Raw genomic sequence first — 115,343 nt, forward strand, 5'->3', positions numbered from 1 at the left:
CCTCCGACTGGCTGCACAAGCCGCTCGACGGCAAGGAGCTGCTCAACGCCGTCACCTTCCACGACAGCGGCAACCAGGGCACCAAAAGCCGCATCATCACCTTCATCAGCGCCAGCGGCGGCGCCGGCGCCACGACGCTGGCGTTGTCGGCAGCTGAATTCCTGGCCTCGAAATCGACTGAGCGCGCGGCCTCGACCTGCCTGGTCGACCTCGACTTCCAGAGCGCCAATTGCGGCGCCTATCTCAACCTGTTCAACCAGTTCGACCTTGCCGGCATCATCGGCCAGCCGGAACGGCTCGATGTCGAACTGATGGATGTCATCAAGCTGTCGCGGCCTTCCGGCCTGACACTCTATGCCTTCGAACGGCCGCAGCTGCCATTCGAGCGGCAGGGCGCCGATTTCGTCTTCCGGCTGCTCGACCTTGTCGCCTACCGTTTCGACGACATCGTCATCGACCTGCCGAACATCGAAACGCCCTGGCAAAATTCCGTGCTGTCGACGAGCGACGAGATCTTCATCGTCTTCGAGCTCAATGTCGCTTCGCTCCGGCAAGGCAAACGGCTCTACAAGAAGATCCGCGAGCTGCGCGGCAATAACGTCAGCATCACGCTGGTGGCCAACAAGCACAAGCGCAAATGGTTCGGCAACCACTTCTCGCGCGGCGAGCTGGAGAAGATCTTCAAGGCGCCGAACATCAAATCGGTCAGCCTCGACAACGCCCTGCTGGCCGACGCCCTGAACCGCGCGATGCTTCCGTCCGAAGTGGATGGCCGGGCGCGCTTCAATAAGGATCTGAAGAAGATGTTCCGCGAGCGGCTCGACGATGCGGCCCGCTAGCTGCCATCGCTTTCGACTGACGGCCGCCTGCCTCCTCGGCCTGGCGCTGACGCTTCCAGCCGGACAGAGCGCGTCGGCGGACAGCCGCCCGCCCCTGCCGGCCATGGGTCCCAGCCTGCGCAAGACGGTGGCTTTTCCCACGGCCGAGAAGATTGGAACCATAATCATCCGCAAGCAGGAAAAAGCGCTCTACCTGGTGACCGGCAAGGGCGAGGCCCTGCGCTACCGGATCAGTGTCGGACGCGATGGCTTCGGCTGGACGGGTACGGTCGAGGTGGGGTCAAAGACGGAGTGGCCGGCGTGGCGCCCGCCCAAGGAAATGCGCGCCCGCCGGCCGGAGTTGCCTGAGATGGTTCCCTCGGGCCATACAATCCGCTCGGCGCAAGGGCGCTCTATCTGCTTCGGGACGGTCGCGATACGCTCTATCGCATCCATGGCACCAACGACCCTTCGGGCGTGGGTTTCGACGGCACGTCGGGCTGTTTTCGCTTGACCAATACCGATGTCATCGATCTTTTCAGGCGCGTGCCTGTCGGCACCAAGGTGGTGGTCCAATGACAACGATCAGCGATCCCGACGAACTGCTGGCGGCGATCGAACCGCCATTGCTCGACAAGGAGAAGAGCCGGTTCAGAGTGGCCGTTGCTGTCTGCGTCGGCCTGGCGCTGTTTGCCCTTCTGAACGCCACTGCGGCCGTCTATCTCTACCGTGGCATCAACGACCTGCGCGCGATCGAGGCGCGGCTGGAAGACCTCGGCCAGTTCGAGCAGCGAATGAGTGCGCGGCTGGACACCGTCAACAACGGATTTCAAAGCCGGTTCGAGGCGCTGGACGACCGGTTGCGGGCGAGCTTCGGCGAGGTCAACGCCAACGTGGCCAAACAGGCACCGGAAATGTCGGGAAATCACGGTGCCGACGAGCCGCGCGTCGTGGAACTCCCCCGCCCGCCGAAGATACGGCGGCGGTTGCCAGTGCCACCGAGGCGGAACCGGCCACCGAGGATATGCCGCGCACAACGCGAAGGAGGCCGGCTCCGGCAGCGCCTCCCCCGCCAAGTTCCAACTACCAGCGGATCGTATCCCCGGAAGGCAAGGTCACCTATCACAAGATAAACTAACTTCGGCCTCGGCCGCGCTGCGCTAGAAATCTCTCTGCAACGCCATGAGCCTGACACGCATCGGTTCAACGCGCATGCCGAGTTCGCGTATATAGGCAAAATGGCAATAGGCGCATGCCGTCACTCCGATGACCGCCAGCAGGCAGTTCAGCCAGGTGAAGTCCATCGTCAGTGAGAACTGAAAGCCGCTCGGCGCCGTGAACCCGGCAATGGTGCTGGCGGTCTGCGAGCGGCCGCCGATCAAAATCATCGACGCCGCGAGGATCAAGCTGCCATGGTTGGCAAGAAAGAAAGCGGCCGACCTTCTGGCCTGACTTGCCATCCAGAAGATCCCCAGCGCCGCGCCCAGCAGGGCGAAATCCAGGACCATCGACCCTCCCAGATAGACATCGACCTGCTGCCAGACCATTCCGGACGAAGGGTGCAAGGCGAGCCAGACCTTCCATATATCGGGGCTTGCGGGATAGGTTCCGAGCAGGATCGTGGCCATTCGCTCCGCCGCCAGGATCAGCAGGACAAAGGCCGGGAACGCGAAAAGCAATAATGGTTTGCGCTTCATGGTGCCTCGCAATCTGGCGGGCAGTTTATGCCGCATAGATTGCATGAAGCTTAACGGCGCGTTTTGCTTTGTATCGGCAACAGTTGGCAAATGCGGATGGAGATCCCTCCGCAGCTGCCGTGAGGACCGATCAGGGTGGTCCGACTCGGACGACTTGGTGAAGCCAGTCGCCTGCGATTGTGCCGCGCAGCCCTAGATCCCGTACGCTATCCATGTGGTTGCGCGCCGTGAGCACGCCCCTCGATACACTCAGGCCCTGCCTTGTCAGACGATCAGCAAACAATCTGGCTTGCAGGTGAAACGGCTGTGTTTCCCGCTCGCCGACCAACATCGTGACTTTTGTCCACGAAGAGTGGGATTTGCTCATCGGCGAAAATGCCGCAACTTCCGTGTCGGTCAGGCCTATCAAAGGCTCGAGGAAGGAATGCTGAAGGGGCTTCAAATCATACAGCCCGCCGAGCAGAAGCGCGGCCGAGGGGGGATGTGGCGAATCCTCGTTGAACAGAAAGGTCGCCAGATGCGCCCCGGCGGAATGGCCACTGACGCTTAGCCGACCGGGATCGCCGCCATGGCTGGCGATATTATCCTGCACCCATTGCCTCGCGCGCCGGATCTGGTCGACGATCGCCGCCATCCTGACGGCAGGCATCAGCGCATAGTCGATCACGACCGCGATTGCCCCCGCGCTCGTGACCGTTTCGGCAACGTAGGAATAATCGCTTTTGGTGAACATGCGCCAATAACCGCCATGGATGAAGATGTGCACCGGGCGGTCCTTGCGCGATCCCTCCGGAAAGAAAAGGTCAAGGCGTTCGGCCTGGTGCGGACCGTAGGCGACATCCGCCAGCATGGGCAGCGAAGCCCGCGTCGCGGCGCTGCGGGCGACGATATCGGCCACGATGCCATCGAAATCAGCAACGTGGTCGCGGGTGCGAAAAGGATCCTTCGACATGGTGTCCGCTCAGAAGGTTACAGCGATGTATTTGGCCTCCATGAACTCGGAGATGCCGTGGTGCTGACCCCCTTCCCGCCCAAGGCCGCTCTGCTTGACCCCGCCAAAGGGCGCGGCGGGATCCGACATCAAGCCGCGGTTGAGGCCGATCATGCCGGCCTCGATCTCCGAGGCCACCCGCATGCCGCGCGCCACGTCGCGGGTGTAGAGATAAGCGGCGAGGCCGTATTCGGTGTTGTTGGCGTGGAGGATGGCTTGTGCCTCGCCCTCGAAGCGGGTGATGGGCGCCACCGGGCCGAATATCTCCTCATGCGCCATGTCAGCGTCCGGCGAGACTTCGGACAGGACCGTCGGAGGATAGAAAAACCCATCTCCTTCAAGCACCGAGCCGCCGCAGAGCACCTTGGCCCCCGGCTGACCGCGTCCTTGACCAGCCGGTCGATCTTGTCGACCGCCTTCTTGGTGATCATGGGTCCACATTCGGTGTCCGCCCTGGTGCCGGCACCGATCTTGAGCGCGGCCATGCGCCGGGACAGGCCGTCGGCGAACGCATCATGGATGCCGGACTGGACGTAGATGCGGTTGGCGGCCGTACAGGCTTCGCCGGCATTGCGCATTTTGGCGATCATGGCGCCGTCGAGGGCGGCATCGAGATCAGCGTCGTCGAAGACAATGAAGGGTGCATTGCCGCCGAGTTCCATCGAACAGGAGATCACATGTTTGGCGGCTTCGGCGAGCAAGGCTCGGCCGACCCCGGTCGAACCGGTGAAGGAGAGCTTCCTGACGCGCGGATCGGCCAGCATGGCCGACGTCAGGGGGCCGGGCGCCGACGTCGTCAGCACGTTCACGACACCGTCCGGTACGCCGGCTTCGCTGTAGAGCGCGGCGAGTGCATAGGCGGTCAGCGGCGTCTCGCTGGCCGGTTTCAGAATGACCGTGCAGCCTGCCGCGAGGGCCGGTGCGATCTTGCGTGTCGCCATCGCGGCAGGGAAATTCCACGGCGTGATGAGGACGCAGATGCCGATCGGCTGGTAGTCGACCACGATCCGGTTGGTTCCGGACGGAGCGGTGCCAAATTCACCAGTGATGCGAACCGCTTCCTCGGCGTTCCAGCGGAAGAATTCGGCCGCGTAAGCCACTTCGCCGCGCGCGTCGCGCAGGGCCTTGCCGTTCTCCAGCGAAATCAGCATGGCAAGCGTCTCCGACCGCTCGACCATCAGTTCGAAACAGCGCCTGAGAATCTCGGAACGCTTGCGCGGCGCTGTCTCACGCCACCCCTTGGCGGCTTTGGCGGCTGCCTCGACCGCGTCGGTGGCGTCCTCAAGGGTCGCATCGGGGACCGCCGCGATCACGGCGCCCGAGGACGGATCGGTGACCTCGATGACCCCGCCGTCTGAAGACGGCAGCCATTGTCCGCCAATGTAGAGCCGGTGCGGGAAACGCCGCACATCGTAGGGATCCTGATCGAGCTGGAAGGCATTGTAGGGAAGGTTCATCGTCTTGTTCCTGACGTTCACATGGCGCAGGCGCTGAGATCGCCGTCATAGGCCGCCTGGACAAGGCGGCGCATGGCGGTAAGGTCGAAGGGGCGCGGGTTGTTCTTGATCAGACGCTCGATGCCGAGCGCCTGCTCGGCGGTCCAGTCGAGCCTGTCAGCGGGAAGCCCCAGGCCGGCCAGCGTCGGAGTGATACCGATCGCCGCAAACAGGCGCCTGATCTCCTCGATGGTCGCTTCCGCCATTTCGTCGGCGCCATGACCGCTCGGCTCAAGCCCGAGAGCAATCCCTACCTCGGCGATTTCCGCCGCGGCCACACGGCTGTTATAGCTCATGACATAAGGCATCATTGTCGCCACCCCCAGCCCATGCGGCGTGTGCGTGAGCGCGCCGGCCGGGTATTGCACCGCGTGCGCCGCCGCCGTGCCGGCAGTGCCGAAGGCGCAACCCGCAGCCAGCGCCCCCATCATCACGTCGGCGCGCGCCTCGGCGTCGCCGCCGTCGGTGCACGCCTTCTCCAGACTGCGGCCGAGCAGTTTGACGGCCAGCAGCGCGAAATGATCGGTCAACGGCGTCTTGCCGATGAAAACGTGGCGCTGCGGCAGGCTGAAGTCACCGTCACGACGCATGGCCGTGAAGGCCTCGATCGCATGGGTGAGCGCGTCGGCGCCAGCGATCGCGGTCAGGCCCGGCGGACAGGTCATTGTCAGTTCGGGGTCGCAGATCGCAACCGCGGCAATGAGATGGGGGCTCGATATGCCTACTTTGAGTGTCCGGTCCGGATCCGATATCACCGCGACGGGCGTAACCTCCGATCCTGTGCCGGCTGTGGTCGGTACTGCGATGAGCGGCAGCGTCGGCCCCGGGACTTTGAACTCGCCATAGTAGTCCTGCAGCTTGCCGCCGTGGCTGATCAGCAAGGCGGCGCATTTGGCGAAATCGAGACAGCTGCCGCCGCCGATGCCGATCACCATGTCGGGCCGGAAGCCCATCGCTTCCTCGACGCAGACCGCCACCGAGTCGCGCGGCACGTCAGGGAGGACACCATCGTGAACCAGCACGTCGATCGACGATGACTGCAAGGATTCCATGATTTCGGCAAACACCGCCGTGGCGGCGAAACGCTCGTCGGTGCAGACCAGGGCGCGTCGGCCATGGCGACCGGCCACGGCCGGCAGTGCATGACGTTGCCCCCTTCCGAATAGAATTTCGCGTGGGAGCCGGAGGGCTGTGAGAAGGCTCATGACAGGCTGATCCTTGGGGGAATCTGAGAACTCGCATTGCAAAATCCGCGCCGAACGGGTCCTGAACTGAACGGCGCCGATAAAATCGTATAGGATATAGTATTGCATCGGTCAAACCCTCGTGGTAGCAGTCTCCGCTGTCGAGAGGCGGAAGATGCAACCTGTCAGTTTGAGCAATAATGAGACGGGAGCGGGTCGCATCCAGCGCGCGAGCAGTCTGGCCGAGGACGTTTACGAGGCCATCTTCGCGCAGCTGATGTCGCTGAAGATCGCGCCCGGATCGCGCATCACCGTCGACAATCTGGTCAAGGAGTTCGACGTTTCCCATACGCCGATCCGCGAGGCGCTCGGGCGTCTGGAAGGCGAAGGCCTGGTTCTGAAAACGCATCTGATCGGATACCGCGCCGCACCGCAGATCACCCGGCGCCGTTTCGACGAATTGTACGAAATGCGTCTCCTGCTCGAACCGCACGGCGCGGCGAAGGCCGCCGCCGCGATGGACGAGGCCAAACTCGGCACACTGCTTGAGGCGGCAGGCGTGATGTCGCGCCGCGAAGGCAAGGACGAGCGCTTGCGCTATTCGAACTTCGCCCGACAGGACGCGATTTTCCACGACAAGATAATGGAATACGCCGAAAACGAGCTCATTCGCGAGACGCTGGGTCATCAACACACCCACTTTCACATATTCCGCCTGATGTACCACTCCCGTGTGACCGCGGAGGCGCTGGACGAGCATGAGGCGATCCTCGCCGCGTTCGGCTCAGCCGATCCCGATGCCGCCGCGAAAGCAATGCGCGCCCACATCGAGCACTCGCGCGATCGCCTGCTGCCGGCCTTCGATTGAGGCGAAACCGATGTCCGCGCCGCTGACCACCAAACACAACACTGAGGAATACCACGTCCCCAACTCTCCATTCTGAGGACGGACAAGCCAATGCGGGGCGCAGCATGGCTCGCCCGCTCTTTTCACACGACGGAGGAACCGACTATGTCAGGCAAGAAAATATTGATGCTCACCGGCGAGTTCACCGAGGAGTACGAGATCTTCGTATACCAGCAGGCGATGGAGGCCGTTGGCCACACCGTCCACGTTGTCTGCCCGGACAAGAAGGCCGGAGACCTCATCAAGACCTCCCTGCACGACTTCGAGGGCGACCAGACCTACACCGAAAAGCTCGGCCATTTTCAGGTGATCAACAAGACGTTCGCGGAGGCGGAAAAACAGCTCGATCAATACCACGCCGTATATTGCGCCGGCGGCCGTGGCCCGGAATACATCCGCACCGACAAACGGGTGCAAGCCATGGTTCGCCACTTCCACGATACCCAGAAGCCGATTTTCACGATCTGCCATGGGGTTCAGATTCTGATTGCCGTGGACGGCGTCGTGCGGGGCAAGAAGGTTGGCGCGCTCGCCGCCTGCGAGCCGGAAGTGACATTGGCAGGCGGCACTTACATCGACCTCTCGCCGACGGAGGCCTATGTCGACGGAACCATGGTGTCGGCCAAGGGTTGGACAGCCTTGGCCGCTTTCATTCGCGAGTGCCTGAAGGTTCTGGGGACCGAGATCCGCCACCACTAGACTCGATCAGCGCATTTCAACAATACGCCGATTTCCGCTGTGGCAAGGTGTGCATCCCCGCTTCTTTGAACCAAGCCCTCGGTCGATGGATCGAGGGCCACCGTGCCAATCAGTCGAAGAAGCCGGCATCCTCGGCCAGCAGATACTTCCTGGCCCCTTCGGCGTCGATATCGAGGCCCAGCCCCGGTGTTTCCAGCAGATCGACCATGCTGTCCTTCACGATCTGTTTGGGCAGGCCGGTGACGATGTCGTTCCACCAGGGGTCCGAGGCGCTGGGATATTCGAACGCCACATAGTTGGCGGGCAAGGTGGCACAGACATTGATCAGCGCGCCAAGGCCCAGCAGGCCGTTCGCGGTGCCGTGCGGGGCCATCAGGATCGAGTGCATATAGGCGTGCTCGGCGACCCATTTGAGCTCGGCAATGCCGCCAATGTCGGCAGGATCGGGGCCGATGACGCGCACGGCCTGGGTCTCGATCAGCTCCTTGAAATTGTGCCTGAGGTAAATCTGCTCGCCGGTATGAATCGGCGTCGAGGTGGAGGTCGTCAGTTCCCGGTAGGCCTGCGGATTGACCCACGGCACATAATCGCCGGTCAGCATGTCCTCGAGCCACATCAAATTGTACTTCTCGACCGCGCGGGCGAACCTGATCGCGTCGGGCAGCATCCAGCCCGGGCCGCAGTCGAGTGCCAGGCTGACCTTGTCCCCCAGCACTTCTTTCATCGCTATCACGCAGTCGAGCATGTGGTTGAAACCGCGCTCACTGATCATGCCCTGATCCATGGCACCGTGATAGCCGGCCTTCTTTTGCGTCACGCCGTAGTGGAAGTCCTCGACGGTGTCCTTCATGTTGGAATGGAACGAGATTCCCTGCTTGACCATGAAGAAGTTCTGCGGCTGCTCCATCATCCATTTGACGTCGGCGGCGTAGTCTTCCGGCCGGTCGCCCGTGCGTTTCTGGCGGATCGAACCGTTATAGACGCGCACCTTGTCGCGCACCTTGCCGCCGAGCAGTTTGTATGCCGGCACGCCCGCGGCCTTGCCGGCAATGTCCCAAAGCGCATGCTCGATAGCACTGACCGCCGCGCCATAAGGCTTGAACGAGCCGCGCTGGCGGATCTTCAACATGACCCGCTCGACGTCGGTCGGATCCTCGCCGATCAGCGCCTCGCGGAAATGCAGCACGAAGGGTTTTAGATAGGTCTTTGTGTATTCGACCTCGCCCAGACCATAGAGGCCCTCGTCGGTGACGACGCGAACGATCGGGTGCTTGCCGATGACAGCGCAGCGAAGGTCGGTGATCTTCATGGCGCAGTCCTATTTCACAGACGAGAAAGCTGTCGGCGTGAGCATCTGGCTGCTGATATTGGCAACGATCTGCCCGTCGCGCTCAGACTCGTCCCGGGCCCTGTGCCATGCCGGATCGGTGACGAAAGCCGCCCATTTCGCCTCACGCTCGGCCAGCGATTCCCAGGCGAGAAAATAGGTGAGGCGATTGCTGTTTTCGCCGATCGCCGTGGTGAAAAACCCGGCTTGGCGGATGCCATGCCTGTCCCAGATGGCCAGCGTTTGGTCGGAAAAGCGCTTGAGCAAAGCCGGCAGCCTGCCCGGCAGGCAGTCATAGATACGCAGTTCGTAGATCATGGTTTCGTTTCTTTCTTTCTTCCCCTCTCCCTTGGGAGTGGGGGAATGAGGGCAAGGGGTCTGGGCTAACTCCAGGTCCGGTCCCAGCTATATTCATTGTCCCAATGCTCGGTCGATTGCCATATCCCCGTGACACCGGGCTGCAGATGCTGGCTGATCACCTCGTCGACCACATCGTCTATGCCCAGCCCCGGCTTGTCGGGCACGATGATGAAGCCGTCCTTGACGAGTGGCTTGGGCAGGCCGGTGACGATATCGTCCCACCAGTCGACATCGGCAGAGTGGTATTCGAGCGCCATGAAGTTCTCGGTCGCGGTGGCGACATGCGCGGCGGCCATGGCGGCGATCGGACTTTCGGCCATATGGATCGCCATGGCGACACCGTGATCCTGCGCCATATCGCCGATCTTCTTGGTCTCAAGAATGCCCCCGCTGGTGAGCAGATCCGGATGGATGACCGAGAGGCCGCCGCTCTTGAGCAGCGGCTCGAAGCCTTCCTTGAGGTAGATGTCCTCGCCGGTGCAGATCGGCACCGTGGTAGCCTGCTGCAATTGCCGATACTGCTCGGTGTATTGCCAGGGGATCACGTCCTCCAGCCAGGCCGGAACGTATTTCTCGATACGGCGCGACAGGCGTATGCCATCCTGCAGCGAAATGTGGCCGACATGGTCGATCGCAAGCGGGATCTCGTATCCGATGACCTCGCGAACCTCGTGGATATACTGCTCGAGCAGGTCTATCCCCTTTTCGGTGAAATGCAGGCCCGTGAACGGGTGCTGCACGTTCTGCGCGTCATAAGCGAGATTGCGGGCCTTGCGCTCCTCGAACGAGCCACCGCGGCCGCGCGGGTTGCCCTGAAATCCTTCGAGCGCGCCGGCAGGCGCGGCCACGGCGCCCGGGACATGGACGATCTGCATTAAGCCCAGGTCCATCTTGAGGAAGGTGAAACCCCGGTCCATGCGCTGCTTGAGGCGCTTTCCGGTTTCGGTGCCGCTCGGTTTCTCGGCGTCGGTATCGCAATAGACACGCACCTTGTCGCGGAACCGTCCCCCGAGCATCTGGTAGATGGGGACGCCATAGGCCTTGCCGGCGAGGTCCCAGAGGGCGATCTCGACTGCCGAAACGCCGCCCCCCTGCCGGCCGTGCCCACCGAACTGCTTGATCCGGCGAAACAGGCGGTCGATGTCGCAGGGGTTCTCGCCAAGCAGCCGGCTCTTCAGCATCAGCGCGTAGGTGGCGCTGGCGCCGTCGCGCACCTCGCCAAGCCCGACGATGCCCTGGTTGGTGTAGATCTTGAGCAGCGCCGAGGTGAACGGCGCGCCGACGATTTCGGCCACCCGCATGTCGGTGATGCGAAGCTCGGACGGCTTCGAGTTGCTGTTGACCCGGTTGAGGGCCTCGTCGGCTCCATCCGTCTTTGGCATGACTTATCCTCGTTCTGGTCGGCGGGGCCTGTCGCCCCGCATGCTGCCGATGACGTTGCTAGCCCAGTTGGATCTCATGGGCTTGCAGGTAATCGCGGTTCATCTCGACGCCGAGACCCGGCCTCAACGAAAGCTTGAGGCTGCCGTTCGAAACGTCGAGCGGCCTGTCGATAAGATGATCGTACTTGCCCAAATTCCACTCCGACGTTTCGAGCTTGTAGAAATTGGGAACGGTCATCATCACCTGCGCTCCCGCAACCACGTTGATCGGTCCCGCGGCGTCATGGGGTGAGACCGGGATGTAGTAGGCTTCGCACAGAGCGGAAATCTTCTTGAGTTCGGTAATGCCTCCGGTCCAGGTGACGTCGGGCATGATGTAGTCGGCGAGCTTGTTCTCCAGTACCGGCACGAAATCCCACTTCGTGTGGCCACGCTCGCCCCACGAGATAGCGGCGCTGACCTTGTCGCGCACCTGCTTGAGAGCGTTAAGGCTCTCGGGCGGGCAAGGTTCCTCGAACCAGTCGATCTGGCCGGCTTCCTCGAGGCTGCGACAGAGGCGAATGGCGGTCGGGACGTCGAAGCGGCCATGCGCATCGATAAGGATGTCGACATCGGGGCCTGCCGTTTCGCGGATCAGAGCCGTGAGTTCAGCCGCCTCTCGCTCGTCCTTACGGGTCATGCGGCCATCGAGGTAGCCGTCCCGCTGCTCGCGGGACACGCCGCCGGCACCGCTACCCTGGTGGGGAAAAGGATCGAACTTGAGAGCGGTGTGCCCGGACTCGACAATGTCCAGGATCTCGCGGACCACAGCATCCCTGCTGGTGAATTTGGCCTGGTTGGGATGGGTATAGAGCGCGATTTCATCACGGACCGGCCCGCCCAGCAGCTCGTAGATCGGCTTGCCGAGGACTTTTCCCCTGAGATCCCAGAGGGCTATGTCGATCGCGCTCACGCATTCGACCGCGGCGCCACGGCTGCCCATATAGGTGAAGCTGCGGAAGATCTTGTGCCAGAGGTATTCGATGCGCGCCGGGTCCTCTCCTGTCACTGCGGCCCCGATCTGTCGAAGGATCGTGCAGAGCGCGCGGTTGGCGAGCTTGGTGGTGGTGGTGATCTCTCCCCAGCCGCTCACCCCCTCGTCTGTCGTCACCTCGACGAACAGGAATTCCCCCCAATAAGAAGCACCAGACTTGATCAGCCACGGCCGAACGCTCGTGATTTTCATTTCAATACCTTTGTCAGCAATGGTCAGCCACGATGTTCCAGACTTGACCCCTGGTCCTATCCGGCCCGAGCGGCGTTGCGCGCACGCATCTGTTCGAGAACATGCCGGCCGGAACCCTCGACATGGCGAGAAATGAGTTCGGCTGCCTTGTCTGCCTCTCCCGCCTTGATGAGCGCGATGAGTTCGCGGTGCTCGCGAAGGATCGCCGCACGCCGCGCCAGCGTGAAATTGAAACGCCGGCTCACCGCCCGCAGCACTTCGCGGTGCTTCCACCAGAGCTCGGCGGCGTGGCGGTTATAGTGCCGCTGGTACATCACGGTGTGGAAGGCAGTGTCGAGTTCACTGTGCCTGAAGGTGTCGACGAAATTGTTCTCTTCAATCAGCGCCTGGATACGTTCGAGTTCGGCGATGTCCTCGCCCGTAGCCATATTTACAAACCATCGCGTCAGGGCCGGCTCGATCAGCACACCGATCTCGTAGATATCGCGGACGAAGTCCTGATCGATGGGCCTTACACGCGCCCCGCGATTGGGTGAGAAGATGACGAATCCCTCGCCCCGCAACAGCTGCAGGGCCTCGCGCACGGGATTGGTCGAAGTGCCGTGGCGGCGGGCGAGATCGGTGACAACAAGCCGTTCGTTTGCGGCGAGCCGTCCCTCGATGATGTCTTCCCTTATCAGCTCGTAAAGGGAAGCGCCCTCGCTGGAGGCTCCGATAGCGTCGATCCCCGGAGGTGGTTTTGCTTTAAAGTCGTTTGTTTCGGCCAAGGCCGGCTCCCCCAAATTAATACACAGTCGATCCGATATCATGCACGGTTTCCATAAACAATGTACGATCTGACGCGTTGACAGGCAATCCACGATCTGAAAACGTACTAAGTGATCGAGAGGGTACACCGTACTGAAAAAACCATCCTCGCGATCGCAGGGCGGAGAACCAGGGAGGATACCTATGACGAGGATCATGCTCGGCAGTGCGGTCCTGCGCGGCACTGTCGTCGGTGTTTTGGCGGCATCGCTTACGTCCACATCGGCGCTGGGTGCGCCGCCGGTCGACTTGAGCAAATGGTCGCCCGAATATGTGCGCTCGATCGCCGGAACACAGGACTTCGACACGGCCGGCGATTGCGCCAAGGTCACCCCGCTCGATTACAAGGGGCGACTGACTTTCTGGTATCAGGGCGTGTTCGAGGGCGATCCCGACCTCCTGCGCCAGTACTACAAGGATTTCTTCGAGACTTTCCGCAAGACCTATCCGAACATCCAGCTTGAGGAACAGGCCCTCACCTATAACGACCTTCTCGACAAATTCCGCACGGCACTCCTGGGCAATGCCGCGCCGATGGCGGTCCGTCTGCAAATCCTGGGCGGTACCGAGTTCGCCTCGAAGGGCTATCTGCAGCCGCTCAAGCCGGAGGATGTTGGCTATTCGACCGAGGATTTCTGGCCGGGCGCCATGAAAGCGGTGACCTGGGATGGGGTGACCTACGGCATTCCAACGAACAACGAGACGATGGCGTTCATCTGGAACGCCGACATCTTCAAGCGTGCGGGCCTCGATCCGGACAAGGCTCCGGCAACCTGGGACGACGTCGTCAAATATTCCAAGCAGATCCACGACAAGCTCGGCATTGCCGGCTACGGCCTCGTGGCTCGCAAGAATGCCGGCAACACGCCCTATCGCTTCATGCCGCAGCTGTGGGCCTATGGCGGCGGCGTCTTCGACGAAGCCACCGCGAACCCGACCTACAAGCAGGTGGAGCTCGACAGCCCGCAGAGCAAGGCGGCGCTGCAAGCCTCATACGACATGTACGTCCGCGACAAGTCGGTTCCGGTGTCGGCACTTACCAACCAGCAGGCCGACAACCAGCCTCTGTTCGTCGCCGGCCAGTTGGGCATGATGATCTCGCACCCGTCCGACTACAACGTCATGCTCGACCTCAAGGCAAAGGCGACCGGGACCGACAAGGACAAGGCGCAGACCGTCATCGACAACATGCGCTACGGCCTGATCCCAACGGGCCCCGACGGCAAGCGCGCCGTCGTGTTCGGCGGCTCGAACATTCACATCCTGAAGCCGGAATATGTAGAGGGCGGCAAGGTGGACGAGGCGGCCGCGAAGGCGATCATCTGCATGTGGACGAGCCCTGAATGGTCGCTGAAGATGGCCTATGCCGGCTCCAACCCGGGCAACCTCAACGGCTTCAAGACCAAATGGATGAAGGAACGCTTGGACCATATCAAGTTCCTCGATGTCACGACATCGATGCTGCCGTATGGCATCCCGTTCCCAGCGCTGCCGGAGTCCCCCGAGATCATGAACATCATCGTCCCGGACATGCTGCAGAATGCCCTGACCGGAGCTATGACCGTCGATCAGGCAGCGGACGACGCGGCCAAGAAGGTCAAAGACCTGATGGGCGGACTCTAGTCCGGACCTGACCTCCGATCTGGCCGGCTGCGCCGAGAGCGCAGCCGGTTCGTTCCGAAGAACAAGGGCACGCCACAGTGACGATCGTGACCGGCAAGGCCGAGGCTCGCCGAAAATTGCAACCCGGCAGGTCCGGCGCGCTGCGGAACATCTGGGCTCATCGCGCCGACTACGCATACGTGCTCCCGGCGATCGCGGTGATGCTCGTCGTCATCGCCTATCCGATCTACTACACGATCGAGCTGTCGTTCTATAAGACGCCGCCCGGCCTGCAGCTCCGCGACAAGACCTTCATCGGCTTCGACAACTACACCACCATCCTCACCAGTCAGGTGTTCTGGAAAGTCACCTGGAACACCCTGGTCTGGACATTCGGGTCGACTTTCATCTCCTTTGTCCTGGGGTTTGCGACAGCGCTGGCGCTGCACCGCGACTTTGTCGGCCGTGGCGTCCTGCGTGCCATCCTGATCATTCCCTGGGTGATCAGCGCGGTCGCCGCCTCCTATATCTGGAAGTGGATCTACCATTCGGACTTCGGCATCATCGGCGCGGTACTGGTCGGCCTCGGATTGACCGACCGGCCGCCCAATTTCATCGACAACGTCAGCACGGTGCTGCCCTCCCTGATCGTCGTCAATATCTGGCGCGAGTTCCCCTTTGCCATGATCATGATGATGGCCGGACTGCAGACAGTTCCCGACCAGTTGTTGCGCGCCGCCAAGGTCGATGGGGCCAATGCATGGCAGCGCTTCTGGCACGTCACCTTTCCGCACTTGCGCAACGTCTCGGTGGTGACGATCCTGCTGCTGGCGGTGGCCAACTTCAATTCCTTCATCATCCCCTGGATCATGACCGCAGGCGGACCGTCGAACGCATCGCATATCTGGATAACCCACATTTACGAGCTCGCCTTCGGCCGGCAGCGCTGGGGCGTGGCATCGGCCTATTCGGTGCTCCTGTTCCTCATCCTGATGACCCTGGGCTATTTCTACGTCCGCGCGCTGAGCGGTAACGAGCGGAAAGAGGGTGGCGCATGAGCACGATCGCCGAGACAGCCTCTCGACGTCAGCCCCGTCGCCACATGCGCATCGATGGATGGCGGTGGGCCGGGCGCATCTTTCTTCTGTTCATGCTGCTCTACACCGCGCTGCCGATGATCTGGATGCTGATCACCTCGATCAAGTCAGGCTTCGCGGCGACCCAATTCCCGCCGCAGTGGTGGCCGGACGAGCCTACGCTTGCCAGCTACCAGAAGCTGCTCGATCCGCAGAATAGTGTCGGCCAGGATTTCCTGCGCTTCTTCTGGAACAGCCTGTTCGTGTCGACCGTCACGACCATCCTCTCGGTGATCGTGGCTGTCCCCGCGGCCTACGCGTTTTCGCGCTTCACTTTCCCGGGCCGGAACTTCCTGTTCTTCGCCGTGCTGCTGCGCAACATGTTCCCGGCGGTGATCTTTCTCGTGCCGCTCTTCATCCTGATGCGCGCGATCGGGCTGGTGAACACGCATGGTTCGCTGATACTGACCTATCTCACCTTCGGCCTGCCCCTCGCGATCTGGCTGCTCAAGGGGTTTTACGACAACATCCCAGTGCAGTTGGAGCAGGCGGCGCGCATCGACGGCGCAACGCGGTTCCAGGCCTTCATCATGATCGTGATGCCGCTTTCGACGCCGGGGATCATCGCCACCGCGATCTACTCCTTCATCGGCGCGTGGAACGAGTACATCTACGCCTACACCTTCCTCTCCAAGAATGACCAGTTGACCCTGCCCGTCGGCATCCAGCGCTTCTTCTCGGAAAATACGACGGACTTTCCGGGCCTGATGGCAGCGAGCTTCATGATGAGCGTGCCGGTCGTGGTGCTGTTCCTCGTCCTGCAACGATACTTCGTACGCGCCCTGACAGAAGGCGCGGTCAAGCATTAGGGAGTTGCCGATGGCCCACGTGGTCCTCAAAGATCTCGTCAAGACCTACGGCAACTTCAAGGCCGTCAACGACGTTTCGCTGACGGTCAACGACGGCGAGTTCGTTGCGCTCGTCGGCCCTTCAGGCTGCGGCAAGACAACCACTCTCAATCTCGTCGCGGGGCTGACCCCGATCACCTCGGGCGACATCGTCATCGGCGACCGGGTGGTCAACGACCTCGACCCCAAGGACCGGGACATCGCAATGGTGTTCCAGAACTATGCGCTCTACCCGCAAAAGTCGGTTTACATGAACCTGGCGTTCCCGCTGCAGATGCGCAAACTGCCAAGGGACGAGATCGACAAGAAGGTCAAGGAAGCGGCGCGGGTGCTCGACATGACGCACCTGCTCGAGCGCAAACCACGCGAACTTTCGGGAGGCCAGCAGCAGCGTGTGGCCCTGGGCCGTGCCCTTGTGCGCGACCCTGCCGTGTTCCTCATGGACGAGCCGCTCTCCAACCTCGACGCCAAACTGCGCGTACAGATGCGGTCGGAGATCAAGCGCTTCCACCAGGACCTCAAGGCGACGATCATCTATGTGACGCACGACCAGCTCGAAGCCGTGACGATGGCCGACAAGATGGCGGTGATGAACGGTGGCTTCCTGCAGCAATACGATTCGCCGGCGCAGGTCTTTGCCCATCCGGTGAACATGTTCGTCGCCAGCTTCATCGGCAGCCCGGCGATGAGCCTCATTCCGCTGGAGATATCGACAGCAAACGGCGGCACCGTGTTGACCAGCGCGGAGGGCTGGAGCCTCGGGCTCTCGCAGCGCAACGTCCAGAAAGTCACGAAGGCAACGGCCAAAAAGTCGTGCTCGGCGCACGCCACTCGACGATCAAGCTGCACAAGAGTGCCGTGCCAGGCAGCATCCCGGCCAAGGTCTACACGGTGGAGCCAACCGGAGACGTGACCTTCGTGCAGGCGTTCCTCTCCGGTGCCATCGTCAACGTCAGCGTGCCACCGAACATTGCCGTGACGCCCGACGAGCGGATCTGGCTCGAGTTCGACCAGGAGCGGATGCATCTGTTCGACGGCGAAACCGAAATGGCCCTCGAGGCCAGCTGAGCAGGCGAATGCGTGTGGAACGTGGGCGTGGATGACTACGAAGCTTAAGGTTACCGCGATCAAGCCCTATCCGGTGTGGGTGGGAACGCGCAACCAGATGCTGGTCAAGGTCGAGACCGACCACGGCATCTTCGGCTGGGGCGAGAGCGGCCTGAGCGGCCGCGAGAAGGCCGTGGCCGGCGCGGTCGAGCACTATCGCGAGTTTCTGATCGGCCGCGACCCCATGCAGACCGGGCGGATCTGGCAAGAGCTTTATCGCAGCCAGTATTTCGAAGGCGGGCGCGTTCTGCAGGCGGCGATATCCGCCATCGACATCGCCCTTCACGACATCAAGGGCAAGGCGCTGGGGGTACCGGTCTACGAGCTGCTGGGCGGCAAGCAGCGCGACCGGATCCCCACTTTCGCCTCGACCGGAGACGAGGCCGAGGGTGACGTGGCCATCGATCGAGCCCGCGAACTGCGGGCGCAGGGCTGGCAGGCAATCCGCTTCTTTCCGGTCGGGCAAAACAGCAAGGATGTCTTCGAGCCGCGCGAGTCGATCGGCGCTACGGCGACAATGCTGAACAAGGCGCGCCGGGCGCTGGGCGACGACGTCGTCCTCGGCATCGACTATCATCATCGCCTGTCGGCGGCGGAGGCGGCGAGCTTCTGCAACAAGCTCGACCGCGGCGTGCTCGATTTCCTCGAGGAGCCGATACGCGACGAGACGCCGGAAGCCTACGAATCCCTGCGCAAGATGACCGAGATCCCCTTTGCCATCGGCGAGGAATTTGCCAGCAAGTGGCAGTTCCTGCCCTATATCGAGCGCGGCATCCACCAGTTCAACCGGGTCGATATCTGCAATGTCGGCGGCTTCACCGAAGCGATGAAAGTCGCCGGTTGGAGCGAGGCGCACTATGTGGACCTGATGCCACACAATCCGCTTGGTCCAGTGTGCACGGCGGCGACCGTGCATCTCGCCGCCGCGGTACCCAACTTCTCGTGGCTCGAGACCAGGGCGCCCGAAGCAAAGCTTGGCTTCGACAATTCCGACTTCTTTCCGGTGCAACCACGGCTCGATGGCCCCGATTATCCCGTCACCGATCTTCCGGGGCTCGGCGTCGAGGTCAACGAAGAGGCGGTCCAGGCGCAAAGCTTCCGTTTCTGGGAAGCGCCCCACCTCAAGCGCCGCGATGGTTCTGTCACGAACTGGTAGTTCTCTCTCAATCGGAGTCCACAATGACGCATACTTCCGACATCACGCGGCCGCCCAGGGATCTGATCGACGCGCTAAAGGAGATCGGCGCCGCGACGGTTGCCGGCACGCTTGGCCATATGGGTTTCCGCAATCCGCATATGGTCGGCCCGATGGCGCAGAACCACGGCAAGTCGATCGTCGGGCCGGCGCTGACGCTGCAGTTCCTGCCGCAGCGGCCCGATCTTTTCAACGAGGGAGAATATGCCGATCCGGAGACACAACTGCACCGGCATGTGCTGTACCACGCACAAGAAGGGGATGTGGTCGTGGTCGACGCGCGCGGCGACATGAGCTCGGGCGTCTTCGGCGATATGATGTCGACATACTTCAAAGGCAGAGGCGGCGCGGGTATCGTTATCGATGGATGCATGCGCGACCGGCCCAATGTCGAGAAACTCGACCTGGCCCTATGGCTGCGCGGCTGGACACCCAACTACCATGTGCAAACCAGCATCTATCCCAATGCCGTCAACGTTCCGATTGCCTGCGGCGGTGTCACGGTGATCCCCGGCGACATCATCGTCGCCGATGATGACGGGGTGGTCGTGCTGCCCGTCGCAATGGCCGCGAAGGTGATCGAGGAATCACAGAAGCATCACGATTGGGAGGAGTTCTCGCGAGAGAAACTCATGCAGGGCGGGTCGTTGCAACGCTATTATCCGCTGCACCCAAGCGCAAATGATGAGTATGAGGCTTGGCGGAAAGCCAACCCGAAATCTTGATGGACGGACGAGGTCACGGGTGACTCTCCAGGCGTTCATCGCCTTGGCCGGCACGGGCTCTTTTGCCGCGCCGTCGGCTCTCGCACCAAGCTGATGGTGTCACCGATACCGTGCTTGATTCCATTTGTGGCCAAGCAGCGAAAGGATGATGATCAGCCCGTTGAAGAACTGGACGTAGAAGCCGCTCAGGCCAGCCGCCACGACGCCGGTTTGGATAAACGACACCGTGACGGCGCCGATCGCACCGCCGGCCACCGTGCCGATGCCGCCCCAGGTCGGCGTGCCGCCGACGAACACCGAGGCAAGCACCGGCAAGAGATAACCGTCGCCGGCCGTTGGCCACCAGGTGAAGTTGATCATTACGGAGAACGTGCCGGCGATCGCGGCCCCGATGCCGACGAAGACGAACACTTTCACCCGCACGCGCTTGACGTCGATGCCCATCTGCTGGGCACTGTCGGGATTGTCACCGACTACCCTCACCTGCGCGCCGAAGCGGTGGCGGTTGTAGAGCATCGCGGAAAAGACGACGAAGGCGATCGCCCAGAAAATCTGCACCGGAATGCCCCAGAGCTGGCTGGAGAAGATCCTGTAGGCCCAGCTGTCGGCAAGGCTGGTCAGCGAAGTCGATCTGCCCTCATTGATGATCTGGATCAGGCCGCGCAGTAGGAAATTCATACCGAGCGTGGCGATCAACGACGACAGCCCGCCATAGACCACCAGCGACCCGACGAGGAATCCGAGCAGCGTGCCGGTGACCAGCGCTGCCGCAATGCCGAGGAACGGATCATAGCCGGCCTGCACCACCAGCGCGAAGACCCAGGAGGCGAAACCCATCGTCGCGGGAAACGACAGGTCGATCTCGCCGCAGGTGACGACGAAGACCAGCGGCACGACCACGAACAGCGCCACCGGAAGCGTGGTAAGCACGGCGCTGTAGAGATACCAGGTTGTGAAGACCGTCGGGTTGGCGATCATGAAGACCACCATCATGACGATGAACACGGCGAGCGTCCCAAGCGACGCCCGATTGTCGAGGACGAAGCCGCGCAGCCAGTGGTCGGACGGGTGCTTCCACTCGTTCCGGGAACTGCCTTGGCGGGAAATGCCGGCCGACGGCTCGTGCAGATCGGGCTCCATGGTCTTGCTCATTGTGCTCTCTGCTCCGCATCGCCGGTGTCGTGCAGTCCGGCCAACCCGCCCGGATGCGCGACGTCTTCCATGAAGTTGATGAGGTCTTCGGCCGACTTGACCTCGCTCCGGTCGGCGGTGAGCGCGACCTTGCCGCGGTCCAGCACCACGAAGCGGTCGGCGATGTCGAAGACATGATGGATGTTATGGCCAATGAACAGGATCGAGCGGCCGCTCGCCCGCACCTGGCGCACGAAATGGAAGACCTTGGCGGTCTCGGTCAGAGACAGCGCCGTCGTCGGTTCGTCGAGGACGATCAGTTCCGCCTGCTTGTAGATGGCGCGCGCGATCGCCACGCCCTGGCGTTCGCCGCCCGACAGCTGGCCGACGATCGAGTGCGGCGTGAATACCTTCGATGTGAAGCCGATCTCGCGCATCAGCCGACTCGCCTCCTCGATTTCCTTGCTGACCTTAAGCCAGCCGAGAAAACCGGTGAGTTCGCGGCCCATGAAGATGTTGCGCACGATCGTCTGCTGCACGGCCAGCGCCCGATCCTGGAACACCGTTTCGATGCCGGCCTCGCGCGAACGTGCCGCATTCCACCCGGTCACCGGCTTGCCGCGGATGAGTATCTCGCCGCTGGTCGGCCTGACCACGCCGGAGAGGATTTTGATCAGCGTCGACTTGCCGGCGCCGTTGTCGCCGATGAGGCCGACCACCTCGCCGCGGTCGACGCTGAGATTGACCCCGCCAAGTGCGTAGACGTGGCCGTAGGACTTGGCGATATCGCGCAGTTCTATGAGACGTTCGGCCATCGGATCCTCGCTTGATTGTCTCGCACCGGCCTTCTCGCCAGCGGTCCCGCCGGCCGGGGCCTGATCCCGGCCGACGGCTTGGGAGGTCAGCGCAGCGCCTGCTTGGCGAGTTCTGCGACGATCGCGTAATTTTCGGGCGTCACGAAACCGGCGCCGGTGTCGACATTCATCGGCGCCAGACCCAACACCACCTGCTGGCAAAGGCTGAGGATCGGCAGATAGCCCTGCAGGAATGGCTGCTGGTCGGCCGTCAGTTGCACCCAGCCGCCCTTGAAGCCCTCGACGATCTGCGGGCTGGTGTCGAAGCCGAAGTTGAAGATATCGCCGGGCTTGCGCCCCGCCGCCTGCATGTAGGTGGAAACATTGCCGAGCATCTGTCCGCCGGGATAGCCGACCGCCTTGATGTCGGGGTGATTGAGGAGCGCCGCCGTGATCACCGGGATGGCAAGGTTGGGGTCGGACGCCCATTCGCCGCTCGGCGGCGAGGACAGTTGAATGACCTCGACCCCCGCTTCCTTCAGCGCCGCCACCGTGCCGCGCTCGCGCGCGCCTCGGTTCTCGTTCTCGAACGGGCCGATCATGATTGCCTTGTCGCCGGCCTTGAGCTTGCCGAGCTTGAACGCTTCGGCGCCGAGCGCGCGGCCCTGCTGTTCCTGCTGCGCGCCGACATAGCCGCCACCGAACGCCGCCGTCACCTTCGGCACCGGGACGTTCTGGTACATCATCTTGATGCCGTCCTTATGCGCCTCTTCGGCGAGCGGCATGATCGCGGCATCGCCCGGATGGCCCATCATGGCGATGCCCTGGGGCTTGACCGCGACCGCTTCGCGCAATTGCTGCACCATCTTCTCCGCGTCCCACTGGGAGAAGATGTAGTCGACCTTCGGCCCGAGATCGGACGCCGCCTGCTTGGCGCCATTGTAGACGATTGTGCCGAAGGCGTCGCCCTCGGCCCCGCCGACGAAGAAGCGGATGTGGACGTCCTTGCACCATTGGGCGTCGAGCGCCTGCGCCGGCAAGGTGGAGATTGCCGCGGCAAGCGCCGTGGCCGCCGCCACGACGGTCGTGCGCAGAAGTGTCGTTCTGGTCGCGATGCTCATGCACGTTCCTCCCATTGTTTCCCTCGTCAGCCGAGGGGTTTTTCGAACGATTGCCTTGCCAGTACCACTTACAGCCGGCTCCTCCCGCCGACCGGTCCTCACGCCGGATTTGGCAGGTAGCTCGCACCTCCCCGGCATAGCTTGAGATACTCCAGGGCGCGTGCCTGTCCCGTGATCTCGAGGTCGCCGCGATAGACCGGGTCGTGCCAGCCTTCGATGTCGATGGCGCCCCTGTATCCGGCCAGCCGCAATTCGCTGATCACCCGCGTCCAGTCGCTGTCGCCGAAGCCCGGCGTGCGCATCTGCACGAACGGCAGGCGGCCGAACACGCCGTGCTCGCGAATGACGTCCCAGCGCACCGTCGCGTCCTTGCCATGGACGTGGAAGATGCGCGGCGCCCATTTGCGGATCTGTGGTATCGGATCGATCAGATAGACGAGTTGGTGGCAAGGCTCCCATTCGAGGCCGAGATTGTCGTCAGGCAACTCGTTGAACATCAGCTCCCAGGCGTCCGGATTGTGGGCGATGTTCCAGTCTCCGGCAGCCCAGTTGCCGTCCATCGCACAGTTCTCGAAGGCGATGCGAACGCCCTTGTCGGCGGCTCGCCTGGCCAGCGGCCCCCACACCTCGCGAAAGCGCGGCAGGCTGTCTGTCAGCGGCTTGCCGCGGAGCCGGCCGGTAAAGCCGCAGACCATCGAAGCGCCGAACAAATGGGCATTGTCGATGACCTTCTCCCAGGCCTGGAGGACGCCACGGTCGACATCGCCGCCCTCCAGCGGATTGCCGAAAACGCCGATCGAGGACACCGTGACATTGGCATCGCCGATCGCCTCGCGGATCTGGCCGGCCAGCCGGGGCAGCTCCTTGCCACCAAGCGTCTGCCAGAAGAAGGGTTGAATGCTCTCGAAGCCGAGCGGCAGGATTGCCTTGATGTAGGCGGCCGGGTCGTCGAGGTTGGCCCGCACCATGGTGCCGATCCTGATGTCGAGAAGCGGGTTTGGCATCATTGTGCTTCCTTTGCGATCATCACGCGACGTCCGGTTTCGGCGCTTTCGATGGCGCCAAAGACCATGGCCAGGCTCTTGATGTTGTCGGCGCCGCGCGTTTCCGGTTCTGTGCCGGCCTCGATGGCGCGCATGAAATCCCTGATGATGCCGAGATGGCCGTCGACGCGATCGGCGGGATCGAGCGCCGGCACATCGATTGGCTGGATCTTGTCGAACATGCCGTCGCGGCCCGGCACCACCGCTTCCGCCTTCAACCCGTCATGGCCGTCCCAGATCAGGCTGCCGCGCTCGGCGACGATGCGCCAGCTACCCTCCCAACTGGTGCGGAAGCCGGCCGCGCACCAGCTGCCCGCATAGGTGAAGACCTTGCCGCCGCCGAGATCGAAGACCGCACTGGCCGATGACCCCTGTCGGTACCAGGAATTGGCCGGTTCCCATTCCTGGCAATGGACCGCGGCCGGCTCGCCATTGACCATGTAGCGGGCGGCGTCGAATGTGTGGATCGCCATGTCAAGCAGCAGCACGTGCGCCATCTCTTCGCGAAAACCGCCGAAATGCGGTGCGACGAAAAAGTCGGCGTGGATGCTGGTCGCGGCACCGATGGCGCCGGAGTCCAGAAACCTCCGGATCCGCCTGACATTGGCGACATAGCGGCGGTTTTGGACCACGGCATGGATGCGCCCGGCCTGACCGGCGGCCTCGACAATGGCGCGGGCATTCTCCGGGCTATCGGCGAGCGGCTTTTCGGTCAGCAGATGGCAATGGTGAGCAAAAGCGGAAAGCGCAACGTCGCGCCGGGCGGCGGGAACCACCACATCGAACACCGCTTGCGGTCGAGTCTGGTCGAGCACGGCGTCGAGACTACTGCCGATGACGGCACCACCGAGATCGTATTCGCGCACCCTCGCCTTCGCCCTGTCGGCGTCGAGGTCGACAAGGCCGACAATGGCGAGCCCATCGATCTGCCGCGCGGCATCGAGCCAGGCCTTGCTCATCGCTCCGCAGCCGACAAGAACGGCGTCGATCATCCAGCGCTCCTCCTCTCGGCCCTCCAGGCCGATCGTTCCGGCGTTCACGGCATGACCGTAAACGTTTTTCCGTAAACGTTTACGAGAACACACCCGAAGGCGTAGAATGTCAATCGGCCGCCAGCGAAAATCGTCGTTGCGCCTTGGCCCGGGCGGCCACCGGTGCTAGCCAAGCAAGGGGAGAACAGTCATTTGGCGTCCAGCATTCACGACCTTGCCCGTCACCTGAACATTTCGATTGGCACGGTGTCGCGCGCGCTCAACGGCCGCGCCGACGTCAATGCCGACACGCGCCAGCGCGTTCTCGAGGCGGCCAGGGCTCTCAACTATTCGCCGAACCAGTCCGGCCGCAGTCTCAGGCAAGGCGCTACCCACTCGATCGCCTTCATGCTGCAGCCGCATCCGGGCGACCAGGAATATGGCGAGCCGTTCTTCATTCCGTTCCTGACTGGGTTGCAGGGCCGGCTCGCCGAAAGCGGACTGGATCTGATCGTGGTGATGGGCGCGCCGGGCGACTATCAGCAGGAGCGCCTGCGGCGTGTCGTCGAGACGCGCCGTGCCGACGCGGTGGTGCTGGCCTGGACGCGGCGCGAGGACGAGCGCATCGACTATCTCACCCAGGCCGGCTTCCCCTTCGCCACGCTCGGCCGTAGCCGCTCCGGCGATAAGGCCTACCCCTCGCTCGATCTCGATTTCGAAAAAGCAGGCGCCGACGCGGTCGACCGGCTGGTGGCGCGCGGCCATCGCCGCATCGCTGCCATCCGCCCATCGCTCGATCTGAATTTCGGCTATCTGTTCCTCGACGGCTACCGCAAGGCCTTGCGCCGGCATGGCATCGCGGTCGATCCCCACCTGATTGCCGACGGCTTCATCAACGAGGCCGGTGGCTACGAAGTGACCCGCGGGTGATGCGCCGCAAGGACCCGCCGACCGCCATCATCTTCAACAATGACGCAATGGCGCTTGGGGGATGCAAGGCGCTGGCCGAGATGGGGATCAAGCCGGGTCACGACATGGCGGTGACCGTCATCGTCGATACGCCGCTCTGCCGCTATTTTTCGCCGGCGCTGACTGCTTTCCGCCCGGCGCTGCAGCCGATGGGACGGCGGCTCGCCGAAATGCTGCTGGCGTCGCTTCCTGCCTTCGCCGGCCCGGACGGTCCGCGTATCATGCGCGAGGTCTGGCCGCTGGAGCTAATTGCGCGCGATAGCGATTGATCATGCCAGATCCCGGTGCAGATCGAGGCCGCGGGTCGCCTCCATGCCCGGAAACGCATGCACGGATCGTGCCGATAGCTCACCTGTTGCGCGGCGCTGGCGACTGCGATTTACGTGCCGATAGTCACCAAATGACTTGAACGACGCCGCTTCAGGCGCTCGGTTTCCGATCGGATTACGGCAAGCGTCGCCGGCGACCTGCCGGGCGTCAGTCGCGCGATCTGGACAGCCCCGTGAGAAGCGGAGCGTACGCGGCGAGCCTGCGGGATACGAACTCCGTGAAGAGCCGCACGCGCTTCGTCTTGCGTGTCTCCCCCTGTGTGAGAAGCCAGAGCGTTCCGTACATGTGCAGGTCGGTGCCCGGCACCCTCACCAGTAGGGGGTCGGCATCTCCGACGAAGCACGGCAGCGTCGTGATCCCGAGCCCTTGCCGAACGGCAACGATCTGCGCCTCGCCGTCCGTGGTCCTGAACGGAACTCCCGTTGTGCGAACCTCACCCTCGCTGGCCCAGTCTGGTATTCCATGAATGCTTATGACGATCCACCGGATGGGATCCGGCGCGCCCGCACGCCACGCGGCCAGTCGATCGCGGGAGATGTAGACGCCGCCGAACAGCTCCGGTCCCTTCAGTCCGTGAAGATTGAGCGGCAGGGTTTTGCGGTCGTAGACGACGCGGATCGCCACGTCGGCCTCTCGGTTGGTCAGATTTGCCAGCTCGCCGACCGACAAGATTTCCATCTCGATGTCGGGATGCAGACGCGCGAAATCGGCGAAGTCCGGCATGAGCAGATGAGTCGCGAGGGGCGGTGCCAGCGTCACCCGAAGAAGCCCGCGCACACTCTGGTCGCGACCGAAGACGCGGGTCTCCAGCTGGTGCGACGACGCTTCCATCTGGTTCGCGAGCTCGAGGACCTCTTCGCCCGCAGCCGTCAGGCGGTAGCCCGAAGGCAGCTTTTCGAACATCTGCGCCCCGAGGCCTTCCTCGAGCTGTGCGATGCGTCGCAGCACGGTCGAGTGATACACACCGAGGCCCTCGGCGGCTGCCCGCACCGAGCCTCCGCGCGCGACGGCAAGAAAGTAGCGAACGTCATCCCAGTCGATCATGGTGCAATTCGGCACCGCGCGGTGCGCCTTCCAAAGCCCGTATCTAATGCCATCGTACAGCAGTACGGCCGTCATCATAGTCTATGTCGACGAGCGCGCGGCCCAATTCCGAACGGAAGACACCGATCGCTGCGGCTGGCATCAGTCATTCAGCCGGATCGATTTTGCACCACCGATGTGCGCGTTTCCGCACTCAATGCCTGGCTGCAGCGGACCCATCTTCAGGTTCTCGGGGGCCTCCCCGAACGACCAAAGTTGGAGTCAGAAAGGAAAAATCATGGGAAAGCTTGAAGGTAAGGTTGCAGTCATCACGGGTGGATCGAGCGGCATGGCGCTGGCGACCGCCAAACGGTTCGTTGAAGAAGGCGCCTATGTTTTCATCACGGGTCGGAGGCAGGAGACGCTCGACGAGGCCATCAGGCTGGTTGGCCGGAACGTGACCGGCGTGCGCGGCGATGCGGCCAATCTCGACGACCTCGACCGCCTGTTCGATACAGTCAAGCGGGAAAAGGGCAAGATCGACGTCCTGTATGCGAGCGCCGGCACGGGCGAAGCCGTCCCACTGGGCGAGATTACCGAGCAGCATTTCGATACGACCTTCGGCCTGAATACGCGCGGCACACTGTTCACAGTGCAAAAGGCGTTGCCGCTGTTCAACGATGGCGGATCGATCTTCATGACCGGATCAGTTGCTTCGGTGAAAGGTTTTCCTGGTTACAGCGTGTATGCGGCGAGCAAGGCGGCGTTGCACGCATTCGCACGCGGGTGGCTCAACGAGCTGAAGGGCAGGAATATCCGGGTGAACGTGCTGCACCCCGGGCCGATCGCCACACCGATGCAGGACCAAGTTCTCGACGAAGAGGGGAAGCGGATGTTCGAATCCCTGATCCCGCGGGGAAAGATGGGGCGTCCTGAGGAAATTGCGACGGCCGCGCTGTTTCTTGCTTCAGACGATTCGAGCTTCGTGAACGGGCTGGAATTGTCCGTCGACGGAGGCTTCTCGGCCATCTGAAATCGCGTCGCCATGCAGCGAAACGGATAACCCAGCGCCGTTGAGGCCGGGGAATCAATATCAACACGGATCGGAGAAGCACCATGAGCTATGCGATTATAGGATTCGGTAAGATAGGCCAGGCCCTCGCCCACGCCTTCGCCCGTAATAACATCGATGTGACCGTCGCGAGCCGCCGGCCGCCCGAGGCGTTGGCGCCGCAAGCTCGGGCAATTGGACCCACGGTCCTCGCCAAGTCGCTACGGGATGCACTCGAGGCCGACACAATCATCCTGGCGGTCCCGTTCGGGGAGCACCGCGAGGTTGCGAAGGCCCTGCCGAGCTGGAAAGGCAAGACGGTCATCGACGCGATGAACGCGTTTCCAGTCCCTGAAGAGTTGGACGGTCTCCCGTCCTCCGCCTTCGTCGCGAAGGCGTTCAGCGGCGCCAAGTTCGTGAAAGGTTTCAATCACCTGATTGCGGCCACGCTGGCTGCCGATCCGATCGTCGAGGGCGGGCACCGGGTCGTCTTTCTGTCAAGCGACGATGAGGACGCGATCGCTCCCGTGGCGGCCTTGGCCAAACAACTCGGGTTCGCACCCGTCAAGCTGGGAAAACTCAACGAGGGTGGCGCGCTGGTGCACGCACGCGGCCACATTTGGGGCCAACTCATCTTCCAGGATTTGTTCAAGAAGGAGCAGTAATCGATCTACGATCCGTATGATCGATGCTGAGAACCGGTCGCGTGCCAATTTCTTCGAGCAGCGCGCGACCGACATCCTTCCCACCGGCGTTCTCGGCCGGCAAGTTCGCCAACAACTGTTGCGCCAAGCCGGTTACGCGAAGTCTATCCAGGACCGCTCTTTCGCCCGCTTTGAGGTCGCGTTGCCCGCGAGGTAGACTGCTCGCATGACCTTCAGGCTCATCTTCCTCGGGACCTCTGCCAGCGTGCCCTCGGCCGAGCGCAATCACCCCGCGCTGCTCGTTGAAGCCGGCAGTCAACGGGTGCTGGTCGATTGTGGGGAAGGCACCCAGCGTCAGCTTCTGCGCAGCGGTGCCGGATTCAGGCGACTTGATCGCCTGCTCCTCACACACGCGCATTTCGACCACGTGCTCGGAATTCCGGGCTTGTTCTCGACGCTTCGGCTCCGGCAGAGCGAGGACCTTGTGACCATTCATGGCAGCGCCGACACTCTCGACGTCGTCGCCCGCATGCTCGCTGGCCTTTGGGGTGAGGGACGCGCGCCGATCCCGCTGCAACTCGTGCCGCTTGTCCCGGACGCGTGTTCGAGGTGGATGAATTCACGGTCGACTGCTTTCAAGTTCGCCATCGCGACACCGACAGCTACGGCTTCGTCTTCGAGGCCCCGGCGCGTCGTCACCTCCGTTCGGACCGCTTGGCAGCTCTCGGTGTGCCAGACGGTCCGATCCGGAAGGGCTTGGCCAAAGGCCGCTCAATTTCTCTCCCCGACGGCAGGACGATTGCTCCCGAAGCAGTTCTCGGACCACCCGAAGCTGGCAAGAAGCTAGCCATTGTAGGCGACACCGAAACCACTGATGGATTGGCCGACAAGGTGAGCGGCGCCGACCTGCTTGTCATCGAAGCGACATTCCTGGAACGAGATGCAACGATGGCGCGCGACTACGGACATCTGACAGCCGCGGAGGCAGCATCGCTGGCTGCTACCAGCGATGTAAAGCAACTCGTTCTTACGCACATCTCCGGCCGCTATCCCGACGAAGAAATTCTCGCGGAAGCCGTCCGGACGTTTACGAACAGCCTTATCGCAACGGATTTGACCACCCTCACCGTCTGATGGCAGAGCTATGACATTCAGAATTGGCATCATCTCGGACACGCACGGCTTGCTGAGGCCGCAGGCGCTGCGCTGCCTGGCCGGGGTCGAACACATCATTCACGGAGGAGACATCGGTCGCCCTGAGATCATCGCAGCGCTTCGCGGTATCGCACCGGTCACTGCGATCAGAGGAAACGTGGACACCGGTGGGTGGGCAGCGGAATACGCGGAAACCGAGCTCGTCCGCCTCGCCGGGCGAGCACTCTACGTGCTTCATGATCTCAAGACGCTGCGGATCGACCCGGTTGTCCAGGGCATCGATTTGATCGTGTCCGGTCACTCGCATGTGCCAAGGATGGAGACAGTGGATGGCGTGCTCTATTTGAATCCGGGCAGCGCTGGCCCACGGCGGTTTAAACTGCCTGTCACCCTTGCGACCGTCGACATCACTCGGGACAGCATGCAGCCCTCGACGTGGAGCTTGGTAAGTGGCTGAACCGCGCACGCTTACACACGTCCACGCCCATATCCGACAGTGTCCTGATTTTTCACCTGACGGCCAGGCGCGCCGCAACGCGGAAAGAAGCCTTTTCCACGACAGGTCAGCGGGGGTCTCGCCGCGTCGGGAGTTCTCGCCGCGTGCGGCGTTGGACTGAACCGTCATTTCTGGCGAAACGCTGAGTGGAACGACACAACCAGCGGGCCTAAAATGTAGTCGAGTGCCGTGCGTTGCTCGGTAACGATCATGACTGACGCCGGCATGCCTGGATAAAGCGCGATCTGTGGGGCCGCGGCCAATTCCACCGGATCGACCGCCACGTCCGCGAGATAATAGGGAAAGCCGGTTTTGGTGTCGGTGATGCGATCCGCCGAAATGCGGGTGACGCGTCCATGAATTATGGGTATCGAACGCTGCTTGTATGATGTGAAACGAACTTCGGCGGCCATGTCGGGATGCAGGTTCGATATATCCTCGACGCGGACCTGTGCCTGGACGATCAGCGAATTCTCGGTCGGCACGATGTCGAGGATGGTCTGGCCCGGCGCCACGATCGCACCGATCGAGAAAACGCTGAGATCCATGACTTGGCCATCATAGGGCGCGCGCACTTCGGCCCGGTCCATGGCAGCCTGGGCGGCGAACATCTTGGGTATGAGGTCGGACAGGTTCGATTGCGTATCGATCAGCATGGCCGACAACTTGGTCCGGCGCTCATTGGTCAATTGTGCGATCTGGCTCTCGAGTTCGGCTTTGCTCTGTTGGCTGCCGCCGATGGCGCCGAGATTATCGTCGATCAAGCCCTGCAAATCCGAGGCCGACCTTTCCAGTTCCAGGATGCGTGGGCGGGTCGTCAAACCGGCCTTGAGCAGCTTCGACAGGCTGGCCTTCTCGTCGATCGTCGATTTGAGCTGGGCCTGGTAGGATTCGACCCGAGACTGCTTGCCCCGTATCTGCTCCTCGAGCTCGGCAATGCGCCGCTGAAGGATCTGTTTGGCGCCGGCCATCGAGGCGCGTTGGCTTTCCAGGTCGGCGATCTGGTTTGCCATTGCGTCCTTGAGGTAGTCCTCGTGCTCTTTGAGGATGTCCTTGGGAAAGGCAACAGCCTCGCTGCCGTCCAGTTCGGCACGGATCCTGGCATCGGTTGCGCGCAACAGCGCATATTGCTGGGCATAGAGATTGAACTCGGACCGAATCCTGGTGTCGTCCAGCTTCAGCATTATGTCGCCCTTCCTGACGACGTCGCCATCCTTGACGCGGATCTCCTTAACCGTGCCGCCGTCGAAGTGCTGGACGCTCTTGCGATTGCCTTCCACCTTGACCATGGCATCGGCGAGCACGGCACCGTTCAGAGGGGCAAAGGCTGCCCAGCCGCCGAAAATGCCGAAAAAGGCGATTATGATCAGCAGGCCGATATAGGCCGGCACCCGGATGGAATCCGGAGCCAGGATGCCGGCCTCGCCGGGCAGACTGTGGTAAGTGAGTGCGCTGTCGCTCATCGATCTCTCCGACCACGGCTCATTGGGTCGCCACCGCCATTGGAGCCGCGCGCTGGTTGAGCAACGCCACGATCTCGTTTCTCATGCCGAACGCCTCGACGGCGCCATCGCGCAACAGAAGGATCTTGTCGACATTCGCCAAGGTCGAGGGACGGTGCGAGACGATGATAACCGTGCTGCCGCGGCGCTTGAGCTCGATCGCGCAGTCGCTCAGCGCGCGGTCGCCATCGGCGTCGAGATTGGAACTCGGCTCGTCGAGAATGATCAGTTTCGGCGTTCCAAACACCGCCCGGGCAAGAGCAATCCGTTGCCGGTATCCTCCTGACAGCACGGCGCCGCCCTCGCCGATCTGCGTCTCGTAGCCCTGCGGCAGGCGGATGATCATCTCGTGTACGCCGGCGAGCCGCGCGGCCTCGATCACCTCCTGGTCGACATTGGTCTTGAAGCGCCCAATGTTGGCGGCGACGGTATCGGAGAAGAGTTCGATATCCTGCGGCAGGTAGCCGATGTGATCGCCTAATGCGTCGTGCCCCCATTGCGACAGGTCGGCGCCATCCAGCCTGACCATGCCCCGGCTGGGTTGCATGACGCCGGCAAGGTGGCGCGCCAAGGTCGACTTGCCGGCGCCTGAAGGGCCGACGATTCCCAAAGCCTCGCCTGCCTCCAGCCGAAACGACACGTCGCGCAGAAGCACCTTCTGCTGGCTGAGAATTGCAAAGCTGACCTGTTCGACGGAGATGGTGCCGCTGGGCTTGGGCAGGTTGAACGCCCTTTCGTTGCGCGCGCCGCCGTCAACCAGTTTCTCGACCCTTGCCAAAGCCGCCCGCGCCAGGATCAGGCTGCGCCAGAGGCCGACGATCTGCTCGACAGGCTGCAACCCCCTGCCCAGCAGGAGACTCGCCGCGAACATGGTGCCGCCGGTAATCTGCCGTTCGATCACCAAATAGGCGCCGAGACCGAGTATCAGCGATTGCATGGTCAGCCGCAGGAACCGGATAAGGCCCGACATCAGGGCGGCGCGGTCGCTTGCCTCCGCCTGGCGCCGCAGCGCCAGGTTGCGGTCGCGCCCCCAGCGGCGGATGAGACCGTCGATCATCCCCATGGCGCGAACGACTTCCGAGTTCCTGAGGCTCATCTCGGTGAAGTTATAGTTGTTCGTCGCCAACTCGTTGGCCTGCTTCAGCGGCGAGCGCACGAGATATTCGTTGAGCACGGCCATACCGATCAAGAGCAGCGAGCAGCCCAATGCGAAGAAGCCGAGCCAAGGATGCAGCAGGAAGATGATGCCGATGTAGATGGGCGACCATGGCAGGTCAAACAGGGCGTGGATGCCGCTGCCGGTGATGACCTGCCTGAACGTATCGAAGTCGCGGATCGGCTGGCTCGGCGAGGAGCCGGGCGATGGGGCCTCGACGGACGCGGCGAGGATCCTTGCCGAGAGCAACCGGTCGAGCCGGGCGCTGGCACGCGTCAGGATCCAGGCGCGGACAAGGTCGAGACCGGCCAGCGAAAGGAACGCCGCCAGCAACACCAGGGTCAACATCACCAGCGTGGTTTCGCTGCCGCTGGTGACAACCCGGTCGTAGATCTGCAGCATGTAGAGTGGGGAGGCGAGGTAAAGCAGGTTGATCGCCAGGCTGAATGCCGCCGCAACCAGGAAATAGCGGCGGCATGCCCGAAGCGCATCTTTCACAATTCGAGACTTGCTATCCACTTCCAGAACCCCACTCGATACTCGTCAGGTCAAGGGAGCCGCCACAGCCGGCGGCCCTTTTCGCTCACACCACCAAGTCGCTCGAAATCGCCCCACTGCCGATGCCCGTCAGCGTGAATTCCGCCGGATTGTACGAAACGACGGTATGACCCTGGCCATCATCGGCAAGCTTGAAGGCGTTCGCATCATAGCTGCCGACCAGATGCAGTGCGGCGCCATAGGTGCCGTCAGAAACGGTCAGCGTTCCTCCGCTGCCATCCTGGTTTGCCTGATAGACGGCCGTCGTTCCCGCACCGAACAGGATATCGCCGAGGTCCAGTCTGTCATCGTTGGTGATGCCGCCGATCCGTCCGCTGTAGTCGAAGGAATCGTCGAGTTGCAGCGTGCCGGCAGCGTCGTGTCCGAAGGTGACGTCCGTCGACGAGGCGCCGCCGAACTCCAACTTCGACAAATTGCCGATCGTGGCATCGCCGTCGCCGGTGACCTGGCCATGGATTACGATGTCGCCGCCATTGGCCCAGAGCATGCCTGAATTCGCCAGGCCGCCGGCCACCGTCAAGCCGCCCGAACCCGTTGCCTCGAGCGTTCCGGAGTTGGTGACGACACTGCCTCCGGTATCGATGACCAGAGCATTCGAGCCGGAGGCGATGATGGTCCCCCTATTGTCGAGGCTGAGCATGCCGCCGCCCAGCTGGCCGGCGCCCGAGATCGTGTTGTCGACGTTGACCAGAGTGACGTCCGGCCCTGTGCCGGAAATCATGTTGGCGGCGCTGTCGGACAGCAGGATCTGCCCGCCTCCCTGCAAGGTCACGCCGTGCTGGATGACCTGAAGCAACGTATCGCTGCCGGTCGAGTCGAGCGAGATCAGGCCGCTGTTGTTGATAATGCCGCTGAGCGGCAGCAACGCGCCGTCGCCGATCGTCATGGTGCCTGAATTGTTGACCACCGGTGTCTGATCGAAGACGAAATTGCTTGCTGTCAGTGCGCCCGAATGCACGCCGTCCAGCGTGATCGACTGTCCGTCGCCGAGCGCGATCACCGCATTGCCGTTGGCATCGTCGGCGATATGCGTCTGGAGGTCGGCGAAGTCTGCCAATCCACTGTAGCCGATGAGGTCGATCTGGTCGGCCGCAGCATCGAAATTGTGCACCGTGTCGGCGCCGATCGGCTGCGAGAAGACGAAGAGGTCGTTGCCGTGCGAGCCGGTCAGCACGTCGTCGCCGGACCAGGCAAAGATCGGCGATCCCGGAGCGTAGGCCTCGACATTGTCGGCGATCGACGCGCTGCCCAAGGTGCCGTCGGCGTTGATCCAGGTCATCTGGACGTCGAGCACCGCGGCACCGGTGCAGTCTGCCGGGGTGGTCACGGTCAGCCCGTGCAGGTCGTTGGTCTGCACCGTCCAGGATCCATCGGCGTTGTGCGTCGCGCCGTCGATGGTCCAGCCTGAGGGAACGTCCTTCACCGTGACGGTGATGAGTGCGCCTTCATGTGAGGGGTCGGTGAGGGCGAGGTTGATGGGCTCGCCGGAGGTGCCAGCGGGCTTGAGGCTGCCCTGGCTGACGGCTGCATTCGTATGACCGGTGGTATCCGAGAATGCTCCGGCATCGATATTAAGGGTGTAGGACGATCCGTTGCTGCTTCCTGCGCCTTTGTCCACTTGGAATGTATACTGAGTGTGGGCTGCGTTGAAGCTTCCTGACCCAGCGATCACACTGACATTGGGCAGACCGGATACATGCATCACGTTTGATAGATTTGCGAAATTCGCATTGACGGCCGTCGTAAACGTTATGGTGACGGTACTTGGTTCGGCGTTACTCCCCTGTTTGCCATCCGCTACCAAGGTAATTAGCCCGGGAGTAACTTCGTCCGTGCCGAAGACCGTCACATCAAGGTTGGCCGATGCCGTTCCGCCATGCCCGTCAGAAACGGTATAGGTGAAGCTGTCCGTGACGGTCTGGCCCGCTGCCAGAGCCTGCACATTGGCTTGGCCATTCGCCAGCGTATAAGTGTAGGCCCCAGTCGCCTTGGTGACGACCAGCGAACCATAGGTTCCGGTCCTCGTGAATGTAGTGCCGTTGTCGGTGCCGCCCGTGAGCGCCGAGACGGCAAGTGTATCGGCATCCGGGTCGGTGTCAGCATGGTCTGAGAACCCTCCTGACGGTGCACCGGCATGCACGAGTGTCTGCAGCACGTTGCCGGTTGCGCTTGTGTTGGTGTCTTCCTTCACCCAATTGGTATCGGCGACGGCGACTGGTGCGCCGTTGTCGCTAGTACCGAGGATGTCGATATGTACCGTGGTCGGAGTGCCGTCGGCGCTGACCACGTTGAAGGTCTCGGTGTAGTGCTGGCCGGCGACGAACTCGTCGTGCGCCGAGCTTGCCGTATAGGTCCAGGCACCGGCTGCATTGATGGCGAAAGTGCCATAGCTGCCGGCGGTTCCAACCTGGGCGACGAAGGTCGCCGAGCTGTCGACGTCGGAGATGGTCAAAGTACCCGAGGTGCTGATTGCTGCTGCCGTGTTGGCTTCGGTCAGATTGACCGAGGCAGAGGAGAGCACCGCCGCGTCGTTGGCGCCGTTGATGGTGACGGTAAGCACGGCGGTGTCGGTCAGGCTGCCATCGCTGACGGTGTAGTTGAAGGTGTCGGTGGTCGAGCCGCCCGTGTTGAGCGCCTGCACCGTCGCGTCGTTCTCGTTGACGACATAGGTGTAGCTGCCGTTGCTGTTGAATGTCAGCGTGCCATGCGCGCCGACCAGCCCGGCGCCGACGGAACCCGCGGTGCCGGCGCCTTCGACGCCGCCAGTGCGAATGCCGCTGACCGTGAGGCCGGCGCTGTCGACCTCGGTGTCGTTGGTGAGCACGTTGCCGGTGCCGTTGTTGCCGCCGGACGCGTTAAGGGTGCCGCCCTTCTCGGTGGCCGCGACAGCACCGAGGCTGGCGCTGGTGTCGTTCACACCCACCGGCGCGTCGTTGGCGCCGTTGATGGTGACGGTAAGCACGGCGGTGTCGGTCAGGCTGCCATCGCTGACGGTGTAGTTGAAGGTGTCGGTGGTCGAGCCGCCCGTGTTGAGCGCCTGCACCGTCGCGTCGTTCTCGTTGACAACATAGGTGTAGCTGCCGTTGCTGTTGAGTGTCAGCGTGCCATGCGCGCCGACCAGGCCGGCGCCGACGGAACTCGCGGTGCCGGCGCCTTCGACGCCGCCAGTGCGAATGCCGCTGACCGTGAGGCCGGCACTGTCGACATCGGTGTCGTTGGTGAGCACATTGCCGGTGCCGTTGTTGCCGCCGGACGCGTTGAGGCTGCCGCCCTTCTCGGTGGCCGCGACAGCACCGAGGCTGGCGCTGGTGTCGTTCACACCCACCGGCACGTCGTTGGTGCCGTGGATGGTGACGGTGACCAGTTGGCTGGCGGTGCCGTCGGAGGAGACGGCGGTGAAGCTGTCAGTGATCGACTGCCCGGCGCCCAGCTGCTGGATCGCCGTCTGGGCGTCGTCGGCGCTGTAGGTCCAGTTGCCGGCGGCGTCCAGCGTGAAGGTGCCATAGGTGCCGGCGAAGCTTGCCTGCGCCGTGAAGTTGGACTGACCCTGGTCGACATCGTTGATGGTCAGCGCGCCGGATGTGTTCAGGTGGTTGCTGGCGTCGGTCGCCACGTCCTCGGTCACCGAGCCGGTCGAGACACCGCCGATCACCGGCACGTCGTTGGTGCCGTGGATGGTGACGGTGACCAGTTGGCTGGCGGTGCCGTCGGAGGAGACGGCGGTGAAGCTGTCAGTGATCGACTGCCCGGCGCCCAGCTGCTGGATCGCCGTCTGGGCGTCGTCGGCGCTGTAGGTCCAGTTGCCCGATGCATCCAGCGTGAAGGTGCCATAGGTGCCGGCGAAGCTGGCCTGCGCCGTGAAGTTGGACTGACCCTGGTCGACATCGTTGATGGTCAGCGCGCCGGATGTGTTCAGGTGGTTGCTGGCGTCGGTCGCCACGTCCTCGGTCACCGAGCCGGTCGAGACACCGCCGATCACGGGCACGTCGTTGGTGCCGTGGATGGTGACGGTGACCAGTTGGCTGGCGGTGCCGTCGGAGGAGACGGCGGTGAAGCTGTCAGTGATCGACTGCCCGGCGCCCAGCTGCTGGATCGCCGTCTGGGCGTTGTCGGCGCTGTAGGTCCAGTTGCCGGCGGCGTCCAGCGTGAAGGTGCCATAGGTGCCGGCGAAGCTTGCCTGCGCCGTGAAGTTGGACTGACCCTGGTCGACATCGTTGATGGTCAGCGCGCCGGATGTGTTCAGGTGATTGCTGGCGTCGGTCGCCACGTCCTCGGTCACCGAGCCGGTCGAGACACCGCCGATCACCGGCACGTCGTTGGTGCCGTGGATGGTGACGGTGACCAGTTGGCTGGCGGTGCCGTCGGAGGAGACGGCGGTGAAGCTGTCAGTGATCGACTGCCCGGCGCCCAGCTGCTGGATCGCCGTCTGGGCGTCGTCGGCGCTGTAGGTCCAGTTGCCGGCGGCGTCCAGCGTGAAGGTGCCATAGGTGCCGGCGAAGCTTGCCTGCGCCGTGAAGTTGGACTGACCCTGGTCGACATCGTTGATGGTCAGCGCGCCGGATGTGTTCAGGTGATTGCTGGCGTCGGTCGCCACGTCCTCGGTCACCGAGCCGGTCGAGACACCGCCGATCACCGGCACGTCGTTGGTGCCGTGGATGGTGACGGTGACCAGTTGGCTGGCAGTGCCGTCGGAGGAGACGGCGGTGAAGCTGTCAGTGATCGACTGCCCGGCGCCCAGCTGCTGGATCGCCGTCTGGGCGTCGTCGGCGCTGTAGGTCCAGTTGCCCGATGCATCCAGCGTGAAGGTGCCATAGGTGCCGGCGAAGCTTGCCTGCGCCGTGAAGTTGGACTGACCCTGGTCGACATCGTTGATGGTCAGCGCGCCGGATGTGTTCAGGTGATTGCTGGCGTCGGTCGCCACGTCCTCGGTCACCGAGCCGGTCGAGACACCGCCGATCACCGGCACGTCGTTGGTGCCGTGGATGGTGACGGTGACCAGTTGGCTGGCGGTGCCGTCGGAGGAGACGGCGGTGAAGCTGTCAGTGATCGACTGCCCGGCGCCCAGCTGCTGGATCGCCGTCTGGGCGTCGTCGGCGCTGTAGGTCCAGTTGCCCGATGCATCCAGCGTGAAGGTGCCATAGGTGCCGGCGAAGCTGGCCTGCGCCGTGAAGTTGGACTGACCCTGGTCGACATCGTTGATGGTCAGCGCGCCGGATGTGTTCAGGTGATTGCTGGCGTCGGTCGCCACGTCCTCGGTCACCGAGCCGGTCGAGACACCGCCGATCACCGGCACGTCGTTGGTGCCGTGGATGGTGACGGTGACCAGTTGGCTGGCGGTGCCGTCGGAGGAGACGGCGGTGAAGCTGTCAGTGATCGACTGCCCGGCGCCCAGCTGCTGGATCGCCGTCTGGGCGTCGTCGGCGCTGTAGGTCCAGTTGCCCGATGCATCCAGCGTGAAGGTGCCATAGGTGCCGGCGAAGCTGGCCTGCGCCGTGAAGTTGGACTGACCCTGGTCGACATCGTTGATGGTCAGCGCGCCGGATGTGTTCAGGTGATTGCTGGCGTCGGTCGCCACGTCCTCGGTCACCGAGCCGGTCGAGACACCGCCGATCACCGGCACGTCGTTGGTGCCGTGGATGGTGACGGTGACCAGTTGGCTGGCGGTGCCGTCGGAGGAGACGGCGGTGAAGCTGTCAGTGATCGACTGCCCGGCGCCCAGCTGCTGGATCGCCGTCTGGGCGTCGTCGGCGCTGTAGGTCCAGTTGCCCGATGCATCCAGCGTGAAGGTGCCATAGGTGCCGGCGAAGCTTGCCTGCGCCGTGAAGTTGGACTGACCCTGGTCGACATCGTTGATGGTCAGCGCGCCGGATGTGTTCAGGTGATTGCTGGCGTCGGTCGCCACGTCCTCGGTCACCGAGCCGGTCGAGACACCGCCGATCACCGGCACGTCGTTGGTGCCGTGGATGGTGACGGTGACCAGTTGGCTGGCGGTGCCGTCGGAGGAGACGGCGGTGAAGCTGTCAGTGATCGACTGCCCGGCGCCCAGCTGCTGGATCGCCGTCTGGGCGTCGTCGGCGCTGTAGGTCCAGTTGCCCGATGCATCCAGCGTGAAGGTGCCATAGGTGCCGGCGAAGCTGGCCTGCGCCGTGAAGTTGGACTGACCCTGGTCGACATCGTTGATGGTCAGCGCGCCGGATGTGTTCAGGTGATTGCTGGCGTCGGTCGCCACGTCCTCGGTCACCGAGCCGGTCGAGACACCGCCGATCACCGGCACGTCGTTGGTGCCGTGGATGGTGACGGTGACCAGTTGGCTGGCGGTGCCGTCGGAGGAGACGGCGGTGAAGCTGTCAGTGATCGACTGCCCGGCGCCCAGCTGCTGGATCGCCGTCTGGGCGTCGTCGGCGCTGTAGGTCCAGTTGCCCGATGCATCCAGCGTGAAGGTGCCATAGGTGCCGGCGAAGCTGGCCTGCGCCGTGAAGTTGGACTGACCCTGGTCGACATCGTTGATGGTCAGCGCGCCGGATGTGTTAGGTGTTGCTGGCGTCGGTCGCCACGTCCTCGGTCACCGAGCCGGTCGAGACACCGCCGATCACCGGCACGTCGTTGGTGCCGTGGATGGTGACGGTGACCAGTTGGCTGGCGGTGCCGTCGGAGGAGACGGCGGTGAAGCTGTCAGTGATCGACTGCCCGGCGCCCAGCTGCTGGATCGCCGTCTGGGCGTCGTCGGCGCTGTAGGTCCAGTTGCCCGAGCTCCAGCGTGAAGGTGCCATAGGTGCCGGCGAAGCTGGCCTGCGCCGTGAAGTTGGACTGACCCTGGTCGACATCGTTGATGGTCAGCGCGCCGGATGTGTTCAGGTGATTGCTGGCGTCGGTCGCCACGTCCTCGGTCACCGAGCCGGTCGAGACACCGCCGATCACCGGCACGTCGTTGGTGCCGTGGATGGTGACGGTGACCAGTTGGCTGGCGGTGCCGTCGGAGGAGACGGCGGTGAAGCTGTCAGTGATCGACTGCCCGGCGCCCAGCTGCTGGATCGCCGTCTGGGCGTCGTCGGCGCTGTAGGTCCAGTTGCCCGATGCATCCAGCGTGAAGGTGCCATAGGTGCCGGCGAAGCTGGCCTGCGCCGTGAAGTTGGACTGACCCTGGTCGACATCGTTGATGGTCAGCGCGCCGGATGTGTTCAGGTGGTTGCTGGCGTCGGTCGCCACGTCCTCGGTCACCGAGCCGGTCGAGACACCGCCGATCACCGGCACGTCGTTGGTGCCGTGGATGGTGACGGTGACCAGTTGGCTGGCGGTGCCGTCGGAGGAGACGGCGGTGAAGCTGTCAGTGATCGACTGCCCGGCGCCCAGCTGCTGGATCGCCGTCTGGGCGTCGTCGGCGCTGTAGGTCCAGTTGCCCGATGCGTCCAGCGTGAAGGTGCCATAGGTGCCGGCGAAGCTGGCCTGCGCCGTGAAGTTGGACTGACCCTGGTCGACATCGTTGATGGTCAGCGCGCCGGATGTGTTCAGGTGATTGCTGGCGTCGGTCGCCACGTCCTCGGTCACCGAGCCGGTCGAGACACCGCCGATCACCGGCACGTCGTTGGTGCCGTGGATGGTGACGGTGACCAGTTGGCTGGCGGTGCCGTCGGAGGAGACGGCGGTGAAGCTGTCAGTGATCGACTGCCCGGCGCCCAGCTGCTGGATCGCCGTCTGGGCGTCGTCGGCGCTGTAGGTCCAGTTGCCCGATGCATCCAGCGTGAAGGTGCCATAGGTGCCGGCGAAGCTGGCCTGCGCCGTGAAGTTGGACTGACCCTGGTCGACATCGTTGATGGTCAGCGCGCCGGATGTGTTCAGGTGATTGCTGGCGTCGGTCGCCACGTCCTCGGTCACCGAGCCGGTCGAGACACCGCCGATCACCGGCACGTCGTTGGTGCCGTGGATGGTGACGGTGACCAGTTGGCTGGCGGTGCCGTCGGAGGAGACGGCGGTGAAGCTGTCAGTGATCGACTGCCCGGCGCCCAGCTGCTGGATCGCCGTCTGGGCGTCGTCGGCGCTGTAGGTCCAGTTGCCCGATGCATCCAGCGTGAAGGTGCCATAGGTGCCGGCGAAGCTGGCCTGCGCCGTGAAGTTGGACTGACCCTGGTCGACATCGTTGATGGTCAGCGCGCCGGATGTGTTCAGGTGATTGCTGGCGTCGGTCGCCACGTCCTCGGTCACCGAGCCGGTCGAGACACCGCCGATCACCGGCACGTCGTTGGTGCCGTGGATGGTGACGGTGACCAGTTGGCTGGCGGTGCCGTCGGAGGAGACGGCGGTGAAGCTGTCAGTGATCGACTGCCCGGCGCCCAGCTGCTGGATCGCCGTCTGGGCGTCGTCGGCGCTGTAGGTCCAGTTGCCCGATGCATCCAGCGTGAAGGTGCCATAGGTGCCGGCGAAGCTGGCCTGCGCCGTGAAGTTGGACTGACCCTGGTCGACATCGTTGATGGTCAGCGCGCCGGATGTGTTCAGGTGATTGCTGGCGTCGGTCGCCACGTCCTCGGTCACCGAGCCGGTCGAGACACCGCCGATCACCGGCACGTCGTTGGTGCCGTGGATGGTGACGGTGACCAGTTGGCTGGCGGTGCCGTCGGAGGAGACGGCGGTGAAGCTGTCAGTGATCGACTGCCCGGCGCCCAGCTGCTGGATCGCCGTCTGGGCGTCGTCGGCGCTGTAGGTCCAGTTGCCCGGCATCCAGCGTGAAGGTGCCATAGGTGCCGGCGAAGCTGCCTGCGCCGTGAAGTTGGACTGACCCTGGTCGACATCGTTGATGGTCAGCGCGCCGGATGTGTTCAGGTGGTTGCTGGCGTCGGTCGCCACGTCCTCGGTCACCGAGCCGGTCGAGACACCGCCGATCACGGGCACGTCGTTGGTGCCGTGGATGGTGACGGTGACCAGTTGGCTGGCGGTGCCGTCGGAGGAGACGGCGGTGAAGCTGTCAGTGATCGACTGCCCGGCGCCCAGCTGCTGGATCGCCGTCTGGGCGTCGTCGGCGCTGTAGGTCCAGTTGCCCGATGCATCCAGCGTGAAGGTGCCATAGGTGCCGGCGAAGCTTGCCTGCGCCGTGAAGTTGGACTGACCCTGGTCGACATCGTTGATGGTCAGCGCGCCGGATGTGTTCAGGTGGTTGCTGGCGTCGGTCGCCACGTCCTCGGTCACCGAGCCGGCGTGTGTACCAGCAATCACAGGTACATCATTGGTGCCGGTGATATTAACGAGGATATTGTAGCTGGCGCTTCCGTCGGCCGACTTCACCGTCAGAGTGTCGGTGACATGCTGGCCCTGGGTCAGCGGGTCGGCGAGAGTCTGGTTGAGCGTATAGGCCCATACACCGGTTGTCGTATCGAAAGTGAAGGTGCCATAGGTGCCCTGCAGGCTGGGGGGAGCCTGGAAATGGTTCTGGCCGGCATCGGGGTCGGTGATGGACAGCTGTCCATGCGCGTTGGGATCATTCAGCGTGCCATTGGCGACGCCGCCCGCTTCCACCACGGTCGTATCCGCGCCCGGGATGGCGGTGATAATCGCGCCGTCATTGGTGCCCTGAATGTTGACCGAGACGCTGGCCCAGCTGAGCGTTCCGTTGCCGAGTTTGATCGCATAGGTGAAAGTCTCGTTGATCTGGTCGCCCGCACCCATGGCTTGCAGGCTGGCGAAGCCATGCGCCGCCAGATATCCACCAAGGTCCATCTCGACCTTGCCGTTGTTGATGCGGATGGAGACCCCGCCCCGATGCTTTCCCAGGCTGAAATGCCGGTCGCCTGAACGTCCTGAGTCGTCAGGTCGATGGGGGCGTATTGCTTCGTGGCCGTCGATGCGGAAATCCCATCGTCCACCGAAAAGAGGGACTTCGCGTTTCCACCCTGATCGTTCGCCATCACATCGAGAACTATGATGGTTTGCGAACCTGACGCGAGGACGACCGTATCCTCGGTGAGATTGAAAACGTCATCCTTTGCCTGCGGTGTATTGGAGAACGACGCCGTGGTGCCGCCGGCACCGGTGACCTGAGTAGCCATTTTTCAACCCCTTTTTCCCTGACAGGCGCCCCTACGCCTGTTTGTCGACAGCCCTGCGCGACCACGCCCTGTCCGAGCGTCGATCCCAAAAATCGGCACACAACTGGGTTGGAAGTGCAGTGCGCCATCAGCGCGCCTGCCGGGCAAGAAGAGCCGGCTGGCGCTAGCGGATAATGATCGCATGATGGCGGCGGCGACGACGTTGGTCGCTGCGCTACGTCTCCCTACCCCGATTATATCCCCTAAATCCTCGGTTTCCGATCAACAGATTTAGAAGATGCTTATATTAGGAGATTATTAACTCTACTGGAGAGGAAGCGTCAACGCCCAACTTTGGGGAACAGTTAATATTCGAAGCCAGAGCGGTACGAGTTCACAGCCTGGTGCACAGGTGACGGCTCGCGGAAGCCCCGCCCGCCGCCTCAGGCGGAGATAACCCACTCTCGGTCCGATCGTGGGCACTGCGAAAGAAAAAGCGCCTAACATAGCCGTCAGCGCCACAGCTATGGTGGGCGATCCGTCATGCTTTCCCGCCAAGGCTAACGAAGGCGGCCCGATCGCGAGGAATGAGCACTAGACAGCGTCATGAGACGTCAGATCGATTTGAGTGCAGTCGATTTCTGGCTGGAGGACGACTCATGCCTGGTCAGAGAACGCTCGATGGATCGGATGATCGCGATCAGCAGCAGATTGATCACGAGGTAGAGCACGCCGGCAATGGCGAAAATCTCGAAGATCGCGAAGGTCTGGCTCATCAGCCGCTTGGCGTAGCCGGTGATTTCGAGCACCGTGATCGTCGAGGCGAGGCTGGTGCCCTTCACCACAAGGATAAGCTCATTGCCATATGCTGGCAGCGCCTGGCGGATGGCGAGCGGGAACTCGATGCGGCGGAACCGCAGCATGCGCGACATGCCGCATGCCTGAGCCGCCTCGACGAGACCGGCCGGAACCGACATCAATCCGCCGCGCAGGATCTCGGATGTGTAGGCAGCCGTATTCAGCGCGAGTGCCAGGACGGCGCAACGCGATCCATCGCTGATCACCCACCACAAAACCGCGTTGTCCTTGATCAGCGAAAGCTGGCCGAGCCCGTAGTAAAACAGGAAGATCTGCACCAGCAGCGGCGTCCCGCGAAAGACGTTGCTGTAATATTTGGCGAAGCCCGACAGGAGCCAGTTCGACGATAGCCGCATAAGCGCCAGTCCGAGGCCCAGATTGAAGCCGATCAGCACCGAAACGAAGGTCAGCGCGGCTGTGACCCACAGGCCCTTGAGCAGAACGGGAACCGCAAGCTGGATGAGGTCTATCATACTGCTTTTCTCGTCCGTAGCCTGAGCAGGCGTTCGATCCCGTCGAAGCCGGCCTGGCTTACAAGCGTGATGGCGAGATAAACCAGCGCCGCAATCAGGTAGAAGATGAACGGGTGGCGGGTGGAGTTGGCGCCGATGAAGGAAATGCGCATCAATTCCTGAAGGCCGACCACCGAAACCAAAGCGGTGTCCTTGATCGTCGTCTGCCACACATTGTTGATGCCGGGAACCGCGATGCGCAGCATCTGCGGGGCGATGATGCGGCGAAAGATGCGAGCGCCCGGCAGCCCGAGCGCTCGAGCTGCCTCGATATGCCCATTGGGGATGGCGCCGAGCGCGCCGCGCACGACCTCCGTCGAATAGGCCCCGGAGATCGCGCCGATGGCGATGACCGCGATGACGAACGCATAACCGCTTTCCGCGACACCGGCATAGCCGAAGGCAGTCACGACCTTGGTCACGAACTCAACCGAACTGAAAAACAGCAGGTAGATGATAAGCAGTTCGGGCACGCCACGCACGAGCGACGTATAAGCATCGACCACCAGCGAAAGTGGAAATATCCGGGCCCATTTGATCAGCCCGCAGGCAATGCCGATCACCAGACCGGCCGCCATGCTGACGAAACCCACAAGGATTGTGATCGCCGCGCCACGCAGGATGACGGTCACCCAACCCGCTTCCCAAACCTGCCAGAGACCAAATTCCATCTGAGTTGCCCTAGTCTGCCGTGCCAATGAGACGCATGCGCCCGGCTGTCCGGGCGCATGCCAGAATTCCAAGGCGTTATTTGCAGGGCCGGGAAATGTCCGTCTTGAACCATTTTTGGCTGGCCTTGCCGACGGAGCCATCCGCGATCAACTCGCAAAGCGCCTTGTCGATCTTGGCCTTGAGCTCGGTATTGTCCTGCGCGATGCCGACGCCGATGCCTTCGCCAAGCGTCGGGTCGAACGTGCTCTTGATCTCAACACCTATCAGCTGGAAGTTCTTGCCATCCGGCTTGTCCAGGAAATCCTGCAAGGCGGATTGATCGGCGAAAGCCGTGTCGATACGGCCGCTCGCCAGGTCGATCTGCATCTGGTCGAGCGTGTCGTAAGTTTTCAGGTCGGCATTCGGCGCACGCTTCTCCAGGAAATGCGCGTGGGTTGTGCCGGCCTGTACGCCGACCTTCTTGCCATCGAGCGATTTCAGCAGCGTGTCGACGTCGGTGATGGCGGCGAGATCAGAACCCTTGGCGGCGACGAACATGTTGGCCAGTTCGGCATAGCCGACGCTGAAGTTGATCTCCTTCTTACGATCGGCGGTGATCGACATCCCCGAGATGATGACGTCGAAGCGCTTGGCCTTCAGCGCCGGGATCAACCCATCGAAGGCCTGCACGACGAAATGGCAGGTCACGCCAAGTTTGGTGCACAGCAATGCGCCGACATCGGCGTCGAAACCGGTGACGTTGCCATTGGCGTCGGACATGCTCCATGGCGGGTAGGCGCCTTCTTACCAATGGACAGCTCGCCTTCGGCCGCCCATGCGCTGCCCATGCTTCCTGCCAGACATGCGAGCAGCGTCAAGACTTTCAGTTTCATATCAGTTCCCCTTGTTGTTGATCTTCATTGCCGTTGTCCGGTGCGAGCCGAACGCTTCGAGGGCTTGCCTCACAGTGTCCGTGCCAGGAATTGGCGCAGACGCTCCGAGCGCGGGCTGCCGAACAGCTCCGCCGGCGCACCCTCTTCCTCCACCTTTCCCTGGTGGAGAAACAGAACCTTGTGGGAGACCTCGCGCGCGAACTGCATTTCATGCGTCACGAGGATCATGGTGTTGCCTTCCTCCGCCAGTTGGCGGATCACCCGCAGCACCTCGCCGACCAGCTCGGGGTCGAGCGCCGATGTCGGCTCGTCGAAGAGGATGACCTTGGGCCGCATCGCCAGCGTGCGGGCAATCGCCGCCCGTTGCTGCTGGCCACCGGACAACTGGCCGGGATAGTGGGCGTGCTTGTCGGCGAGCCCGACCTTCTTCAGCAGGGCATGCGCGTGTTCGACGGCCTTCTCGCGAGGCTCCTTCAGCACATGCCGGGGCGCTTCGATGATGTTCTCCATCACCGTCATGTGCGGCCACAGATTGAAGTTCTGGAACACCATGCCGACGCGGGCGCGGATGCGTTCGACCTGCGCCATGTCTGCCGGCCCGAGACGGCCGTTCGACAGCGGCTTCATCTTGATGAGCTCGCCGTCGATGGCGACCTTACCGCCATCCGGCTGTTCCAGAAGGTTGATGCAACGCAGGAACGTGCTCTTGCCCGAACCCGACGAGCCAATCATGGAAATGACTTCACCGGCATGGGCGGTGAGATTGACGCCCTTCAACACCAGAAGCGAGCCGAAGCTCTTGTGAAGCTCGTCGATCTGGACGGCTGGCGTCGTGATCTTTGCTTCGTCAGCAGGCGTCGGATCGGCCACAGCGGCGGGAGCGGTTGGCTGCGCATGTTCGCGCCTGGCCTCGTCCCGGGCTACCTCAACAGTCTGCAGCTCGGCCAGTGCACGGTCGAAATAGCGCAGACTGCTGGACAGGCAGGTGCGCTGCCAGTCCGGATCATCGGGAATGAAGGCCGAGCGCAGCGTCTCCCGGATTCGCTTGCCCAGCGGCGAATCGAGCTTCCCGAACAGATGCAGCCAGTTGTCGGCTTGCACTGCTTCCATGACCGAGGGGCCGTCCAGCGTGCCGCATTCGACGACAAGCGGCAGCACGCGCGCATTCGGCATCGCCTTGCGGACGGCGTCGGAGACATAGCCGGTCGCAGTCGCCGCGATGCCGGTGCCCGTCTTGGCGCCCGGGCCGGTCAGCACGGTCGACAGCGCAGGCCCGAAGATGGATTTGCCCCAGGCAAGGCCGGCATGCTCGGAACTCGCCACCGAAAGCAGAGCCGGATAGCCGTAAGGCCCTGCCCCGTATGCAGGTCGAAAACGATGACCTGGTGCGCCGCGCCGGCAAAGGTCTTCAGGATTTCGTTCAGCGTCCTGTTCGACCAGACCGGGCCGCCACCGCCGTAGAACATCCCGTCGGCGAATTCATACTGGCCGGCCTCGACGATCGCCGCCAGCCCGGCATGCCCAAGCCTCTTGCGCGCTGCGGCGAGTTTCTCGTCGGCCGCTATACGGTCCGGCCCTGCCCATTCGCGGTATGCCACGGCGTCGTGGAGGCCGGCATAGCCATTGTTGACCGGAGCGCCCGCCGACCAGTCGATGAAGTTGCGGTTGAGGTCGACATTGTCTTCATTGACACGCCGCGACCACGCCGTGCCCCAGGGATTGATGAGGTGGATGGCAAGGATCGCCGTGTCGTCAGGCAGGCGCCGCAGGTTCTTCTGGCCGAGCCAGGCGGTCTGGCAGGTCGAGCCGAACGGCCCCTCGATACCATGGGTGCCGGAGATGAGCACGATCAGCTTGCGCGCATCGCGACGGCCAAGCAATGCCACATCCGTCGCCAGCGGCCCACCATCGGGCCCGTTCAGCGGATGAACATATTCAGACAGCTCCGCGCCCGCCCGCTCGGCCGCTTGGCGAAATTCTTGGCGCAGGGCGCCGAAATCAGAGGCATAGGCCGGGGCCGAGTCATGACGCACCGGCGACCCCACTGGATAGCTGGTAGTCAATCCGTTCATTCCCTGTGGTTCCAGCATGGGGTTACTCATCGATGAGGCCGCTCACGTTCTTAAAGCTGCCGGATTGAGATGGCCTGGAAGACCGAACGAACCAGGCATCGCAGGGAAGCACCTTGTCGGGATTCATGATCGACTGAACGTCCAACGCTCGTTTCACCCGCTCCATCACGGCGAGCTTCGTCGGGTCGGCTGTCGCCAGCAGGGAATGGATGCGCTTCGAGCCAACACCGTGTTCAGCGGAAAAGGAACCGCCGATCTCCCGGAGCTGTTGATACAGGACGCCCTCGATATCCTCGGCAACGTCGGGAGCCAGCGGACCCCGGCGGTTGAGGATGATATGCAGGTTCCCGTCGGCCAGATGTCCGAAGATATAGGGCGCCAGACCGGGTTCGATCGCGGCGAGCTTAGGCAGGATTCTGTCGAGATATGCTGGAATTTCCGACAATGGCACCGACACGTCGAAGGAAGGCGCATGGGGATGGGCACGATAAAGCACGCTGGTGTCCTCGCGCAGCCGCCACAGGTCGTCCTCTTGCCGCCGCGAGCCGGCGATGATGCCGGTCGCTTCGGGATAGCGCTCCAATACTTCCGAATAAATCCGCTCGAAATCCTCGCGCAGCGCCTCTTCACGCGCGCCGCCAAGCGACAGCAGCAAGAACAGCGGCTGGTCAAGCGGCACGCCTGGTGCGGACCATCCATGGGCGGCGGCGGCCAGGCTGAAATACGAGGTCCACATCGCCTCCGCCGCGCGCAGATGCCCGGCCTCCGATTCAAGTGCCAGGCGAATGGTCCGCAGAGCAGCCTCGACCGATGGCAGCCCGAAAAGCGCGGTGGCGCTGGCTAGCGGCGAAGGGTCGAGCTTGACGACCACGCGGGTGACGATGCCGAGCGTGCCCTCGGCACCGATGAAGAGATGTTTCAGATCATAGCCGGCGGAATTCTTCACCACCCGGGTAAGATCGGAATAGACCGATCCGTCGGCCAGAACGGCCTCCAGGCCAAGCACGCGGTGGCGCATGACGCCGTTGCGAAAGGCCATCACGCCGCCCGCATTGGTAGACACCATGCCGCCGATCGTCGCCGAGCCGCGCGCGGCAAGATCGATGCCCGGTTCCAGCCGGTGTTCGCGCGCGGCCTCTTGCAGCGCTTCAAGAGTAACCCCGGCGTCGACGACAGCCACGCGCTCGACAGGATCAAGCCGCTCGATGCGGATCATGCGCGTCATCGAAAGGACGATCTCGCCTGGCCGCGAAACACTGCCGCCGACCAAGCCGGTCTTTCCACCTTGCGGCACGATCGCGATCCCGTTCTGGTGACAGATGCGCACCACCGCCGCGACTTCGCCGGTCGATAAAGGCGCAACGACGATGCCGGCACCGCAATTCGCGCCATTCGAGCCAAGGTCGACCGCGCCGGCATCCTCTCCGGTGCGCACGTTCGAAGCGCCGACGACATCGCGGAGCGCGTCGACAACCGACAACGGCACCGCCTGGTCGATCCAGTTCGTTTGCCTTTGGGGCGCGAGGCCGCTCATCGTCCCACCAATTCCTGAAGCGCCGCAATCAGCCGGTCATTGTCCGCCGGCAAACCGATGGTGGCACGCAGATAGCGTTCGTAGCCGGCTTCTCGCCACGCCTTGACGATAATCCCCTGCTTCAGAAGATCGGCGGCGAGGCTCGAACTATCGCCCCTGCAGCCGAAGAACAGGAAGTTTGTCTGCGACGGCGCAACCCGGAAACCAAGGCCGGCAAGTGCGGCGGCTATACGCACGCGCTCGACCCTGACCCGGGTCGCCGACGCCTTCATCCAGCTTTCGTCGGCGAGTGCCGCGATCGCGGCGGTCTGTGCCGCCGCATTGACGTTGAACGGCGTCTTGGCAGCGGCGATCACTCGCGCCAGGTCGAGGCTCGAACAGACGGCATATCCAACGCGCAGCCCCGCCAGCCCATACGCCTTCGAAAACGTCCGCAGCACCACATGGTCGATGCCGCGACCGCGCAGAACCTCGATGCCGTCCGGCGCGCCGGGATCGGCAAATTCGAAATAAGCTTCGTCGAGGACAAGAAGCGTGCTTGGCCGCACAGCACCGATCAGCCGTTGCAGGCCGGAATGATCGAGACCCGGCCCGACCGGGTTCCACGGCGAGGATATGAAAACGATCCGCGGCCCGGCGGCGATCGCCGTTTCCAGCGCTGCAAGGTCGAATCCCATGTCGGGTGTCATCGCTACCTTGACGACATCAGCCCCCACTGCCAGCGGCTCTATCTCATGCAGGCCGAAGCTCGGCACCGTGGTGACGACTGAGGCGCCCGGCACCAGGACGGCGCGCGAGATGGCGGCGATCATCTCCTCGGAGCCGTTGCCGGCAACGATCAGGCCGGGATCGACCGCCAGTCTTTCGCCGAGCACCGCCCGCAGCGCCGTGCAGGCCGGATCGGCATAGCGCCATGGTTCGAACGTTGACGACGCCAATGCGGCCATGACGGCGGGAGAACAGCCGTCCGGGTTTTCATTGCTGGCCAGCCGGGCGATGTCATGGCGGCCACTCAGCGCCCGCGCCATCGCGATGTTCATGCCGGCATTGTAGGGCGGCAACGCGGCGATATGCGGATTGAGCGGCAGGCTCGACGCTGGTTTGACCGACTGTTCCAAATCCCGACTTCCGTTCTCCGCCCACACGCGGCACAAGATTTTGTCAAATGTCCAGGACGACTGATCCGCTGGGCCTGGAGCAGCAGAGCAGCACTTCGCCTGCCCCAAGCTCATCCAGCGGTTCTTCGAAATAGGCGACGTCGCCCGAGACCAGCCGCGACTTGCATGTGCCACAGATGCCGGACCGGCAGCTGAATTCCGGTTCCAGACCGTGATCCTCGGCAAAGTCGAGCAGCGATGCGGCGGAGCCGTCCCAGATGGCCTTGAGTCCCGATTTTCGGAACTCCACGGTCGTCGCCTCGCCTGTCGGCGCGATCCTTGCCGGCGGCGCAACAACCGTAGAGGTCCGAAAAGCATCCGGCTCAAGCACCGTCGCCGGGCCGAAAAATTCGTAGGCAATGCGGTGCTTCGGCACGCCAAGCGCTCGCAACATGGCGTAGATCGCCTGCATGAACGGCGGCGGACCACAGAGATAGAACTCATAGTCGTCGATCGGCAGCAGGCGCTGCAGCACGTCCCGCGAAATCATGCCTTCGCTGTGGAACCGCTGTTTGGCTTTGTCGCGTTCGGACGGAGACCGATAGCAGTAGTGGGCGGTCAGGCCGGGCCGTGTCGCGACAAGGCCGCTCACCTCGTCGCGCAAGGCATGCACGTCGCCATTCTCGCAAGCGTGGACGAAGACGGCGCGGCGGTCCGGCATCGAAGCCAGCGCATGCAGCATTGACACCATCGGCGTCAGCCCAACGCCGCCGCTGAGCAGCACGACCGGACGGCTGCTCGCCTTGTCGAGCACGAAATCGCCGCGCGGCCCATCAGCCTGAAGCACGTCACCGACGTCGATCCGGTCATGAAGTAAGCATGAGCTTATCCCATCAGGCAGGCCAGGCGCGGATGCGGCTTCCCGTTTCACGCTGATCCGGTAGCGGCCCTTGCTGGCCGGAGAACAGGAGACGCTGTAGTTGCGCAGCACATATCCCTTTTCGCCTGCCGCCTGCGGCACGGGTATCTTGAACACCAGGAACTGGCCTGGCTCGAAATCGCGCCAATCCAGTGGATTGACCGGCTCCATGTGGAACGACGTGATGATGGCGCTTTCGCGCACCTTCGCAACCACCCTCAGGTCGCGAAACCCGCTTCTTGCGATAGTGTCGCGAGCGGTGAATGCGTTCATTCGGCGGCCGCCAATTGCTGGCTCTCGCTGGCGATCAGCTTGGCCAGGTTGCGGCGAAAACGCAGCGGCCCGACATCGATCTTGAGATCAAGATTGGGCGTGCGCTTGTTGGCCATGCCCTTGTGCACCGCGTTGAGCACGGTGCGGTCCTCGTCGAAAGCGCCGCGCACGGAGGTGGCGAACCGGCGCGACACCTCCAGATCGTCTGGCGCGAAATTGCGCATCTGGAACCAGTAATATTTCGTCTGGTTCTCATCGACAGGCGTCATGAAATTGTAACTGTCCATGAGGAACACGTCCTCGTGCAACGGCTTGCCTTCGCCGCCGGTGCGTGCCGGCACGAAGATCGCCTTGATGATCGCGTTGGACGGGTAACGCACCTCGTAGTGCTGCTTGCGGTCGCAATTGCCGGAGAATTTGAGGAAGGGGCATAGAAGGGCGCCGGTGCGGCGTCGACGACCCAGCGCCACACCGTTACGCCGTCGACGCCGACGGTGGTTTCGAGCGGTGCATCCTCCATGGCCTGGACACCGCCGAAGGAGGATTGATGGACCCAAGACACATGCGAGGGATCGAGCAGGTTGTCGGTCATGTAGAGGTAGTTGCAATCCAGCGCCATCGACTCGCCGCGGTTGACGCCCCATGCCGGGTCGCCCCAGTGATCGACAGCGAAAATCAGGTCGGGATCGGCCTTTGCCGCCTCGCCCATCCAGATCCAGAGCAAGCCGTAGCGCTCGGCAATCGGATAGGAACGGACGCAGGCGACATGGGGTATCTTTTCCGCGCCCGGCACCCGCGTGCAGGTCCCCGTGCTGTCGAAGGTCAGGCCGTGATAGCCGCATTCGACCGTGTCGCCCTTGATGCGGCCCATGGACAGCGGCAGCTTGCGATGCGGACAGGCGTCTTCGAGCGCCGCCACCACGCCATCGGTCCGGCGGAAGAGGACGATATCCTCGCCAAGAATCCGGGTCGGCATCAGTCGGTCAGCGACCTCATGGTCCCACGCGGCAACGTACCAGCAGTTTCGAAGAAACATGGGGTCCTCCCGAACTCGTGAACCCCTAAACGAATATCTTGCGGATCCAGGACGACATAGGGCTTGCATCTGCGTTCTATTTTAGAAAAACTAAATCAAGCTGACCCCAGGATCCTTGCCCAGGTGAACAAGACGCGCCGCTGCGTGCGATACAGGCCTTCGAGGCCTTTGGCAGACGCGGCAGTATGACGGCGGCCGCGACCGAGCTTGGCGTCTCCGTTGGTGCGGTCAGCCAGCAGATACGCAAAGCGGAAGAGGCACTCGAGGCCAGGCTGCTGGAACGGCGCGGCAGGAGCGTCGCCCTCACAGCGCTGGGACGTGTGTATCACGCGGCGGTTTCCCTCGGATTCGACCAGATTCGCGCGGCTCACGACATCATCGATCGTGCCCAGTCCGCGAACACGCTGACAATCTCCTGCCTGCCATCGCTCGCCAGCAAATGGATCGGCCCGCAATTGCTGGATTGGCAGATCGCGCACCCGGGCGCGACCGTGCGTCTGGTCGGCGCGGAGACGGAACCCCGATTGGACAATGAAGAAGGGGTCGACTTCCGCATTTCGTACGGCGACAAGTATCGCGATTTCCAACCACTATATCGAGCTGTTCACGGATTGGGTGGTGCCGGCATGCTCACCGGCGCTGCTCGCAAGGCACCCGGTGCGCAAACCCGCCGACATTCTCGACCTGCCGCTCCTCAGCATCGAATGGGCTCGCGACCACCGCTCACCGCCCAGCTGGACGGAATGGGCCGCAAGCATCGGAGCGATGTACCGAAAGGCTTCAGGCGAAGTCGCCTTCTCCTTGTCGAGCGCCGCTATCGATGCCGCGACGAATGGAAGAGGCGTTGTGCTGGCGCAGCTATCAATGGCCGCCGAGGATATCGCGTCCGGCCGGCTCATCGTACCTTTCAATCAACGGCTCAAATTGTCCCAGGCCTATTTCCTCGCCTGGGACCGTGCGGCCCTGCAAAAGCCCTTCGGCCCGGAACTGCGCACGTGGATCGTGTCGATTTCCAAGCGGATGGGCGCAGCTTTAGCGGCTAGCTGATGTCCTCAATCGTTCTCTCCCCACTCAATCGGTTTTTTCCCAGCTAGTCCATTGATCTAGCTGGGTTTTTTCTTGCTTGCTACGCGCAACGCCCACCCATGGGCCGTCATGCGGCGCCGGCCTCGTAAAGTTCGATCGGGAGTCCGTCCGGATCGGCGATGAAGGTAAACAAGCGCCCCGTGTAGGGGTCTGTTCGGATTGGCTCCACGTCAACGTCTCGCGACCGAAGCAGCTCGGCAGTTGCCTCGACCGACGCGACCACGAATGCAATATGTCTTAATCCGCAGGCCTCGGGCCTGCTGGGCCGGCTCGGCGGATCCGGGAAACTGAATAACTCGATCTGGACGAGGCCATGACGCAAGTCGCACTTCCAAGACCGCCTTTCGGGGCGCCAGTTTTCGGCGAGAATGACGAAACCAAGCTTGCTCGTGTAGAACTGCTTGGATGTCTCATAGTCGCTGCAGATGATTGCGACATGGTGGACAGCAAGGAACATCACATTGGCCTCGCGTAAGCGTCGATAAGGCGTCGCAGGCAGAATCGCATCGGTATGCCTTGGGCGCAACTAAGTGCCGACACCGGCCTTGCCGGCTTGGGCGAGCATCTCCACAAATCGCGTCACCTTGGGCGGACGGAAGCGGGCGGCCGGATACACAGCATGGATGCCGCCGGAGGGCAGGGTCCAGCCGGGTAAAACAGGCACCAGCCGGCCGGCCGCCACGTGGTCGCCCAGAGCAAAGTCTGGAAGGATGGACATACCGGCGCCGGCCAGGGTCGCCTCCAGAACGGCCGGCGTGGCGTTGATTGTCAGCCCAAGCTTCATCCGAACTGTGCGCCGATCGTGTTCACCTTGCGTGAAACGCCAAACGAGCGGCTCTTTCAGCGCGACATTCGCGATGAAGGGCAGGCCCGATAGATCCTCGGGTTCGGCGGGCGATAGGCTCCGTGCCAGGTCAGGTACCGCCACGAGAAACTGTTTGAAGGAACCGATCCTGCGTGCCTGAAGACTTGAGTCCGTTAGCCAACCCGCGCGGATCGACAGATCAATCTGGTTCGCGATCAGATCGATCCTGGTGTCCGAAAGCATCAGGTCGACGCGACATGCCGGATAGGTACGACAGAACCGGGCTGCAAGCGGCGCGATGGTGGTGGTGCCATAGTCATTCGGCGCAGTGACCCGCAGAACTCCCATTGGCTGAGCGTTTGTTTGGGCAAGCTCGTCGAAGGCCGCCTCGGCCTCCCGCAGAATCATCGCGCATCGCGCATGAAGCTGCCGGCCTGCCTCGGTCGGCTCAACCCGCCGGGTCGTGCGAAGCAGAAGGCTTGTCTTCAGTTCCTGTTCAAGTCGCGCCACCTGCTGGCTCACGACAGTCTTGGTGATGCCGAGACGCTCCGCCGCACGCGTGAAGGAAGCTGCCTCCACCACTGCGGCGAAATAGGCCAGCCTATTGAGATTGATCGCTTCCATGGTCGTCGCTCCGGAGGGATTGTGTGTCTATAGCTTACATTGAATCCAATTCATCGGGGTTTATCGACCAATAAAGACAATGCACCTTTTGCGCATTGAGTTCAGCCACCGGCTGATCTGCCCGGCATTCGAAGGGTCCCCGCATGACGACCGCAAAATGTTTCCGGCTATCGGCCACGTCTATGAGACCCGCTTGGGCGAACGAGGCGGTGACCCATCGGGCAATCTCCATTCGGCAGGGCGTGTTCATGGTGACCCGGATTGAGGCCGACGGGACGACCGTGACCCACGTCGAGGAGAGTGGGGTCGTCCACACCGACATCGCCAGGGCCGACCGCGGCTTCCTCAATTTGTCCGGCACTTGGACCTGGTTGACTTAGTCCTGGCCTCGAGCGTGCAGACCGATTTCTTTGCCCATCACAAAAAGGAGTTTCAAAATGCTCACCAGGAGACAGATCATGAAAACCTCCGTTGCCATCGCCGCCACCGCTTTTGCTCCCGCCGATATCGGCCGCGCCGCCGGGACCGGACTCGCCTGGAAGCACTTCCCCGCCGGTCCGAACGGCTTCTTCCGCGCTCCGGTCCTGCTGTCGGGAGCAACCGAGGCATTGCTGATCGACGGCGGCTTCAGCTATCCGGACGGACGGTTTCTGGCAGACGCGATCAAGGCCAACGGCAAGAAGCTGACGGCGATCTATGTCAGCCAGTCGGATCCTGACTATTACTTCAGCCTGAAGCCGATCCATCAGGCTTTCCCGGATGCAAAGGTCATTGCTGCCCCGGAAACGGTGGCGGCAATCAAGGGCTCGGTCGACAAGAAGCTCTCGGTGTGGGGTCCCCAGCTCAAGGAGAATGGCCCTCAGACATTGTCTGACATCGTTCTGCCTGAAGTCTTCGACGGTCAATCGCTGACTATCGATAGCGAAAAAGTGGAAATCGTCGCCGCCGAAGGCCTCGCCAATCGGCGGGATCTTTGGGCGCCTTCGCTAAATGCGGTGTTCGGCGGCGTACTCATCTTCTCTGGTGTGCATGTCTGGACCGCCGACACCCCGACCAGCGAATCGCGTGCGGCATGGATCGCCAATCTCGACAAGATTGCGGCGCGCCACCCGGCCATCGTCGTCCCAGGGCATATGGCGCCGGAGTCGCCTACTGACATCTCGGCGGTTGCGCATACCAAGGCCTATCTGCTCGCTTTCGAGGAGGAACTCGCCAAGGCCGCCGATGCCGCCGCGCTCAAGGCAGCAATGGAGGCGCGGTTCCCGAACCTCGGCATGGGCGTTGCTCTCGAAATCGGGGCGAAAGTTGCCAAGGGCGAGATGAAGTGGGGCTGAGTTCCATCTCGCGCTGAAGGATCTCATGGAGATCCTTCCAGGGAATCGGCCGCAGCCTGCGTGCCGTTTCCCGAGGTAAATGTATGGGGCGGGAAATCTCTGCCTGGCCCGCCATCGCTACAGGAGCCAGGCAAACGAGGCCAAATTTTCATAGTTTGACTGGCGAATTTGCGCCGGCGTTGTTTTGATTAGCATGTTAACTTCTTTTATGATTGCTTAGGCGCTGCTGTGCGCCTCAATCCCACGACAAGATGGGAGCGAAGCGAAAATGGAGGAGACTATGACCGCCCACCATATGAGCGTCGCCGACGGCGAAGCCTTCCTGTCCGCCTCGCGGATGCTGTTCGGCCCCATCACCCAGCGCTTCTCGCGTGGCGAGGCGCCATCGCTGCCGAAGCTGGTGTCGGTCAATCTCGGTGCCTGCCGCCTGTCCGAGATCAAGGCCAAGTCGCATCTGGTGGTTAGCGACCGCGCCTTCTGGCGCAGTTTCGATCCCGATTCGATCAAGATCCTGATGCAGCTCAGCGGCCGCAGCCGCTTCGAACAGCAGCAGGTCGCGGTCGATCTCGGCCCGCGCGCGGCGATCATCTACGACCCGCTGCGCAGCTATTCCCTGCAGAACCTCAGCGATGTCGACCAGCTCATCCTGCAGGTGCCGCGCTCGACCTTCGGCGACGAGACGCTGGCGCGGCTCTCGGCGCCGGTGCCGTTGCCCGGGGAGGACGACAGCCTCACCCATATCGTGTCGGGCCTGATGCAGATGGCGATCGGCACCGCGCACAAGCTCGACGAAGCCGGCTGCCGTCGCGTCGGCGAAAGCCTGATCCAGCTTGTCAACGGGCTGATCCAGGCCAAGCCGATGGCGCCGGACTTCCGCCGCCCGCCGCTGGAAGCGCTGCGCGAGCGTATCGTCGCCTATATCGACGCCAACCTCGCCCGCAGCAATCTCTCGGCCGAGGACATAGCCCGCCACATGGGCTGCTCCCGCCGCTACCTGCACCGCGCCTTCGAAGGCGAAGGCATGACACTGGAACGCTTCGTCTGGGACAGGCGGCTGGAGCGTAGCAAGGAGGAATTGTTATCCCCTGCCCGCGCCTCGGCTTCGATTTCGGAAATCGCTTTCTCCTGCGGGTTCAATTCCAGCGCGCATTTTTCGCGAGCGTTCAAGAGCAAGTATGACGTCGCGCCAAGGGAGTTGAGGGAGAGGCTAAAGACGGTGGTGCATTAGCTAGGCAGGCGGGTCTGAACGGCGGAGTTCGGGAGCTGCGTTCATCGGGAAGTTTATCGCCTACGCAAGCCTTGCCTTGCCGGCAAAACTGCGCATCAGTCCCTTCGGCAGAAACAGCATCGCCAGAATAATCGTCAGTCCTGAAATCACTGGGTGATAGTCGGGCACCACAATGCGCGCGAGGTCGAAGACGGCGTACATGACCAGCGCGCCGAGGATGGGGCCCAGCAGCGTGCCGGTGCCGCCGACCACCGTCATCATCAGCGGCAGCAGCATCCAGTCGAGGTCGAACACCGAGTCCGGGCCAACATGGAAGATGTAGAAGGTGTAGAGGCTGCCGGCGACGCCTGCGATGAAGGCGCTGCCGGCGAAGGCCGCGACCTTGACCTTCAACACATCAATGCCGTTGGCCGACGCCGCCATCTCGTCGTCGCGCACCGCGATCAGAGCGAGGCCGTAGCGCGAGCGCATCAAGGCGCCGATGGCGAGCGCGGTCGCGACCATCAGGCCGAGTGCGACCCAGTAATGCGGACGCAGCGTGTCGAACATGCCGGCGGGCGCGACGATGCCGAAGGCGCTGCCGGTGAAGTCGCCGCCGTTGACGAACAGCACCTTGACGATCTCGCCGAAGCCGAGCGTGCCCAGCGCGAAATAGTCGCCACGCAATTTCGACAGAAGCGGCAGGCCGATGATGGCGGCGGCAATTGCCGCCACCACGCCGCCCAGCGCCATCGTCACAGGATCGAAATAGTAGATGCCGGGGTGCGTGTCATAGAGCGAGCCCCAGAGATAGTTGCCGGTCCACAGGATGGCGGTGGTGTAGGCGCCCAGCCCGAAGAAGGCATGGCTGCCAAGGCTGATCTGGCCGCCATAGCCGGCGACCAGGTTCCAGCTCTGCGCCATAATGGCGTAGAGGAAGACGAAGAACAGGAAGGAGAAATAATAGGCGTCGACAGCACCTGGCAGGAACGGCAGCAGCGCGAGCGCCGCGACGACCACAATGGCGATCCATTTGAAGGCGTTGCTCATTTCTCAAGCCTTCTTGTAGGGCCGGCTGAACAGGCCTTCCGGCTTGAACATCAGCACCGCCAGGAACACGCCGTAGGCGATGGCGTTTGTCCAGCCGCCCGAGATGAAGAACTGGACATAGGCTTCGATCAGGCCAAGCAGGATGCCGCCGGCGAGCGCGCCGGTGACGTTGCCGATGCCGCCCAGCGCCAGCGCCACCAGCGCCTTGAGGCTGAAGATGAAGCCGGCGAACGGGTTGAACGGAAAGGTGGTTGCCACCGCGACGCCGGCCGCTCCCGCAAGTGCGATGCCGATGGCAAAGGCGATGGCGTTGACGCGGTGCGGGCTGATGCCCATCAGGGTCGCCGCGTCCATGTCTTCCGAGGCGGCGCGCACCGCCTTGCCGACAATGGTCTTGCGAAGGAAGAGCATCACCAACCCGGTGCCGCCGAGTGCGATCAGGAAGCCCATGGTGCGGGTAAACGAGGTGCGCACGCCGAGCAGCTCGATGCCGGTCGCCGTATAGCTCGTCACCACGCCGGCGGTGTTGCCACCCCAGACGACGGTCATCAGGTTCTGGACCAGGAACATCAGGCCGACGGCGATCAGCAGCGAAACGTTGCGATCTTCCTCGGCGGCCGCCTTGCGGAACAGGCCCTGATACATCAGCCAGCCGACGCCAAGCCCGACCGGCACGACGATCAGCAGCGACAGGAACGGGTCGATGCCGAGGCCATAGAACAGCGCCCGCACGAAATAGGCGGCCAGAATGATCATCGCACCCTGGGCAAGGAAGATCAGCCGCATGGTGCCGAAAATCAGGCTCAGGCCCACGGCCGCGACGCCGTACATGGCGCCGCTGAGCGCGCCATTGAGCGAGAGCTGGAGCAGGATGTCGGGAGGGGGCAGGTTGAACATCTGATCTACTCCAACACGCCCATATAGGCTTTCTGGATTTCGGGATCGGCGATCAGCTCGGCGCCGGTGCCTTGCATGGCGAGTGAGCCGGTTTGGAGCACGAAGGCATAGTCGGCGACCTTCAGCGCCTGGTGGATATTCTGCTCGACCAGCAGGATCGTGACACCCTGAGCATGCAAGGTCTGGATGAGCGAAAACATCTGCTGCACAACCAGCGGGCTCAGACCCAATGAAGGCTCGTCGAGAATGAGCAGCGACGGCTCCGACATGGTGGCGCGCGCGATCGCCAGCATCTGCTGCTCGCCGCCGGAGAGCGAACCGGCCTTTTGGTGGATGCGCTCCTTGAGGCGCGGAAACAGCGTATAGGCGTTGTCGAGCAACTCCTTCGTGCGCGGCCTCGCCTTGGGTTGGAAGGCGCCGAGCTCGAGGTTCTCCAGCACCGTCATCTGGCGGAACAGGCCGCGGCCTTCCGGCACATGGGCGATGCCCAGGGAGGCGATCTCCTGCGGCGCCTTGCCGACCAGCGATTGGCCGGCCAGCCGGATATCGCCGCTCTTCGGCTTGAGCAGGCCGGACACGGTCCTGAGCAGCGTCGTCTTGCCGGCGCCGTTGGCGCCGACGATGGCGACAATGGTGCCGGGGTCGACATGGAGCGAGACGCCCCACAGCGCGCCGACATCGCCATAGGCGACCTGGAGATCGCTTACTTCAAGCAGCCGGTTCGCCAAGATAGGCCTCTATGACTTTGCGGTTCTGGGTGACTTCGCGCGGCGAGCCGTCGGCGATCTTCTCGCCATGGTCGAGCACGATGACGCGGCTGCACACTTTCATGATGGCGTCGACCTTGTGCTCGACCCAGAGCATCGAAAGGCCACGCTCGGCGCGCACACGCCTGATAACGTCGGCCATGCGCTGGATCTCGGTCGGGTTGAGGCCGGCCATCGGCTCATCGAGGAGCAGCAGCGCCGGATCGGAAGCGACCGCTCTTGCGATCTCCAACATGCGGCGGTCGGAGAGCGTCATATGTGCGGTGCGCATGTCGCGCCGGGCAGTCAGGCCAACCAGTTCGAGCGCGACGTTCGCCGCATCCGTCGCATGCCTGACGCGGCCCCCTCCCCCGTAGACGGCGCCGACCATGACGTTCTCGAAGGCGGTCATGGTCAGGAAGGTGCGCACCAGCTGGAAGGTGCGGGCGATGCCGAGCCGGGAGATGCTGTGCGGCGCGATGCCGGTAATGTCCTTGCCGCGAAACAGCACCCGCCCTTGCGTCGGCGCATAGATGGCGGTGATGACGTTGAACAGCGTCGACTTGCCGGCGCCGTTGGGGCCGATCAGCCCGATCAGTTCGTTGCGGCCGACCGCGATGTCGACATTGTTGAGCACGACGAGCCCGCCGAACCGCTTCTGGACCGCGTCGAGGCGAAGCAGGGTTTCGTCAGGCTGCATCGTGTTTCCGTATCTCCGGTGGAGTGATTGGGTTCGGGAAGCTGTCAGGTTTGGCGTCGCCCCCGCGGCAAGCCCTTTCTCCCGTCACTATACGGGGAGAAATGCCCGGCAGGGCAATGAGGGGCAGCGCCAACGCCCGCAGGGGTGCTTCCCCCTTAAGAGGGCCCTGCCCCCGCCCGTCAGCGCTTGTCCCAGGCCGGGGCCGGCTTGTAGGTCCAGGTGCCGTCCGGATAGATCAGCTGGTGCTTGCCTTGCCACCATTGCGTGGCGACGCTCGGGATCAGCGCGAAGCCGGTCTCGTCGAACTTCAGGTCGCCGACCACGGTGTCCTTGAACTCCTGGCCGAAGATCGCGTCATGGATCGCCGATGCGTCGGTGCTGCCGGCCTTCTCGATCGCCTGCGCCAACACTTGGGCATTGGCATAGAAGGCGCCGACGGTGACGGAGTCCTTCTTGTACTCGGCCTCGTAGCGTTCGCCGAGTTCCTTGGCGCCCTTGTAGGGATAGCTCGCCGACCAGAAGCCATCGGTCATGATGTAGTCGGAGTCCGGTCCTAGCGCTTCATGGAATTCACCGGTCCAGGTGCCTTTCCAGCCGTGGAAATATGGCACGGAGAAGCCGAGTTCCTTCATCTGCCGCAGCAGCGTGATGGTGTCGGCGGGCGAGCCGAAGACCAGCATGGCGTCGACGTCGGCGGCCTTGAGCTTGGTGATCAGCGCCGAGTAGTCGGTGGCGCCGATCGCCCAGGGATCGTCGACGGCAAAGGTATAGCCGTATTTCTTCGCCGCCGCCTGGAAGGCGCCGCCAAAGCCCTTGCCGTCGGGCGAATCTTCGGTGACCAGTGCCGGGTGTTTCGGCTTCTCGCCGGCCGGCAGCTTGTCCCAGACCTCGAACGGCACCTCGGCGCCGGGACCAGGATGGAAGAAGAACAGCGCCGAGTATTTGAGCTTCAACGGCTGCCACTCGAACGGGAAGGCCGTCGTGATCATGTAGAACTTCTTGTACTTCTCGGCGACGATGGCGCCGGCGATGTTCATCGGCCCGGAATGGGTCGACAGCAGCGCGTCGACCTTCTGCACCTTGATCAGGTTTTCAAGGGCCGACGCCACCTTGCCTTCCGAGCTTTCGTCGTCGGCGACGACGAGGCGCACCGGCAGCTTCTTGCCGGCGGACTTGACCATGATGCCGCCTGATTTGTTGATGTCGGCGACGGCCTGCTCATAAGCCCATTTCTGTTCCTTGCCGTCGCCGGCCAGCGGCCCGGTCAGCGAGATCGGCGCGCCGATGACGATTTCGGTGTCGCCGGCATTGGCGGCGACGGTGCCGGCGGCACTGAGCGCGGTGGACAGCAACAGGCCGGCCAGCATTCCCTTCAGACTGATTCCCATTCCATCCTCCCAGGTTCATCGGGCCAGCGCATCAAGGCGAGGCCCGCATTCACAGCGCCAGTGCTTCAGCCCATCGCGGCCGCGACCAGCTTGGTGTCGGTGAACTGCTCGAAGCTGACGGCCTTGCCGTCCTGCATTTCCCAGACATGGACGACGCGCGCCGACATCGCCTTGCCAGTCTTCCTGAAGATGCCCGAATAGGTGCCGATACCGACGATGGTGGTGTCGCCGTCGACCAGTTTGTCGACCTTCAGCGCATAGCCCTCCCACTCCTCGCCGATGCGCTTGAAGACGCCGGATATGATGGCGTCGGCACCGACATAGGTTCCGGCATAGGGAAAGCCCGCCATTTCGGTCCACGCCGTCCTGTCGGTGACCGGCGCCATCATCGCCGCCAGATCCTTGGTGTCGGAGCCGGCATAGTGCGCCTTGATGACTTCGTAGTTTCTGCTCATGCTGTTCACCTGCTCGCTCAGACGGGCGCCTTGCCCGGGTCGTAGACGGTTGTGGATTTCTTCTCGATGAAGGCGCCGGCCGGCTTGTTCTCGACCTTGCCCTGGCTGGTGACGCCGAGGAATTTGCCGGTCGAACGCATCGTCTCCCAATTGTAGAAGAACAGCGAAGCGACCGGGATGATGAACTCGCGAAAACCGAAGACATAAAGCCCGTCGCCGAACTTCCAGGTGGTGGCGAGATCGACATCGCCATGGCCGCGCTGGATGCCGACGAGGTTCTGCCAGGCATAGCGCTCAGAGCTCAGATAGATGTGCTCGTAGACGTGGTTGGGACTGTAGGTGTAGTGCGCGGTCAGTCCGATCAGGTCGCGCGTCGGCACCGGCTCGGTGCCGGCAGGCGGAACCGAGGGATCGCCTAGCACGCCCGCCGAATAGACCTGCGCCACGCGCGGCTCGCCGGGCGCCTCGGCGGGCTCGCGAACCCGCTCGCGCACCGAAAGCACACGGCGCGTTCCGGTATCGACGATGAAGGCTTCGTCCTGCGTCGGCCGCGTGGCGAAAGCCATGTTGATGAAGAAGACCCGAGGCGCGACTTCCAGCGCCTCGTACCAGTCGGCGCCGGCATCGCTGCCTTCGCTCCAGGCCACCGTATCGGTTGATGTGAAGGCAAGATCGATGACGCGGCCGGTGTTCAGCGTGATCTTGAAGGTCTGGCCGCGCAGCGCTTCCGTCGTCGGCAGCCGGTTGGTGGCGATGCCGGCAGCGAAATCGTCGAAGTGCTTCCAGTCGGCAGGTCTGTTCTGGTCGTTCATGGTACTCCCCACATCAATCGACGAAAGCAAGCGTCGGCAGGTCGACGACGGTGGCGCCGCCATCGATGGTCAGGATCGAACCGTTCATCATCGCCGCCTCGCCCGAGGCAACGAAGCAGATGACGTTGGACACTTCTTCCGGCGTCGCCGGGCGGCCGAGTGGCACGTCCCTGGTGACGAGGCGATAGGCTTCTTCGATCGAGCCGAGGCCGTGCTTTTCGACGACGACCTGCATCTGTTCGTCGGCCATGGCGGTCGCCACCCAGCCCGGGCAGATGATGTTGGTGCGCACGCCCTGGCGGCCATAGTCGCGCGCCAGCGATTTGCCGAGGCCGACGCAGGCGTGCTTCATGGTGACGTAGCCGGCCGCCGCCGGACCGGCGAACAGGCCCGCGATCGAAGCCACGACGACGATGTTTCCTTTCTGGGCGATCAGGTCCGGCAGGCACTCGCGGGCACAGACGAAAGTGGTGTCGAGGTTGAGGCGTGTCGCCAGCGACCAGGTCTCGTCGCTCATCGATGCGGTCGGGCCGACACCGTGGCCGCCGGCGTTGGCGACGAGAATGTCGACCGGTCCGAAGTTGTCATGCACTTGCGCAAGGGCCGCGCGCACGGATTTGGCGTCGGCAGCATCGCCCTGCACCACCAGCCCGCCAATATCCCTGACGACGGCTTCGAGCGGTTCGCGCCGCCGGCCCATCAGCACCACCCTGGCGCCGTCGGCTGCCATGCGTCGGGCGACGGCCGCGCCGATGCCGGTGCCCCCGCCGGTGATAAGTGCCGTCTTGCCGGAAAATCTCATTGGTCCATCCCGATTGGTGCTGTCGCGCCGGCTAAGCGCCGATCTTCGTCAGGGATAGTGCGCCGGGGGCCGGTCTGCGTCTTGTCCGAGTGGGAACTTTGTTTTGACTGAACGCGCACTTCGGAGCCGTCTTTGCGAAGCGCCGCGCGACATCAGAGCCGCGCGGCGGCCACCACAGGTCCGCCTGCTGTAGTGACTTACTTCTTGATCGCTTCGAGATCGATGGCGATGTCTACTTCAGGCCCGAGGCCGAACCCATCGGCGGCCTTGGCCATCGGGAAGTCCGCGGTGCTCACCTTGCCGGTGGCGCTGAAGGCCGCCTTGGTCAGCGTCGCATCCCATGGAGCCGGCGCCTCGTTTAGCAGCTTGACGTCGAGCGTGACTTCCTTGCTGACGCCGCTGATGGTGAGATTGCCGGTGACCTTGCCGGTCTTGTCGTCGACCTTCTCGACCTTGGTGCTTTCGAAGGAGATCGTCGGGAATTCGGCCGCGTTGAAGAAATCAGGACCCTTCAGGTCGCTGTCGCGCTGATCGAAAGCGGTGTGGATGGAGCCTACGTCGAGCTCCGCCTTGACGCTGCTCTTGGTGACGTCAGCCTTGTCCATCACGATTGCGCCCTTGACCGCGTCGAACTGGCCGTGCGCGACGCTGTAGATGCCATGCTTGATGGTGAAGGTGACCCAGGCGTGCTGGCCGTCGATCTCGTAACTGTCGGCATAGGCGGCCGAGGCCAGCATGGAGGCGCCGGCGAAGGCGAGCGCGGTAATCAGTCTCTTCGTCCTCACATATCTCTCCCTATTTGTTGGTTGTTGGAGCGGCTCAGGAAAAGCCAAGGGCGGCCCCGTGCGGCGCCCAGACGATCGCCGTCACGATGGCCAGCATCGCCGGAAGGGCGATCAGGAGACCGGCAATCAGCGGCCGCAAGGGCCGGGCGCCGGGAAGCAGGCCTTGCAGCCAGCCGCGCACGAACACGGCGGCGAGCGGCGGCAAGGATGACAGGACGAGGGCCAGGGGATTGGCCTTCGGCGCCAGCAGGGCCACCTGGATCAGCACCGTGACGGCGGCGAAGAGCAACAGGAATTCGACGCCTTTGCTCCACGCGGAGGCTGCGCCGCCGCGCAACGTCGCGAGATACTGGACAAGGCACCAGCCGCCGGTCAGCGCGGCGACCGAGCCGAGCAGTTGTCCGGTGACGATCGAGGCGCCAAGCACCGAGACGACGGCGCCCGAAAGTGATAGGGACAGCGCGGCCGCCGGCGCCAGGAATGGCTCTTCCGCCGAAGGCGATGGCGAGGATGGCCGCGCTATGAGCATCGCTGCGCCGACGAGTGCCAGCGGGCCGACGGCGAGCGCGGCGATCATCGGCAGGTCGAGCGAGCCGGCGGCAATGCGGCGCCAGCCGAGCCAGAGGAGCGCCGCGGCAAGGGCAATGACGGCGATAACGCTTGCCGCCCGGCCTGCCAGGAACCCCTCAGGCAAAAGACCAATGACGATGCCGGCAAAGGCGAGATAGACTAGCCTCTGGCTGGCGGCGACCGGCGGCATGACGGGCGGGCCGAGCGTGTCCCAATAGAAGAACAGGAGCAGTGCGGCCCAAAGCAGCGTGAGCACCGGGGACGATGCCGGTACGACAAACCGGGAAAGCAGGGCCAGAACGATGCCCAGGAATAGCGGCAGCGCCGCCGTAATGACCATCGCATTGCCGAGAATCGCGCTCAACCGCCGCCACCTCCAACACCGTTCAAGAACGTGCCCGCGCGGCCGATCTCGTTGTCCAATCTTGATTGGGCAAGGGCGCGCCGTCTTGTCCGAGCGGGAACTTTGTTTTGACTGAAAGCGCACTCGCGCCCGGAGCTGCTTGAAGCGCGTCGGCACGCTCCATAACCCTCCCGGGATTGTTCATCGGATCTTCGAGGAGGAATGGCGTGAACGAGAGAACCGTGCCGCCCATCAGTGCCGCAGCCGCCGCCTTCGTGGCGCAGTCGCACCGGCCCTTCATCAATGGCCGTTTCGTCGAAGGCCCCTTTGTGGGCGGCTTGGCCGGTGACGGTCTCGCCGTTGACGATTCCGCCTCGGGCGAGATCGTCGCGCATGTGCCGGAAAGTGGCCCCGAACTCGTTGACCAGGCGGTGCGCGCCGCCCGCGCGGCGCTCGAAGGTCCATGGGCCTCGATGCGGCCGATCGACCGCCAGAACCTGATGCTGAGGCTTGCCGACGCGGTAGAGGCCGACGCCGATCTGCTCGCCGAGATCGAGAGCATCGAGAACGGCAAGTCGCTCGGCGTCGCCCGCATGCTGAGCGCCGGCGGCACTGTCGACTGGCTGCGCTACTATGCTGGCTGGGCGACCAAGATCGAGGGCTCGACCTTCCAGGTTTCGATCCCGGTGCCGCCCGGCGCCAGGCATTATGCGATGACCATCATGGAACCTGTCGGCGTCGTCGGCGCCATCGTGCCGTGGAATTTTCCCCTGCTGATCGGCATGTGGAAGATCGCTCCGGCGCTGGCCTGCGGTTGCACGATCGTCTTGAAGCCGCCACAGGAGACGCCACTCGGCTTGTTGCGGCTCGCCGAGTTGGTCGAGGCTGTTGGCTTCCCGCCCGGCGTCGTCAACATCGTCACGGGCAGCGGCAGCGTCACGGGCGAAGCGCTGATCCGCCATCCCGGCGTCGACAAGCTGACCTTCACCGGTTCGACGGAAGTCGGCAAGCGCATCGGCCACGCCGCGGTCGACCGTGTCGCGCGCTTCACTTTGGAACTCGGCTCGAAATCGCCGATGATCCTGCTTGCCGACATGGAGGAGAACATTGAGCCGCTGCTTGCCGGGCTCGGCATGTTCTTCAACCAGGGCCAGGTCTGCACCTCGGCCGCCCGGCTGCTGATCGAGAAGTCGATCTACGACCGCACGCTGGCGCGGTTGGCCGACATCGCCGACGGCATGATCATTGGCGCCGGCCGCGATGCCGAAGCGCAGATCAACCCGCTGGTCTCGGCCAAGCACCGGAAAAGCGTCGAGGGGTTTGTCGAGCGCGGCCTGGCAGCGGGCGGCGAACGGGTGAGCGGGGCGCGGCCGGTTCCGGCCAAGGGCCATTATGTGGCGCCGACCATCCTGCACAATGTCCGGCCCGAGATGGAGATCGTGCGCGAGGAGGTGTTCGGACCGGTGGTGGCGGCGATGCCGGTAGCCGATCTCGACGAGGCGGTCCGCGTCGCCAACGACACGCGCTACGGCCTGTCGGCCTCGATCTGGACCCGTGACATGGGCAAGGCGATGACCGCCATCCACGGCCTCAAGGCCGGCACGGTGTGGGTCAACTCGCACAACACGCTCGACCCCGCAGCACCCTTCGGCGGCTTCAAGCAGTCCGGAATCGGCCGCGAGCATGGCCGCGCCGCGATCGACGGCTATCTCGAGACCAAGACCGCCATCATGCGCTACGCCTGACCAAGATGACGCAGAGTTACGACTACATCATCGCCGGCGCCGGTTCGGCCGGCTGCACACTGGCCAGCCGGCTGGTCAACGCCGGCAAGCGCGTGCTCGTCGTCGAGGCCGGCCCGGACGACAACACGAAGCTGATCGACATGCCGGCCACCTTCGCCAAGGTGATCGGCACGGCGCGCAGCTGGATCTACCAGTCGGAACCCGAACCCAGCGTAGGCGGCCGCACGCTGCCTATCCCGCAGGGACGCACGCTTGGCGGCGGCTCGTCGATCAACGCCATGCTCTATGTCCGAGGCCAGCCTGAGGACTATGACGGCTGGCGCGACCTGGGCTGTCCGGGCTGGGGCTGGGATGACGTGCTGCCGGTCTACAGGCGGCTGGAGCGCAACGAAAGGCTGGCCGGCGAACGGCACGGCACAGACGGTCCGCTGCCGGTTTCGGATGCGCGCTACCGGCATCCGCTGTCTCTTGCCTATGTTCGGGCAGCCCAGCAGGCCGGCTATCGTTTCAATGACGACTTCAATGGCGTTGAGCAGGAAGGCGTCGGCTTCTACCAGACGACGACGGCGAATGGCGAACGGCAGTCGTCGGCCAAGGTGTTTTTGAAGCCGCTTGCCGGCAACGCCAACCTCAAGGTGGTGACCGAAGCGCAGGTGACGGGGCTGACACTGGAAAATGGTGCGGCCAGCGGGCTAGCCTACGTGACAGCCGATGGGCAGAGCCACTTGGCCTCCGCGAAAGCGGAGGTGATCCTCGCCGCCGGCGCGCTTGCCACGCCGAAGCTGATGATGCTTTCCGGCCTCGGGCCGGCCGCGCATCTCACGGAAACGGGCATACCAGTCATACGTGACATGCCTGCCGTCGGTCAGGACCTGCAGGACCATGTCGCCGCCCCGCTCTATGCGCTGACGCGCAAGCCGGTCTCGCTGCTCGGCGAGGATCGCGGGCTCAAGGCGCTGCGGCACGGCATCGAATATTTGCTGTTCCGGAGAGGCCTGCTTGCGTCCAACGTTGTCGAAAGCGGCGGCTTCTTCGACACCGACGGCGACGGCCGGCCCGATGTGCAGTTCCATGTGCTGCCGGTGATGGTCGAGAGCGCCGAGCACGGCTCAATCGAACGCCACGGCATGGAGCTAAACCCATGCGTGCTGAGGCCGAAGTCGCGCGGCTCGGTGCTGCTGCGCTCGCGCAATTCAAGCGATCCGATCCGCTTCACCACCGGCTTCCTGTCGCACGCCGACGATCTAGCTTTGCTGCTCGCCGGCATGAAGGTCGCGCGCGCCATCGTGCGCCAGCCGGCGCTGCGCGAGGTCGTTGCCGAGGAGTTCGCGCCCGGCAATGCCGACGATCTCGGTGACGCGGCAATAGTCGACCACATCATCCGCCACGCCAAGACGGTCTATCACCCCTGCGGCACCTGCCGGATGGGAACGGACGATCAGGCTGTGGTCGATCCGCAGCTTCGCGTGCGCGGTGTGCCTCGCCTGCGCGTCGCGGATGCCTCGATCATGCCCAGGCTGACCAGCGGCAACACCAACGCGCCGGCAATCATGATCGGCGACCGCTGCGCCGATTTCATCCTGGGCGAGAACTAGTGCCGCCGGCGTTAGGCGGAGCCGATCGCCAAGCCGGCCAATGCCGCGCAACCGACACCGGTGCGTTCGTCGAATTGCTGCACAGGAACCTTCCGCCCGAGGCTGTCGGAATTGCGCGTATACGGGCTGCGCGACAGCCCACCGTCGGTCGACAGGTCATCCGCGTTCCCTGCAGGTTGTGGCCGGGCGACGGAACGGAACGAGACAGAACCATCCGCTGGCTAATAATGAACCTGGCCCTCCAGGCTGCTCTCGTCGGGACCGTCACCCCAATGCAGGTGCCGCGGGCCAACAGTTTGCTGGCATGGCCGGTTGGCTTCCGCGATCGCGTGACAACTGCGATGTTACCGGGGTTAGCCTTTTCGCTGGGGCAAGCCGTTGCCTTAGTCGACGTTGTGGCGCAACCATTCGAAGCAACGTGACCGGGGCGGTTTCAGACGCCTCTCCGGCACATGCCACCGTGCGGGACCTGTTATATTTTGTGATTTGCACGATACCGCTGACGGGCGTTCTGATGGATAGAGGCCTTTCCGGCTTCAGGCACTTGGCGGAAAGGGCGGGGGTGTGAAAGGTGGCCAACCATGGCCCAGGCAAGCACGATTGTCTTAAGCGGCGATTATGGCTACACCCAGTATAAGGCATCCGGCCTGCCCGCCGACACCACTATCGATGCCACCGACGCCTCGTGGATCGTCGCCAATCAGGGAAGCCCCACCAACCGCTATCCCTTCGCGATCACCAACCCCGGCGACAACCTCCTGGTTTTTGGCGGCACGATCAACGGCACCGTCTCCCAAACTGGCGACTGGGAGAACATTTACGTCAACTCCGCCGCAGTCCGTATAAATTCAGCCCACAACTTTGTCATCGACGATTGGACGGTTACCCAGCCCTGGGATGGCATTCGTGTCGGCGGCACTGGCCACTTCGTCATCGAGAACAGCTATGTCGGCAACTCCCGAGACGACGCGGTCGAGGACGATGACGTCATCGGCGGCACGATCAAGGATTCCCTGTTCGACCACGTGTTTTCCGGAGTGAGCCTTGGCGATGGTGAAGTGGATGGGCATAACAACACGGTTACCATGGATGGCATGCTTCTGGGCATGGGAGAGTACCTTCGCAAAGGCGTGATGACCCACGGTTCGCCGTTCAAACTCGACAACGGCACAGGCGCTAACGATATCTCGCCCAGCCTGCACTTTATCGACTGCGTGGTGGCGATTACCGACGTGCACCACAACGGCCAGGGGCGGCTGCAGCACGCCTGGGACAAGACGGTCGAGTCGCACGGTAATTACTATCTCAACCTCTCTGACACGCCGCTGCCGTCCGATTATCCAATGCCGCCCGCCGGCTGGACGGTCCTTCAAGGCCAGGCGGCCCGCGATTACTGGGCCAACGCCAAGGCGGTCTGGCATGCGGCCCATGACGGGACCGGCCAGCCACCGCCACCGCCGACCGACCAGGCCAAGGGAACTACCGGGAACGACACTTTTGTCGGCACTGGCGCGGCCGATAACTATGATGCCCTGGCTGGTAACGACATACTGTGGGGCCGAGGTGGCAACGACGTGCTCCACGGGGGCGCCGGCAAGGACACCTTTGTGTTTGACACGGCCTATGGCCCTGGCAATGTCGATAGGCTCCCGGACTTCCACGCAGCGGACGACGCGCTCTATCTCGATAATGCCGTCTTCACCAGTCTCGGCCCCGGTTCCTTGTCCAGCCCGACGCAGGTGAACTCGTCGTATTTCGAGTTGCGCGAACACGCCACCAGCCATAACGACTACCTGCTCTACGACCGGACCACGGGCATTCTGTACTATGACCCCGATGGCTCGAGATCGGCCCCTCAGGTGGAAATCGCCCACCTACAGGCCGGGGCGGCCCTGACCTATCATGACGTGTACATCATTTGATCGCCCATGCGATCGCACATGGCACTACGAGGCGCGAGCGCGTCACCGCTGGTGTTCCAGTTGCGACTAACAGCGATCAAAAATAGCGACGGATAGCGCCGATCTAGTACCTCTGCACAGAGGTTACGACGCTTTGGAAATCGGCTTGGGATAGGCTTCGACCAAGCGCTCCCATGCAACCGTGTCTGCGACGAGGAGACCTTAGCTGTCGATGCGACGATCGAGGCACCCCGAGCCACAACCACCCTTGCTCTCCTTTGGCAAAGGGGACGACCTGGCGAGTTCCAATTCGCAAAAGGCGACTATCCGGACCGAAGGTGGACATCGGCTAAGAAGCGTGCGCGACTAGTGCTCGCGCGCAACCAGCCAACCAGACACCAGCCGACCGAGTGGGCTGATGATCACGCTTGTCCAGGTCGTGGCGCGCTCTCGGCGGCCTTTGCATTCTTGACGGATCATATTTTGGACTTCAGAGCAACCAAGTGGCGTCAGGATCCAGCTGTTGAGCTGAGACGATTTTCTCCACATTGGACTGTTGTCGTCCGCGTAGCCAACCGGTAGATTAAGACGCTCCGCCTTGCGGATCAGTTGCCGGGTTTTTATCTCCGCAATCTGTTCATAATATATCAACGTTTCCCAATAATGTCGGTACTCGGCCTTTTCCCGCTCCGCGGGCGTGCAAGCACTTGTCAGGTCGATGTTATAGGCGTGGTTGAGTGTCCTGATGGTTAGCCGGTACGCCTTAATTTCCAACAACTCTTTGATTTCTAATAATATCGTCATACGACTTCCCCAAAGCCCCGTATCCAAAAAGAACGCTACAACCTCCCATGACGTTCAGTCCATTCCACTACTTGGATGAGCTCAGAAGGCAAAAGAACTAGATGGCGAGTAACATCAGGACGATCTGGTTCTCGAAAAGCTCCGGCTCGCCAAAAAGCCGCCACGAACCGGCGATAGCAAAGGCAAAGTGGTCTCGCCAGCAAGGCCGGTTAAATCAAGAAGGTATCGGCGAAGCGGAAGGCAAAACCAACTTCAAGCAACAGCCGTTGCTGAAAAAGCGCATTTTTCCCTTACGGGCCAACGACCGAACAATCCTGATATCAGCGCTACACTGGGCACCACCGATAGGATTAATTGCGTATTTGCTAATACGCCCTGTAAATTGACCGGTGCGGGTGCGTAACGTAAGCCCGCTGCGGTGGCCGGTGCGGTCCTCACTCCCCCGGAGGGCTGCCCGCCGCACCGGCCATTTTCCCTACGCCCTGGTTAGCGGCGACGTTGGGGGATCGATCTAAAGACCGATGCGCAACAAAGCCGACATGATGGGCCAACGGCATCGTCAGTTGCTGGAGCGGCATTAGATGAGTTTCGGTCGTAGCCGGAGTTTTCGAAGTAATGTGAGCACTCTGCCGGTGTGACGCGATTGAGGGTTTGGCCGATCGCGTCGCAGAAGGCTTCGACGGTTCGGCGTGCTGCTTTTCTCAGCCAGTGCTTGAGCTTTGAAAAAGAGTTGCTCGATCGGATTGAGGTCGGGCGAATATTTCGGCGGGAAGAAGAACCTTGCGCCGGCGGCGCGCACGATACTTCAGCAGCCTCGGCCCTTCGTTTGGCGCGCCGATCCAGACTAGATCATCGCCGCCGTCAGCCGGGGCACCAAACGTTGAATCAATCCACTAGTCGGACCTTTTGAGCCTGGACCCACCGTCTGCGGCCAATTCGGCTAGCCTAGTCGGGGTCGCCGGATCTGGAGCCCCCGTGGCCCCGCCGCCATAGTTGTCGCCGCCGCCACGTCCGCCTGAATTGAGACCTTGGCCGAAAGGCCGGGGGTGAAAGTGGCTGCCTCCCCCTCCATTGCTGGGTGTGGATCCGCCAGAATTGCTCTGAGGTGATCCGCCAGATCTGGCGATAGCCGTGGAGTTGAGGCTGGTGCCGAGCAAAAGCGTTATGGCCGGCGGTGTCACCGCTGCGAAGCGCCCGGCCTTCTTGAGAAAATCGCGACGCGCCTGAACTTCTGAGAACAGATTCTCGCGCATCCGCCCCGAAAATTTCGTGCTTTCAGTTGTCATGTTGATCCCCGTTTTCAGGGAATTACTTTAGTGTTACTCATGTCATGACACCAGTTCTCCAAAAGGCTTACCTATTTCGAAAATGCTAGTGGATTGATCGTGGTGGAGGAGTCCTTTCCGGAGTCCGCGCGAGCCTGCGATATGCGACGGTGTGGGATGCGTACTCGTGTCAGCATCGTCGTCACGTCCTCAGACAGAGCCCGGCTTGAAGCGCTAGTCGCGGCGCGGGGATCGCCGCAAAAGCACGTTTAGCATGCGCGGATCATCCTGCTGAGCGACGACGGGTTGGGCACGGCCGCGATCATGACTGCGGGCAAGTCGAAGACCTGCGTATGCGCAGGAGCGGTTCATGGCCGAGGGTGTCGATGGCCTGCTGCGCGACAAGACCTCCCGGCATTGCACCGCTCGATACTGCGCTCATCAACCAGATCGTGACGCTCACGCTGGAGCCGCCTGACCACGAGGCAACACATTGGACCGTGCGCCCCATGGCCAAAACAGTAGGCATCGCAGCGTCCCCGGCGGTGAAGATCTCGCACGACCACGGCTTGGCACCGCACCGCTGGCGACAGCTTCAAGCTGTCCAATGACAAAGCGTTTGCCGAGAAGCCTCACGATGTGGTCGGCCTCTACGTCTCGCCGCCAGCCCATGGCATCGTGCTGTCGGTTGACGAGAAGGCGCTCGACCGGACCCAGCGGGGACTGCGGCTCAAGCGCGGTCGAGGCGCGACCATGACGCATGACTACGTAACGGCCCGACAACGTTGTTCGCGGCGCTCAACGTGCTCGATGGATCAGTGATCGGCCGCAACATGCAGCGCCACCGGCACCATCGCGGTTGAGGCCAGAACTAAGCTTGATGTCAGCTGGAAATGTAAGACCGATCAAATCCGGCCGTTTTTATAAGTTCCGCGTGGTCATGCAACTCGACCACACCATTGCGGAATGAAGCCAGTCCACTTTCCCGCAAATCCTTCAACACGCGACTTACATGCACAGCCGAAAGCCCCAACGCGTCGGCCATCTCGGCCTGGGTCAGCGGGCATTCAAAGCGGTCCGGATAACTCGTTGGCGATCGATGTGCCCGGCAGCCCAGTTCGAGAAGAAAATGAGCCGTGCGTTCGACAGGTCCCCGTCTGCTGACTCCTGCCAGATGTTCCGCAACCCTTGCGTACCGCCTTACCTCAGCCAGCAGGATAGCCTCGCAAATGGACTGCGGGTAGCGCGAAAAACAAGTATGGACAGGACCGGCCAGCTCGATCGCGGTTACATCGGAGAGCGCAGTTGCCGTCTCGCCCCCTTCGCCGCAGAACTCGATCAAGGCAATTTCGCGAGGAAGCGCAAAATCAACGATGAGACGCGAGCCATTCCGCAACGTTTTGCCGAAAGCCGCCCAACCCGCAGTCATAACCAGGATAGAGGATTTGGCCTGATGCTCGCGTGCAATCGTCGTGTTCGCCGGATAGAGGCGGCGCAAAGCCCCCGGCAATACTGAGATTGTCCTTTCCCAACTTGCGTCAGCAAGCGCGGGTCGCCTCTCCAATTCAAGAGCCTGCTTTGATAAGCTCATTTGTCTTGATTACCCCACTCCGCGATCGTCCCTCCGATCAATTGCAGTTTCAACCCATCAACTGCACAAACGTTCCGCCCATCTTTTCATCCAAATGGCGTCGCGGGCTACCGCCATGGGATGCTATCCTACCACCTTGGGGGTACGTGCACCATGCAGAAGGCTCTCAGCCCACTTTACTTGATCGGCTTCAGCAAGTTCCCGTGGCCTGCCGGCATTCAACGCCGGCAGTCGAACTTGTCCTTTGGCTGCTGCGCCCCGGCGGACCATCACGGCTACTTTCACGTCCCTTCTTTGGTTGAAAACCCTCGCCAAGCAGAGCTCAACTTGAAAGCAGTCGCGTTCGACGCCCTTCTGAAAGCACGTCGGATCCTGCTGGTCGCGTCGATGCCGGAAGCGCCGATCCCACTGGCGGATCGGGCGGCTGCAACTCTTGCCAAGGCGGACCGGGGATCGCCTGCGCCGCGCTTTCGGGACTCTCCGTTGCACCTGCTGAAACGACTTGCTCCATTGTGCTGGTTGCCGGTTTTCGGCGCGGGTAAAGCCGCGGGGGACGCCTGGCGTTGTAAGTCTGCCGTCTTTCCTCGGCAACTTCCAGGTCATCGATTGCCGATATGACCGATGCAAGACGATCCTCGATTTGGCCAAGACGCCTCCGGGTGGAAAGCAGGGCGACTGAAACCAGCAAACTGTAGGCAAGCACGACAATGACTGCTCCTACGGGAGTTTCGATGCCGAACACAATTAAAGTACCAGCCCCAATAAAAACGGCAGGAGCCCCATAGCCCAGCAACCTGTCTTTCTTCATAAGGAGCATCAACGGCCAAGTTGCGGAAAGCATAAGAATGGCTGCCGGTCTGTTGATCACCCAATCTAAAAACCCCGGGACGATTTCGCTGAAAATATCCATATCAACCTCAAGCAAGACAAGGCCGGCTGCTTTCTTGTCGTCAGGGAGTGAAGGCTCTCCCGCGCGCCCTGCACGCTGCAGCGTCTTAGACCTTGCGGAAGCGCGATCCATGGTCCCGGCAACATCCCAAAGGTCTGGAAGGCTTATCGGGTAGACCAGATCAACCTTTAGCCGATTTACTACTCAATAATGGTAATGGCGGGGATATCCGAGAAGCTGTTATGTTCCTAACTGACCGGCGACGCGATCGGTCGGTGGGCGGGAAGAGAGCGACTGCACATGCCGGATGGCGGGACGCGAACCCTTACATTTCACGCGCTCTGAGCGCTTACACGCAACTGCCCGAACTACTTTGAAGTGAAGCAAATTCAGCCGACGCTGGAGGGGCGGGAGCTGCGCTGTTGATTGCAAGGATTCGGAAATGGCAAGTTCAATTGACAGTCCGACCATGACCAGAGAATTACTGCCGCTCGACGTGCGGGAGATTCTTGATTTCTTTCTGCGCCGCTGGAAGTTGGTGTGCAGCATGGCTGCACTCACCTTCGCCGCATTTGTCGCCGCTGCTTATGTCCTTCCACCATCCTACACGGGCGTCGCACAAGTGTTACTTGATGCCCCGATAGACTATATGACTCCGCAGGATTATTCGAATTCTGATTTTGCCGACAATTCAACATTTATCGAAAGTCAGATTGCGGTCCTGAGATCCACCTCGCTCCTTCAGAAGGTGGTGGACAGTGAAAAGCTGACGGAAGACCCAAAGATCGGGCCGGGGGCATTAATATGGCTACAGAGCGCCCTTGGAGTTTCGCGCGTTGGATTGGCAGATGTTATCGAGATCTCGGTGACCGCCTATGACCCGGGGAAAGCAGCATCGCTGGCGAACGCAATCTCCCAGGCCTACCTCGCAGATCGAGTAAGGTCCCGCTACGAAGGGGCCAAGAAAGCGTCCACATGGCTCAGCGAACGGGCCGCATCTCTGCGAGCGGAACTGAGCCTTTCGGAACAAGCTGTCCAGAAGTTTCGGATCGATCACAATCTATTGGCGACGCCAGCAGGCAGTTTGACTGACCAGCAGCTGTCTGAATTGAATGCCGCATTAATTACCGCACGCGCCGAATTGTCGGAGAAACGTGCACAATATCAACAAGTTGACAAATTGCTGACCAGCGGAGGCGACATCCAGTCGATGCCGGACGTCTTGCAGTCCGTAGTTATCAGCGCGCTTCGGGCCCAGATCTCTGGAGTGACACGGCGAGAAGCCGACCTCAAATTGAAATATGGCGATCGGCATCCGGATGTCCTGGCGGCGCAAGCCGAGCGCCGCGACATCGAGGGGCAGATTACCGCCGAAGTCCAGCGTCTCATCGGCAATCTGAAGAATGAAGTGGACGCCGCCGAGGCCCGGGAAGCTTCTCTCAGCCGAGCCTTGAATTCGGTATCCAACCGATCCGAAGTCGAAGGTCAGGTTGGCGTGCAGTTGCGCGACCTGGAAAGGATTGCCGCCGCGAACAAGGAGCTGTTTGAGACATTCCTTTCACGCGCCAAGCTCACCGAGGAGAAGTCTACCCTGCTGAACAGCGGCGTACGTGTGATAACCGATGCGGTTATTCCGGGTTCGCCAAGCTTTCCGAACAGGCCTCTATTCGCGGCCCTGGGACTTGTGCTCGGCTTCTTCGTCGGGGGGCAGGCGCCGTTCTTCGTGAACTTTTCGCTTCCGGCTTCATGGCAAAGAAGCAGATAGAGGAAGAACTGTCCGTTCCAGTTCTTGCATCCATCCCACGGATGGCGGGCTGGTCGAGAGACGCCCAGTCCCAAGCCCAACCAGTGGCTTATCTCGAGCGCAGACCACTATCCAGGTTTAGCGAAGCCGTGAGGCGGCTCCGCCTGGGCATCGATGCGACGCCCGAACAGGCCCGCTTGCCGCGGCTCATGCTGGTGACATCGGCGATGCCCGGCGAAGGAAAAACAACCTTGGTATTGAGCTTGGCCTGCTCCGCAGCGGCCGACGGCGAACGGGTTCTGGTCGTCGATGCGGACTTGCGGCTTTCAGCCACCACGGCCTTCTTCGGCATGGTGGACAAGGTCGGGCTGGTCGACATTCTCACGTTGCCGGTGAAGGCAGCAAACGCAATTCATCGGGACGAACGCTCGGGATATCCCTACTCCCTGCCGGCGCAAAGACCCGGAACCCGCCTGCCCTCCTTTCTTCGGCGCGCATGCGCTCGGTTTTCGAAGAGCTTCGCGGAAAGTTCGACACGGTGATCATTGACGCACCACCTGTTGGAGCCGCGGCCGACGCGACGATCCTGGCGCGGTATGTCGACAAGGTCCTCTTTGTCGTGAAGTGGCGCGAAACCTCCCGCGAGGCCGTTGCAGAAGGGATTCGACACCTTGGCGGTCGGTCGAAGATTGCCGGCATCGCCTTGACAATGGTGGACGAACCAAAGCTGTCAAAATATGGCCGCTACACGTCCCTCGAAAGTAGTGTTTCGGACAGTTACTATCTCAACTAGAGAAATATTTCGCCATGCAGCACGCTGAATTATACCAGAATCGCTTCCCGGGGCCGGTAGGAAAAACTTGCGGCGGGGACCCTACGCGTTGGTACGTGATCCAGACGCACCAACATTCCGAGAGCTTGGCGGAGCGGCACCTGCTATCGCAAAACTTCCGAACATACCTGCCCAAGCGAAGGCGAACCGTTCGCCACGCTCGCATTGTCAGAAACGTCGCTAGTGCGTATTTCGATTGCTATCTGTTCGTCTCGCTTGCTGCTCAGCAGAGTTGGTACCCGATCAACTCAACCGTCGGCGTGCGAAAACTTGTCATGAGCAAAGGAATGCCGGTCCCGGCGCCACACGGTGTGATCGAGTCCTTGATAGCCGCAACCGACGAGGACGGAATTTTGCACTCCGATATCTTATTGAGGCCAGGTCAAAGAATTAGAGTCATAGACGGACCGTTTTCGGAACAACTTGGCGTGCTTGATCATGTTGGAAGTGCTGGAGCGGTAAAAATTCTTCTTGATATAATGAACCGTTCGATTCCGATCACGATCGACCGCGATAAACTTTCGATTGTATCCTGAATTATATACGTTAGCTTACGTATAAATATATTTTGCTCGGAAGATGCCGAAACTACCCGGCGAAGGAAGGATGAGTTGGCACCCAATTCACCCTCGATGCGGCAGCTTGCAAGGCGACATCCGAGGCTGCAGGCCTGCATTGAAACATCGGGTGCTTCGTCTCAACGAAATCAGCGCCAACAGGTTGGATATACCTCGCCGATACGATGACCGGCGACGATGAGCGAATGACGCTCGACGCGATCAACCAGGGGAACCCCTTGCAACCTTCACGTAAATCCAAACCCGGAAGCTACTGTCCGGCGGATCCTGGAGAGCGTCGGGACGGCCTGCAGCCGCAACAATATCGGCGCTGGGTTCCAAAAGCCAAGGCCAGCATGCTGGTCGAAGCGTTGACGCCGGGGGTGAACGTTCCAGCGCCAGCCAGGGTGGTTGGAGCGAGCCCGTCAATCAACAAAGCAGATGCCGGTGTTTCTCAAACCGACGCAAGCGCCGCCTTGCTGCCCCTCGAAACAGTCCCGGCCCTCCCGATCGCCAGCGAACTGTTTCGAGCATTCAATGAATGCGGCCTGAAGTACGGAATAATTCAGGATCTCGCATCCCTGCAAAGCGGACTTGCGGGCCGCGACGATCTGGATCTCCTTTTGGACAAGCACGACTACCCGGTCTTCTGCTCGATCGTGAGCAGGCTGCACGGTCGTCGCGGCGTCAGCCTGTCTTGCTACGACAACGTCTGTGCCGGCCGGGAGGACTGGTTCCTGCCTGACTTTCCAAATGGCCGCTATCTCCATCTCGACATGCATATCGGGATCCGTGTCGGCTGGGAATTCCGCAAGCGATATCCGGTATTCGACTATGCGGCGATTACACGATGGGAGTCGGTTTGTGTGGATGGGGTGCCTATTCCGGTCGTCTCGCCCGAGGACGAGATTCGAATAGCCATTGCCCGCTTCGCCTTCCGGACCTGGGCATTGCCTTGGCGACAGTGGATCACCGTTGGTGGTGATTGGAGGGAGCAGTTTGCGCGCCCGCCACTTCCGTCAGGCCATCAAGGCTTGGATGTCGTGGAATACACGCTTGACGGCAGCAGCCTGGCGAGCTGCAGGTTTCTGCAAAGCGTCGACGGTTTGATGGCAAACCGCAGGGATCTTGCCAGACTCCGGCGTTCAATCCGTCAAGCCTGCGGTTTTACAGGAGGTTACGGGATCGCCGATGCCGGTGTTCATCTGGCCCGCAAGACCTCATATCTGGCGTTGAGGACCCTTCAGCGCCTGATGCCCGGCACATTCCCGCCAAAGAGACGGCCTGCGGCTGGTGGCTTTGTAGTGGCGCTCGTCGGTCCTGATGGCATGGGAAAGAGCACTCAAGCTGATCGGCTGACACGGATATTTCGATGGAAATTCGGGTGTGCGCAAGCCTATGTCGGAATCGGAGATGGCAATGGGTGGTGGCTCCGCAAGGCGTTGCAGACCCTGGTTTTTCCCCACAGACGCCGCCTAAAGTCGTTGGCCCAGCACGATGGCAACAATTCCGTCAGCCGAAATTGGTCGAAGGGAGGACTCGCCGCTGCCGCGCTGGCATTCTGGGCAGTTTTGATCGCGTTTGAGCGATACGCTGTCGTGAAACGTGCGCATCGATGGGCTACGCGCGGCCTGATCGTCATTTGTGACAGGTGGCCGCAGGCGCTGTGTAGCGGATATCTGGACGGGCCAACCATCCCACCGCACCTCTTCTCCGTCCCCGGCCTGTCAGTTCTCGCTCGCCTCGAGCAAAGGCTCTATCAAAAGATGGCAGAATGCCGGCCACACCTCACTTTGCACCTGGTTTCAGATTTTGCGGTCTCCGAGCAGCGAAAGCCGGGAGAAATCAAGAAAGAAGCCTTCGACGCGCGGCTATCGCTGATGGCGGAGTTGCGAGCCAAGGACAAGAACATCCGAACCATTGACGCAAGCGCTGGCATCGAGGCGGTCGGCGGGGAACTGTTCAGGCATATCTGGCTGTCTTTGTGAGAGGCAGGGCGGGCGGCTCATCGGCCAATATCCATCCAACAGACCCCGATGCGCGGCCTTCCGCCATCGCGAAACGACAGGTGTCCCTGCGAGGCCTGGGAAAAGTCGCCGAACGCTCGCGCTCGATGGCGGCGCGCCGCTAGAGCCTGTTTCATCCCAGGATCGGCACGGGCTCTGACTTGAACGGGTCAATATGGCTCTGTTTTCGGGGGCGAGCACCTGTCCCGCCCGGCCCGCAGCGCCACGCAATGACGGAGGTTGCCAATGTCCGACACCATACGCAGGACCGGCAGTTGCCTGTGCGGCGGCGTGCAGTTCTCGGTCCGCGGTCCGCCGCTCCGCATTGGTCTTTGCCATTGCAAGGATTGCCGCAAGGCCGGCGGCTCGACCTATTCGGCCTTTGCCATCTGGCCGCGCGAGGCCTTCGAAAAGAGGGGCCTCGTCAGCTCCTATGGCACGCGCAGCTTCTGCCAGACCTGCGGCGGCCGCGTCGCCCGGATCGACGACAATGAGGCTGAGGTGATGATCGGCAGCCTCGACGTCGCGCCGACCGATCTCGTACCCGAATATGAATTGTGGACCTCAAGACGCGAGACCTGGCTCCATGCCTTGCCCGGCGCTGAACAGTTCAAGCATGACCGGCCAGCGGCGAACAGCGCGGTATTGCCGGCGCCGAGGTCGCTGTCGGACGTCGATGCGGCTGCGTGAAATTCGATTTTGCGCTCGAATGCGCCGCCCCGGATTTCATGTCCCCTAAGGTATTGGCAAATGAAAATCCTCCATGTGCTCACCCGACTTCTTCGGGGAGGTTCCGAAGAGAACACATTGGCCTGCTGTCTCGCTCAGGCGCGGCACGGCCACGAAGTGCGTTTGGTTCACGGCGAGGAGTACGACCCGAATTTGCGGATGTCAGTTGCCGAAGCCGTTCGGGTTGTGACTCTGGAGAGGCTCATCAACTCGATTTCGCCATCCCGTGACATTTCTGCATTTGGGCAACTCACGCGCCTTATGCGCGATTGGCGGCCTGACATTGTGCACACACATCAAAGCAAAGCCGGCATCGTCGGCCGCCTTGCCGCCAGGGAAGCCAATATCCCCTGCATCATACATGGCGTGCACATTTTGCCCTTCGTGCATGTGGGCAATGCGCAGCGGCTGATGTACCTGGCTGCCGAACGCCTGGCCGCGAAGTGTACACAGGCTTTCATCGATGTCAGCCAGGCTATGCGTGACATTTGCATCGCCAATCATTTGGGGACCGCCGATCAGCATCACGTCGTCCACTCCGGCTTCGATCTGACGCGCTTCGCGAACGCGCAATGGCCACAGCAATCGCATCTGCTCCTGGGGACGGCTGTCGGAGAGCCTAAGCCGCCGGTGATCCTGATGCTGGCCGCGCTGGAACCGCGAAAACGCCATATAGAGTTCATTGAAGCATTTGGGCAGGTCGTCGACCGAGTTCCGAACGTGCGGCTGCTCTTGGCCGGCGAGGGGCCGGCGCGATCCGCTATTGAGTCGGCGATTGCACGATCCCCGTACGCAAACAACGTTCGCATGATCGGCTACCATAGCGAGCCTGAGCGACTGATCAGTCTGGCGGACGTGTGTGTGCTGACGTCTATGCGAGAAGGACTGCCTCGCGTCATGATGCAGTATCTGGCGGGCGGTCGAGCCAGTGTGGTCTCGCATCTGCCGGGAGTGGAAGAGGTTGTGAAGCATGGCGTTAATGGAATTGTGACGCCGGCCGAGGACGTTGGCGCCGCGGCGGCGGCGATCGCCGACCTTCTCCAAAATGAACACTACCGCGCTCGATTGGCTGAGAGCGCGAAACTCACCGACCTGGCATCCTGGGGGTTGGATACCATGTGCGATAGGGTCGAGTTGATCTATCAATCCGCTCTCGAGTCAACCCTTTCAGCAGGAAGGCCAAACGACCCGCGAATTCGCGACGGCCTCGCCAAGCAACCTTTAGGACTGCCCGGATTTTGATCCTTCGACGGAGTCCGGATTTTCAAGGCTTACTGCTCGAACCCTACCTTGCTGTCACGCTCCGGCCGACGAATGTCGATTGGTCCTGACCGCAGGCAAGACAACGGAGTACGACGATGCGTTTGCGTGCAAACCAGCACTTTCCTTCCGGGCCTTCGCTAATGGAGGATTGGGTCCGACGGCTTTTTCCGGCCAGCCGCACGCTCGCAATGATTGGCGGTCTGGCCATTGCCTTTGTTCTGCTCACCGCAGATGCATCCCGTGCGGACGGCTATACGTTCGACACCGGTGACGTCCTGCGTGTATCCGTGATTGGCGAGCCATCCTATCCGCTGGAAGTCGTGGTCGATGATCGCGGTTCGATATCGCTTCCCATGTTGGGCGATGTTCAGGCGCGCGGCCTCACCACCGTTGTCCTTTCGAAGGCCATTCAGCGTGCATTTCAGGAGCAGAAGCTCATCCTCGATCCTTTCGTGAAAGTGGAGATCGGTCAGTACCGGCCATTCTTTATTTCCGGAACGGTGGCTCATCCCGGATCGTACCCGTTTCAACCCGGAATAACGGTTCGTCATGCACTGGCTATAGCAGGTGGCTTTCGGGCAACCGCCGTGGGAAACACGGAGCCGGCCTTGCAAATAGCTGATCTGCGCAGCGCGCGGGCAGGTCTGGCGATCGAGGAATATCGCCTAAAGGTTCGGCTCGCCCGGCTCCAGGCGGAAAGCCGCCAGGACAAATCTTTCGTTGCTCCGCCCGATCCGCCTGTCGAGTTTGGCGGACACTTGATTGACGACATCGTAGCGTCCGAACAGGCGCAGTTGGACGCCCGCCTCGCCGCATATCGGGACGACATTTCCTACCTTGATGTCTCGTTGGAGCGGGCCAGGAAGGAAGCGGATATGGTCGCTGCCACTCGAAAGGAACGAGAAAAGACCGCGGACATTCAACTCGAGGAACTGCAGTCTGCCCGGTCATTGCGGGAAAAAGGCCTGGTCACCAATTCGAATGTCCTGACGGCCGAACGAGCACATACCAGCTATCGCGCCGAACTTTCGCAGACCGAGCTGCAGCAGGAGCAGGCGCAACAGGCGATGCTGACCGCTGAAAGCGAGCTTCGAAAAAAGAAGCAGAGTTATGAAATGGACTTGATCTCGCAGACCCAGGACACGCAGGTCGAGCTGGGGAAAATTCAAAGCCAAATAAGGTATGTCGCCGACAAGCTTCTCTTTATATTTACATATGGCGAACAGCGGACCTTCGACGACTTGCAAGGCTCTGTGAAGATTTCGATTTTCAGGCGCGACCGGAAAATCGCCCATGACATCATCGCCAATGAAAACACGGAAGTTCTAGCTGGCGATGTCATCGAGGTTTCGATTGTAGCCAACAAAGGGTTCTACACGCCGGACACTTCCGGAACAATGGGGAGCCCAAATGCGGTGGGCCTCCAACCAAGCATTGTCGGCCAATAGCACGAATATGCCCACTTCCCCGAGCAAGGCTTTGCTTCAAGGCCGCGATCGTTGCTTCGCAACGCTCTTGGGTTCGTTGTGCCTTGAACGGCCTGAGATAGTCCGGCCTTGGCACCTCAGGGGTTTGACATGATCCTTGGGGCAGCACTGACAGTGGTCGGGAATCGCTTCCGCCGGGGGAATTCCCATGCCAAAGCGGAGCAGAGGCGGCTCAATCTCCTCCGTGCAACGGCGCGCCGCAAGACGACGGTGCGTTACGCCCCGCGCCGCCGCGCCATCATCCGATCGCGCATTCCAGGTGCAATCCTGCTCCTCCTCGCTCTTGCGCTTGCGGGAGCTGCATTTCTGCACCGCCACGTTGATCTCGGCCGGAAGTGGCTGCCGCGACCGTGGACTGATTTCGTGGTGGACTGGGGCTACTTCTCCGATCCACTGGTTTTGCTGGCTGGTCCAGACGCTCTTCCGGTTTGGCTGGCGTTCGCGGGGGTGGGCTTGCTGTTGATCGCAGCCGCCCGCAAGGCAAGGCGAAGGGGCGGCTTGCGAAGCGCGTCCACGAACGTCGGCGCCAGCCCCTCGGCAAGAGACATCCAGCCGGCGCCCGGTTCGGAACTGGCCTGTGCGTTGCGCTCCTGCAAGGCAGCATTCGCCGGAGTCGCGGTTTTTAGCGGCGTGAGCAACATCCTCATGCTGACCGGCGCGATGTTCATGTTGCAGGTCTACGATCGCGTACTGCCAAGCCGCAGCGTTCCGACTCTGGTAGCCATGGCGATATTGGCCGGCGTTCTGTTTGTCGGGCAGGCGGTCATCGATCTCGTGCGCAGCCGCATTATGACCAGGATCGGTGGTGAACTGGACGAAACGGTCGGGGGGCGCGTATTCACAGCCGTGTCAAGGCTGCCCTTGTACATCGGCCACCAGGGCGACGGGCTGCAGCCGCAACGCGATCTCGACAACATCCGCGTATTTCTGTCGAGCCCGGGGCCAAGCACACTCTTCGACTTTCCGTGGATGCCCTTTTATCTGGCAATCATATGGAACCTTCATCCGACCCTCGGGATTACGGCGATTTGCGGTGCAATCGTGTTGGTGGCGCTGACGGCGGCGACCGAGGTCCTTACGCGCAAACCAATGGGCGCCGCTGTGTCGACGGGCGTGAGGCGCAACGGCTTCGCCGAAGCCAGTCGCCGCAACGCGGAGGTCCTCGCGGCAATGGGAATGGGCAAACGCCTACACGACCATTGGCGGGAGGCGAGCCGCGAATATCTCACGCAACAGCAGCATGTCAGCGATATCGTAGGCGGCTTCGGCAGCTTCGCCCGCGCCTTGCGGCTGATGCTTCAGTCGACAATGCTTGGTATAGGGGCCTGGCTGGTGATCCAGGGCGAGGCGACGTCCGGGATCATCATCGCCGGCTCCATCCTTGCGGGCCGTGCGCTTGCGCCTGTCGATCTTGCCATCGCCCATTGGCGCAGCTTCGTGGCCGCACGCCAGAGCTGGAGCAGGTTGAGCCAGTTGCTTGCCCGATTGCCGCAAGACGCTCAGCCGATGGCACTTCCGGTGCCTGGTTCGAACTTGACGATAGAGAACATCACGATAGGTGCACCGGGCGTGCAACGAATCATCGTGCGAGGCGTGGACTTCAGCCTGGACGCCGGCTCGGTGCTTGGCATCATCGGACCAAGTGGCTCCGGCAAATCCAGCCTGGCTCGTGGGCTGGTCGGCGCATGGCGACCGCTGGCGGGGCGTATCAAGCTTGATGGTGCCGCGCTCGATCAGTGGTCGTCGGAGCGTCTTGGCCGCCACATAGGTTACCTTCCGCAAGACGTCGAACTGTTCGCGGGAACGGTTGCCGCCAACATCGCCCGCTTCGATCCTGGATCGGAGCCGCAGGCCATTGTCGCCGCCGCCCGCGCGGCGGGCGTCCATCAGCTAATCATCGATTTTCCCAATGGCTACGAGACTCAGATCGGAGAGGGCGGGACCGCGCTGTCAGCCGGGCAGCGCCAGCGCGTTGCTTTGGCACGGGCACTCTATGGAAATCCGTTCCTGGTCGTCCTCGACGAGCCCAACTCCAATCTCGACATGGAAGGCGAAAGGGCGCTCGCCGAGGCGATCCTCGCAATCAAGGCGCGCCGCGGCATCGTGGCGATCGTCGCGCACCGGCCGAACATTCTCACCACTGTGGATTTCGTACTGATGATGAAAGAAGGGCGGATGCACATGTTTGGAACGAAGCAGTCCGTTCTGTCCAAGCTCTTTCCGATGTCACAGGTCAATACAGCGGGCCTGCAGCCGGTTTCCAACTCGCCTCGACTGCCGAATTGACGACTTACGGCACATGGGAAACGGGCAATGATGGCTCCTGTCTTGAACCGATCGCTTTCAAACCGGCGGTCCATTCGCCGCAATCTGCTCGGTGGGTTGACTGTCGTCGCACTGCTCCTCTGCGGAATGGGAGTCTGGGCCGGGACAGCGGACATTTCGGGAGCAATCATTTCTCATGGCTGGGTGGTCGTCGAGAACAGCGAAAAGAAGGTGCAACACCCGACGGGCGGCGTGGTCGGCAGGATTCTCGTGCGCGATGGCGACCGTGTCCGGGCCGGGGATATCTTGGTCCAACTCAGCGACGCTATCCCGCGGGCTAACCTGGCTTACGTCACAAAGAATCTGGATGAGCTCTACGCGCGAAAGTCTCGGCTCGAGGCGGAGCGTGACGGCAGCGGGCGGATGACACTTGCTCCGATGCTTGCCACGCGAATGAACGACCCGGAGATTGCCAACACCGTGGCCAGCGAACAACGACTCTTCGAACTTCGTCGAACCGAGGTTTTTGGCAACAAGGCGCGCTTGCGCGAACGCATCGAGCAATTCGGAAAGCAGATCGAAGGCTATTCGGCTCAGGAATCGGCAAAGAGCAAGGAGATCGAGCTGATCAACGACGAACTCGTCGATATCCGCAGCCTTGTCGACAAGAAGCTCACACTCAAGTCGAAGCTGACGGAATATGAACGCGAGGCAACACGCATCGAGGGTGAAAGGTCACAGCTTGTGTCAAGCATAGCGCAGGCAAAAGGCGCCATCGCCGAAGTCGAGCTCCAGATCCTGCAGCTGGACAAGGAGTTCTCCAGCGAGACTGGCAGCGAACTGCGCGATGTCGACGCCAAGATCGCCGAATTCGAGGAACGAAAAGTCACCTCCGAGGACCAGCTGTCGCGCATCGATATTCGCGCCCCCTCCAGCGGCACGGTCTATCAATCTTCAATCCATACTGTGGGCGGCGTGATCAGTGCGGGCGAGCCGATAATGCTGATCGTTCCCGACACCGACACTCTCACCGTCGAGGTGAAGGCCGCTCCGCAGGACATCGATCAGATCTTGGTCGGCCAACGCGCACTTCTTCGCTTCACCGCTTTCAACGTCCGCACTACCCCCGAAACGGAAGGCGTGGTGTCTATGATTGCGGCCGACGTAACGCGCGATCAGCACACCAATGAAGTCTACTACGTAGTCCGCATCACCCCGGACCCGAAGGATTTGACGAAACTTGGCCCTGCCTCGCTCATTCCCGGCATGCCGGTGGAAGCGTTCATACGGACTGGTGACCGCAAGATGCTCTCCTACCTGATGAAGCCTTTGACGGACCAGATGATGCGTGCGTTCAGAGACCAATAGCCGCGCGGCGGAGCTTGTCGTGCGGATCGGCGCGACCCCGGCTAACCTTTAGCGACGGAGACTTGTCATGGCAGCAACAGAGCTGAAACCTCCGATTTTTCTGATCGGCAACTATCGGTCGGGGACCACAATTGCACAAAAACTGATTGGGCTGCATCCCGACATCGTTACCTGGTACGAGCCAAAAACATTGTGGCTATATGCCGATCCGGCGCGGCGCCATGACGAATTTGGCGAAACCGATGCGACCGAAAGGGTCGCACGTTACATTCGCGGCAGGTTCCTCGAATATCAGTCGCGGCACGACGGCCGACAGATCATGGAAAACACGCCTGCCAACGTCTTGCGCGTGCCGTTTGTCCACGAGATTTTTCCGGAGGCCATATTTCTCTATATTACGAGAAATCCATTTTCGTACATAAGCTCGATGGAGCTTAAGTGGCAGAGAGCAAAATCTTTCAAAGGTTTAATACGCCTTTTGAAGATGACTCCGGTAACGCAAATTCACTATTATGCAAAAGATATTATAAAACAGGTGATCGCGAAAAGGGTATTGGGAAGGAAATACACATCGATCTATGGGCCGCGTTACAACGGGATAGAGCGAGATTTGAAGGAGAATGAGAAATTGACGGTGATCGCGCGCCAGTGGGCGCGCGGCAATCGAAAGGCCCGAGAAGATCTCGCCAAGCTGGGCGACGGCCGCGTGCTGTCTTTTCGCTACGAGGATTTGATACAGGATCCCGAGCTGGTTTTGCGCCGCATCTTTGAACATTGCGGGCTGAACTGCACCGACGATATCGTCAGAACGGCCAAGGAGATGATCGATCCCGGCCGCCAGCAGAAGTGGCTCCGTCTCGAAAGGAAGGATCTAACGGCGATCATACCGGAGGTCCGGGACGAGATGGAGTTCTATCGCTACGAAATCCCCTCGCTCCTTCGATAGGTAAGACGCGCTGGGCGCGGGCGGACGGCACCGCGGCGGAGGACCTTCATGACCCATGCGATCATAACTTCGTGCAGGCGCGGGCGCGTGGCTGCGCATCACCCAATGTAATCGTGTCACTCGGCGGATCCGGGAAGGACGCAGTGGCCGCCTGTTTGGGATCGGCCGAGGCGATTGGAGAGAGGCGTGAGCAACAACCGGGGCGGGCTGGCAAAACAAAGTGTCGTGGGCATTTTCTGGACGTCCCTGTCCATGGGTGCCCTCGCGGTCGCGGAGCTTGTCGCTCTGCTCATCCTGGCTCGGCTGCTCTCGCCCAATGAGTTCGGTCTCTACTCCGCAGCGCTGATCGTCATCAAGTTTTCGGCGATCTTCCAGGGACTTGGCATTACCCCCGCGATCGTCCAGCGACCTGTGCTGGAAGAGCGACATCTTCGGGTCGGCTTCACCTTGTCGTGCCTCCTCGGCCTCGTTGTGTCCGCGTTGGTCTGGGCGATGGCACCGGCAATTGCCGGGCTGCTTCGCCTCGCCGATCTGGCTCCGGTCGTTCGTGCCATCTGCTTCGTGTTCCTGTTCCAAGGCGCTTCCATGGTGGCATTGGCCGCGGCCCAGCGCGCGCTGCGGTTCCGTTGGCTGGCGTTGGTCGACGCCGGCGCCTTTGCCTTGGGTTACGTCGTTGCCGGTCCGATTCTGGCATGGCTCGGCTTGGGCATCTGGGCGCTTGTCGGCGCGCTCCTGATCCAGCAATTCATCCGCATGGTCGTGCTGCTCGCCGGCCAGCCGCATCAGATGCGGCCTTTGCTAGAGCGGGGCGCCATCGTCGAACTGCTCTATTTCGGAAGCGGTTTTACCATCGCCCGGGTCTTCAATTACCTCGCCACCCAGGCGGACAGGCTTGTCGTGGGCCGCTGGCTCGGCGCTGATGCGCTTGGCCTGTACGGCCTGTCGTCACAGCTGATGACGACGCCCGCGGTCATCGTCGGTCAGGTTCTTGATCGGGTGCTGTTCCCAACCATGGCGCTGGTCCAGGAGCAGCCCGCGCGGCTTGCTCGTGCCTATCGCAGCGCAGTCGCGGGTTGCGCCCTGCTTGTCCTGCCGGCCAGTGTGGTCGTGGCCATCGTCGCGCCGGAGCTGGTTGCCGTCATTCTCGGGCGGGGATGGGTAGCGGTTGTCGCCCCGCTCCAGATCCTGGCGTTCAGCATGCTGTTCCGCACGAGCTACAAGCTTAGCGATTCCGTGTCGCGCGCAACAGGGACTGTCTACGCGCGCGCCTGGCGCCAGGCGGTTTTCACCATCGGCGTCTTCGCCGGCTCCCTCATAGGGCAACTCTGGGGCATAGAAGGCGTGGCGTTCGGCGTCGGCGCCGCTTTCGGGATCAACTTCTTCCTCATGGCACAGTTGAGCCTCCGCGTGACCGGGATGACCTGGGGGGACTTCCTTATGGCCCACGTGCCCGGTCTGGCACTCGCGGGCGTTGTCGGAACCGGCGTGTGGGGACTCGTGGAATGGCTACGCGAGTTCCGTCTATCTCCCCTTCCCCTGCTTATCGATACGGCATTGCTGGCATCTGCCGCAGGCCTGCTGCTGTGCTGGATCCTGCCGTCGCTGTTCCTTGGGCGGGACGGTCTATCACTGCTGCGCCTGCTCGCGGCCGTTGCGCCCGCCTGGCCAAGGATGAGGAAGGTAACTGACTGATCCCGTAGAATTCAACGCCTGACCGCACGGCCATGGATTTTGGCGACGCTTTCATGTCCAACGTTTCCCATCGTCATGCTCGATCTGGGGTCAACAGCCTCCGGGTCGGGCACGTCGAGATTCCGATTTAATCGAGAAATGTGGAGAGGAGATTCGACGTGGTAAAACTCGCTGGGCTTCCCTTGAATGACGCGAAGCTCTTGATGACGGAATCCGGCACTGACTCCGGCATCAATGGCGACTGGCTGACCGACGACAATTGGACCCAGCCGAGCGGAAGAGCGATCGGCAACGAAACGGCTCGCGTGCTCTCCGATATCGGCGACGGGCTGGATGCCGAAACCGGCAATGGCAGTCACACTACCAGCTTGGATCCAGCCGCGAACAAGCTGGATCTTAGCACCGCACATGGGGTCACGCCGACTTTGGGGGCGATGGCGGATTGAAACTGACCGGCCTCACCGAAATGGCAGCCGGACTTGCCATTCATCCCGACAACAGCTTTCTCGACTTGTGGCACGATGCGGAAATGGGCCGTGCCGACAGCCATGTCACCTCCATCGCCACCACCCTTGAGGCAAATGCTGACATCGGCACGGTCTCGACGCGCGCAGCGGTCACAACCAGCAGCCTCCTCGCCGCCAGCTCTAGTGCGATCGACCCTATCTTCGAGACAAGGGTGGCGACCGCCGGCGACGATGTCGAGGAGAAGGGCTCCGGTGCGATATCGGGCAATGTCGACGATCTGGAACTGGGTTATGACAGCAGCACCCGCCAAACGGTCGGCCTTCGCTTCACCAGCATCGACCTCCCGAAGGGCGCGATCATCACCAACGCCTATATCCAGTTCCAGGCCAATGAGGTGAAGACCGGCGCGGCGTCGCTGCTCATCCAAGGCGATAATGTTGACGACGCCAGCCCTTTTACGGCCGTCAGCTTCAACGTGTCCGCGCTTCCGAGGACGACAGCCTCCACGGCCTGGACGCCGGACCCGTGGACCATTGTGGGCGAGCATGGCGCTGCCGAGCGCACGCCTGACCTTTCGGCGATCGTGCAGGAGATCGTCAACCGCTCGGGCTGGGCCGCGCTCAACGACATGGCATTTTTGGTCAGCGGCACTGGCACGCGCACGGCCGATTCCTACGAATACAATCCGGCCACCGCGCCACTGCTGCACATCGAATATCTGCTGCCAGGATCCGGCAATCCAGTAGCCTTCAACACCCCGCCGGATGCCAACACTGCCGCCAACAAGATCGCCGAGCTTGCCGCGGCAGGCGCACCCACCGGGATCACCGCCTCGGCGACGGATCCCGATGCCGGCTCGACGGTCACCTACAGCATCAATGACTCGCGCTTCGCCATCAATTCCAGCAGCGGCGTCATCACGCGCTCGGCCACCGGCACGCTCGACTTCGAGACCCAGTCGTCGATCAATCTGACAGTGACGGCAACCTCGTCCGACGGCAGCACCGCCAACCAGGCCTTCACCCTCGCCGTGCTCAATAGCCCGGAGCCGGTCGCTTTCAACACCCTGGCCGACGCTAACGCCGCCGCCAACCAGATCGCCCAGACCGCCGCCGCCGGCACGGCGGTCGGGATCACCGCCTCGGCCAGGGATCCCGATGCCGGATCGACGATCACCTACAGCATCGACGACCCACGCTTTGCCATCAACGCCAGCACCGGCGTCATCACACGCTCGGGCACCGGCACGCTCAACGCCCAGTCCGAGCCGTCGGTCGCCCTCACCGTCAAGGCGACCTCGTCCGATGGCAGCATCGATACCCATGCCTTCAACGTCAACGTCACGGCCCACCAGCTGCCGACGTCGGTGACCTTGTCACACACAATCCTGACTTCGCAGTGGTCGCCGCCGAGTCCCGACCCGACTGATATCGTCTATATCTCTCACCTCGGCACGTTGCTGGTTGCCGACAGCGAAGTCGAGGAGATACCTGCGCTTTTTACTGGCAAGAATCTCTACCAGATGAATTTGAACGGCACCCTTGCGGGCACGCTCACGACCGTCAAGTTCTCCGATGAGCCGGCCGGGGTGGCTTATAATCCTGCTAACCACCATCTCTTCTTCGCGGACGACACTGCCCCGAAGAGCGTGTACGAGCTCAACCCCGGGATAGACGGGCTTTACAACACGTCCGACGATAAGGTGACCTCTTTCAAGACATCCGCGTTCGGCAGTTCGGATCCGGAGAGCGTCGCCTATGACCCGAACCATAAAGTCTTGTATGTCGCGGATGGCTCAACCCAGACGATTTACGCCGTCTCACCGGGTCCCAACGGCAAATTCGACGGCGTCGCGAGTACGGGCGGCGACGACATCGTGACGAGTTTTTCTGCGCAAGCGCTGGGCAACCCTGGCGACGAAAGTATTGCGTATGACCAAGTCAACGACCTCCTTTATATCATTACGTCGACAAAGTCGGTAGCAATGGTGACGCGTACCGGGCAGTTATTGGGCACGCTCGATATCTCCGCAGCCCACGCGCACAAACCATCGGGAATAGCGCTGGCGCCGAGCAGCGACGATCCGAGCCACCATATGAGCCTGTACATCGTGGATCGGGGCCTGGATAATGACCCATATCCAACCGAAAATGACGGCAAGATCTATGAATTCCAATTGAATGGTTGGCTGCTCGCCTGATCCGGCAGGACGCGTTGCTCAAGGTCCTGTCGTGATCCATTTCACTGCAGCCTGCCCGGATGCCCAGCAAGCACATCGCCTCCACACACGCCTCTGACAGCCGGAGTCCTCGATCGCCGCGGATCGGACCTGGCCGTGGCGTCGATATCAGGGCCTAGCGAGGCCCAAGTGCGGAAAACGGCGGCAAAGGAGTTCTGCGATGTCTTCCAAACCACATCGGCTTCCAGATAGCGGCAATGCAATCGGACTGCTCGCGACGGAGCTCGGTTCGACGCCCCTCCTCAAAGGCCTTCAACCGCTCGATGACGGCCCGGTTGCGGAGCACGTGCATGGCGATGACGGCGTGTCGCAGGCTTCCGGGGCATCCGATGGCGTCAGCCTCGCCGTCGAAACCGGCAAACACAGTGACAGCCAAAGCGCCGTCCCGATCACGGCAACCGGTGGCGAGTTGATCGGGCTGGCGGACGCGGCAGCCGGCCTTGGCATCCATCCGGATAGCACCTTTCTCGACAGCGTGGCGACGAAAGACACCGGCCTCAGGCAGTTTGCGGGAACGGGCCATGCCGGCAGCGGCGTCACCTTCACCGCCCCTACCCCTATCGCTGACGCCGGCACGGTCTCGACCGGCGCTAGTGTCACCACCAGCAGCAGCTTCCTCGCCGCCAGCTCTAGTGCGATCGACCCGATCTTCGAGACAAGGGTGGCGACCGCCGGCGACGATGTCGAGGAGAAGGGCTCCGGTACGATCTCGAGCAACATCAGCGATCTGGAACTGGGTTATGACGGCAGCACCCGCCAGACGGTCGGCCTCCGCTTCACCAGCATCGACCTCCCGAAGGGCGCGATCATCACCAACGCCTATATCCAGTTCCAGGCCAATGAGGTGAAGACCGGCGCGGCGTCGCTGCTCATTCAAGGCGATAATGTTGACGACGCCAGCCCTTTTACGGCCGTCAGCTTCAACGTGTCCGCGCTTCCGAGGACGACAGCCTCCACGGCATGGACGCCGGACCCGTGGACCGTTGTGGGCGAGCATGGCCTGGCCGAGCGCACGCCTGACCTCTCGGCGATCGTGCAGGAGATCGTCAACCGCTCGGGCTGGGCCGCGCTCAACGACATGGCATTTTTGGTCAGCGGCACCGGCACGCGCACGGCCGATTCCTACGAATACAATCCGGCCACCGCGCCGCTGCTGCACATCGAATATCTGCTGCCAGGATCCGGCAATCCAGTAGCCTTCAACGCACCGCCCGACGCCGACACCACCGCCAACCAGATCGCCGAGCTCGCGGCGGCTGGCGCACCCACCGGGATCACCGCCTCGGCGACGGATCCCGATGCCGGCTCGACCGTCAGCTACAGCATCAATGACTCGCGCTTCGCCATCGACGCCAGCAGCGGCGTCATCACGCGCTCGGCCACCGGCACGCTCGACTTCGAGACCCAGTCGTCGATCAATCTGACGGTGACGGCAACCTCGTCCGACGGCAGCACCGCCAACCAGGCCTTCACCCTCGCCGTACTCAACAGCCCTGAGCCGGTCGCCTTCAACACCCCGCCGGATGCCAACACTGCCGTCAACCAGGTCGCCCAGACCGCCGCCGCCGGCACGGCGGTCGGGATCACCGCCTCGGCGACGGATCCCGATGCCGGCTCGACGATCACCTACAGCATCGACGACCCGCGCTTTGCCATCAACGCCAGCAGCGGCATCATCACACGCTCGGGCACCGGCACGCTCAATGCGGCCTCGGAGCCTTCAGTCAACTTCAACGTGACCGCAACCTCGTCCGACGGCAGCATCGATACCCACGCCTTTACAGTCGGCGTCACGGCCAGCCAGTTGCCGGTTGCCTTCAACGCACCGCCCGACGCCGATCCCGCCACCAACCAGATCGCCGAACTCGCGGCGGCGGGGGCAGCCACCGGGATCACCGCCTCGGCGACGGATCCCGACGCCGGCTCGACCGTCAGCTACAGCGTCAACGACACGCGCTTCGCCATCGACGCCAGCAGCGGCGTCATCACGCGCTCGGCCACCGGCACGCTCGACTTCGAGACCCAGACATCGATCAATCTGACGGTGACGGCAACCTCCTCCGACGGCAGCACCGCCAACCAGGCCTTCACCCTCGCCGTGCTCAACAGCCCTGAGCCGGTCGCCTTCAACACCCCGCCGGATGCCAACACTGCCGTCAACCAGATCGCCCAGGCCGCCACCGCCGGCACGGCGGTCGGGATCACCGCCTCGGCGACGGATCCCGACGCCGGCTCGACGATCACCTACAGCATCGACGACCCGCGATTTGCCATCAACGCCAGCACCGGCATCATCACACGCTCGGGCACCGGCACGCTTAACGCGGCCTCGGAGCCTTCAGTCAACTTCAACGTGACCGCAACCTCGTCCGACGGCAGCACCGATACCCATGCCTTCAGCGTTGCTGTCTCCGGGACGGGCAACACCACGCCTGTAATCATCGAGACAAGGGTGACGACCGCCGGCGACGATGTCGAGGAGAAGGGCTCCGGGGCGATTTCGACCAACGTCACCGACCTGGAGCTCGGCTATGACGGCTCCACCCGCCAGACGGTCGGCATGCGCTTCACCGGCATCAACATCCCGCAGGGCGCCATCATCACCAACGCCTACATCCAGTTCCAGGCCAATGAGGTGAAGACCGGCGCGGCGTCGCTGCTCATTCAGGGCGATAAGCTCGACGACGCCAGTCCTTTCACCACCGCCAACTTCAACGTGTCCTCGCTTCCCAGGACGGCCGCATCCACGGCCTGGGCGCCGGACCCGTGGACCACGGTGGGCGAGCATGGCCTGGCCGAGCGCACGCCTGACCTCACTGCGGTCGTGCAGGAGATCGTCAACCGCTCGGGCTGGGCCGCGCTCAACGACATGGCATTTTTGGTCAGCGGCACTGGCACGCGCACGGCCGATTCCTACGAATACAATCCGGCCAGCGCGCCGCTGCTGCACATCGAGTATACCCTGCCCGGTCCGGCCGGCAGTCCGGTGGCTTTCAACACGCCGCCCGACGCCAACACCACCGCCAACCAGATCGCCGAGCTTGCGGCGGCTGGCACGGCCGTCGGCATCACAGCCTCGGCCACCGATCCCGACGCCGGCTCGACCGTCGCCTACAGCCTCAACGACACGCGCTTCGCCATCAACGCCAGCAGCGGCGTCATCACCCGCTCGGCCACCGGCACGCTCGACTTCGAGACCCAGACATCGATCAACCTGACGGTGACGGCAACCTCCACCGACGGCAGCACCGCCAACCAGGCCTTCACCCTCGCCGTCCTCAACAGCCCGGAGCCGGTCGCCTTCAACAACCCGCCGGATGCCAACATTGCCGCCAACCAGATTGCTCAGACCGCCGCCGCCGGCACGGCCATCGGCATCACGGCCTCGGCCAGGGATCCCGATGCCGGCTCGACGGTCACCTACAGCGTCAACGACTCGCGCTTCGCCATCAATTCCAGCACAGGCGTTGTCACGCGCTCAGGCACCGGCACGCTCAATGCGGCAACCGAGCCGTCGGTCAACCTCCACGTCACCGCAACCTCGTCCGATGGGAGCGCCGCGGGCCAAGACTATGCCGTCAGCGTGACCACAGCGCCGATTTTCGAGAAAAGGATCGCAACCAGCACCGACGACGTCGAGCAAGGTCCCAGCGGCGGGATGGACCTCACCAGCACCGATCTCGACATGGTGGTTGACGGCACCAAGAACCAGACGGTCGGAATGCGCTTCACCGGCGTCGACATTCCCTACGACGCCGTCATCACCAGTGCCTACATCCAGTTCCAGGCCCAGAATACGAGCACCGGCGCCGTCTCGCTCCTGATCCGGGGCGAAAGCGACGAAGCCGTCCCCTTCGAGAGTGAGAAAAGCGATGTCACCTCGCGCCTGATGACGACTACTTCGGTGACGTGGACGCCACCCGACTGGACCGTGAACAATGAAGCCGGCCTTGCCGAACGCACCCCGAACCTCTCGGCGATCGTGCAGGAGATCATCAACCAGCCCGGCTATTTGCAACTCAACGACATGGCATTCGTCGTCAGCGGCAGCAGCGGCGCGCGCAGGGCCAATTCCTTCGATGGCAGCGCCACCGGCGCACCGCTCCTGCACGTCGAGTACTATGTGCCGACGACCGGCCCGGTCGGCTTCAAGCATCCACAGGATGCCGACCCTGCGGCCAACCAGATCCCCGACCTTGCCCCCGCGGGCACTTTGGTCCACATCACAGCCTCGGCCAAGGATCCGGACGTCACCGATACGGTCACCTACAGCCTCAACGACTCGCGCTTCGCCATCAATTCCAGCACCGGCGTCATCACGCGCTCTGGCACGGGAACGCTCAATGCCCAGACCGAGCAGTCGATCAACCTCCACGTCACCGCAACCTCGTCCGACGGGAGCACCGCCGCGCAGGACTATACGGTCAGCGTCGTCCCGACGACGCCGCCGCAGGTCTTGTACCGGTACGCGGTCTTTGGTGACTACGGCGACACCGATCTCTCCGGCGAGAAGGCGGTGTCGGCGATGGTCCATGCCTGGAACCCCGATTTCATCCTCACAATCGGCGACAACGTGTATGCTCCGCAGACCTTGGATGCCGCCGTCGGCCAGCAGTATCATGACTACATAGGCAACTATCAGGGCGCATACGGCAGCGGCAGCTCCATCAACCGCTTCTTCCCCACGCTAGGCAATCACGAATACGAAGAAGGCAACGTTACCAACTACCAGAACTACTTCACGCTGCCCGACAATGAGAGGTACTATGACTACCAGATCGGGCCGGTGCATTTCTTCGCTCTCAGCAGCAACAAGCAGGAGCCGGATGGCCGCAGTTCCACATCCGTGCAGGGCCATTGGATGCAAGACCTTCTCGCGAATTCCGACGCGAGTTTCGACGTCGCCTACTTCCATCACACGCCATTCAACCCGAGCGGCTCCACTGCCACCATGCGGTGGCCCTTCGAGCAGTGGGGTGTGAACGCGGTCTTTGCCGGCCATCAGCATAACTACTACCGGGAGAACCGGGACGACAACGGCGACGGCGTCTTTCTTCCGTACACGACCACCGGCCTTGGCGGAGCTGGCAAGACCGTTCCCAATGTCGGCGCCAACCTGGTAACGGTCACCGACGCAGGCATGCTGATCGAATTCTACAAGGTCAGCAGCTTCAATGGGACAACCGCAACCAGTGTGCTGACGGATTCCTACTTTGTGCCGACACCTACCGGACGCACGCCGACAATCGTCAACGGCGGCTACGTCCTGAACGGCACCGCCGGCGCTGATTATCTATGGGGTCTGGGCGGGAATGACACGCTGATCGGGGACGCGGAAACGACACATTGGTTGCCGGCAACCAGCACAATCTGTTCGTGTTCGCCCACGGCGACGGTCAGGACACGGTCATGAATTTCCTACCCGGCGCCGGCACCGGCGACGTCCTCGATCTCAGAGCCTTTGGCATCTACAACACCAGCCAGTTCCTGCAGGTGGCGACAAACCAAGGCTCGAATGTCGTGGCGTCCCTGGGTGGCGGGGATCAGATCACGCTGACTGGCGTTGATGTGGGCCAGTTCCACGACGATAATTTCACGAGCAGTCTGTTGCTCGCATAGGTCGCGTTCCTGCGTGCTCGAAGGTCCGCGTCGCGCGCGGCTAGGGCCCTCGATGGGCATCGGCTTGTTTTCCGCACCGAATTTCCGCCAGCAAAAACGGATTCATTTTTGGTGCGCTGATGATGCTCAAATGCAAGCGCGAGGCCGGTAGCCGCCGGCAAAGAAAAGCCCGGACCGCTCGCGGCACTCTGGCGTGCCGCGAGCGGTCCGGGCTTTCAAATGACAGGCCGGATCGCTATGTCCTCAAAACGCTGTTGTCAGCGACTATGATGGCTTCAGTGCTTGCCTACCTGGCCGGGAGGGCCGACGTGAATATGGTTCTTGTCCCCCAGCCATTGCCCGGTTTTGATCCACCCGATTTGGCAATCGCCCTGGAGTTCAAGCTGGTGCCGAGCAAAAGCGTCACAGCCGGCGGAGTAACTGCCGCAAAACGCCCCGCCTTCTTGAGAAAGTCGCGGCGCGCTTGAGCCTCCGAGACTAGGGTCTCCTGCGTCCGTTCCGACCGTTTTGTGCCTTCCGGTGACATGTCAAATCTCCCACAAACTTTCTCAAATTCACGGATTCATCTTATGCCTTCTGATCCAGCGCACTAGTTCTCCAAAAGGCTTAGATTTTCGTGCGAGGGTCGAAGAGCGTACGAGCGATGCGCCGCAAGACGTCCAACGGTCCACGTCGCGCCAAACCGTAGGCGCGCGAAAACCGCCATATGCCCCACATCAAATTACCGGCCAGGCGCAGAGGGGCGCCAATGATGGGGTGGGTCGCCGTGAAGACGCGCCTCCAGTGCTGGAAACGGACGATCGGGCGTTTTGCACATTTTGCCGGGATTCGGGTTCCAAAGAAATGGTGCATGGCCAGGAGCTGGGTTTCGAGCGCATTGCGGGCGCTTCGATCCGACATGGAACCATGCAGTGACATCCAGTCCACGTCCTCGTTTTCCGCCAATCGAGCCAAATCATGAAGGTGCCTGAGATCTATCCTTCCGCGCCAATAATCTCCCTCCTTGAGAAGGTCGTGTACCATCCAGTGCATGGCGCGAGACTGAGCAGGAGGAATTTTCACCCGAAGGCCGTGTCGCTGGATGAGCTTGGGGGGTTGATAGCAGTCCGCTCGGGTAGATCGGAGCTCCAGCATTCCGGCGTCCTGCTGGCGGGCCATGCCTCGACCGCCCGCTACATCGACGTAGCCAAGCTCTTCAAGACAGTCTCTGGCGACCGTCTCTTGGCGTGGATTCACGGCTAGATCGAGGTCACTCGTCATCCTGCTGGGGACCAGGCCGGCCGGCGAAAGGAACAGGGGAACGGCCCCTTGAGCAGGAGCGGAGAGATATCGCTGCGGTTGAGGGCGGCAACGGCTTCACCCAGTTGGGTACGCAACCGCAGATTCCGTTCCCGATTGCAGTCGTGAACGAACCGAAGGTACTCGCGCACGTCCTCTGGTAGCTGGTGGATTTGTCCGGCGCGCGCCAGGGACGAGAACAAATCGGGTGTAAGCAGAGTGCGATTTGCCAGAGCAATCACGGCCTGCCAGTCAGCCCTGTCCGTCGGAGTGCCGCGAAGTCCGGCGACCAACGCCTCAAGTGCGTTGCCCCTGTTGCCCCTGCTTATCATCGACACGCTTTCGAGATAAGGCGCACCGCATCATCAAGGCTCGAATAGGTCAGGCAATAGGTTTCCGTCGATTCGATGAGTTGGGTCAGCGCTTCGAACGCGGTGCCACTCAGCTCTCCGCCGGGCGCAAGCGCGCCGTTGAGAAGGCCGCGCAATGCGTGAGCTGGATCGATCGGGTCCAGGCTAGCTTTCGAGTCACGACCTCGACGGAGCAGGACCACACAGCCAATGGGCAGGGGAGCGGGAGGCAAGGGCACGAACGCCTTGGGCACGGCAAATCGTACACGCTTGCGGTCAGGGCGGCGACAGATCGGAACGGCATCAAGGCCGGAGCAGTATTTGGCCAGCAACGGCCATGCTCCCGCCTTGACCGCCGGGGCAAACGGAAGGCCAACGCCATGCCCCTAGAGTCCAGCAGCGTCACATCATCGGCGACAAAGCCAAATCCTGCATGGACCAATGCCAAGGTCAGCGTCGTCTTGCCCGCGCCCGGATTGCCACAAAGAAGGACGACGCGTTCATTTCTGAGAAGCGCAGCCGCGTGGAGGGCAAGTTCATATGCGCCGTAATCCAGAACCTCGGTCAGCAATTGCCCCTTCAGGATGACGGCTAGTTCGTCGAGGGAGCAGGACAAAATCCATTCGCCATCCCGCAGCAGATGGACTCTCCCTCCCTGCCCAACCACCTCGAGCAGTACGTCGGCAGTATCTCCTTTGACCTCAAGGTGGCGAAATACGGAAATCGCGGGAAAGGCGCAGGCTGCCGGATAGACGATGCGTATGTTGAGGCCCGCGACTGCGACCACCTGGCTCACGAGCTCTTGAGCTGGTGACGGCGACAAAGGCGCGCACGGCCGTATCAGGCCAAGCCGCTGCCAATCCGCGAGCGCTGCCTGGACATGCCTGCTTGCCTCAAGCCTATCAACACCACCGCGCGCCATCTCTACCGATATGGCTTCCGGTGGCATGCCTTCTTCAAGAGAGCGCCAGATGTCGGCAGCAGTATCGTTGACGGCGAAAATGGCCTGCCGGGATGGGCTGAACAGGATGTTTTGTCCCCTGACGCGTACCAACCGCCCTAGCATCACAAACGTCGCGGAATTCCAATCGGCGGGGCCTGATGCGACAGTTCTGTCAATCGCCTCGTATTGATTCATCGCCGTGAGGGTCCAAAATTTGTTGTTGCCAGCGGGTGCATTCAATGGGTGAGCGCCAAATGCCTTCGCAGTTGGAGTAATCGTTGCCGAGGGCTGCGACGTCTCACAGCACTTCGTCAGAGAACCGGGCCACGTCCTGATGCGCCGCGATCCATTGGGAACGGGCCTTGTTCCAATAACCGCGGGCGTCGGCGCCTGTCAGCAATCTGAAACCAGACGGCGGCGGCGGCAACGCGGAAGGGACCGGCTCGTCGGGCAGCCACAGCAGCACATTGTCTCGGCTTTCAATGGTCAGCCGCCATGTTCTTTCCAGGCGACGGAATCCACGCATGTTGGCCGCAGCCAATGCAAAAACCGATTCCGTGATCCTCAACCTGGGTGACTGATCGACAGCTTTGATCGGCGCCTGATGTGTGATTTCGCCCTTGGAGAGAAAGGCATGCATGCAGATGAGGGATCTGTCGACCCGCACGGTTTCTTCTGTTCCGTCCCGTTCGTGCGAAGCAGGGTCCAGGCTGATCCCCGAGAAACATCCGTCAAACAGGCAATCTTCAACGATGCCGCTGAGGAGATAGTCATTCTCCACCGCATCATCCCTGATTTCGCTGAGCCAACACCCTTTTAGCCGAAAACCGTCGGCGTGCTCGGCGAAGCGAATGCCGTCCCAGCAGCGACGGGCACGCACCCCCTCTATTGTCGCATCTGTGGTTCCGTCCCTGACAAGCAGAGCCGCGCTGTTGCAGTAGGTGTCGCGCCAATCAGATGTTAGCGGCACCTGGCCGTCGAAGCGGCCGCCGGCGAAGCGAACCCCGGGACAGTTGCGGATGACGACGGGATAGCGATTGACCGGCAACGGCCCCTCGTCGCAGCCCATCGTCGCGCTGGGATCGCTGTTTCTGCTGTTGGCGACTGTGAAGGAAGCATTTCGAGCGTTGATTGTTGCTCCCGGCTGCAGGTTCCGAATCGATTGCTGCTCGAAGCCATAGTCACCTGCCAGAACGAACTCCTTGCCTCCCGGCGTTTGTCCGCCTTGCGCTTGGCACGAGCCCGGCAACAGAGCGATTAGAGGATACAAGCCGGCAACGCCCATGAATGAACGGCGGTCCATTGTGGTGCTCATTGGCGTGCCGAACCGCTCAGCCGATGTCGTTCGAGGCAGGCCGGAAGCACCACCTCCAGAACCCTTTCGGCGACATCTTCGGGCGATGCCAATCTTTCGACGTCGACCGCCGTCAGCACGCCGACGTGATCTTCCGTTTCCATTCTCCCCTCAAGGTCGGCCAAAATCTGGCGGCAAGCACAATCCGCCGCCGACCAGAGATGACGGCCACAGTCAGGAGATGCCCTTTGTATCCGCGATGACCTATCGCCCCTTTTCAGAAGTCGACTTCGTGCTAGGCCTATCTCGCCGCGCAGATGGACAAAAACCATGTCATGCACGCCAATGGCGAGCAGGATGTCAACCCACTTTTCGGAAGTTTTCCGATGATTACTCTTGAGCAGTACGGACAGAAACCCCTGCAAAATCCCCTGGTCCATTATGATGATAGTGTTCTTTCCTTGCCTCTCGGTCTGAATATAGGCAACCAAAACCGAAAGGTTCCAGATAACCCTGAATACATCGACAACCGATGATTGCCCACTTTCGATGACAAAACGTGCAATTCGGGCGAGCAGCGAGCGAAACTGACGGTCCTTGAGCCTTGGGGTAACAATACCGATCCTGTGGATTTGGCGGTCGATGAACGCTCTTGTCCCCCAAGCTAATTGCACATCGCCTGCCAGCGGGCCGCACCGCCGCAAGTCGTTCGCCAACAGGGTGGAGGCGGTGGTCTTTCCGATCCCAGGGAGACCAAAAAATTCCACGAATCGAATGTCTGTTTGAAGTGGGCGTGGTTCGACGCTTGGCGGCAAGCCTGCCGTCAGGTCACGGACTGTGTACGAAGCCATGGGGATCAGGGGTAAAAGTTGGTTTTCCGAAGATTGAAAAACAGTTCAATATTGAAATAGCTGGGACACTGGACCCACATACAATTTCGGGCGCTGAGGGCCGGTCTGCAGTGATCGTTGGATGCCGCGGTAGAAGATGAGCAAAGCCAATGGCAGCCAGAAGAAAGGCGCAGTTGATGGACCGAAGGAGTCGCTCATCTGATTTGCGATGATGTAGTTCCACAGGGAAACCGACGTTCCAAGCACCATCACATTCACTTCCGCCGCATGGTCGCCCCCCCTGTCATTGCCGAACAATGTGCAGAACACGACCCTGACCAGATATGCCATGACCACGAGAACCAGCATCGACACCAACGCCAAGCCGGGCACTCCCAGTGTTCTAAAGAAGTCAATGAACAGATTATGGCTGTGGGGTGCGATATCTTCCACCCATTGCCCTGCCCCCACACCCATGAACGGGTGCGACAGGCCGAGATCGATCGATATGGACCACAGTCGCTGCCGCGATACCACCGAATGCGCCTCGCCTCCGGAAAGTTGAAGGGCCAGCAGGCCGTAAGCCCGTGGATTTAGGAACTGCAATGTCAGCAGGCTCGCTTCGAACAATATCGGAGCGGCAATGGTTCCCACGATTACTTTTAACGGATTCTGCTTTCTTCTGATCAGATATATACTGTATAGCGCAAAGAAAAGACCAAGGCCCGCCACTCCGAGAACGAAGTTGGTCTTCGAACCCGATTTCACCAAACCCAGGAGCACCGCAGCGAGGCACCCCATCAGGAGAAGTCGGTGCCGGCGGGATGTGACCAGCTTCGCCGCGACAAGCGGCAGACCAGCCGACAACGCGATCCCGAGTTGGTTCGAGTGCTTGAAATAGCCTTCAGCCCGATCGGCGAATCTGGCATCGCCCAGCCCGATTGCGACAAGACAGGATGTTACGACAGTCATGATGACTATGGTCGTCACAACCCTGTCGATTGCCACGAGACCCTTCGGTCTCATGGAGATCGCCGCGACCGCTGGAATGATCGCGAAGCCAAACACTTGTGAGAAAACCGCGCGCATCGTCCTCATCGGATTGTCTGCGTAGAGCATCGACAGTAGAGAGAGAACGATGATGACAGCAGATATCGTCAGCACCGCAGTCGTCAGGGCGGATTCAATCCGATGGAGGCGTCTTGCTGTTTCCGCATAGGTACCGACACTTAGCAGAGCGCATAACAGTGCCAGCAAGAAGGAAAGCGAGCCATCCGTTCCGGCAATCCGCGTGGCGCCAGGGAACCAGATGGACAGGATCAGCAAAAGGACAGATACCTGAAGCATAGGTAAAATGTCACACTAGAGGCATCATGCGGGAACTGCGCGCCGACGCAGCCTCGCCTTGATGCGCATCGTCCAGCGCCTTGTTGTTCTGAATAGCTGCACTGATAAACACAGGCTCAGCGTCCCGGATCATAAATCACGCATGCTGCCGCACGGCGGGTGAATTTCCGCATACCTATTTCCAAGCAGCGTAGGCTCGGCGGGTGGACAAGGAAATGAGCGAAAAGGGGGCATTGGGACAGGGTGCCCTACGCCTTTTGTGCAAAGCGGCTGAGATGCAACGATTTGCCGCCACTTGATCGAGCGTCGGCCAGGCAGTGCAGTCGGATTGAGTGTTGGTACGGATTCGCAGATATGGGAGACTTGGTCACGGCAGACTGAGTCTTCCACGCCATAGGAGATCGCCGTGCTTTGGTGCCCTGTCGCGGTCGCTGTGATCGGCGTGTTGCTGGGATTTCGTTTTCGAGCAGCTGCGCTCATCATCATGACCGCAGTAACTGTCGTGGGCGGCGCTCTTTCAGGCGGCATCGGCGGTGTGTTCGATTGGCATCGCCTGCTTTCAATCCTGCTTCTCGTTGTCGTTTTGCAGTGCGCCTACTTGCTCGGCCTCCTTCTTGGCGCCATGTGGCGCCGTGGCATGTCACGTGAGCAATGACGGGTCCCGGCTGCCCATTTCGTTGAGGCCGGCGCTGGACCTATTTCGCTGTGCCAAGGCACGACGTGCATGAGACAAGAATTTGCGATGCGCTTTATTCAAGACGCTTGGTCGAATTTCATCACGACGAAGACAGTCCGGACGAGTATACCGACATCGGCCCACAGGGACCATTCCCGCACATAGCGGCTGTCGATGGAGACACGACTGGGATAATCCGTTGTGTCTCTGCCGGTCACCTGCCACAGGCCGGTTAGACCCGGTCGGGTTTTTAGATAATCGATCGCACAGGAGCCGTAACGTTGCAGTTCGTCGGGAACGACCGGACGAGGGCCGACGCAACTCATCTCGCCGCGCAGCACGTTGATGAGCTGAGGCAGCTCATCGAGGCTCGATTTTCTGAGGATATGCCCCAGGAATGTGATGCGCGGATCCTTCTTGAATTTCCAATTCTGCTCCCACTCCTTGGCGGCTTCGGGATTGCTGGCGAGATAGTCGGCGAGGACCCGCTCCGAGTTCGCGATCATGGTCCGGAATTTGTAGCAGGCGAAGCGCTTGCCATTGAACCCTACCCGGGTGTGGGAGAACACCACCGGTCCCCCGTCAGTCACCAATATCAAAAGGGCAACCACCAGCATGACCGGGGCGGCAAGGACAAGCGCGATCAATGCGACAGTCATGTCCATCATTCTTTTGGGCCGGCCTCCAAGCGGACGGAGGTTTTGGCCGATGTGGATACCAGCTCTGTGGCGCTTTATGTCGAATGCGCTGATTGTCATGGGATTTTACCAAGAAACGCTGTTGGTGTTGCTGCCCAACTTCACAGCGGCTTGTCACTCTTCGCAAGAGAAGCAAAGGTGGTAGCGGCGTACCCGACGCCCATTACTCCTAAGCCTGATCCACGCGTCGCCGGCGTAGTGTCTTTAAGCCTTCTGATCAAACGGCGTATCACCTAGCATCCGTTTGCTGCGGTAGCAGTTCGGGCAGGTTCGGCTGTATTGCCAGAGCCTGCATTGGACCTGGCTTAGCCGCCAAGAGATCAGAGTGCCAACCAAATCCAGGCAGTCATGCTCGTGGCGATACAGGAACCACGTTTGCTAAATGCGCGAGGCCGCGAAGGGCTTCCGTAGGAAATGCACGTGCATCGTGCCTAGACAAGATCCAGCAGGGCGGTTGATCCGCTTAGGGACATTGCAGGCTTATTTGATAGTGGAGCGCGCAAGGTAGTGCCCAGCTTGATGCCTTTACCACATGATTTTGTCGGAGCGTCGTCTGCTCGTGATGTTCTCGAGATCGACCTTGCCGAAATGCTTGCTATCGTGCGCAAGCAAATAGGCTTGCTTGATCTCGATCTCTCCGGCCTCACCGTGGTCGTTGGTGCCACGACAGGATATCAAGCTGTGACTGCAACAGCCGCGGCGCTCGCCAATGCCAGCCGTGTCGTCGCGCTCACGCGCATATCTTCCAGACATCCAACCCTGGCGGCCATCGCGGATGCGACCTTGGCATTTGCCAAGCACGCCAGGGTCTCCAAACGCGTTGAAGTGACGAACCGCATCGACAGCCGCAAATGGCATGACGTCGACGTCGTCACGAACTGTCCGCAGGTCGCCCCGATTTCGAGATCGCTCATCGAACTCTTACCCTCGCATGCGATTGTTTCGCTAATGGCTGAACCATGGGAGCTTCGTCCGGGCGTAGTGGACTTCAACGCATGTGACGAGGCCGGCATCAAAGTTGCGGCTCCCAATCTCAGCCACCCAGCCATAAACCTGCTGCCGGAATTCGCGCGGTTGTGCTGCATCTTGCTCGGCGATGCCGGTGTCGATCATCGTGCCGCGAGGCTCGCCATCGTCTGTGACACGCCCTGTGCCCAGTCCCTTGAGCGTACGCTAAGCGAGGGTGGGGCGAGAGTAAGTGTCTTTTCGCACCCCATGCTCCTGACCGACGATGCATGGGATGTGATCGTGGTCGCGATGAGCCCAACTGACAAACCACCAATGGACATCAACTGCCTGGGCCGTATTGCCCGGAACTCTCACCAAGCGCTACTGGTGCAGTTCAGCGGCGGGGTCGATCGCTCAGCCGCCAGCTATTTCGGCCTCAGTATCTGGCCACCGAAGCGACCCACCCGTGGTCAGCTAGGCCTTCCCCTTGACGTACTCGGACCGTCTCCAATGGTCCGCAGACTGACGGGTGGGCTGAAGGCCGCCGAAGCCGCATATCGAGGCGCGGAGCTAGGAGGGGACAGCGTTGGATTTCTCGTAACAGCAGGTTCCGCGACGGTTGACTAAGAACGTGACTAGACACACGCCGAGCCAGCCCGTTTCGCAAAACCGCTCGGACGAGACCATCGACCTTAGATCAGAACGGCGAACCCGTGGTCCCGCCCTAAACGCACCTGGCAGTTATTGCCAGGGCCGGCCAGGCAAAGACCGATCCAGCCAGTCTTCAAAGCAACATTTGTCTAAGCTTGTACGCTACCTCGGTGCGGTTCGTAGCCTTGAGCTTTTTCATGATATTTCGGATGTGGACTTTGACGGTGCTCTCGCAGAGATTGAGCTCGTAGGCTATTATCTTGTTTGCTTTGCCTGTCCTGAGCGCCTCCACAACCGCAGCTTCGCGTGTGGTGAACATGCCGGAGAGCGGACGGACACCGTTTGCGGTCGAGTGGATGATCTCTCGCAGCGCCAGCACGCAGCTGGCGGGCACAAAGATCCCTCCGGCACGAGCAAGACCAATGGCCTCGGCTGCGACCTTCACCGTCACGCTTGTGGGAATATAGCCTCGGGCGCCGCATTCGAGAGCCGCGAGAACCTCCCCCGGCTCATCGGAATCCACCACGACGATTACGGGTACGGTGCCAAACTCGGAAATTAAGTGCGCAAGTTCCGCCCGAACATTCTGGTCCGTGACCTTCCTGGCGCCAAGAATTACGAGGATAGCGGATGGCTCCTCGTCCCCGGCAATGTGCTGGATTTCGTCAAGCGATCCTACCGCGCTAACGCGCAAGGTGGGATTGTGTTCGATAAGGCCGCGCGCAAGGCATTCACGCTCAAGCGCTCGCTTGTCGACAATCATGACCAAGCCTTCGCTTGGACGTCCTTCGTCGAGATCGGATCTGCCAAGACCATTCGCGTCCGGCAGATGTCCATTGTGTAACGGTCTTGTTGCATCGTTCCAAAAATCGGAAATTTGGGGGTGTGCCATCGCTTTACCTACTCCTCTCCATCGCGCTGACTTGCTTTTGTCCTCTTTGGTTTGGCTCCCTCGCAAAGCATGTCAAAGGCGTGAACTGATACGCTCATCGTCTGTCAGGCTGATTAGATGTTGACTGAAGATTGGATTCAAGGAGTAGGACATACGCCGTCCCAACGCACCGACGTATGGCTTCCCCGCCCTATGAGGTAACCCAACCTGGAAGGGCATACTACGATGCTGTGGAAAAGGCGCATTAATCCTGGTTAACAATTTGGTAATTATATCTTAGGTGACTAATATATTCAAAGGTATGACAACCTGTAATTGCAGATAATTTTCCCGCACTAATAAGACGAGTACGCAACCATCCTGATCTGATTAGCAGAGACTAGCAATTCACAGGAAATGGGACCGCGCTTTGATAACGCCTTACTGACCTCCCCTGCCGGTGCCACGCTAGCGTGCTTACCTCAAGCGGCACATTTGACATCCGTCACGCAGCACTCCAGGTACAGTGGGCTTGTTCGATCTTTTGGTTGCTTTGGCCCCATGACGGAAAGGATCAGATCGCCAAGATCGGCGCCGCTCCAATTTTCGCGTGTAAGAATATCATGCGCTTTTAGATTGCCAGTGGCGAGAGGGGCCGATTTTGAGAGACCGTCGAGAATGGTCTGCATATTGACAAGTTCTGCCTCGACCACCAGCGAGACCTGTCGTGCCGTCTGCAAAGCATCCCGTCCTTTTTGAGTCCGCAGTCTAAAGCAGAGTGGCAAGCAGCGAAACGACAAGCGTTAGCTGTGACGAACCGAAGGCGCTGTCGCCGCCGCTCCTCCTCGTCCTCGGTCATAATCAGCACCAATGCAAGGTTCGACTTCGGTCGTCACCGGCCTATCGGCCATCGGCTGCCCCCCCGAATTGTCGCTCTCGTACGTCGTTCGTATGCTTTGCGCGTATTCAGCATGAGCGCATATAGTCCCTCAGCCCCCGGCGCCGTTTCTCACAAACTGCCCGTCGGTTAGGCCCGGTGTCCTAGCCCCATCCCAACAAAGGGGTGCCGGGCCGCTCCATCAAAGCCCCCGTTCACTAAAGGCCCGTCGCCCCATTTGCGAAGCGACGGACCCTCGCCCCAGCCCACACATCTATCAACGCAATTGCGGTGCCAAGCGTACTGACCCATAACGGGCCACATTTGGCCTAGCGGATGGGCTTTGATCATGATGATCCTGTTGCAGCGTCAGGCGAACCTGACCCATCGATTGGACCATTCCATGGAGGTGCCCCAATGCGGTATAATGATCCAGCAGTCTTCTTGCCTGATCTTCCGGAAGCGCGGAACGTGGGAGGACAGGGCGAGGAGGAGGGTTATGAAGAGGCGGTGATAGGGTTGGAGACGGCCATGTCCATCAGGAACCAGATCGGATCGCTCGGCACGGCACAGGCTCGCCTTTCGGATTGCATCGCGGCCGACTGCCGTGGATGAGGATCGCCGGACCCCAATCCCTGACCTGTCCTTTTCCACAGCGAGAAGCGTCCGCGACTATCTGGCGGCGCAGGAGAAGAAGTCGCTGCTGCGCTTCCTGACCTGCGGTTCGGTGGACGACGGCAAGTCGACGTTGATCGGTCGGCTTTTGTCCGACACCAAGCAGATTTTCGAGGACCAGCTCGCCGCGCTCGAACGCGATTCGCGAAAGCATGGCACGACGGGCGACGACGTCGACTTCGCGCTGCTGGTTGATGGCCTCGAGGCCGAGCGCGAGCAAGGCATCACAATCGACGTCGCCTACCGCTTCTTCGCCACGCCGAAGCGCAAGTTCATCGTCGCCGACACGCCCGGCCACGAACAATATACCCGCAACATGGCGACCGGTGCCTCGACCGCCGATCTGGCGATCGTGCTGATCGATGCCCGGCAAGGGATGCTGCGCCAGACCCGGCGCCATTCGATCATCGCCTCGCTGCTCGGCATTCGCCATATCGTGCTGGCGGTCAACAAGATCGATCTCGTCGATTTCGACCAGGCGGTTTTCGACAGCATCGTCGAGGATTACCGGCAGTTCTCACGCGATCTCGGTTTCCAGACCATCGCGCCGATCCCGATGTCGGCCCGTTATGGCGACAATGTCAGCCGCCGCTCGGATAGCATGAAGTGGTATTCCGGCCCGACACTGATCGAGCATCTCGAAACCGTCTCGGTCGACGAAGTCGCGGTCGAGCTGCCGTTCCGCTTTCCGGTTCAGTACGTCAATCGCCCCAATCTCGATTTTCGCGGCTTCGCCGGCACCATCGCGTCCGGTACCATTGCGCAAGGCGACGAGGTCGTCGTCGCCAAATCGGGCAAGTCCTCGCATGTCAAACGCATCGTCGCCTATGGCGGCGATCTCAAACAGGCGGTGGCCGGCCAGGCCATAACGCTCGTCCTTGACGACGAGGTCGAGGTTTCCAGGGGCAACATGCTGGTTTCGCCGGCCGCGCGGCCGCAGGTCGCCGACCAGTTCGCCGCCAACATCGTCTGGTTCGACGAGCATGCGCTGCTGCCGGGCCGCTCCTATATCCTGCGCACCGAGACCGATCAGACCAGCGCCACCGTCACCGACTTGAAATACCGCATCAACGTCAACGACTTTGCCCATGAGGCGGCCAAGTCGCTTGAGATGAATGAAGTCGGTATCTGCAACATTTCGACGCGGGCGCCGATTGCCTTCGACCCGTTTGGCGAGAACCGTACCACTGGCGCCTTTATCCTGATCGATCGCATCAGCAACGCCACGGTTGGCGCAGGCATGATCGTGCACTCGCTGCGCCGCGCCGAAAACATCCATTGGCAATCGCTCGATGTCGGCAAGCGCGTGCGCGCCGACATGAAGTACCAGCGGCCCGCCGTGTTCTGGTTCACCGGGCTTTCGGGCTCCGGTAAGTCGACCATCGCCAACCTGCTGGAGAAGAAACTGTTCGCTACAGGCCGCCATACCTATATTCTCGACGGCGACAATGTCCGTCACGGTCTCAACCGCGACCTCGGATTCACCGATGCCGATCGCGTCGAGAACATTCGCCGCGTCGCCGAAGTGGCCAAGCTGATGGCCGATGCCGGGCTGATCGTCATCGTCTCCTTCATTTCGCCGTTCGGCGCCGAGCGGCGCATGGCCAGGGAATTGATGGCCGATGGTGAGTTCATCGAGGTGTTTGTCGACACGCCTTTCGAGGAATGCGCCAGGCGTGACCCGAAGGGTCTTTACGCTCGCGCGCTGAATGGCGAGATCAAGAATTTCACCGGTGTCGATTCTCCTTACGAAGCACCGGAGAAACCGGAGATCCATCTGAGGACGCTCGGCAAGTCGGCCGAAGAGATGGTAGATACCCTGGAACACTGGCTGGACGAGCGTGACATTGCCGAAGACCAATATGACAATGGCGGCGGCATCTGACGACAGGTCGATGCTTGAAATCTTCGAGCGGCTGGCGCTAGAGCGGTTCAGAGTTTGATAGAATCTCTGGCCCGCTCTAACTTCTTGTTTTTACGCAATTCCGGACGGAAAACCGCTACGCACTTTTCCCGGAATTGCTCTAGCGGCCGGGCGCGAGGTCATGCGTGTATTCCATGCCGGCTGCGCGGTCGAGATCGCATTTCTGCGCTAATGGGCGATGAAACATTATCTGCGTCACGCTTCCAGCGTACGACGAAGACCCGCCGATTTGCACGCTTTTGCACGCCGCAACTCTCCAACAGGCCGACTGCGCTTTCCAGCCTTCCCAACTTCGTTCTGTTGATTGTCACTGAAAACTGACCCGGCATTCCACCGAGATTTGACCCGTCTCTCGCTCAGAAGTAACGAACAGAAGAAATTGAACTATGACAGCAACACGCGATTACCCTGACCGTACTGCTCCGGTATCGCGCACAGAGTAGCATGGCAGCGAAAATCGCCGCCGAAACTACGCCATTACCGCTCCCCTCACTCCCACTCGATCGTCCCAGGCGGCTTCGAGGTGACGTCATAAACCACGCGGTTGATGCCGCGCACTTCGTTGATGATGCGGGTGGCGGCGGCACCCAGGAAGACCATGTCGTAGTGGTAGAAATCGGCCGTCATGCCGTCGACCGAAGTGACGGCGCGCAGCGCACAGACGAATTCGTAGGTGCGGCCGTCGCCCATGACGCCGACGGTCTGCACCGGCAACAACACGGCGAAGGCCTGCCAGATCGCGTCATAGAGGCCGGCCTTGCGGATCTCGTCGAGATAGATGGCGTCGGCCTCGCGCAGGATCTCCAGCTTCTCGCGCGTGATGCCACCGGGACAGCGTATGGCAAGACCGGGGCCTGGAAACGGATGGCGGCCGATGAAGCTTTCGGGCAGGCCGAGCTCCTTGCCCAGCGCCCTCACCTCGTCCTTGAACAGTTCGCGCAGCGGTTCGACCAGTTGCATGTTCATGCGCTCGGGCAGACCGCCGACATTGTGGTGCGACTTGATCGTCACCGACGGGCCGCCGGTGAAGGAGACGCTCTCGATGACGTCGGGATAGAGCGTGCCCTGTGCCAGGAAATCGGCACCGCCGAGCTTTTTCGCCTCTTCCTCGAACACCTCGATGAACAGCCGACCGATAGTCTTGCGCTTCTTTTCCGGATCCGACTCGCCCTCCAGCGCCGAGATGAATTTTTCCGAGGCGTCGACAAGGATCAGCGGCAGATTGTAGTGCTGGCGGAACATCGCCACCACACCGGCGGCCTCGTCCTTGCGCATCAGGCCATGGTCGACGAGGATGCAGGTGAGCTGGTCGCCGATCGCCTCGTGGATCAGAAGGGCAGCGACCGAGGAATCCACGCCGCCCGACAGCGCGCAGATGACCTTGCCTTTGCCGACCTGCTTGCGGATCGCCTCGACCGCGTGCTCGCGGTAGGCGCGCATCGTCCAGTCGCCTTCGATGCCGGCGATGTTGTGGACGAAATTCCTCAGCAGCCTCGCGCCGTCCGGCGTGTGCACCACCTCCGGATGGAACATGATGCCGTACATCCTGCGCTCGACATTGCCGAAGATGGCGAAGGGCGAGCTTTCCGATTTGCCGAACACTTCGAAGCCCGGTGGCAGGGCGATGACGCGGTCGCCATGGCTCATCCATACCTGATGGCGCTGGCCGGTGGCCCACAGCCCCTCGAACAGCGGGCTGTCCTTCTCGATCTCGACGAAGGCGCGGCCGAATTCGCGATGGTTGGAGCTTTCGGCGACGCCGCCCATCTGCACGCACATGGCCATCTGGCCGTAGCAGATGCCAAGCACCGGAACGCCGGCGTCGAAGACGATCTGGGGCGCGCGCGGGCTGCCGATATCGGATGTCGAGGCCGGTCCGCCGGACAGGATCACCGCTTTCGGATTGATGCGATTGAAGGCCGCCTCGGCCGACTGGAACGGCACGATCTCGGAAAACACGCCGGCCTCGCGGATGCGGCGAGCGATGAGCTGGGTAAACTGGCTGCCGAAATCGACAATCAGGACGGTGTCAGGGTGATTGGCTGTTGTCATGGCGAGCGTTTA

Annotated in this window: 95 protein-coding genes and 11 pseudogenes (1 of these 106 cut by a window edge); 50 read left to right on the top strand and 56 right to left on the bottom strand. The window is 61.8% G+C overall.

Annotation, left to right across the window (positions count from 1 at the left end; translation table 11 throughout):
* The 3 genes and pseudogenes from EJ077_RS24180 to EJ077_RS24190 form a co-directional block, all read left to right on the top strand.
* A protein-coding gene (locus tag EJ077_RS24180; protein ID WP_208696900.1) for an AAA family ATPase crosses the window boundary here: on the top strand, nucleotides 1–839 show its 3' portion. The gene continues 325 nt to the left of window position 1, outside the view; 839 of the gene's 1,164 nt are visible here — the last part of the coding sequence; its start codon lies beyond the left edge, outside the window; it ends in the stop codon at nucleotides 837–839.
* A pseudogene (locus tag EJ077_RS24185) lies at nucleotides 826–1,397 on the top strand (L,D-transpeptidase). The gene EJ077_RS24180 and the pseudogene EJ077_RS24185 overlap by 14 nt, the downstream one beginning before the upstream one ends.
* Nucleotides 1,394–1,951: a hypothetical protein gene (locus EJ077_RS24190; protein WP_245458524.1), complete on the top strand. Its 558-nt coding sequence runs from the start codon at nucleotides 1,394–1,396 to the stop codon at nucleotides 1,949–1,951. Before EJ077_RS24185 ends, EJ077_RS24190 begins: the two are co-directional and overlap by 4 nt.
* A gap of 27 nt (nucleotides 1,952–1,978) precedes the next feature.
* On the opposite strand, the gene EJ077_RS24195 is transcribed toward EJ077_RS24190, so the two are convergent.
* The 4 genes and pseudogenes from EJ077_RS24195 to EJ077_RS24210 all read right to left on the bottom strand — a co-directional run bounded on the left by EJ077_RS24195 (nucleotide 1,979) and on the right by EJ077_RS24210 (nucleotide 6,207).
* Nucleotides 1,979–2,605 (bottom strand): hypothetical protein, encoded by a 627-nt coding sequence (locus EJ077_RS24195; protein WP_245458525.1) that lies wholly within the window; start codon nucleotides 2,603–2,605, stop codon nucleotides 1,979–1,981.
* A 40-nt stretch (nucleotides 2,606–2,645) separates the two neighbouring features.
* Nucleotides 2,646–3,467 (bottom strand): alpha/beta hydrolase, encoded by an 822-nt coding sequence (locus tag EJ077_RS24200; RefSeq protein ID WP_208696901.1) that lies wholly within the window; start codon nucleotides 3,465–3,467, stop codon nucleotides 2,646–2,648.
* A 9-nt stretch (nucleotides 3,468–3,476) separates the two neighbouring features.
* Nucleotides 3,477–4,963: pseudogene (locus EJ077_RS24205) on the bottom strand (NAD-dependent succinate-semialdehyde dehydrogenase).
* A 17-nt stretch (nucleotides 4,964–4,980) separates the two neighbouring features.
* A complete protein-coding gene (locus tag EJ077_RS24210) occupies nucleotides 4,981–6,207 on the bottom strand; it encodes an iron-containing alcohol dehydrogenase (RefSeq protein ID WP_208696903.1) in 1,227 nt (408 codons plus the stop codon).
* Nucleotides 6,208–6,361: 154 nt separating this feature from the next.
* Here EJ077_RS24210 and EJ077_RS24215 point away from each other — a divergent pair, with 154 nt between their 5' ends.
* Both EJ077_RS24215 and EJ077_RS24220 read left to right on the top strand, forming a co-directional pair.
* Nucleotides 6,362–7,054 carry a GntR family transcriptional regulator gene (locus EJ077_RS24215; protein WP_208696904.1) on the top strand — a complete coding sequence of 231 codons (693 nt, stop codon included), beginning with the start codon at nucleotides 6,362–6,364 and terminating at the stop codon, nucleotides 7,052–7,054.
* Nucleotides 7,055–7,198: 144 nt separating this feature from the next.
* Nucleotides 7,199–7,792: a DJ-1/PfpI family protein gene (locus tag EJ077_RS24220; protein WP_135916044.1), complete on the top strand. Its 594-nt coding sequence runs from the start codon at nucleotides 7,199–7,201 to the stop codon at nucleotides 7,790–7,792.
* Between the two features lie 109 nt (nucleotides 7,793–7,901).
* On the opposite strand, the gene EJ077_RS24225 is transcribed toward EJ077_RS24220, so the two are convergent.
* From EJ077_RS24225 to EJ077_RS24245, 5 genes are all read right to left on the bottom strand, one after another.
* Nucleotides 7,902–9,101: a mandelate racemase/muconate lactonizing enzyme family protein gene (locus EJ077_RS24225; protein WP_208696905.1), complete on the bottom strand. Its 1,200-nt coding sequence runs from the start codon at nucleotides 9,099–9,101 to the stop codon at nucleotides 7,902–7,904.
* Between the two features lie 9 nt (nucleotides 9,102–9,110).
* On the bottom strand, nucleotides 9,111–9,437 hold the full coding sequence (locus EJ077_RS24230; RefSeq protein WP_208696906.1) for an NIPSNAP family protein: 327 nt from the start codon (nucleotides 9,435–9,437) through the stop codon (nucleotides 9,111–9,113).
* Nucleotides 9,438–9,502: 65 nt separating this feature from the next.
* Entirely contained in the window at nucleotides 9,503–10,861 is a 1,359-nt protein-coding gene (locus tag EJ077_RS24235) for a mandelate racemase/muconate lactonizing enzyme family protein (RefSeq protein ID WP_208696907.1), read from the bottom strand.
* 58 nt (nucleotides 10,862–10,919) lie between these two features.
* Nucleotides 10,920–12,086 carry a mandelate racemase/muconate lactonizing enzyme family protein gene (locus EJ077_RS24240; protein ID WP_208696908.1) on the bottom strand — a complete coding sequence of 389 codons (1,167 nt, stop codon included), beginning with the start codon at nucleotides 12,084–12,086 and terminating at the stop codon, nucleotides 10,920–10,922.
* Between the two features lie 56 nt (nucleotides 12,087–12,142).
* Nucleotides 12,143–12,853 (bottom strand): GntR family transcriptional regulator, encoded by a 711-nt coding sequence (locus EJ077_RS24245; RefSeq protein WP_208696909.1) that lies wholly within the window; start codon nucleotides 12,851–12,853, stop codon nucleotides 12,143–12,145.
* 184 nt (nucleotides 12,854–13,037) lie between these two features.
* Here EJ077_RS24245 and EJ077_RS24250 point away from each other — a divergent pair, with 184 nt between their 5' ends.
* From EJ077_RS24250 to EJ077_RS24275, 6 genes and pseudogenes are all read left to right on the top strand, one after another.
* A complete protein-coding gene (locus EJ077_RS24250; protein ID WP_208696911.1) occupies nucleotides 13,038–14,516 on the top strand; it encodes an ABC transporter substrate-binding protein in 1,479 nt (492 codons plus the stop codon).
* A 77-nt stretch (nucleotides 14,517–14,593) separates the two neighbouring features.
* Nucleotides 14,594–15,553, top strand: coding sequence for a carbohydrate ABC transporter permease (locus tag EJ077_RS24255; protein ID WP_208696912.1), 960 nt, complete (start codon nucleotides 14,594–14,596; stop codon nucleotides 15,551–15,553).
* A complete protein-coding gene (locus EJ077_RS24260) occupies nucleotides 15,550–16,440 on the top strand; it encodes a carbohydrate ABC transporter permease (RefSeq protein ID WP_208696913.1) in 891 nt (296 codons plus the stop codon). The genes EJ077_RS24255 and EJ077_RS24260 overlap by 4 nt, the downstream gene beginning before the upstream one ends.
* Nucleotides 16,441–16,450: 10 nt before the next feature.
* Nucleotides 16,451–17,547, top strand: a pseudogene (locus tag EJ077_RS24265) (ABC transporter ATP-binding protein).
* 31 nt (nucleotides 17,548–17,578) lie between these two features.
* The gene (locus tag EJ077_RS24270; RefSeq protein WP_208696914.1) at nucleotides 17,579–18,742 is read left to right on the top strand and encodes a mandelate racemase/muconate lactonizing enzyme family protein; all 1,164 of its coding nucleotides are present in this window, start codon (nucleotides 17,579–17,581) and stop codon (nucleotides 18,740–18,742) included.
* A 23-nt stretch (nucleotides 18,743–18,765) separates the two neighbouring features.
* Nucleotides 18,766–19,506, top strand: a complete 741-nt coding sequence (locus EJ077_RS24275; protein ID WP_127275493.1) for a ribonuclease activity regulator RraA — start codon at nucleotides 18,766–18,768, stop codon at nucleotides 19,504–19,506.
* 99 nt (nucleotides 19,507–19,605) lie between these two features.
* Here the strand turns inward: EJ077_RS24275 and EJ077_RS24280 are convergent, their stop codons facing one another.
* The 5 genes from EJ077_RS24280 to EJ077_RS24300 form a co-directional block, all read right to left on the bottom strand.
* Entirely contained in the window at nucleotides 19,606–20,658 is a 1,053-nt protein-coding gene (locus tag EJ077_RS24280; protein WP_208696915.1) for an ABC transporter permease, read from the bottom strand.
* Nucleotides 20,655–21,452 (bottom strand): ATP-binding cassette domain-containing protein, encoded by a 798-nt coding sequence (locus EJ077_RS24285; protein ID WP_208696917.1) that lies wholly within the window; start codon nucleotides 21,450–21,452, stop codon nucleotides 20,655–20,657. The genes EJ077_RS24280 and EJ077_RS24285 overlap by 4 nt, the downstream gene beginning before the upstream one ends.
* A gap of 86 nt (nucleotides 21,453–21,538) precedes the next feature.
* Nucleotides 21,539–22,552 (bottom strand): substrate-binding domain-containing protein, encoded by a 1,014-nt coding sequence (locus EJ077_RS24290; protein WP_208696919.1) that lies wholly within the window; start codon nucleotides 22,550–22,552, stop codon nucleotides 21,539–21,541.
* 98 nt (nucleotides 22,553–22,650) lie between these two features.
* Entirely contained in the window at nucleotides 22,651–23,559 is a 909-nt protein-coding gene (locus EJ077_RS24295; RefSeq protein WP_208696921.1) for a sugar phosphate isomerase/epimerase family protein, read from the bottom strand.
* Nucleotides 23,556–24,587 carry a Gfo/Idh/MocA family protein gene (locus EJ077_RS24300; RefSeq protein WP_208696924.1) on the bottom strand — a complete coding sequence of 344 codons (1,032 nt, stop codon included), beginning with the start codon at nucleotides 24,585–24,587 and terminating at the stop codon, nucleotides 23,556–23,558. The genes EJ077_RS24295 and EJ077_RS24300 overlap by 4 nt, the downstream gene beginning before the upstream one ends.
* Before the next feature lie 192 nt (nucleotides 24,588–24,779).
* On the opposite strand from EJ077_RS24300, the gene EJ077_RS24305 reads away from it, so the two are divergent.
* Both EJ077_RS24305 and EJ077_RS32340 read left to right on the top strand, forming a co-directional pair.
* Nucleotides 24,780–25,496 (top strand): LacI family DNA-binding transcriptional regulator, encoded by a 717-nt coding sequence (locus tag EJ077_RS24305; RefSeq protein WP_245458526.1) that lies wholly within the window; start codon nucleotides 24,780–24,782, stop codon nucleotides 25,494–25,496.
* Nucleotides 25,496–25,804 carry a substrate-binding domain-containing protein gene (locus EJ077_RS32340; RefSeq protein ID WP_245458527.1) on the top strand — a complete coding sequence of 103 codons (309 nt, stop codon included), beginning with the start codon at nucleotides 25,496–25,498 and terminating at the stop codon, nucleotides 25,802–25,804. Before EJ077_RS24305 ends, EJ077_RS32340 begins: the two co-directional genes overlap by 1 nt.
* 208 nt (nucleotides 25,805–26,012) lie before the next feature.
* On the opposite strand, the gene EJ077_RS24310 is transcribed toward EJ077_RS32340, so the two are convergent.
* The gene (locus tag EJ077_RS24310) at nucleotides 26,013–26,909 is read right to left on the bottom strand and encodes a LysR family transcriptional regulator (RefSeq protein WP_208703112.1); all 897 of its coding nucleotides are present in this window, start codon (nucleotides 26,907–26,909) and stop codon (nucleotides 26,013–26,015) included.
* 277 nt (nucleotides 26,910–27,186) lie between these two features.
* Here EJ077_RS24310 and EJ077_RS24315 point away from each other — a divergent pair, with 277 nt between their 5' ends.
* The 5 genes and pseudogenes from EJ077_RS24315 to EJ077_RS24335 all read left to right on the top strand — a co-directional run bounded on the left by EJ077_RS24315 (nucleotide 27,187) and on the right by EJ077_RS24335 (nucleotide 30,195).
* Nucleotides 27,187–27,921: an SDR family NAD(P)-dependent oxidoreductase gene (locus EJ077_RS24315; RefSeq protein WP_208696926.1), complete on the top strand. Its 735-nt coding sequence runs from the start codon at nucleotides 27,187–27,189 to the stop codon at nucleotides 27,919–27,921.
* An 83-nt stretch (nucleotides 27,922–28,004) separates the two neighbouring features.
* On the top strand, nucleotides 28,005–28,604 hold the full coding sequence (locus EJ077_RS24320; RefSeq protein ID WP_208696928.1) for an NADPH-dependent F420 reductase: 600 nt from the start codon (nucleotides 28,005–28,007) through the stop codon (nucleotides 28,602–28,604).
* A 16-nt stretch (nucleotides 28,605–28,620) separates the two neighbouring features.
* Nucleotides 28,621–28,800, top strand: a complete 180-nt coding sequence (locus EJ077_RS24325) for a hypothetical protein (RefSeq protein WP_208696930.1) — start codon at nucleotides 28,621–28,623, stop codon at nucleotides 28,798–28,800.
* Between the two features lie 9 nt (nucleotides 28,801–28,809).
* A pseudogene (locus EJ077_RS24330) lies at nucleotides 28,810–29,717 on the top strand (MBL fold metallo-hydrolase).
* Between the two features lie 10 nt (nucleotides 29,718–29,727).
* Nucleotides 29,728–30,195 carry a metallophosphoesterase family protein gene (locus EJ077_RS24335; protein WP_208696932.1) on the top strand — a complete coding sequence of 156 codons (468 nt, stop codon included), beginning with the start codon at nucleotides 29,728–29,730 and terminating at the stop codon, nucleotides 30,193–30,195.
* A gap of 164 nt (nucleotides 30,196–30,359) precedes the next feature.
* Here the strand turns inward: EJ077_RS24335 and EJ077_RS24340 are convergent, their stop codons facing one another.
* From EJ077_RS24340 to EJ077_RS32360, 15 genes and pseudogenes are all read right to left on the bottom strand, one after another.
* Nucleotides 30,360–31,697: an HlyD family type I secretion periplasmic adaptor subunit gene (locus tag EJ077_RS24340; protein ID WP_208696934.1), complete on the bottom strand. Its 1,338-nt coding sequence runs from the start codon at nucleotides 31,695–31,697 to the stop codon at nucleotides 30,360–30,362.
* Between the two features lie 19 nt (nucleotides 31,698–31,716).
* On the bottom strand, nucleotides 31,717–33,411 hold the full coding sequence (locus tag EJ077_RS24345; RefSeq protein WP_208696936.1) for a type I secretion system permease/ATPase: 1,695 nt from the start codon (nucleotides 33,409–33,411) through the stop codon (nucleotides 31,717–31,719).
* 64 nt (nucleotides 33,412–33,475) lie between these two features.
* The gene (locus tag EJ077_RS24350; RefSeq protein WP_416859556.1) at nucleotides 33,476–39,964 is read right to left on the bottom strand and encodes a VCBS domain-containing protein; all 6,489 of its coding nucleotides are present in this window, start codon (nucleotides 39,962–39,964) and stop codon (nucleotides 33,476–33,478) included.
* A 13-nt stretch (nucleotides 39,965–39,977) separates the two neighbouring features.
* The gene (locus EJ077_RS24360; RefSeq protein WP_208696942.1) at nucleotides 39,978–40,220 is read right to left on the bottom strand and encodes a VCBS domain-containing protein; all 243 of its coding nucleotides are present in this window, start codon (nucleotides 40,218–40,220) and stop codon (nucleotides 39,978–39,980) included.
* Nucleotides 40,123–43,155, bottom strand: coding sequence for a VCBS domain-containing protein (locus EJ077_RS24365; RefSeq protein WP_208696944.1), 3,033 nt, complete (start codon nucleotides 43,153–43,155; stop codon nucleotides 40,123–40,125). Before EJ077_RS24365 ends, EJ077_RS24360 begins: the two co-directional genes overlap by 98 nt.
* Nucleotides 43,156–44,077: 922 nt before the next feature.
* The gene (locus tag EJ077_RS24370) at nucleotides 44,078–44,794 is read right to left on the bottom strand and encodes an ABC transporter permease (RefSeq protein ID WP_208696946.1); all 717 of its coding nucleotides are present in this window, start codon (nucleotides 44,792–44,794) and stop codon (nucleotides 44,078–44,080) included.
* Nucleotides 44,791–45,504: an ABC transporter permease gene (locus tag EJ077_RS24375; RefSeq protein ID WP_208696948.1), complete on the bottom strand. Its 714-nt coding sequence runs from the start codon at nucleotides 45,502–45,504 to the stop codon at nucleotides 44,791–44,793. Before EJ077_RS24375 ends, EJ077_RS24370 begins: the two co-directional genes overlap by 4 nt.
* A gap of 76 nt (nucleotides 45,505–45,580) precedes the next feature.
* Nucleotides 45,581–46,377, bottom strand: a pseudogene (locus tag EJ077_RS24380) (transporter substrate-binding domain-containing protein).
* A 69-nt stretch (nucleotides 46,378–46,446) separates the two neighbouring features.
* Nucleotides 46,447–47,109, bottom strand: coding sequence for an ABC transporter ATP-binding protein (locus tag EJ077_RS32890; RefSeq protein WP_416859557.1), 663 nt, complete (start codon nucleotides 47,107–47,109; stop codon nucleotides 46,447–46,449).
* A 306-nt stretch (nucleotides 47,110–47,415) separates the two neighbouring features.
* Nucleotides 47,416–48,479 (bottom strand): annotated as a pseudogene (locus EJ077_RS24390) (DUF2817 domain-containing protein); the annotation flags it as partial.
* The gene (locus EJ077_RS24395) at nucleotides 48,472–49,983 is read right to left on the bottom strand and encodes an FAD-binding oxidoreductase (protein WP_208696954.1); all 1,512 of its coding nucleotides are present in this window, start codon (nucleotides 49,981–49,983) and stop codon (nucleotides 48,472–48,474) included. The gene EJ077_RS24395 and the pseudogene EJ077_RS24390, both read right to left, overlap by 8 nt.
* On the bottom strand, nucleotides 49,980–51,101 hold the full coding sequence (locus EJ077_RS24400; protein ID WP_208696956.1) for an aminotransferase class I/II-fold pyridoxal phosphate-dependent enzyme: 1,122 nt from the start codon (nucleotides 51,099–51,101) through the stop codon (nucleotides 49,980–49,982). The genes EJ077_RS24395 and EJ077_RS24400 overlap by 4 nt, the downstream gene beginning before the upstream one ends.
* A 43-nt stretch (nucleotides 51,102–51,144) precedes the next feature.
* On the bottom strand, nucleotides 51,145–52,272 hold the full coding sequence (locus EJ077_RS24405) for a 2Fe-2S iron-sulfur cluster-binding protein (protein WP_208696958.1): 1,128 nt from the start codon (nucleotides 52,270–52,272) through the stop codon (nucleotides 51,145–51,147).
* Entirely contained in the window at nucleotides 52,269–52,652 is a 384-nt protein-coding gene (locus EJ077_RS32355; protein ID WP_416859531.1) for a hypothetical protein, read from the bottom strand. Before EJ077_RS32355 ends, EJ077_RS24405 begins: the two co-directional genes overlap by 4 nt.
* Nucleotides 52,538–53,308: a Rieske 2Fe-2S domain-containing protein gene (locus EJ077_RS32360; protein WP_416859532.1), complete on the bottom strand. Its 771-nt coding sequence runs from the start codon at nucleotides 53,306–53,308 to the stop codon at nucleotides 52,538–52,540. The genes EJ077_RS32355 and EJ077_RS32360 overlap by 115 nt, the downstream gene beginning before the upstream one ends.
* A 185-nt stretch (nucleotides 53,309–53,493) precedes the next feature.
* Here EJ077_RS32360 and EJ077_RS32895 point away from each other — a divergent pair.
* Both EJ077_RS32895 and EJ077_RS32900 read left to right on the top strand, forming a co-directional pair.
* A pseudogene (locus EJ077_RS32895) lies at nucleotides 53,494–53,568 on the top strand (hypothetical protein); the annotation flags it as partial.
* Between the two features lie 271 nt (nucleotides 53,569–53,839).
* Nucleotides 53,840–54,355: a LysR substrate-binding domain-containing protein gene (locus EJ077_RS32900; RefSeq protein ID WP_367142412.1), complete on the top strand. Its 516-nt coding sequence runs from the start codon at nucleotides 53,840–53,842 to the stop codon at nucleotides 54,353–54,355.
* A gap of 106 nt (nucleotides 54,356–54,461) precedes the next feature.
* Here the strand turns inward: EJ077_RS32900 and EJ077_RS24420 are convergent, their stop codons facing one another.
* Both EJ077_RS24420 and EJ077_RS24425 read right to left on the bottom strand, forming a co-directional pair.
* Nucleotides 54,462–54,851, bottom strand: coding sequence for a VOC family protein (locus EJ077_RS24420; protein ID WP_208696960.1), 390 nt, complete (start codon nucleotides 54,849–54,851; stop codon nucleotides 54,462–54,464).
* A 69-nt stretch (nucleotides 54,852–54,920) separates the two neighbouring features.
* Nucleotides 54,921–55,823, bottom strand: a complete 903-nt coding sequence (locus EJ077_RS24425) for a LysR family transcriptional regulator (RefSeq protein WP_208696962.1) — start codon at nucleotides 55,821–55,823, stop codon at nucleotides 54,921–54,923.
* Between the two features lie 209 nt (nucleotides 55,824–56,032).
* Between EJ077_RS24425 and EJ077_RS24430 the strand changes: the two genes are divergently transcribed.
* From EJ077_RS24430 to EJ077_RS24440, 3 genes are all read left to right on the top strand, one after another.
* On the top strand, nucleotides 56,033–56,203 hold the full coding sequence (locus EJ077_RS24430) for a MoaF-related domain-containing protein (protein ID WP_208696964.1): 171 nt from the start codon (nucleotides 56,033–56,035) through the stop codon (nucleotides 56,201–56,203).
* Nucleotides 56,204–56,260: 57 nt separating this feature from the next.
* A complete protein-coding gene (locus tag EJ077_RS24435) occupies nucleotides 56,261–57,157 on the top strand; it encodes an MBL fold metallo-hydrolase (RefSeq protein WP_208696966.1) in 897 nt (298 codons plus the stop codon).
* A gap of 280 nt (nucleotides 57,158–57,437) precedes the next feature.
* Entirely contained in the window at nucleotides 57,438–58,385 is a 948-nt protein-coding gene (locus EJ077_RS24440; protein WP_208696968.1) for a helix-turn-helix domain-containing protein, read from the top strand.
* 60 nt (nucleotides 58,386–58,445) lie between these two features.
* On the opposite strand, the gene EJ077_RS24445 is transcribed toward EJ077_RS24440, so the two are convergent.
* The 10 genes from EJ077_RS24445 to EJ077_RS24490 form a co-directional block, all read right to left on the bottom strand.
* A complete protein-coding gene (locus EJ077_RS24445) occupies nucleotides 58,446–59,414 on the bottom strand; it encodes a branched-chain amino acid ABC transporter permease (RefSeq protein WP_208696970.1) in 969 nt (322 codons plus the stop codon).
* A gap of 3 nt (nucleotides 59,415–59,417) precedes the next feature.
* A complete protein-coding gene (locus EJ077_RS24450; RefSeq protein WP_208696972.1) occupies nucleotides 59,418–60,311 on the bottom strand; it encodes a branched-chain amino acid ABC transporter permease in 894 nt (297 codons plus the stop codon).
* Between the two features lie 5 nt (nucleotides 60,312–60,316).
* Nucleotides 60,317–61,039, bottom strand: coding sequence for an ABC transporter ATP-binding protein (locus EJ077_RS24455; RefSeq protein ID WP_245458529.1), 723 nt, complete (start codon nucleotides 61,037–61,039; stop codon nucleotides 60,317–60,319).
* Nucleotides 61,020–61,757, bottom strand: a complete 738-nt coding sequence (locus EJ077_RS24460; protein ID WP_208696974.1) for an ABC transporter ATP-binding protein — start codon at nucleotides 61,755–61,757, stop codon at nucleotides 61,020–61,022. Before EJ077_RS24460 ends, EJ077_RS24455 begins: the two co-directional genes overlap by 20 nt.
* 179 nt (nucleotides 61,758–61,936) lie before the next feature.
* A complete protein-coding gene (locus EJ077_RS24465) occupies nucleotides 61,937–63,145 on the bottom strand; it encodes an amino acid ABC transporter substrate-binding protein (protein WP_208696976.1) in 1,209 nt (402 codons plus the stop codon).
* Between the two features lie 65 nt (nucleotides 63,146–63,210).
* The gene (locus tag EJ077_RS24470; RefSeq protein ID WP_208696978.1) at nucleotides 63,211–63,600 is read right to left on the bottom strand and encodes a nuclear transport factor 2 family protein; all 390 of its coding nucleotides are present in this window, start codon (nucleotides 63,598–63,600) and stop codon (nucleotides 63,211–63,213) included.
* Nucleotides 63,601–63,617: 17 nt separating this feature from the next.
* Nucleotides 63,618–64,412: a MoaF C-terminal domain-containing protein gene (locus EJ077_RS24475; RefSeq protein ID WP_208696980.1), complete on the bottom strand. Its 795-nt coding sequence runs from the start codon at nucleotides 64,410–64,412 to the stop codon at nucleotides 63,618–63,620.
* A gap of 13 nt (nucleotides 64,413–64,425) precedes the next feature.
* Nucleotides 64,426–65,214, bottom strand: coding sequence for an SDR family NAD(P)-dependent oxidoreductase (locus EJ077_RS24480; RefSeq protein WP_208696982.1), 789 nt, complete (start codon nucleotides 65,212–65,214; stop codon nucleotides 64,426–64,428).
* A 197-nt stretch (nucleotides 65,215–65,411) separates the two neighbouring features.
* Entirely contained in the window at nucleotides 65,412–65,999 is a 588-nt protein-coding gene (locus EJ077_RS24485; protein ID WP_245458530.1) for a YceI family protein, read from the bottom strand.
* A 34-nt stretch (nucleotides 66,000–66,033) separates the two neighbouring features.
* Nucleotides 66,034–66,933 carry a hypothetical protein gene (locus tag EJ077_RS24490; RefSeq protein WP_208696984.1) on the bottom strand — a complete coding sequence of 300 codons (900 nt, stop codon included), beginning with the start codon at nucleotides 66,931–66,933 and terminating at the stop codon, nucleotides 66,034–66,036.
* 206 nt (nucleotides 66,934–67,139) lie between these two features.
* Here EJ077_RS24490 and EJ077_RS24495 point away from each other — a divergent pair, with 206 nt between their 5' ends.
* From EJ077_RS24495 to EJ077_RS24505, 3 genes are all read left to right on the top strand, one after another.
* Complete coding sequence (locus EJ077_RS24495) at nucleotides 67,140–68,657, top strand: aldehyde dehydrogenase family protein (RefSeq protein ID WP_208696986.1); 1,518 nt, start codon at nucleotides 67,140–67,142, stop codon at nucleotides 68,655–68,657.
* A gap of 5 nt (nucleotides 68,658–68,662) precedes the next feature.
* Nucleotides 68,663–70,252 (top strand): GMC family oxidoreductase, encoded by a 1,590-nt coding sequence (locus EJ077_RS24500; protein WP_208696988.1) that lies wholly within the window; start codon nucleotides 68,663–68,665, stop codon nucleotides 70,250–70,252.
* A 581-nt stretch (nucleotides 70,253–70,833) separates the two neighbouring features.
* Nucleotides 70,834–72,174 carry a calcium-binding protein gene (locus EJ077_RS24505; RefSeq protein WP_208696990.1) on the top strand — a complete coding sequence of 447 codons (1,341 nt, stop codon included), beginning with the start codon at nucleotides 70,834–70,836 and terminating at the stop codon, nucleotides 72,172–72,174.
* 345 nt (nucleotides 72,175–72,519) lie between these two features.
* Here EJ077_RS24505 and EJ077_RS24510 read toward each other — a convergent pair whose 3' ends face one another.
* Nucleotides 72,520–72,957, bottom strand: a complete 438-nt coding sequence (locus EJ077_RS24510) for a hypothetical protein (protein WP_208696992.1) — start codon at nucleotides 72,955–72,957, stop codon at nucleotides 72,520–72,522.
* A 101-nt stretch (nucleotides 72,958–73,058) separates the two neighbouring features.
* Here EJ077_RS24510 and EJ077_RS24515 point away from each other — a divergent pair, with 101 nt between their 5' ends.
* Nucleotides 73,059–73,343 (top strand): hypothetical protein, encoded by a 285-nt coding sequence (locus EJ077_RS24515; protein WP_208696994.1) that lies wholly within the window; start codon nucleotides 73,059–73,061, stop codon nucleotides 73,341–73,343.
* Nucleotides 73,344–73,635: 292 nt separating this feature from the next.
* Here the strand turns inward: EJ077_RS24515 and EJ077_RS32365 are convergent.
* Nucleotides 73,636–73,756 (bottom strand): annotated as a pseudogene (locus EJ077_RS32365) (transposase); the annotation flags it as partial.
* Between the two features lie 172 nt (nucleotides 73,757–73,928).
* Nucleotides 73,929–74,210 (bottom strand): annotated as a pseudogene (locus EJ077_RS32370) (hypothetical protein); the annotation flags it as partial.
* Between the two features lie 189 nt (nucleotides 74,211–74,399).
* Between EJ077_RS32370 and EJ077_RS24525 the strand changes: the two are divergent.
* Nucleotides 74,400–75,073, top strand: a pseudogene (locus EJ077_RS24525) (IS630 family transposase); the annotation flags it as partial.
* A gap of 32 nt (nucleotides 75,074–75,105) precedes the next feature.
* On the opposite strand, the gene EJ077_RS24530 reads toward EJ077_RS24525, so the two are convergent.
* Together EJ077_RS24530 and EJ077_RS24535 are read right to left on the bottom strand one after the other, a co-directional pair.
* A complete protein-coding gene (locus EJ077_RS24530; protein WP_208696997.1) occupies nucleotides 75,106–75,813 on the bottom strand; it encodes a Crp/Fnr family transcriptional regulator in 708 nt (235 codons plus the stop codon).
* Nucleotides 75,814–76,135: 322 nt separating this feature from the next.
* On the bottom strand, nucleotides 76,136–76,834 hold the full coding sequence (locus EJ077_RS24535; RefSeq protein WP_208696998.1) for a hypothetical protein: 699 nt from the start codon (nucleotides 76,832–76,834) through the stop codon (nucleotides 76,136–76,138).
* Between the two features lie 310 nt (nucleotides 76,835–77,144).
* On the opposite strand from EJ077_RS24535, the gene EJ077_RS31660 reads away from it, so the two are divergent.
* From EJ077_RS31660 to EJ077_RS32400, 19 genes and pseudogenes are all read left to right on the top strand, one after another.
* Nucleotides 77,145–78,467, top strand: coding sequence for a GumC family protein (locus EJ077_RS31660; RefSeq protein WP_210212138.1), 1,323 nt, complete (start codon nucleotides 77,145–77,147; stop codon nucleotides 78,465–78,467).
* Nucleotides 78,449–78,988 (top strand): AAA family ATPase, encoded by a 540-nt coding sequence (locus EJ077_RS31665; protein WP_210212139.1) that lies wholly within the window; start codon nucleotides 78,449–78,451, stop codon nucleotides 78,986–78,988. The genes EJ077_RS31660 and EJ077_RS31665 overlap by 19 nt, the downstream gene beginning before the upstream one ends.
* A complete protein-coding gene (locus EJ077_RS31670) occupies nucleotides 78,985–79,239 on the top strand; it encodes a hypothetical protein (RefSeq protein WP_210212140.1) in 255 nt (84 codons plus the stop codon). Before EJ077_RS31665 ends, EJ077_RS31670 begins: the two co-directional genes overlap by 4 nt.
* Nucleotides 79,240–79,253: 14 nt before the next feature.
* Nucleotides 79,254–79,541 (top strand): annotated as a pseudogene (locus tag EJ077_RS32375) (transcription termination/antitermination NusG family protein); the annotation flags it as partial.
* Nucleotides 79,542–79,553: 12 nt separating this feature from the next.
* Nucleotides 79,554–79,814 (top strand): transcription termination/antitermination protein NusG, encoded by a 261-nt coding sequence (locus EJ077_RS32380; protein WP_245458823.1) that lies wholly within the window; start codon nucleotides 79,554–79,556, stop codon nucleotides 79,812–79,814.
* 206 nt (nucleotides 79,815–80,020) lie between these two features.
* Nucleotides 80,021–81,823, top strand: a complete 1,803-nt coding sequence (locus EJ077_RS24550; RefSeq protein ID WP_245458531.1) for a hypothetical protein — start codon at nucleotides 80,021–80,023, stop codon at nucleotides 81,821–81,823.
* Between the two features lie 264 nt (nucleotides 81,824–82,087).
* Nucleotides 82,088–82,531: a GFA family protein gene (locus tag EJ077_RS24555; RefSeq protein WP_208697000.1), complete on the top strand. Its 444-nt coding sequence runs from the start codon at nucleotides 82,088–82,090 to the stop codon at nucleotides 82,529–82,531.
* Between the two features lie 60 nt (nucleotides 82,532–82,591).
* On the top strand, nucleotides 82,592–83,812 hold the full coding sequence (locus EJ077_RS24560; RefSeq protein ID WP_208697001.1) for a glycosyltransferase family 4 protein: 1,221 nt from the start codon (nucleotides 82,592–82,594) through the stop codon (nucleotides 83,810–83,812).
* A 116-nt stretch (nucleotides 83,813–83,928) separates the two neighbouring features.
* Nucleotides 83,929–85,281 (top strand): polysaccharide biosynthesis/export family protein, encoded by a 1,353-nt coding sequence (locus tag EJ077_RS24565; RefSeq protein WP_245458532.1) that lies wholly within the window; start codon nucleotides 83,929–83,931, stop codon nucleotides 85,279–85,281.
* A 129-nt stretch (nucleotides 85,282–85,410) separates the two neighbouring features.
* Nucleotides 85,411–87,606 (top strand): type I secretion system permease/ATPase, encoded by a 2,196-nt coding sequence (locus EJ077_RS24570; protein WP_245458533.1) that lies wholly within the window; start codon nucleotides 85,411–85,413, stop codon nucleotides 87,604–87,606.
* A gap of 27 nt (nucleotides 87,607–87,633) precedes the next feature.
* Entirely contained in the window at nucleotides 87,634–88,953 is a 1,320-nt protein-coding gene (locus EJ077_RS24575; RefSeq protein ID WP_208697002.1) for an HlyD family type I secretion periplasmic adaptor subunit, read from the top strand.
* 67 nt (nucleotides 88,954–89,020) lie between these two features.
* Nucleotides 89,021–89,899 carry a sulfotransferase family protein gene (locus EJ077_RS24580; RefSeq protein ID WP_208697003.1) on the top strand — a complete coding sequence of 293 codons (879 nt, stop codon included), beginning with the start codon at nucleotides 89,021–89,023 and terminating at the stop codon, nucleotides 89,897–89,899.
* 186 nt (nucleotides 89,900–90,085) lie between these two features.
* On the top strand, nucleotides 90,086–91,591 hold the full coding sequence (locus tag EJ077_RS24585; RefSeq protein ID WP_245458534.1) for a lipopolysaccharide biosynthesis protein: 1,506 nt from the start codon (nucleotides 90,086–90,088) through the stop codon (nucleotides 91,589–91,591).
* 158 nt (nucleotides 91,592–91,749) lie between these two features.
* Nucleotides 91,750–92,037: a hypothetical protein gene (locus tag EJ077_RS32385; protein ID WP_245458535.1), complete on the top strand. Its 288-nt coding sequence runs from the start codon at nucleotides 91,750–91,752 to the stop codon at nucleotides 92,035–92,037.
* The gene (locus tag EJ077_RS24590; protein ID WP_245458536.1) at nucleotides 92,034–94,259 is read left to right on the top strand and encodes an RTX toxin; all 2,226 of its coding nucleotides are present in this window, start codon (nucleotides 92,034–92,036) and stop codon (nucleotides 94,257–94,259) included. Before EJ077_RS32385 ends, EJ077_RS24590 begins: the two co-directional genes overlap by 4 nt.
* 199 nt (nucleotides 94,260–94,458) lie before the next feature.
* A complete protein-coding gene (locus EJ077_RS32390) occupies nucleotides 94,459–99,711 on the top strand; it encodes a metallophosphoesterase (RefSeq protein WP_245458537.1) in 5,253 nt (1,750 codons plus the stop codon).
* Nucleotides 99,708–99,917: a hypothetical protein gene (locus EJ077_RS32395; protein WP_245458538.1), complete on the top strand. Its 210-nt coding sequence runs from the start codon at nucleotides 99,708–99,710 to the stop codon at nucleotides 99,915–99,917. The genes EJ077_RS32390 and EJ077_RS32395 overlap by 4 nt, the downstream gene beginning before the upstream one ends.
* Nucleotides 99,918–100,036: 119 nt before the next feature.
* A complete protein-coding gene (locus tag EJ077_RS24605; protein WP_208697005.1) occupies nucleotides 100,037–100,384 on the top strand; it encodes a hypothetical protein in 348 nt (115 codons plus the stop codon).
* A gap of 490 nt (nucleotides 100,385–100,874) precedes the next feature.
* Nucleotides 100,875–101,159: a hypothetical protein gene (locus EJ077_RS32400; protein WP_245458539.1), complete on the top strand. Its 285-nt coding sequence runs from the start codon at nucleotides 100,875–100,877 to the stop codon at nucleotides 101,157–101,159.
* A 14-nt stretch (nucleotides 101,160–101,173) separates the two neighbouring features.
* On the opposite strand, the gene EJ077_RS32405 is transcribed toward EJ077_RS32400, so the two are convergent.
* The 5 genes from EJ077_RS32405 to EJ077_RS24630 all read right to left on the bottom strand — a co-directional run bounded on the left by EJ077_RS32405 (nucleotide 101,174) and on the right by EJ077_RS24630 (nucleotide 105,959).
* The gene (locus tag EJ077_RS32405; protein ID WP_245458540.1) at nucleotides 101,174–101,527 is read right to left on the bottom strand and encodes a nucleotidyltransferase family protein; all 354 of its coding nucleotides are present in this window, start codon (nucleotides 101,525–101,527) and stop codon (nucleotides 101,174–101,176) included.
* 109 nt (nucleotides 101,528–101,636) lie between these two features.
* Nucleotides 101,637–102,683 (bottom strand): PqqD family protein, encoded by a 1,047-nt coding sequence (locus tag EJ077_RS24615; RefSeq protein WP_245458541.1) that lies wholly within the window; start codon nucleotides 102,681–102,683, stop codon nucleotides 101,637–101,639.
* 103 nt (nucleotides 102,684–102,786) lie between these two features.
* A complete protein-coding gene (locus EJ077_RS24620) occupies nucleotides 102,787–103,791 on the bottom strand; it encodes a hypothetical protein (RefSeq protein ID WP_208703119.1) in 1,005 nt (334 codons plus the stop codon).
* A gap of 8 nt (nucleotides 103,792–103,799) precedes the next feature.
* Nucleotides 103,800–104,549 carry a hypothetical protein gene (locus EJ077_RS24625; protein ID WP_208697007.1) on the bottom strand — a complete coding sequence of 250 codons (750 nt, stop codon included), beginning with the start codon at nucleotides 104,547–104,549 and terminating at the stop codon, nucleotides 103,800–103,802.
* Between the two features lie 129 nt (nucleotides 104,550–104,678).
* Complete coding sequence (locus EJ077_RS24630; protein WP_208697009.1) at nucleotides 104,679–105,959, bottom strand: O-antigen ligase family protein; 1,281 nt, start codon at nucleotides 105,957–105,959, stop codon at nucleotides 104,679–104,681.
* A 433-nt stretch (nucleotides 105,960–106,392) separates the two neighbouring features.
* Between EJ077_RS24630 and EJ077_RS24635 the strand changes: the two genes are divergently transcribed.
* On the top strand, nucleotides 106,393–106,614 hold the full coding sequence (locus EJ077_RS24635) for a hypothetical protein (RefSeq protein WP_208697011.1): 222 nt from the start codon (nucleotides 106,393–106,395) through the stop codon (nucleotides 106,612–106,614).
* Between the two features lie 98 nt (nucleotides 106,615–106,712).
* On the opposite strand, the gene EJ077_RS24640 is transcribed toward EJ077_RS24635, so the two are convergent.
* Nucleotides 106,713–107,294: a sugar transferase gene (locus EJ077_RS24640; protein ID WP_245458542.1), complete on the bottom strand. Its 582-nt coding sequence runs from the start codon at nucleotides 107,292–107,294 to the stop codon at nucleotides 106,713–106,715.
* 555 nt (nucleotides 107,295–107,849) lie between these two features.
* Between EJ077_RS24640 and EJ077_RS24645 the strand changes: the two genes are divergently transcribed.
* On the top strand, nucleotides 107,850–108,908 hold the full coding sequence (locus EJ077_RS24645; protein ID WP_208697014.1) for a hypothetical protein: 1,059 nt from the start codon (nucleotides 107,850–107,852) through the stop codon (nucleotides 108,906–108,908).
* Between the two features lie 157 nt (nucleotides 108,909–109,065).
* Here the strand turns inward: EJ077_RS24645 and EJ077_RS24650 are convergent, their stop codons facing one another.
* Nucleotides 109,066–109,824 (bottom strand): LuxR C-terminal-related transcriptional regulator, encoded by a 759-nt coding sequence (locus tag EJ077_RS24650; RefSeq protein ID WP_208697015.1) that lies wholly within the window; start codon nucleotides 109,822–109,824, stop codon nucleotides 109,066–109,068.
* A 461-nt stretch (nucleotides 109,825–110,285) separates the two neighbouring features.
* Complete coding sequence (locus EJ077_RS24655) at nucleotides 110,286–110,543, bottom strand: hypothetical protein (protein ID WP_208697016.1); 258 nt, start codon at nucleotides 110,541–110,543, stop codon at nucleotides 110,286–110,288.
* A 768-nt stretch (nucleotides 110,544–111,311) separates the two neighbouring features.
* Between EJ077_RS24655 and cysN the strand changes: the two genes are divergently transcribed.
* Nucleotides 111,312–113,240: a sulfate adenylyltransferase subunit CysN gene (gene cysN / locus EJ077_RS24660; RefSeq protein WP_208703120.1), complete on the top strand. Its 1,929-nt coding sequence runs from the start codon at nucleotides 111,312–111,314 to the stop codon at nucleotides 113,238–113,240.
* Nucleotides 113,241–113,768: 528 nt separating this feature from the next.
* On the opposite strand, the gene guaA is transcribed toward cysN, so the two are convergent.
* Nucleotides 113,769–115,331 carry a glutamine-hydrolyzing GMP synthase gene (guaA, locus tag EJ077_RS24665; protein WP_208697017.1) on the bottom strand — a complete coding sequence of 521 codons (1,563 nt, stop codon included), beginning with the start codon at nucleotides 115,329–115,331 and terminating at the stop codon, nucleotides 113,769–113,771.
* Between the last annotated feature and the right edge of the window lie 12 nt (nucleotides 115,332–115,343).

This window comes from Mesorhizobium sp. M8A.F.Ca.ET.057.01.1.1, assembly GCF_003952565.1.
Taxonomy (GTDB): Bacteria; Pseudomonadota; Alphaproteobacteria; order Rhizobiales; family Rhizobiaceae; genus Mesorhizobium.

Bases quoted from the DNA above. Each gene is read 5' to 3' on its own strand.
- EJ077_RS24535 (WP_208696998.1), bottom strand. From the start codon at position 76,834: ATGGATCGCGCTTCCGCAAGGTCTAAGACGCTGCAGCGTGCAGGGCGC.
- EJ077_RS24515 (WP_208696994.1), top strand. From the start codon at position 73,059: ATGGCGAGTAACATCAGGACGATCTGGTTCTCGAAAAGCTCCGGCTCG.
- EJ077_RS24370 (WP_208696946.1), bottom strand. From the start codon at position 44,794: ATGATAGACCTCATCCAGCTTGCGGTTCCCGTTCTGCTCAAGGGCCTG.
- EJ077_RS24235 (WP_208696907.1), bottom strand. From the start codon at position 10,861: ATGCCAAAGACGGATGGAGCCGACGAGGCCCTCAACCGGGTCAACAGC.
- EJ077_RS32360 (WP_416859532.1), bottom strand. From the start codon at position 53,308: ATGTTTCTTCGAAACTGCTGGTACGTTGCCGCGTGGGACCATGAGGTC.
- EJ077_RS24425 (WP_208696962.1), bottom strand. From the start codon at position 55,823: ATGGAAGCGATCAATCTCAATAGGCTGGCCTATTTCGCCGCAGTGGTG.
- EJ077_RS32890 (WP_416859557.1), bottom strand. From the start codon at position 47,109: ATGATTGGCTCGTCGGGTTCGGGCAAGAGCACGTTCCTGCGTTGCATC.
- EJ077_RS24365 (WP_208696944.1), bottom strand. From the start codon at position 43,155: ATGGACCTTGGTGGATATCTGGCGGCGCATGGCTTCGCCAGCCTGCAA.
- EJ077_RS24465 (WP_208696976.1), bottom strand. From the start codon at position 63,145: ATGGGAATCAGTCTGAAGGGAATGCTGGCCGGCCTGTTGCTGTCCACC.
- EJ077_RS24250 (WP_208696911.1), top strand. From the start codon at position 13,038: ATGACGAGGATCATGCTCGGCAGTGCGGTCCTGCGCGGCACTGTCGTC.
- EJ077_RS24335 (WP_208696932.1), top strand. From the start codon at position 29,728: ATGACATTCAGAATTGGCATCATCTCGGACACGCACGGCTTGCTGAGG.
- EJ077_RS24260 (WP_208696913.1), top strand. From the start codon at position 15,550: ATGAGCACGATCGCCGAGACAGCCTCTCGACGTCAGCCCCGTCGCCAC.
- EJ077_RS24500 (WP_208696988.1), top strand. From the start codon at position 68,663: ATGACGCAGAGTTACGACTACATCATCGCCGGCGCCGGTTCGGCCGGC.
- EJ077_RS24565 (WP_245458532.1), top strand. From the start codon at position 83,929: ATGCGTTTGCGTGCAAACCAGCACTTTCCTTCCGGGCCTTCGCTAATG.
- EJ077_RS24615 (WP_245458541.1), bottom strand. From the start codon at position 102,683: ATGAATCAATACGAGGCGATTGACAGAACTGTCGCATCAGGCCCCGCC.
- EJ077_RS24200 (WP_208696901.1), bottom strand. From the start codon at position 3,467: ATGTCGAAGGATCCTTTTCGCACCCGCGACCACGTTGCTGATTTCGAT.
- EJ077_RS24470 (WP_208696978.1), bottom strand. From the start codon at position 63,600: ATGAGCAGAAACTACGAAGTCATCAAGGCGCACTATGCCGGCTCCGAC.
- EJ077_RS24505 (WP_208696990.1), top strand. From the start codon at position 70,834: ATGGCCCAGGCAAGCACGATTGTCTTAAGCGGCGATTATGGCTACACC.
- EJ077_RS24215 (WP_208696904.1), top strand. From the start codon at position 6,362: ATGCAACCTGTCAGTTTGAGCAATAATGAGACGGGAGCGGGTCGCATC.
- EJ077_RS24640 (WP_245458542.1), bottom strand. From the start codon at position 107,294: ATGACTGTCGCATTGATCGCGCTTGTCCTTGCCGCCCCGGTCATGCTG.
- EJ077_RS32380 (WP_245458823.1), top strand. From the start codon at position 79,554: ATGAGCAAAGGAATGCCGGTCCCGGCGCCACACGGTGTGATCGAGTCC.
- EJ077_RS32900 (WP_367142412.1), top strand. From the start codon at position 53,840: ATGAAGAAGGGGTCGACTTCCGCATTTCGTACGGCGACAAGTATCGCG.
- EJ077_RS32390 (WP_245458537.1), top strand. From the start codon at position 94,459: ATGTCTTCCAAACCACATCGGCTTCCAGATAGCGGCAATGCAATCGGA.
- EJ077_RS32405 (WP_245458540.1), bottom strand. From the start codon at position 101,527: ATGATAAGCAGGGGCAACAGGGGCAACGCACTTGAGGCGTTGGTCGCC.
- EJ077_RS24420 (WP_208696960.1), bottom strand. From the start codon at position 54,851: ATGTTCCTTGCTGTCCACCATGTCGCAATCATCTGCAGCGACTATGAG.
- EJ077_RS24435 (WP_208696966.1), top strand. From the start codon at position 56,261: ATGCTCACCAGGAGACAGATCATGAAAACCTCCGTTGCCATCGCCGCC.
- EJ077_RS24270 (WP_208696914.1), top strand. From the start codon at position 17,579: ATGACTACGAAGCTTAAGGTTACCGCGATCAAGCCCTATCCGGTGTGG.
- EJ077_RS32340 (WP_245458527.1), top strand. From the start codon at position 25,496: ATGCGCCGCAAGGACCCGCCGACCGCCATCATCTTCAACAATGACGCA.
- EJ077_RS24650 (WP_208697015.1), bottom strand. From the start codon at position 109,824: ATGGCACACCCCCAAATTTCCGATTTTTGGAACGATGCAACAAGACCG.
- EJ077_RS24550 (WP_245458531.1), top strand. From the start codon at position 80,021: ATGACCGGCGACGATGAGCGAATGACGCTCGACGCGATCAACCAGGGG.
- EJ077_RS24310 (WP_208703112.1), bottom strand. From the start codon at position 26,909: ATGATCGACTGGGATGACGTTCGCTACTTTCTTGCCGTCGCGCGCGGA.
- EJ077_RS24295 (WP_208696921.1), bottom strand. From the start codon at position 23,559: ATGATGCCAAACCCGCTTCTCGACATCAGGATCGGCACCATGGTGCGG.
- EJ077_RS24405 (WP_208696958.1), bottom strand. From the start codon at position 52,272: ATGAACGCATTCACCGCTCGCGACACTATCGCAAGAAGCGGGTTTCGC.
- EJ077_RS24300 (WP_208696924.1), bottom strand. From the start codon at position 24,587: ATGATCGACGCCGTTCTTGTCGGCTGCGGAGCGATGAGCAAGGCCTGG.
- EJ077_RS24475 (WP_208696980.1), bottom strand. From the start codon at position 64,412: ATGAACGACCAGAACAGACCTGCCGACTGGAAGCACTTCGACGATTTC.
- EJ077_RS24320 (WP_208696928.1), top strand. From the start codon at position 28,005: ATGAGCTATGCGATTATAGGATTCGGTAAGATAGGCCAGGCCCTCGCC.
- EJ077_RS24575 (WP_208697002.1), top strand. From the start codon at position 87,634: ATGATGGCTCCTGTCTTGAACCGATCGCTTTCAAACCGGCGGTCCATT.
- EJ077_RS24395 (WP_208696954.1), bottom strand. From the start codon at position 49,983: ATGAGCGGCCTCGCGCCCCAAAGGCAAACGAACTGGATCGACCAGGCG.
- EJ077_RS24620 (WP_208703119.1), bottom strand. From the start codon at position 103,791: ATGGACCGCCGTTCATTCATGGGCGTTGCCGGCTTGTATCCTCTAATC.
- EJ077_RS24460 (WP_208696974.1), bottom strand. From the start codon at position 61,757: ATGCAGCCTGACGAAACCCTGCTTCGCCTCGACGCGGTCCAGAAGCGG.
- EJ077_RS24630 (WP_208697009.1), bottom strand. From the start codon at position 105,959: ATGCTTCAGGTATCTGTCCTTTTGCTGATCCTGTCCATCTGGTTCCCT.
- EJ077_RS24555 (WP_208697000.1), top strand. From the start codon at position 82,088: ATGTCCGACACCATACGCAGGACCGGCAGTTGCCTGTGCGGCGGCGTG.
- EJ077_RS24230 (WP_208696906.1), bottom strand. From the start codon at position 9,437: ATGATCTACGAACTGCGTATCTATGACTGCCTGCCGGGCAGGCTGCCG.
- EJ077_RS24530 (WP_208696997.1), bottom strand. From the start codon at position 75,813: ATGAGCTTATCAAAGCAGGCTCTTGAATTGGAGAGGCGACCCGCGCTT.
- EJ077_RS24570 (WP_245458533.1), top strand. From the start codon at position 85,411: ATGATCCTTGGGGCAGCACTGACAGTGGTCGGGAATCGCTTCCGCCGG.
- EJ077_RS24285 (WP_208696917.1), bottom strand. From the start codon at position 21,452: ATGGCCGAACGTCTCATAGAACTGCGCGATATCGCCAAGTCCTACGGC.
- guaA (WP_208697017.1), bottom strand. From the start codon at position 115,331: ATGACAACAGCCAATCACCCTGACACCGTCCTGATTGTCGATTTCGGC.
- EJ077_RS24560 (WP_208697001.1), top strand. From the start codon at position 82,592: ATGAAAATCCTCCATGTGCTCACCCGACTTCTTCGGGGAGGTTCCGAA.
- EJ077_RS24220 (WP_135916044.1), top strand. From the start codon at position 7,199: ATGTCAGGCAAGAAAATATTGATGCTCACCGGCGAGTTCACCGAGGAG.
- EJ077_RS24325 (WP_208696930.1), top strand. From the start codon at position 28,621: ATGATCGATGCTGAGAACCGGTCGCGTGCCAATTTCTTCGAGCAGCGC.
- EJ077_RS31660 (WP_210212138.1), top strand. From the start codon at position 77,145: ATGGCAAGTTCAATTGACAGTCCGACCATGACCAGAGAATTACTGCCG.
- EJ077_RS24225 (WP_208696905.1), bottom strand. From the start codon at position 9,101: ATGAAGATCACCGACCTTCGCTGCGCTGTCATCGGCAAGCACCCGATC.
- EJ077_RS32400 (WP_245458539.1), top strand. From the start codon at position 100,875: ATGAAGGTGCCTGAGATCTATCCTTCCGCGCCAATAATCTCCCTCCTT.
- EJ077_RS24190 (WP_245458524.1), top strand. From the start codon at position 1,394: ATGACAACGATCAGCGATCCCGACGAACTGCTGGCGGCGATCGAACCG.
- EJ077_RS24445 (WP_208696970.1), bottom strand. From the start codon at position 59,414: ATGAGCAACGCCTTCAAATGGATCGCCATTGTGGTCGTCGCGGCGCTC.
- EJ077_RS24480 (WP_208696982.1), bottom strand. From the start codon at position 65,214: ATGAGATTTTCCGGCAAGACGGCACTTATCACCGGCGGGGGCACCGGC.
- EJ077_RS24440 (WP_208696968.1), top strand. From the start codon at position 57,438: ATGACCGCCCACCATATGAGCGTCGCCGACGGCGAAGCCTTCCTGTCC.
- EJ077_RS24240 (WP_208696908.1), bottom strand. From the start codon at position 12,086: ATGAAAATCACGAGCGTTCGGCCGTGGCTGATCAAGTCTGGTGCTTCT.
- EJ077_RS24290 (WP_208696919.1), bottom strand. From the start codon at position 22,552: ATGAGCATCGCGACCAGAACGACACTTCTGCGCACGACCGTCGTGGCG.
- EJ077_RS24450 (WP_208696972.1), bottom strand. From the start codon at position 60,311: ATGTTCAACCTGCCCCCTCCCGACATCCTGCTCCAGCTCTCGCTCAAT.
- EJ077_RS31665 (WP_210212139.1), top strand. From the start codon at position 78,449: ATGGCAAAGAAGCAGATAGAGGAAGAACTGTCCGTTCCAGTTCTTGCA.
- EJ077_RS24605 (WP_208697005.1), top strand. From the start codon at position 100,037: ATGATGCTCAAATGCAAGCGCGAGGCCGGTAGCCGCCGGCAAAGAAAA.
- EJ077_RS24360 (WP_208696942.1), bottom strand. From the start codon at position 40,220: ATGGCACCTTCACGCTGGAGCTCGGGCAACTGGACCTACAGCGCCGAC.
- EJ077_RS32395 (WP_245458538.1), top strand. From the start codon at position 99,708: ATGAATTTCCTACCCGGCGCCGGCACCGGCGACGTCCTCGATCTCAGA.
- EJ077_RS24275 (WP_127275493.1), top strand. From the start codon at position 18,766: ATGACGCATACTTCCGACATCACGCGGCCGCCCAGGGATCTGATCGAC.
- EJ077_RS24210 (WP_208696903.1), bottom strand. From the start codon at position 6,207: ATGAGCCTTCTCACAGCCCTCCGGCTCCCACGCGAAATTCTATTCGGA.
- EJ077_RS24375 (WP_208696948.1), bottom strand. From the start codon at position 45,504: ATGGAATTTGGTCTCTGGCAGGTTTGGGAAGCGGGTTGGGTGACCGTC.
- EJ077_RS24280 (WP_208696915.1), bottom strand. From the start codon at position 20,658: ATGAGCAAGACCATGGAGCCCGATCTGCACGAGCCGTCGGCCGGCATT.
- EJ077_RS24315 (WP_208696926.1), top strand. From the start codon at position 27,187: ATGGGAAAGCTTGAAGGTAAGGTTGCAGTCATCACGGGTGGATCGAGC.
- EJ077_RS24510 (WP_208696992.1), bottom strand. From the start codon at position 72,957: ATGACGATATTATTAGAAATCAAAGAGTTGTTGGAAATTAAGGCGTAC.
- EJ077_RS24580 (WP_208697003.1), top strand. From the start codon at position 89,021: ATGGCAGCAACAGAGCTGAAACCTCCGATTTTTCTGATCGGCAACTAT.
- EJ077_RS24340 (WP_208696934.1), bottom strand. From the start codon at position 31,697: ATGAGCGACAGCGCACTCACTTACCACAGTCTGCCCGGCGAGGCCGGC.